This is a genomic window from Streptomyces bathyalis (assembly GCF_015910445.1).
GTDB lineage: Bacteria > Actinomycetota > Actinomycetes > Streptomycetales > Streptomycetaceae > Streptomyces > Streptomyces bathyalis.
In genome coordinates this window covers 4,462,140-4,577,482 of record NZ_CP048882.1, presented here as the reverse complement: position 1 = coordinate 4,577,482, position 115,343 = coordinate 4,462,140, and the positions used below count along the sequence as shown (strand labels likewise).

The following is a 115,343-nucleotide window of genomic DNA, read 5'->3' as shown; positions in this document are numbered from 1 at the left end:
GCACCTGGAGCACCATCTGGGAGGCGATCACTCCGGGATCGACCTTGTTGCTGGTGATCACCGCGAGGCGGGACCCGTCCCCTGCTCCGCGCAGGAAGAGGAAGCCGCCTTTCCACTCGACCATGTGCTGCTTCAGCCCGCCTTCGCCGAAGCGGCCCGCCAGGCTGACGCCCAGCGACTGCAGTCCGGCCGCCGCCGCGGCAAGCGTGTCGGCCTCGTCGATGCCCAGATCGTTCGTACGGGCGCGGACCAGCCCGTCGGCGCTGAGGACCACGGCGTGCTGCACACCGGGGACATCAGCTACGTCACTGAGCATCCAGGACTGGTCGTGAGCGGCTGCTTCGTGACTCATCGGTCGTCGTCCCCCTGGGGTGAATCGGTTTCATCATCGGTCGAGGCCCGGCCCCCCAGCACGAAGGAGCTCATGAAGGAAGCGGCGGCTTCCGGGTCCTCATCGCTGCCGACGCTGTGCTGTTCTGCTTCGACGGGACCGGCCGTCTGTGTGTGACGGGGCGAGCGTCGCCGCGGCAGCCCCACGGCAGGGGGTTCCGAACCGGACGAGGGTTCGGTGCTCTCCGACCGTCCCCTGGCGAACGCGGAAGCGGTCCGCTGCGGGTCGAACGTGGAAGTGGACCGCTCCGTGGCGAACGCGGAAGTGGACCGCTCCGGGTCGAACGCGGAAGCAGGCTCGGGAGCCGGGGCCGGCGTGCTAGCCGGGGCGGTCTCCTGCGGACGGGTGCGCACCGGGAGGGGGTTCTCCCGCCGCTCAGCACGTTCGGCGGGCTCTGCCTTGTGTTCTTCGGCCTCGGGGCCGGCGGCACCTTCGGGGACGGGCATCGTGTACACCGGGTCGATTGCTTCGAGGAGGTCCATGGGCACGAGTACGACGGCGCGGATGCCTCCGTACGGCGAACGTCCCAGGCTCACCCTGAGCTTCAGCCGGCGTGCGATGTTGCCGACCACGGCCAGGCCGACCTGCGGGGTCTGCAGGTCGCGGATGCTGACGTCGCGCGGGCCGGCGACGAGTTCGAGGGCCTTCTGGAGCCGGGCCTCCGTCATACCCGTACCGCGGTCGTCGATCTGGATGACCGCTCCCGAGGGAACTGCCTCCAGCTGTGCGGTGACCTCCTTGCTGCTGGGGCTGTAGGTCGTCGCGTTCCCGAGGATCTCCGCGACGAGGTGGATGAGCCATTCGGCCGCGAAGTCCTTGACGCCCAGGTCGGGTTCGCCGCCGATCACCACGCGCTGGTAGTCGGTGATCTGACCGCCGGCGGCGCGGACGATGTCCGTGAGGGGAACCGTCTCCTGCCACTGCTGGCCCGTCCACGAACCGCCGAGGATGCGCAGGCTCTGCGCGTGGTGGGCGAACGTCGTCGCCAAGTGGTCGATCTCGATGCCGAGTTCGGGCAGTCCGGGCTCGGGCCGGTCGATGAGGGCGCCGGCCTTCTCCTGGATCTGCAGACCGCCCGTCTGGAGCCGCTGGGCGAGGAAGACGATCGCGTGCTCACAGGCGTCCTGGACGTCGATGAGCTCCTCGTCCACCTCTTCGAGCGCGCCGTTGAGCAGCTTCGCCGTCTGGGGGCTCAGGTTGGGGAGGGGGGAGTCGGGCTTGCGCCGCTCCGTGAGCACGATGTGCAGGTCGCGGCACCACTGCTCAAGGGACTCGTGGAAGGCCTCGAACTGCGACTGCGACCAGGTCTGCCACTGTTCCGTCAGGCGCGCCCTCTCCGAGCTGACCTGGCGGTCGGCGGCGCGCTGTGCCTGCTCGGCCTGCTCCGCGCAGCGATCGGCATGGCGTATGTCCTCGCGGTGCATCCGCCACAGGTGCGGCAGGCACGCCAGCAGTCCGACGACCGCGACCGAACCGCTCGCCATTACCGCGGGGGACCGCGTCCACCAGCTGACCATCTGCGCGATGACCGCGACAGCCGCAAGTAAAAGCGCGGCGGGCCACACCGTCTGGCGTCTGAACCCTGTCCGGTCTGTTAAAGATTCGGTACTCAATAGGTTGACCGCAACTTTCACATATCGAGGAGAAGTGGAGCCGGTTGACGCGGCGTCAGTGTAGATGCCGTCACCCTGAGTGGGAAGCTCAGGCAGAAGGAAGTTGAGAGCCCGCCCCGAGTGATACGGCAACACTCGGCGGCGCCCATTCCTCGCGCCTGCGACCTGGGGATTCCCTGCTCACGGGCAGCGCCCGATTCCGTTGATCAATCAAACAGCGGTGTGGTCACGGCAGTCGGCACGGCACATGTTCCGGACCCGTACTTCTGCCTCCGCATTCCGCTCGCCGCTGGTGAGCGGAACACACGGGTGACTCCGGGCAAAGGCTGGGCGACGCCCGTCGTCGGAGAATCCGTTCCGCAATGCCCACCTGAATCGCCGAGCAAAAGCGAACAATGCTCGCCAGCGAAGACATGCGAGTGCATCAGCAAGAAAACAAGAAAAACAAGAGGAAGGAGAGAAACAACGGAAAAACGACGGGAACGGCATCTACTCGGGTCGGATCGGTGCAACAGGCGTGCATCGCCCCTACGAGACGCGGAGGCCGTCCCGGACCGTCCACCGGAAGAGTCGTCGAACGGTCAGACCCAGTCGCGGACTTGAACCCACTGGTGCGGCGGGCCCGTCACCGCGGCAGCGTCCCGAGGCCTCACACCCGTCATGGCGCACGCGTACCCGAGTTCGCCCGCTGAATCCGGCAGACCGTGGAGAAATCTGAGCAGCAGCCGCTCCGGGGCGTCCCCGGGGCTCGGGGGCAGACCGACCAGCGAGTCGTCCTCGTACTGCCCGTCCCGCGAGAAACCGCCCTGCGAACCGCTCTTGGCGTTGAAGTGGACCCCGTACGCGACGGCTCCGCCGGCAGACAGGCGCCGCAGGGTGTGCGGGTCCGTGACCTCGAAGCCGAGGGGCTGAGCCAGGGCGCATCCCCCGTCAACGGGTGTGACGCCGACGTACGAGGGGCCCGGGTCGTACTCGTCGTCCGGGGCGTCACATGGCTCCGCCCCGAGCCGGCGGACGGCCTCCCCTGCGTCACGGCCTCCGACGAACGTCACCCCCGCCCCCTCCTCGATCGCACCCTCGAACACCGCGGCGAGCCGCGCGGCCTCGGCGGCCGTGGCCAGCTCCTCAGCGGTCAACAGGGCGTCGCCCGGCGGTGGTTGCACGAGGGAGGACAGCAGCGGTGTCGCAAGGGCGAGCCGCCCCGGCGACCAGCCGTGCAGCACCTCGCGCCACGGGTCGGCGCCCGCGGCGAGCAGCACTTCCACGACGTCGGCACGGCCCCAGCACACCGCGGCCCACAGGGCGGTGCGGCCCTCGGCGTCCAGGGCGTCGACGTCGTCCGCGCGAGCGGCCAGCTCGGCGACGGCCTCCGCCGACCCCGTCTCGGCCGCCTCGTGCAGCGGGCGCCCACGCGCTTCACCCATCCCGGCGGCCTCCCGAACGACAGCGTCCCTACTCGGCATGACCGTAGGCGCGGCCACTGACAGCGGGCGTCAGCGCCTGCCGACGATGCGCTTCTTCCGCCGGCCGTGCGCCTCCGGCTCATGGCGCCGCTGGTCGGCCCCTGGCCGGGTCTTGGCCGCTTCGGGCGGAGTCAGTTCGTCCAGGAACGACCTGCCCGTCCTGTCGACGGCGCGAGTGACGGGCTCCTGCAGGATCCCGAAGGCCGCAGCCCAAGCGATGATCTGCGCGCTCGCGTCGAGGCTGGTGAGGCCCGGGAAGAAGGCGCCGCTCACGAGAAGGATTCCCAGCACCGCGGTCATGGCTCCGACGGGGAGACGCAACAGGAGCAAGAGGATGGATACGTGGTACGGCGAGGAGTTCCCGCGCATTGTCTTCAGTGAGGCGGCACCCGCGAGGGCAGCCGCGAACATTCCCATGAATTCGATCAGGAACACGTCGCTGCCGGCGGCCCGGTGCCGGCCGATGGGACAGATGCGGGGCACGATTCTGCGCTGGTCCGGAAAGCAGAAAAGATTTGCCACATTGGGGTCGACCACCGCCCAGATGCCGAAGCCGACGGCAATCAAGGACATGACCGTGATGGAGCAGATCAGGATGTGCGTGAAGCTTCTGAGCCGTATCCGCTCCCTCTCCTCGACCTTGTTCGCCGCGTGCAGCGTCTCGGCCGCTATCCCCTCCGTTCCTGCAGGAAGCCGGCGCCGCCCCTCTTCCGTCGTACCCCACTCCTTCTCGAGGAGTCGTCGCTGGGGATCGTCAGGAGACAGGTGCTCACGGGCATGCGTGAGAATCCGCGGAACCCGGCTTCTCAGGTCCTCACCCTGGAGCAACCTGGTCAGCTCCACCTCGGCTTCGCGGATATTGGTCATGGCCGCGATGACATCGGTGCTGGTATGCCTGTGCAGCAGCTTGTTGAGATATCCCTTGTGCTCGACCTGCTCGCGAGCCGCTTCGAGATGCAGATTCGCCTTGCCCTCGACCTTCTGGTCTGTCTCCGACAATTCGCCGAGAGCATCGATCTGCGATTGCACGTAGGCAATGTGCGCCCCGATCGTTGCGCAGAGCGCGGACCCCGTGCATCCGGCGACATCCTTGTCCGGCTTCCGGCCCTCCCCCTTTCCCGGATTCTCCTGAGCCATAAGGAATCCTCCACGGTGGTGGCCGAGGCTGGATCCAGTAGAACCCCGCTGTTCGGGGCCCGCAAACGGGCCCCTCAGTGTGCCTTCCCGCCGTCCCGTTCCGGCCGGTGCCAGAAGGCGGCGAGGAGGCGGTCGCGGTCCTGGGCGACGAGGAAGAGGCACAGCAGCGTGTACGCGAGGGAGAAGTACTTGACCATTGGGTAGCCGTACGCGAAGTCCATCACCGTGATGTTCAGCGAGACCGCGAAGAGCGCCAGCGCGCCGAGAGTGGCGGTGCGGCGTGAGAGCAGCAGCAGCGCGGGGACGAGTTCGTACAGGCCGGTGAAGCGCCCGTAGACCGGGGAGTAGCCGTAGAAGGCCCACACGACGCTGGTGCCGTCCTGGGTCCGGTTGGAGATCACCCAGTCCCCGTAGTCGTACTGGCCGCCGAGCAGCTTGATCGTCCCGTACCCGGCGAAGACGGCGAACAGCAGCAGTCTGACGGCGGTGATCAGGCGGGGTGGCACGCTTCGGGTTCGCAAGTTCACGGCGTCCTTCCGGGTTTCGCGCGGTCCGCTGTCGCCGCGGACCGCGCCGGTCCGTCCGTTGTCGCCGTCAGTCTCGGCGGGGGCCGCACCGCCCGCTTCGTGCTCCCGGCCCCTGCCCGCGGCCTGAAGTAGGAGGCGGGACCCCTCCTCCGGGAGGACGCCGCCCGCACCGGGTCAGGACTACCTTCGCGGCGTGCGGCCGATCGGAGAGTCCATGCGCTCCTTGCGTACCTACGTCTCGGGTTACGGGTGGGTGCGTCTGCTGCCCATGGCCGGAGCCGTCGGCTTCGTCGGGCTGCTGCATGTGCCGCAGGTCGAGCCGTCGCTCTCGGACTGGCTGATCGCCGTGGCCTCCGCCGCCGCGGTGCCGGCCGGGGGCCGCCGTCCGGTGCCGGTGGTGCTGGCCCAGTGCGCGCTGCTCGTCGCCTCCGTGGCGGCGTCCGCGAAGATCGGGGGCGGGGTCGCCCAGATCCTCGCGTGCGTGGCACTCGGCGAGGTCGCGCTGCGGTGCCCCGGCCCGAGAATGTGGTGGAGTGCCCTGGCGCTCGGCGCCGCGGGCGCGGTGAGCTTCTTCCCCGCGTACCCGCTGGCCGCCAACGCCCTCATCGTGCTGCTGGATACGGGACTGCCGCTGCTGCTGGGCTCGTTCCTGCGTTCCCAGCGCGAACTCGCCTCGCAGGCCGAGCGTCGCGCGGAGGAGGCCGAGCAGCGCAGGGCGTGGGAGACGAAGGTGGCCCGGGCGGACGAACGTGCCGCCGTGGCAGGGGAGTTGCACGACGTGGTCGCGCACCACGTGGCATCCGTCGTGCTGCGGGTGGGTGTTGTCCGCCATGTGGTGCCGTCCGTCGACCCACGGCTCGACGAGGCACTCGAGGACGTGCACACCATCGGTGGCCAGGCCCTGACCGATCTGCGGCGGCTCGTGGCGGTGCTGCGCGATCCCGCGACCGCCGGCGAGCCCGTGCTGCTCAGCTCCGACGGGCTGTCGGCCGAGCTCGACAGGGTCGTGGAACGCACACGGCAGGCCGGGGCGAGCGTCGAGACCGCCGTCGACCCGGAGACGCTGGGCCGGCTGGACACCGCCCACCGGCACGCCGTGCTGCGCCTGGTTCAGGAGGGCCTCACGAACGCGCTCAGACACGCCCGTCCGGGTGCGCACGTGAGGCTGGTGCTACGGAGCGACGGCGGTGGAGGTGTGCGGGTCGAGGTGAACGACGACGGCGGGAAGGACGCCGGCACCGGACCTCCGGCACGCCTCAAGGAACACCCCGGTCACCCCGGGCACGGCCTGCTGGTGATGCGCGAGCGCCTCGAACTGCTGGGCGGGCAGCTGGACGTCGGCCCGGAGGACGGCGGCTGGGCGCTGCGCGCGGTGCTTCCGGACGCCTCCGCGCCCCGCGGCGTCGAGGAGGTCTCGTGATCCGCACGCTCATCGTCGACGACCAGCGGTTGGTGCGCGCCGGGCTGCGCATGCTCTGCACGGCAGCCGACGGCATCAAGGTGGTGGGTGAGGCGGAGGACGGACGCCAAGCGGTCTCGCTCACCGATCGGCTGGCGCCGCACGTCGTGCTGATGGACCTGCGGATGCCCGGCGTCGACGGGATCACCGCCACGCGCCGGATCCTGGCGGCACACCCCGCCGTCCGCGTCCTCGTGCTGACGACCTTCGACGACGACGAGCATCTCTACCCCGCGCTGGAGGCGGGAGCCTGCGGGTTCCTCGCCAAGGACACGGCACCCGAGGATCTGCTGGACGGTATCCGCCGGGCGGCCGACGGCCGAAGCCCCTTCAGCCCGGACGTCCTGCGCCGCCTCGTGCGGCGGGCAGTCGAGGTCGAACGGGCGCCGGCTGAGCAGGCGGAGGAGGTCGCTCTGACCGGGCGCGAGCGCGAAGTCCTCGCATCGGTCGTCGAGGGCCGCTCCAACGCGGAGATCGCCGAGAGACTCTTCATCGGCGTCACCACCGTGAAGACCCACGTCGCCAGCCTCATGACGAAGACGGGCAGCCGCAACCGCGTCCAACTCGCGGTCGCCGCCTGCCGTTTCGGCGTGGACGCCGAACCGGACGCACCGTCCGGCGGCACCGGTCAGGCGTGAGGGCCCCGACGGGTCGTGCCGGGGCCCTCAGCCGCAGGGTCAGTGGCCCATGCGCAGGCCCTGCTTGTCGGCGCCCCTGCTGAGCACCGCCTCACGTATCGAGCGGAACGCCTCGGCCCGGCCCTCGCCCGCGTCGCGGGCGTTCTCCTGGCTCAGGTCGACGACGCTGATGCGGGGCGAGGTCTGGACGAAGAAGGGGATGTACTCGGCCTTCTTCACACGCCATTCGCCCGCACGTCCCTGACTCGCCGCGTTCTTCCCGGACTTGGGGCCCTTCCGGCCCTTGTGGTCCTTGTCGGCCTTCGCGTCCCGGACCGGGTCCGTACCCGCGTGGGACGACGCCTTGCCCGACGACTTGGCCGCCTTGGGAGGCACGAACGTGAAGCGCGCGGCCGAACTCATCGCCCCGCGCGGGTCGTTCATCTTGCCCGCGAGCTGGTCGCCCATCCCGTAGACGACCCAGGTGCCGTTGACCTTCTCGTACGGCTGCGGGACGTGGGCGTGGGTGCCGATGATGAGGTCGATGTCCTTGCGGCCGCTGGCGTCGCGGGATGCCGTGAGCTGCTTGGCCAGCTTCTTCTGCCGGCTGTCGGGGGCCTGCTGCCACTCGGTGCCCCAGTGCATGCTCGTCACGACGATGTCGGCCCCGGCCCGCCGGGCGGCCCGGGCGTCGGCGATGATCCGCTTCCGCTCCATGAGGTTCACGGCCCACGGCTTGTTCTTCGGTACGGGCAGGCCGTTGGTTCCGTAGGTGTATGCCAGCTGGGCGACCTTCGCGCCGCCCGCATTCATCATCGTGATGCGGCTTCGTCCGCGGGCCGAGGCCGCCGAACCGGCGTGCTTCAGGCCCGCCCTGTCCATGGCGGTGATGGTGCGGCGGACTCCGTCCATGCCGTCGTCCATGGTGTGGTTCGAGGCGGACGAGCAGCTCTCGTAGCCGGTTTCCTTGATCGCCCCCGCCACGTCGGGGGGCGTCTTGAATGCCGGGTATCCGGTGAAGGGGCCGTTCGGGCGGCCATAGACGGTTTCCATGTGGCATATCGCCAAGTCGGCCTTCGACGCCAGGGACTTGGCGCCGGCGAGCATCGTGCGGAAGTCGTAGCCGGAGTCGGCGGCGTCCGTGCGGGCCTGACGTATGACGGAGTCGTGGGAAAGGATGTCGCCGGTGGCGACCAGCGTGAACGGCCGCTGTGAGGCGTCCCCGGACGCCTCACTCTTCGCAACGGCATCGTCTTTGCGGCTGTCCCCCTGCCGGTGGCTCTGCGGACTGCCGCACCCGGCGACGATCCCCAGCAGCACGGTCGTGGCGGTGACCAGGGCGGCCTGACGTATGTACGTGCTCATGGCGGGCTCTCGCTTTCTCGGAGAAAGTCGACAAACCCAGATATATGGGGGCAGAGCGGTGCCCGCGCGGTCTCGCCGCCATCCGGCGCAACGCGGGCGCCCGCCCGTGTGCGGACCCCGGCCCCGCTCCGCCGGATGAGCGGTCCGCGAGGCGGGCACGCACGCCGGCACGCACAGCTCGCCCGCACGGCACGTGCAACGGCCCCGCAGCCGCAGGGCTGCGGGGCCGTTCGGTGGGCTCGTTCAGTCCGGCCACTGATCGGGGGGCTGCTGTGACCGAACACTTCGGTCGTCGGCCACTCCGGGTGTCACAGTGGCCAGGTCCTGTGCGTCAGCAAGAAGGAGTGTGTCTGGTGAGCTCGATGGTGCAACCGGACGGAACCGCAGGCGAAGGGCCGGAGCGAGTTGCTGCCGTACGCCGCGAGCTCGCCGAGCACGGACCACCGCGGAGGCCCGACGGCGCTCCGGACTTCGCCACCGTCACGCTGCCGCAGCGCGACTGCGATCAGGTGCGTGACCTCCTCGTGGACGAGCGAGCCGGCACGGTCGTCGAAATCGGACTCGCCTATGCCGGCTCGGCGCTGGCGATCGGCGAGGCGTTGCTGCGCGCCGGTTCACGGACCCCACGGCACGTGGTGATCGACCCGTTCCAGTACACGGCGTACGACGGTGTGGGGTGGGAGCTGCTGCGCGGCGCCGGCCTGGACGACGTCGCCGAGCTGGTGACCGATCCGTCGCAGCGGTTCCTCGCCAGGTTGGCCGATGTGGGCTTCGCCGCGGACGCGGCGTTCGTCGACGGCAGCCACCACTTCCACAACGTATTCGTCGACCTCCACTTCCTGGGCGAGATCGTCCGGCCCGGTGGCCTCGTGCTGCTCGACGATGTCTGGTGGCCCTCGGTCGGCGCTGCCGCGGCGTACTTCGAGACCAATCTGGGGTGGCATCCGTTGCCGGCCGCCTTGGCCGACGGCACGACCGACCCGGCCAGTGGCCGGGCCCGGACCCGGGCTTACCGGCTGCCCGCTCCGCGCCCGACGCCGGACTTCAAGGAGTTCCGGCCGTTCTGCTGAGCCGGACAGCGGGTCCGGCTCACTTGCCGGCTCGAGCGCTCGGCCACAACTGCGTCGGCGTCCGCAACGCACGAGGCTCCGGTGCCTTCGAGGGACGTGTTCGACGTCTCGACTCACCGGCACGGGAGCCTCGTTGGTCACCGCTCCTGCCGAACTCGGCCTGCCTCACACACTCGTCGAGCGGGGTCACCATGCTCATCGTGACCCGCGAGGGCGGCCGGCACCGCTGAAGAGGCCCGGCGCGGCAGGCCCGTGAGGGCGCCGGCCGCGTCGGGGCGCGCCTACGGTTTCCGGCCTACGCCCCCGTACATCGCCACGTCCTCCGCGTCGAGCCTGGACCTCGGAAGCCAGCGGGAACAGGCGACGACGCCGGGCTCCAGCAGCTCCAGCCCGTCGAAGTAGCGCTCCACCTGGGAGGGTGTGCGCTGCGTGAGCTTCGGAGTCCCGTTGGCGTTCCAGAACGCGACCGCCGAGTCCACGTCCGGCATCGTCGGTGAGGTGATGGTGTGCGACAGGACGAGATGGCTGCCCGCCGGCAACGCGTCCAGCAGCCGTCGCACGATCCCGTACGACTCCTCGTCGTCCTCGATGAAGATGACCACGCCGAGCAGGATCAGTGCCACGGGACGGCTGAAGTCCAGTGTCTTCGCGGCCTGTTCGAGGATGGTGTCGACGTCCCGCAGATCGCAGTCGAGGTAGTCCGTCCTCCCGTCAGGGGTGCTGGTGAGCAGCGCCTGTGCGTGCACGAGCACGATCGGGTCGTTGTCCACGTAGACGACGCGGCTCTCGGGCGCGATGCGCTGAGCCACCTCGTGGGTGTTGTCGGCGGTCGGCAGGCCCGTGCCGATGTCCAGGAACTGCCTGATGCCCAGCTCCCCCGCCAGATACGACACGGCGTGTCCGAGGAAGCGCCGGTCGGCCCGGGCGTATTCGCCGATTCCCGGGTGGAGCTTGCGAATCTGGTCGCCGGTCGCCCGGTCGACCTCGTAGTGGTCCTTGCCGCCCAGCCAGTAGTTCCACACCCGGGCGGTGTGCGTGATGCTCGTGTCGATCCTGTCCCGCACGTCCTCGGACGTGCGGTGCCCCGGCCCCTCGCTGCTCAACTGTGCCCCCTCTTGGAAGGACGCCACGACTCCCGCCCCGCTGGGGGCAGTTGCTCGTACCATCCGCGCGGATGGTGCCGAGATTAACGCCTGAAACGGACACTGGCGCCCTGTCGGCCGACATCGCCCGGCGGTCCGTCCGCAGGGTGGGACGAGGGAGCGACATGGGCCGCTCCACTGCCCGCAACCCTGTCGTTACCGCAACACTCCTGACGGACTACGCGCGTTGACCGTAGGCTGCCAGCGCTCGCGCACACCAGAGAAGGGGAACCTCGATGACCGTGAAACCTGAACGGCGCAGACGCCTGAGCCGGCTGACCGCCTGCGCCGCGGCACTCGCAGCAGCCGTCGGCGTGCTCTCGGCGATGCCGGCCGGCGCGGAGAGCGGCGGCCACGCCCAAGGACGCACGGTCGACGTGCAGTTGCTCTCGTTCAACGACTTCCACGGCAACATCGAGCCGCCTCCCGGCTCCTCAGGTGAGGTCTCCCGCCAGAAGCCCGACGGCACCACCGAGAAGGTGGCCGCGGGCGGCGCCGAGTATCTGGCGACGTCCCTGCGCAAGGCCCGCAAGGGCAACCCCTACAGCGTCACCGCCGCGGCGGGCGACCTGGTGGGAGCGAGCCCGCTGATCTCCGGACTCTTCCACGACGAGCCCAGCATCGAGGCCTTCAACAAGATGGACCTGGATGTCGCCGGCGTCGGCAACCACGAGTTCGACGAAGGCCGCGCGGAGCTCAAGCGCCTCCAGGACGGCGGCTGCCACCCCAAGGACGGCTGCTCCGAGGAGGGCAAGGTCTTCAAGGGATCCGACTTCCCCTACCTCGCCGCGAACGTGACGGACGAGAAGACCGAGCGCCCGATCCTCAAGCCGTACACCGTGTGGAAGAAGAAGGGCGTGAAGGTCGGCTTCATCGGCGTCACACTCGAAGGCACGCCGGACATCGTCAGCGCCGACGGCGTCAAGGGCCTGAAGTTCCACGACGAGATCGAGACCGTCAACAAGTACGCCAAGAAGCTCAACAAGATGGGCGTGAAGTCCATCGTCGCGCTCATCCACGAGGGCGGATCGCCGGCGAAGCCGGAGTACAACTACGACTGCGACAGCCCCGGCCCGGGCGACGGCATCTCCGGCCCGATCACGAACATCGCCAAGGGCATCAGCCCGAAGGTCGACGCGCTGGTCACCGGTCACACCCACCAGGCGTACGCGTGCACCATCCCGGACCCCTCCGGCGAGCCGCGCATGGTCACCTCCGCGTCGTCCTTCGGCAAGCTCTACACCGACACCACCCTCACGTACGACCGCAAGACCAAGGACATCGTGCGTACGAGCGTGAAGAGCGCCAACCACGTGGTGAGCCGCAAGCAGGCCAAGGCCAAGGACATGACCTCGCTCATCAAGCGCTGGGGCAAGATCGCCGACCCCATCGCGGACAAGCCCATCGGCTACATCTCCGCCGACATCAACGGCCGCGGCGCCGAGGCGCCCGAGTCCCCGCTGGGTGACGTCATCGGCGACGCGCAGCTGGAGTTCATGAAGCCTGAGGACAAGGGCGGCGCGCAGCTCGCGCTGATGAACCCCGGCGGCATCCGCTCCGACCTCGTGTACAAGGCGTCGGAGGACGAGGGCGACGGCGTCGTGACGTACGGCGAAGGCTTCACCGTGCAGCCCTTCACCAACATGATGACGGCGATCGACCTCACCGGTGAGCAGCTGATCACCGCGCTGCAGCAGCAGGTCAGCGGGGCCAACGAGGAGTCGCCGAAGATCCTTCAGGTCTCCGAGGGCTTCAGCTACACGCTGGACATGACGAAGTCCGGCAAGGACCGCATCATCACGGACTCGGTGAAGCTGGACGGCAAGGCTCTCGACCCGGCCAAGACCTACCGCGTCGCGATGAACGAGTTCCTCTCGGGCGGCAACGACGGCTTCCCCGTCTTCAAGGAAGGCAAGGACAAGCTCGTCGGCAAGGCGGACCTGGACGCGCTGGAGGCGTACTTCGGTGCGCACTCCTCCAAGTCCGACCCGCTGGACCCGCCGAAGGCGGACCGCATCAAGGTCGTCAAGTAGCGGAACCGAGCAGGACACAGCAGGACGCTCGACAGCAGCAAGCACGCGCCCTGCCCGGCGGATCGATCCGCCGGGCAGGGCGTCCTTGCTTCCCGCGTCCTGCCTCATGCCGTGACGCCGTGACGCCGATCGGGCGCTCTACCAAGGCAGTTCATCCGTGCGCAGGGGCCGTCCGGACCGGAGTACGTCGTTCAGCCGCTGCACTGCCCGAGCGTCCTCCCCGCTCAGCAGCGCAAGGGCACGGGAGAAGTTCTCCCGCGCCGCCCCTGCGTCGCCGGACAGCGCGAGCGCCGCGCCCGCACCCGCGAGGGCGCGTCCCTCACCCTGCGCGTCGCCCATCGCCTGGAAGACGTCCGCGGCCCGGCCGTACGCGTTCCCGCTCGCGCCGTATCGCGGCCGGCCCTCGCGCAGGACACGCCCCAGATACATCTGCGTGGCCGCCTCCAGCTCCCGGTCCCCGCTCAGTCGGTACTCCTCGCACGCCTGACGGAAGTGCGTCACGGCCTCCCCGATGCGCCCGGCACGTGCCTCGGCGCCGCCCAGGTGCATCAACGCACGCCCCGCCAGGGCGGGTTCGGGGATCATGAGCGAGGTGGCGGTGCGTGCGGCCTCCTCGAGGTGCTTCCTGCCGGCCGAGCCGCCGCTGCCACTGTCCCGGTGCGTCAGCCCCATCTCCATCAGGACGCTCGCCTTCGTGCGGTCGTCGTGCGCCCTTTCCGCCTCCGTGCGTGCGGACTTGAGGGCGCCGAGGGCACCGGAGAAGTCACCCTGGCGGCCGCGGGCCCGTGCCAGCGACGTCAACGCCCGTGCCCTGCCCGCCGGATCGTCGAGCTCCGCGTACCGGTCGTGCGCCGCCTGCGCGGACCTGGCCGCGCGCTGTGCGTCGCCCTGGCCGAGCAGGATCTCGCTCAGATTCAGCCGCGCGTCCGCCTCGACGTCGGCGGCGCCGAGCCTGCGAGCGGTGCGGATGCCGGCCCTGAGGGCTTCGACGGCCCGCTCCCTGCGGCCGAGATGCCACAGGCTCAGCGCCTCGTTGCAACTCAGCCTGCACTCCTGGGAGTGCCGTCCGAGGGAGCGGTGGATGTCACGGCTGCTGGTGTAGGCGGCGACCGCGTCGCTGTGACGTCCGGCGGCGTCGTGGGTGATCCCGGCTTGCTCCAGCATGTCCGCGCGGGCCGCCTCGTCGCCGCGGTCCCGGTGGAGCGCGGCTGCCTCATCGAAGGCGGCGCCGGCCGCGTCGTACCGGCCGCGGCTGCGGTGCGCCTCTCCCAGGCGCGCGAGCACGGCTGCTCTGTCCGCCGCATCCGGGGCCTCGCGCTGCTTGCGCAGCGCCTCGTCGTAGTACTCCTCGGCCTGCGCGAACCGCCCGCTCGCGGCGGCGATGTCGCCGAGCGTGGCGGCGCACGCGATCTCGTGCGGGCCGATGCCGGTGGACGAGGGGAGGCGCTGGTAGATCACATGGGCCTGCTCGGCGGCGGACCGGGCAGCCTGGTGCTCGCCCCGCCGCAACCGCGCGGCGGCCTGGCCGTGCAGCACCTGCGCCAGCGGCCGCTGCCGTTCGTCCGGCAACTCCCCCTCCCCCATGGCGCTTCCCTCACCGCGCAGCAGCCGTACAGCGCCCTCGAACCGCTCCTCCGCGCCCTCCGCGTCCCCCAGCGCGGCGTCCAGACGGCCGAGCCCCGCCAGCGCGAGCGCCCGTGGGACGACCTCGCCCGACTCGTCGGCGGCCACCGCGGCGGTGCGGGCGGTGGCGCTCCATGCGGCCAGGTCGCCGCGGAGTTCGAGGTACGGCACGAGCGCGAACGCCAGCCGCCAGCAGTACGGCCTGAGCGGATCCGGCAGTCCGGCGGCCTGGTCGATCAGCGCGGCGACGTTCTCCTGCTCGCGCTCCAGCCACGACGAGGCACCGGAGGGGCCCCGATCCGCGGACCTGGAGGCAGTCGTGGAGGGGGAGGTCGCCGGAGATGCCGGCTCGTCCCGGGAGATGGACGACCCGCCGACGCGATCGGCCACGGCCACCCGGCTCAGATACCACTCCATGACGCGCCCGAGCGCGCCCTCCCGGACGTCCGCCGTGTCCTCGTCCTCCGACCTCTCGCGCGCGAACAACCGCAGCAGATCGTGGAATTGGAGCCCCTCGCTCGAAGCGGCCGGTTCGAGCAGATGCAGCTCGACGAGCCGGTCGAGCGGCGCCTTCACCTCCTCCTCGGACAGGTCCGCGGCACGAGCTGCGGCGCCGACGGGCAGGTCGGCGGTCCGGGCGAGCGCCGCCAGCCGGAACAACCTCCGCTCCTCGTCGCTGAGTTCGCGGTAGCTGATCATGAAGCTGGCGCGTACGTCGAGGTTCCCTGCGGTCAGCTCCTCCAGCCGCCGGCGCTCGTCGGCCAGGCGGCCGGCCAGCGTCGCCATCGTCCAGTCGGGACGGCTGGCCAGGCGAGCGCCCGCGATCCGCAGCGCGAGCGGCAGCCGGCCGCAGGCCGCCACCACGGCAGCCGTGCTCGCCTCGTCCTCGTCCGCGCGTTCGGGGCCGACGATCCGCCGCAGCAGCTCCGTCGCCTCCGCCTCGCTGAACACCTTCAGCGTCAGCTGCCTGGCACCCTCCAGGCCCGTGAGCCGCGCCCTGCTCGTGACCACGACCGTGCAGGTCGGGCTCCCCGGCAGCAGGGGCCTGACCTGCGCGTCGTCGGACGCGTTGTCGAGGAGCACGAGCGCCCGCTTGCCGGCGAGCAGGCTCCTGTACCGGGCGGCGGCGGCATCGGGATGCTGCGGGATCCGGTGCTCACCGAGGCTGTGCAGGAACTGCTCCAGCACGGCGTGCGGCTCGGCGGGACCCTGGTCGTCGGCGCCGCGCAGGTTCGCGTACAGGCGGGCATCCGGGTACCGGCCGACGATCTGGTGGGCCAGATGGACGAGCAGCGTGGACTTGCCGACGCCCGGCGTGCCGTCGATGGCCGAGATGAGCAGCGTGTCCGCACCCTGCCTGATGAGGTTCCTCAGCTTCAGGAGCTCCTGCTCGCGGCCCGTGAAGTCGCCGACGTCACGCGGCAGTTCGTCGGGTACGGCGATCGCGTCCGGTGCGCCCCGAGAGCTGCGCAGCTCGATGACGAAGGCCGCCGCCAGCAGTACCGCCACGGCCGGCCAGGCGACCCACGCGCTGTCGCCCAGCCACGCGAGGGTGTTCGTCGCCAGCCCTTCCAGGATCCCGAGCAGGCTCGCCACGACGAACGACGCCCCGGCGAGGAGGTGCCGGGAGACGGCGCGGCGGCCCGTGGTGGTCACGGCGGATCGTCCTCCACGAGGGACCTGCGGAAGCAAATGTGGATGGGAATCGGAATGTGAATGGGGATGGGGGTGGGGATGCCGGCGCTGCGCCGGGGCCCGCCTAGGGGATGAACGCGGGCACACGCGGCGCGGGCGCCCGCGGCACGGTGGGGGCGAAGTCGGGCATCCCTCCGCGGTCCGTCGTGATGGGGACCCGCCTGTCCTTCTCCGTGCCGGTTGCGGAACCGGACCCCGCGCCGCCGAACCCAGGGGCGTAGCCGGGTGCGTTCGTCGGCAGGACCTGCGAGGAGTAGGGGGGCGTGTACGAGTACGGATAGCCGCTGTACGAGGGCTGATGGACGGGGATGCAGACGGGCTCGGGCGGCTCCGTCTCCTCGTACGTCTTCTTGAAGGTCTTCAGCCCTGTCCGCGGGTCCACCACGGCGGTGAGCCTGGGCAGGGGCTTGAGGGTCGCGAGCGGGTAGCAGATCTCGTCCGGCCCGTCGTCAGCGGCGGCCGAGGTCTGCGTGGGCGTGGGGGACGGAGTGGCGGTCGGCTCCGAACTGGGCGTGGGTGACGGCTCCGCGGAGGCTCGTGCCGTGGAACCGGCCTTCGCCGCCGTGTCTGACGCCCCGTCGTCCTGCATCGCCGCGTCGATGGCCCCACTGGCCGCGATCGCGGCCGCCAGCCCGAGCCCGAAGGCCCACTTCATCTCCTCGCGCATTCGCGCTCACCCCCGTATGCCTGAACCACGGTATGGGACGCGACGCACCGGCAACACGCGTTTCCGTCCCGTTCCGGCCACCTTCCGCGGGGCGACGGGCGGCTCCCGGCTGCCACGCGCCCCCCGTACGCCGGGGTTTGAGTCCGCGGGGACGTGCTACCCGATCGGCGACGGCGCGGTTCCTCCGGCCATTGACGGCCGGACTCGAGGGACCCGCGCCGCCGCACGAATTCAGTCGTCCAGGAGTTTCACATGACTACGGCACGAGAACTGATGAGCCCCGGCGCCGACTGCGTCCAGACGGATCAGACGGCCGCCGACGCCGCGCGAATAATGACCGAGGCCGGTGTCGGTTCCCTGCCCATCTGCGGCCAGGACGACAAGATCAAGGGTGTTGTCACGGACCGGGACATCGTCGTGAAGGTGATCGGCAAGGGCCGCGACCCGCAGGCGTTCCCGGCGGGCAGCCTCAACCAGGAAGAGGCGGTCACGATCGGCGCGGACGACGACACCGAGGACATCCTGGCCACGATGACGCGCCACAGGGTGCGCCGACTTCCGGTGATCGACGGGACCCGTCTCGTCGGCACGGTGGCCGTCGCCGACGTGGCCCGGTCGCTGCCGAACGCCACGACCGGTGAACTGGTGGAGGCGCTCAGCGCCGACCACTGACGACACCGGCACCACCGACCACTGCTCACAGGACCCGCACAGGCGCGGAGGCCGCACGGCCGCACACCGGCCGACGGCCTCCGCTTCGAAGCGGTCCGTCCGCTTCTCCACACCGTCAAGCCATCCACATCACCCGAGGAGCCATGCCATGGCCGTATGCGAGGTCTGCGGGAACGACTACGAGTACACCTTCGAAGTCCGGGCGGCAGGCGCGGTGCACACCTTCGACAGCTTCGAGTGTGCCGCGCAGAAGATGGCCCCCATCTGCGAGAACTGCGGGTGCCGCATTCTCGGGCACGGCCTGCAGGCCGAGGGGCGCTTCTTCTGCTGCGCCAGCTGCGCCCGCATGCAGGGGCGCATGGAACTGGCGGACAGCGTCTGATCCGCCCGGCACAGGGATGCTCACGGTCGCCGCGCGGGACGTGCGGGCAGTGACCGGATGACGAGAGTGCGCGGGACGCCGCAGCCACCGAGCGGCGTCCCGCGCACTGTTGCGCCGTGCCTCATCGAGGTACCTCTTCGCGGTACTTCGTCACTGTGCCCCGTCCGGCGGTGCGTCAGCCGACCGGGCTGCCCTTCTTGACGCCGAGGATCACGACGGCCTGGTAGTAGGTCCATGCGAGAGCGTTGCAGGACTCCTTCGTCGCGCCGCTGTATCCGGCGCAGACGCGCTTGAGATCTTCGTAGAAGGCGCTGTCGACGCGGGACTTGTTGGCCTCGAAGGTGCCCTGAGCCTTGTAGTTGCGGTAGCCGAAGTCGTGCCGGATGCAGCCGTTCTCGAAGGGGAAGCCGAACGGGTTGTCAGGGGACGAGGAGCAGACGTCCGTCGACCAGTCGAAGTTGTAGGCGGCCCATGAGCCCTGGTCGGCCCTGGCGGCCAGGAAGGCGTTCTGGCTCCCGGCGTCGGTCTGGGTCCAGCTCGCGAGGACCTGGGGTTTGTCGGCCGGGTCCGCGACAGCGGTTGTGGCGGTGCCGATGACGGCGAGGAGACTTGCGGACGAAACAACGACGCCCGCAGCGAGTCTTCGACGCATTTCTTACCTCCGTGGGGGAGAGGTGCAGCAACATCGGAACTGTTGAAGCATGAGCATGACAGAACAAGCGCTTGCCAAATAGGCGCGTGCGCAGAAGTTTTGCGTTCAACGCAACTCGCCGGTAACGCCGTTGAGGGCTGTGGTACGGACGGTGTCAGCACGTACCACCGGTGCGAGCGCGGCGATGGCGAGGGACGCGAGCACCAGCACTCCGAGAGCGGCCGGAAGCCCGACGAGCGTCGCCAGCCCGCCTATCAGAGGCGGGACGAGCAGCCAGCCGAGATTGCCGGCGAACCCGATCTGACCCATCGCCGGCGCAGGATCGCGAAGCGCACCCGCGGCGGTGAACGCACCGGGGAAGACCGCGCTGATCCCGGCGCCCGCGACCACGAACGCGGCGAGCGCCACCGCGGGAGTCCCGAGGAGCAGGGCCGCGGCCAGTACGGCGGCGCAGCACAGCGTGCCGGTCCGGATCAGCCGCACCCACCCGAGGCGGTTCACGAGCCGGTCGTTGAGGAGCCGCGTCACGACGCTGCCCGCGCTGAAGGCGGCGTACCCGGCGGCGGCCGTGGCCGCGTCGGCACCGATGTGACGCAGATACACACCGCTCCAGGACGCGGGGGCGTCCTCCACGAGTGCGGCGAGGAAGGTCGTCACGGCGAGCAGCAGCACGGTGGCCGACCTGCGCCGCGCGCCCGAGGACTTCACCGGCCTCCCCTGCCGTTCCTCGGCGGCCGGAGCCGGGGCCAGGTGCGTGCGGCCCTCTTCGGCGCCGCCCTCGCGGCGTTCGCCGGCCCCTTCACCCGCAGGCTCGACCGGTCCCCCGTCCGGCAGCAGCCCGCACGCCGCCACCGCCGAGAGCACGGCGAGAACGGCGGCCATGACGGCGAACTGCGCGGCGAGCGACAGGCCGAGGGAGACGGTGGCGACTCCGGCCAGCCCTCCCGCGACGGCTCCGATGCTGCGGATGGCATGCATGGAGTTGAGCACCGTGCGCCCGTACCGGCCCTGCACGACGACCGCTTGGGCGTTCATCGCCACTGATGTGCACCCGTCGGCGGCACCCAGCAGCACCAGCACCGCCATCAGGGTCCACTCCGAGGGCGCGGCCGGGACCAGGGCCAGGGGCACGCACAGCGACACCGGTGCCGAGGCGCTGACCGCGCGGCTGCCCAGCCGGTGCACCAGCAGCCCGCCCGCCTGACTGCCGGCCAGGGCACCCAGGCCGGGACCGGCCATCACGAGACCCAACATGCCTGCCGACAGCTGGAGTTGGTCCTGGACGGCGGGCACGCGGGCGGCCCACGACGCGAACACCGCGCCGTGCACGAAGAAGACGGCCGAGACGGCGGCACGTGCCCGGCGCACGGACGGGGGCGGCGCCGGAGGACTGGTCGCTCGCACCGGGCGGCTCCGCTTCCATGACGGCACTGGCTGACCCTCCCCAGTACACACGGGGCCATTCTCCGGACGACCCTTGGCGGGCGGATCCGTTCAGGAAAGACCGAGGCCCCGGGGGAGGAGCCCGGGGCCTCGATCGCCAACGTGGGGAAGGCCCACGACCAGCCTGCACACATTCAACGAGGGCGGCCTGGATTCGTCACGGTTCTGCACGGCTCTCCGATTTCCTGGATTTTGTCCCACTCGCGGGATATAGGACCGGTCACCTTCACCCCGGGGCGATCGCGGGCCAGGACCGCACAGCCCGTCACCGGCCGGGCCAGGACCGCACAGCCCGTCACCGGCCGGGCCAGGTCCGGCAGATGCCGGTGCCGTCACCCGCCCACTCCTCTCGGCCGCGGCCGTCCACCCGCCCGCCCCGGGACTTCCATGAGGGCGCGTGCCGGGCATTCACCCACCGGACGCGACCACCTCTTCCCAGGCGTCGAAAAGCCCCATTTCCGTACGGACCGGAGCAGTTGGCTGACTTGCCGTCATGTTGCGGCGATCGCAGGACACTTATGGATTCCACGGCAGGAACGGCTTCCGAGGTCGGGCCATGATTCGGATGTGCACGCCGCGTGCATGTCTCAGCATTTGAACGAGTCATTTCGCCCTTACCACTCCTTAGGCGCTCGTATTACGGGAGGACTCCGGTGCGGATTTCTTCCATTACCACGAGTCACCTCTTCCGTGGATCGCCTCGACAGAGGCCCCATTCCCAGGTCAGACCTGCGCAGGCCGGAGCAAGTGCTGCCCACCGAAACTGAATTCAGCGAACCTGCACAACTGGTCCTTAGGGACGGCACATGCCTCCTGGGATGTGCACCCGGCCACACCGGGGCCGGTGAGGTTGATGAGGGAATGTCCATTTGAGGTCGCGTCAGACACCGCCCCGTGCGGACACGCCAGGAGTGACAAGTGAAGAGATCGCCACGAATTCGTGGACGCGACTACACCGCAACGAAGTTGAGTGGCCGTATCGGCGCCGGGCGAGCACACGGTTGAGTGGCCGGGCGGCATGTACGCATGCTTTGATCGGGCCCTGACGCGGAAGTTGAACGAATGGTTCCCGACGTCGGGCATCAGACGACCGCTCGTACGGCCGGACGGCTTTCCCCGAGCCGGCCGTTGCTATTGAGAACACCAAAGCAAGCGAAGGGAAGCTCAACTCATGGACTTCATTGAGACCCGCGAGATTTCCGACAACGACCTCGACAACGTTTCGGGTGGCGTCCTGGGCTCGGTCGTCGGCACCGCTGTGAGCACCGCCGACTCCGTCGCCCCGGTTTCCGAGACCACCGACGCCGTGAACGGCGTTGCCTCCGGCCTGACCGGTGTCGACACCTCCCAGGTCACGGGCCTCGCCGGTCTCTGAGGCGATGGTCGCGACCGAGCGGCCGGGCCAGCAGTGCACAGCCCGTCCCGCTCGGAGCATCCGAATCCCAGTGGGGTGAACGTGAGCCCCGGAACCCCCTTGTTCCGGGGCTTACGGATGCGTCCGGGGACAGTTGTGGAACACTCGTGGCCCTTGTCCCCGAATTGGCGTCGGCGGCCGAGCGCCGGACCGCTCGACCGACGAACCCGGTGTACCGCCCGCCGCCCCGAAGGAAGCGTCATGCCTGAAAGCGACGAACGCAGTTGAGGGAATAGCCCCGTGCAGTTCCGCCAGAAGGCGTTTTCCAAGCTGCAGTCCCCCGAGGAACTCGACCTGCCTGTGCGCTACGCGCGCCCGCAGGGCTGGCTCGTGCTGCTCGTGACCGTTCTCGTCATGGCGGGAGCGGGCTATTGGGCTGTCACCGGCAAGGTCTCCGGAAAGCTGGACGCGCCCGGTGTCCTCACCCACGCCAAGGGCAGCTACGTGCTGCAGAGCCCCGTCGCGGGCCAGGTCGTGCAGGTGCTGGCCGAGGAGGGCCGCATGCTGCCGGCCAACACTCCGGTGCTGAAGGTGCAGACGGACCGCGGGTACAGGGCAGTTCGTACCGTGTCCGCAGGCCGCATGACATCGCTGACCGCGAAGATCGGCTCCGTGATCGCCCCCGGCAAGGACGTGGCAACCGTCGAGCGTGTGGAGCGGGCGGACGAGCCGCTCGTGGCCATGCTGTACGTACCGGGCAGCAGCGGTTCCACGGTCTCCCCCGGAGCCGCGGTCGACCTGACCGTCCAGTCGGCGCCGACCGACGAGTACGGCGTCCTGCGGGGCCGCGTCAAGGCCGTCGGCAGGGCCGCCCAGACCCGCCAGCAGGTCACCAGCTTCCTCGGTAACCCCCAGCTCGGCGCGCAGTTCACCAAGGACGGCCAGCCCATCGCGATCATGGTGACGCTGGACAAGTCGGCGACGACGAAGTCCGGTTACAGATGGTCCTCGGAGAAGGGCCCGCCCTACAAGATCGACTCCATGACGATCGCCGAAGGCGCGATACATCAGCCCTCGGAGCGCCCCATCGATTGGCTGCTCCCGTGAGCCGGCGGCAGAAGGCCGCCAAGGAGCCGCGCACGAGCGCCGCGCGCCTGAAAGCGGCGCGTTCGGAGGCCGCGCGTCCCCAGAAGGCACGTACCGAACCACCGCGTTCGGAACCACCGCGTTCGGAACCGCCGCGTTCCGAACCACCGCGTTCCGAACCACCGCGCTTCCCGAAGTCACGCACCGAGGCGCCGCGTTCCCAGAAGGCACGCACCAAGGACGCACCTCCAAGGAAGGCACGCACCAAGAAGGACGCGCGTCCCAAGAAGGCACGCACCGAGGAGGCACGCGCCCCCGAGCCGGACGACACCGGCGAGAACCGGCTGCCGCCCCCCGGCCGCAGGAAACACCGCCCCGAGACCGGCAAGAGCGGCAAGTCCGGCGCGAAGAGCAGCGGCAAGCACCGTACGGGCGCCGCCCGGCGTACGTCGCCGCAGCAGATACCGAAGCCCCGGTACAAGTCGGTACGCACACCGACCGTGCTGCAGATGGAGGCCGTGGAGTGCGGCGCCGCCGCCCTGTCCATGGTCCTCGGCTACTTCGGCCGGCACGTCCCCCTCGAACAGCTGCGCATCGCCTGCGGCGTCTCCCGCGACGGCTCGCGCGCCAGCAACCTCCTGAAGGCGGCCCGCAGTTACGGCCTGACCGCCAAGGGCATGCAGATGGAGCCCGCGGCGCTCGCGGAGGTGCCCGGACCCGCCGTCCTGTTCTGGGAGTTCAACCACTACGTCGTCTACGAGGGGATGGGACGCCGCTTCGGCAAGCGCGGCGTGCACATCAACGACCCCGACAAGGGCCGGCGTTTCGTCCCGCTGGACGAGTTCGACACCAGCTTCACCGGCGTCGTCCTCACCTTCGAACCCGGTGAGGACTTCCGCCGCGGCGGCAAGCGTCCCAGTGCCATGAGCGCCATGCCGGCGAGGCTTCGCCGCACCACCGGCACGATGCTGGCCGCGCTGCTGGCCAGCCTCCTGCTCGTCGGGGTGGGCGCCGCGGTGCCGGCGCTGAGCCGCACGTACATCGACATGTTCCTCATCGGGGACCAGACGTCGCTGCTGGGCGTGCTGTTCGCCTCGATGGGCGCCATGGTCGTGCTGACCGCCGCGCTGACCGCGCTCCAGCAGGCGAATCTGCTGCGCGGCCGCATCATCTCCTCGACGCTCAGCAGCGCACGCTTCTTCCGGCATCTGCTCCGGCTGCCGGTCACGTTCTTCGCGCAGCGCAGCCCCGCCGACCTCGTGCAGCGACTGCAGTCCAACGACACCGTCGCCGAGACGCTCTCCCGCGACCTCGCCGCCGCGGGCGTGGACGCGATCGTCGTCATCCTCTACGCGGTGCTGCTGTGGACGTACGACCCCCAGCTGACCGTCATCGGTGTGCTCATCGCGCTGTTGAACCTCGTCGCGATGCGCGTGGTGATCCGGCTGCGCGCCACCGGCACGCAGAAGCTCCGCGCGGACACCGCGCGCCTCACCAACACCTCTTACACCGGCCTGCAGTTGATCGAGACGATGAAGGCCACCGGCGGCGAGAACGGGTACTTCCGCCGCTGGTCCGGGCAGCACGCCACGACCCTGGAGGAGCAGCAGAAGCTCGGCGTGCCCACGGCCTGGCTCGCCGTCGTCGCGCCCACGCTCGCGACGCTCAACAGCGCGATGATCCTCTGGATCGGCGGCATGCGCGCGGTCGAGGGGCACATCTCCATCGGTCTGCTGGTCGCCTTCCAGGCGCTCGTGACGCGCTTCACCGCTCCCATCACGCGGCTCAACGGCGTCGCGGGACGCATCCAGGACTTCGCCGCCGACGTGGCCAGGCTGAAGGACGTGGAGAACTTCCCCGTCGACTCGCTCTATTCGCGGCGCGAGCCCATCGCCGACACCCGCCGCCTCAAGGGCCATGTGTCGCTGGAGAGCATCACCTTCGGCTACAGCCCGCTCGACAAGCCGCTGCTCACGGACTTCTCCCTGTCGGTCGGACCGGGCCGGCAGGTCGCGCTCGTCGGCGGCTCCGGCAGCGGCAAGTCCACCGTCTCCAGGCTGATTTCGGGTCTCTACAGCCCGTGGGAGGGAGTGATCCGCATCGACGGGCAGCGGCTGGAGGACATCTCCCGCAGCGCGCTGGCCGCCTCCGTCTCCTTCGTGGACCAGGACGTCTTCCTCTTCGAGGGAACGGTGCGGGACAACGTGGCGCTGTGGGACCCGTCCATTTCCGACGAGGCCGTCACGGCCGCCTTGCGGGACGCCGCCGTGCTCGACGACTTCACGCGCCGTCCCGGCGGCATCCACAGCCGCGTCGAGCAGGACGGCCGCAACCTCTCCGGCGGGCAGAGGCAGCGCCTCGAGATCGCCCGCGCGCTGGTGCGCCGGCCGAGCATCCTCGTGCTGGACGAGGTGACGAGCGCGCTGGACGCCCAGACCGAGCAGGTCATCATCGACAACCTGCGGCGGCGCGGCTGCGCGTGCGTCGTCATCGCTCACAGGCTGAGCACGGTCCGCGACAGCGACGAGATCGTCATGCTGGACCACGGCAGTATCGTCGAACGCGGGCGCCACGAGGAACTGGTCGCCCGCGGCGGCCCGTACGCCGAACTGGTCAAGGAGCACTGACGTGGCATCCGGCGACGGCTCCGCACGGGACCCGCGCACGACCGGGCAGGACACCGGCTCGTGGCAGGCGGGCCAGTGGCACCCGGGCTCCTTCGGCACGGCCGAGGAGAGCGAGCACACACCGCCGTACGGCACCCCGAGTCCGCAGAACGGCACGCACGACACCGGTACGCAACAGGCCGTGGGCCAGGGCGGCGGCTCGTACGGCACTCCGTACGACACGGGCACGTACGACACGGGCACGTACGACACAGGCGCGTACGCCACAGGCGCGCACGGCACTCCCCCGTACGGCACGAACTCGTACGACACCGCCGAACACCCGGCTCCCGCCTACGACACCGGCGAGCACCGGGTCCCGATGCAGGACACGGGAGAGCACCGCTCCCCCGCCCACGACACCGGCGGGCACAGCACCGTCGCGACGCACCCCCAGGACCCGGTGACCGCCGCCTTCGGCATGCTCGGCGACGGAGTCGACTGCGTCGGCATGCGAAGCCTCCCCCTCGAAGGCCCCCATGTGCTGTGGCTGGTGACCGCCGGAGCCATGGACCTGTTCGCGGTCGACGTGGTTCAGCAGGGCCACTGGCACTTCCTCGGCAGGCTGGAGCCCGGAACCCTGCTCCTCGGCCCGATCGAGGGCACTCAGCACACGCTGGTCGGAAGGCCGCTGCGGGAGTGCGGGCTGCGCCGCATCGAACTCCGCGAACTGCACAGGCCCGAGTACAGCAGTGTCTCCGCCCACTTCCAGGGCCACGCTGCCTGGGACCAGACCCAGACCCCGGCCGACGGCATCGCGGCACTGCCCCACACCCCGCTCGACAATGCCTTCGCCACGGGCATCGGACGCAGCCTCCGGGTGCTCTTCGAGGCGCCGCTCGACGGCGAGGTCACCCCGGACGCCGTCCACCCGGGCGCCGGTTACGGCCAGGACGACGACGAGATCCTCTGGATGCACGTGGATCCCCGCAGCGTCCAGTACGGGGCCGAGTTCAGCCAGGAGGCGGCGTCCCAACTGCTCGTCGACGGCGCAGTGTGGCAGCGCATGGTCGACCAGCAGTTCCGGCTGCTCTCCGCCCTCGACCGGTGGATCGAACGGCTCGAGCGTGCGCACGAGGACCGTACGGCCGCGGGCATCGAGGCCGGCGAGACCGTGCGCGCCCAGGCCGACCAGGCGCTGCTGGCCTCCATCAACACCACCGGCAAGGGCTCCTCAGGCTCCTCGTCCGCGAACGACGACGCGACACTCGTCGTCGCCCGCAAGGCCGCCGGCGCGGCAGGCATCGAGCTGTCCGCTCCCGCGCAGGGCCGCGCCGTCAACGACCGTACGAATCCCGTAGAGCGCATCGCCCTCAGCTCACGCGTCCGCACCCGGGTGGTGAAGCTCCAGGGCCGCTGGTGGCGGGAGAACACCGGACCGCTCGTGGGCCACAAGGCAGGCTCCGGTGACCCGGTGGCGCTGCTGTGGCGGCGCGGACGGTACGAGGCGGTGGACGCGGACGGCGGGCGCATCAGGATCCGCAAGTCACGCGCCGAGGAGTTCGAGCCGCGTGCCGTGATGTTCTACCGGCCGCTGCCCGAAGAGCCCATGAACGCCTGGCAGTTGCTGCGCTTCTGTCTGGGCGGGACCCGCATGGACCTGCGGAACCTGCTCCTCGGCGGGCTCGTCGCGGTCGGCCTGGGAGCGCTGGTGCCGATCGCGACGGGGAAGGTGCTCGGTGAGTTCGTGCCGAACGCCGAGACCAGTCTCATCAAGCAGGTCTCCCTGGCGATCGTGCTGAGCAGCATCGTCTCCGCCGCCTTCATGCTGCTGCAGAACAACTCCATCCTGCGCATGGAGGGACGCGTCGAGGCGGCGCTGCAACCCGCCGTCTGGGACCGGCTGTTGCGGCTGCCGACGAAGTTCTTCGCGGAGCGCTCCACGGGTGAACTGGCCAGCGCGGCCATGGGGATCAGCACCATGCGGCGGGTGCTGTCCGGTGTCGGGCCGGTGGCCGTGCAGGCGTGCACGATCGGCTCGATGAACCTGGTGCTGCTCCTCTTCTACAGCGTCCCGCTGGCTCTGATGGCGGTCGGCCTTCTCGTCGTCATCGCTGGGGCGTTCGTCGCGATGGGGATCTGGCAACTGCGCTGGCAGAGCAAACTGGTCGACCTCAACAACAAGCTCAACAACATGTCGTTCCAGACGCTGCGCGGGCTGCCGAAGCTCCGCGTGGCCGCAGCCGAGAGCTTCGCCTACGCGGCGTGGGCACGGGAGTTCGCGCGCAGCCGTGAGCTCCAGCAGCGCGTCGGCCGGATCAAGAACCTCACCACGGTCCTCAACTCGGTCTATCTGCCGCTCACTTCTCTCATCCTGTTCATGCTGCTGGCGGGCCCGGCCCGGGGCAGCCTGTCCTCCAGCGGCTTCCTCACCTTCAACACCGCCGTCACGATGATGCTGACGTCGGTGACCCAGCTGACCAACTCGCTGATCTCCGCCGCCGCGGCGCTGCCGATGTTCGAGAAGGTCAAGCCCGTGCTGCACGAGCCCACCGAGGTGCGCGGCGGCAGCTCGCAGCCCGGCGAACTCACCGGCGAGATCGAGGCGCGGCAGCTGTCCTTCCGGTACAGCGATGACGGCCCGCTGACGCTCGACGACGTCACGCTGCGCGTCGAGCCCGGCGAGTTCGTGGCCGTCGTCGGGCCGAGCGGCTGCGGCAAGTCGACGCTGCTGAGGCTTCTCATCGGCTTCGAGAAGCCGGGCTCCGGCAGCGTGCTCTACGACGGGCAGGACCTGGCCGCCCTCGACCAGGCGGCGGTGCGCCGGCAGTGCGGCGTCGTGCTCCAGAACGCGCAGCCGTTCGTCGGCTCGATCCTCGACTCCATATGCGGGGCGGAGATCTACTCGCACGACGAGGCGTGGGAAGCCGCGGAGATGGCGGGCCTCGCCGAGGACATCAAGCGCATGCCCATGGGGATGCACACGATCCTCTCGGACGGCGGCGCCGCCGTCTCCGGCGGACAGCGGCAGCGCCTGATGATCGCCCAGGCGCTCATCCGGCGGCCGCGCATCCTCTACTTCGACGAGGCGACGAGCGCCCTCGACAACGAGACCCAGCGCATCGTCACCGAGAGCACCCGCAAGCTGCAGGCAACGCGCGTCGTGATCGCACACCGGCTCTCCACCGTCATGGACGCCGACCGTGTGCTCGTGATGTCGCGAGGCCGGATCGTCCAGCAGGGGACGCCCGCGGAGCTCCTCGCCGACACCTCCGGCGAGTTCCACCAGCTGGTCCGCCGCCAGATCAGCTGACCCTCCCCCCGCCGGGCCCCGGCGAGGGCCAGATGCCGGGTCAGCGCTTCCGGCTGTACCGCCTGACGAGGATGCCGTTGCCGAACGTACGGACCGAGTCGAGCTCGAACTCCGTGAGGGCGAACCCCGATGCGAACATCGGCATGCCGGAGCCGAGAACCACCGGATAGGTCTTGAGCACCAACTCGTCGACCTCGTCCACAAGTTCACCGGCAAGCCCGGAACCGCCGCACAGATAGATCCCGAGCGGCCCCTCTTCCTCCTTCAGAGCACGGACCCGCCCCACCAGGTCATCCGAGACGATCTCCACCGCCGGGTCCGGCGACTTCTCGATGCTGCGTGAGGCGACGAACTGGCGCATGTGCGCGTACGGGCTGGTGACATCGAGATCCAGCGCGATGTCGTAGCTGGCCCTGCCCTGGATGACCGTGTCGAACTGCTGGTTCTCCAGGTCGTCAAGGCCCAGCATTCGGCGCCCGTTGGTCGGCAGGGTCTCGGGGAACTCCGCCTTGAGGAACTCGAGGAACTCCTCGTCCACGTACTCGGTGAAGAACTGGGCCTCACCGTCGGGCCCACCGATGAAGCCGTCGATCGAGACGGCGATGAAGTAGGTCAGCTTTCGCACGAAGATCCCCCTGTCATGGACGGTGACGCCGGCCGCAACGCCCACGCTCCCGTCCGCTCCTGGCCCAGGCGTTCCCGGCCCCGCATCCGTACAGACTCGGGCATTGACACCGGTTCTTGACGTTCCGTGACCAACGTGTGATCGAACGAGGGCCCTCGTGGCAGTGAAGCGACCGAGCGGACGGTGTCCCCGCACGGCCATCGGGGGTTGCTCCGGCATGGGAAACACGTCATTCATCGTTCTGAGGACCGCACGAGGCGACGTACTCGGGCTCGGCGAACCCCGCACGCAGTTCGCGGAGCTGACCGGCGCCTACTGGCTGGAGCCGATCTACGCCGGGCTCGCGAACGAATGGAACCGCCAGGGCAGGACCGTTCCAGGAGCACCGCGGGAACACCGGCGGGTCCTGCCGGACGGTTCCTTCGGGCCGGACGGGCCCGGCGCCCGCGACGAACCGCACACACCCGAGAGCCCTGAGGCACGGCAGGTCCCCGGCCCGCCGCACGACGCCCTCCTCCCGAGGGGTCCGCTAACCGGCGCCCTCGGCGACAGCCGTCCGGCACCCCCCGGCAGCGACGCCCACGAGTGAGGGGACGGCTGCCGCACGGGTTCCGGAGCGGCCGGGGACCGAACGGCGGCACGGGAGCCGTCTCCCTCCCCGCCTTACTTCCCGCTGCCGTCGGTCCGTCCGTATGCGGCTCGGGTGTAACTCGTTCCGGTCAACGTGCCGCCCCGAGCGCGACGGGCGCACCGTCCGGCGCGTTGGCGGACCAAGGGGCCCACCGGACCGGCAGTCCGCACGCCGCCCCCTGCCCGCCACCGCGTCGCTCGTACCGACCCGCTCGCGTTCCCCTCGTCCCTCCCCTACCGGTGCCCAGGAGTCCACGATGCTGATCCGCCGCCTCGCCCTCACCGCCACCGCACTGACGTCAGCCCTGACCGTCACCCCCGACGCTCTCGCCGACGTACGCCACGGACAGGTCGACCACCTCACGGTCACCATCGCCGAATCCGGCAGTGCCACCACCGACGGCACCTCCGAGCTGTACTGCCACCCCACCGCGGGCGACCACCGCGACGCCGAGGAAGCCTGCGACGGGCTCGACGAACTGACCGTCTGGGGCAAGGACCCCTTCGCCCCCGTGGCCCCCGGCACGCGCTGCACCATGCAGTACGGCGGCCCGGCGAGCGCACATGTGCGCGGTGTCTGGGCCGGGCGGCGCGTCGACGCGCACTTCAACCGCGAGAACGGCTGCGAGATGAAGCGCTGGGACGCCCTCGTGCCGCTGCTGCCACGCACCGGCATGCACGTACCTTCTTGACCGGGCTCCCGCGGCGTCGCCCGCGGGAGCCCGCGTCCGGCCGCGGGACTACGACGAAAGACCGAAGCCGATCCCGAAATCAACCGCGCCGGGTCTCCGTTGGAACCGAGAGCAAGGCAGGACAGGCGCGCCCGTGGCCGGCACCCGTGGCACCCGGCGCGCTGCCCGTACCGAGCGAATGGGGAGACACACATGGCCGTCCAGCTCAACCACACCATCGTCCACGCCACCGACAAGAAGGCGTCGGCCGACTTCCTCGCCGGCCTGCTGGGGCTCGAAGTGCAGCCGCAGTTCGGCCCGTTCCTTCCCGTCGTCGCCGCCAACGACGTGACGCTCGACTTCGCGGACGCGGGCGAAGGCGGCGTCACGCCGCAGCACTACGCGTTCCTCGTCTCCGAGGACGAGTTCGACGCCATCTTCGGCCGCATCCAGGACGCCGGACTGACCTACTGGGCGGACCCGTTCCGTCAGCACGCCGGCGAGATCAACCACAACGACGGTGGCCGCGGCGTCTACTGGGCCGACCCGGACGGGCACTCCATGGAGATCCTCACCCGCCCCTACGGCAGCGGCAGCTGACACCGGCCGCCCCGGCGCCGGCACCCCGTGGGCCCGTCCCCTCGTCAGCCTGAACACTGCCACCGACGTGTCACTGCCGCATTCAGCGCTCGGCCGCGCTGCCAAAGGGTGCCGCCCCGCTGCCGTCGCCCGTCCCGGCCATCGCACCGAGGCCGCCCGCACCGCTCGGACAGGTCGTACCGCGGGGCAGCTTGTAGGGCGCCGCCAGCCGGTACGTGCCGGGGCGCGGCGCCTCCAGCAGCGTCCAGGTGTCCGTCACCGGCTCCTCCTGGCCGGGCGGCGGCGGACCGCCCACCTGCGGCCTGGCCTTGCGCACACAGCCCTGACGGTTCGGCTCCCCCGGCTTCGGAGCCTCGATGCGGCGGCCTTGCGAGTCGACCAGGCCCAGCCAGGGCGACCAGGGGATCCGCACGAGCACCGCTCCGCGCTGCCGCACCTTCACGCGCACCTCGCCCGCTCCCGCGTGCGTCACGCTCGCCGGAGGTTCCGCCATCGGCTGCGGATCGGCGACGCGGAAGAGCCGCCAGTGCACGCCGCTCCAGATCTCCTTCAGATAGGGCTGCCCCCTGCGGACGATCTCGGCCTCCTCCTTGCCCGCCCCGTCCGGCGGCGAGGACGGCAGCACCACGTAGTGCACCGCCCAGCGCCGCAGCCACTTGTGGTAACTCTCCGGCGTCAGATTGCCGTTCTCGTAGAAGACCGGGTTGCGGTCGGTGTCGGCCTGCCTGTTCCAGCCGCGGGCGAGATTCACATACGGAGCGAGAGCCGACGCCTCGCGGTGACTTCGTACGGGCACCACCTCGACCCGCCCGCGTGACGCGTCGACCCGCTTCAACTGCTGGACGAGGGGCCGGAGTTCACCCGTCCACGCGTCGTCCGGAGTCGTGGCGAAGACGTCGTAGGAGGGCTTGCCGATCTGCCAGCCGGCCGCGACGACCAGCGCGACGATCATCGCCACGCCGCGCCGCGACCGCCAGTCGCGGACGATCAGCGGAGCGGCCGCGAGCAGGATCACCACGCCGAAGAGCAGGCTCAGACGCTCCACGTTCGACCCGACCTGCGAGGGGATCATCCACGTGAGCACGGCGCCGGCCGCGTACACGAGCGCGCCGAGCCGCACGGTGCGCCACGAACGCGGCACGAGCAGATAGGCGGACACGGCTCCGGCGAGCGGGAAGAGCACCGACCACCACGGGATCGGCTGGAGCCCCTGGAAGGGGAAGAGGACCGACGAGAGCAGCACCACGACGGGCGGTGTGACCGCGAGCGAGTAGGCGGCCTGACGGCGCCGGTCGAGGAAGAGGGCGGCGGCCACGACTTCGAGGAAGAGCCCGGCGACGGGGCTGCCCGTCGTAGCGAGCGCCGCCAGCAGCGCGGCGGCGGCCCCCCGGGCGACCCGCCCCTTGCCGGCGCTGCGCCACCAGCGCCGCGGCCAGGCCCACACCATGGCGACCGCCCCGAGGGCGAAGAGCACGCCGAGCGCGAAGGTCACACGGCCCGAGGCCGCGTTGCACGTGAAGGAGAAGGCACCCCACAGGGCGGGCGCGAGCGGCTTGCGCAGAACCCGCTGCAGAATGAGCGCCAGCAGACCGGAAGAGAGAATCCCGGCCAGTATCAGAGTGCTTCGCACCCCCAGCCACGCCATGAGATAGGGCGAGATCACGCTGTACGAGAAGGGGTGAAGCCCGCCGTACCAGGCGAGGTTGTAGGCCGAGTCCGGGTGCTCCCCGACGAACTTCGCCCACGCGTCCTGCGCCGCCAGATCGCCTCCGCCGCTGGCGAGCAGCCACAGCCACAGCAGATGCAGGACGGTCGCGAGCAGCACCGACGAAGCGACGGGATGACGCAGCATCTCCGCCGCCTGCCGCCGTAGGGACCGACGTGGGCGCTCCGGAGCGGGGCTGCCGGCGCGGTGAGCGCCGGAGTCCGGGTCGGGATGGCCAGGGCTCGGCGCCTCGTGCCCGGGGGCGAGGGCGCCCGCGCTGGCGCCTGCGCCGACCTCGGCGTCGGCGCGTGTGTGCTGGTCGGCGGCGGTGTCGATCTCGGCGGCGGAGCGCGCGGCGCCGTCGTGCCCTTCCGGGGCCGGATGCGGGTCCGAGGCCGGATGTCCGTCCGAAGCCGGACGGCGGGGCCGTGACGGCGCACGGCTGCGGGTGCGGGTGGCTGTGCCGTCGCTGGCGACGGCTTCCGCCTCCCGCCTGGGTGCGGGCACGGTGCCGGTGTCCGTCCCGGTACCGGGGACGGCCTTGTCCCCGGGACTTATACCGGCGTCGTCACCCTCCGGCGTCTGCGGCTCCTGCACAGTCGGCACTGCGCTCTCTCCCCCGTACGGCTCGGCCCGCCCCACTCCTTTGTGAGCCGGGCCCTTCTCACCGGTCATGGCACCCGGATCACAGGATCCTGGTCAACTTCGCTCCGAAGCCCGGCTCCGTCATGTCGTCCTTCAGCGTCACGGGCACCCTCACCTGGCCCGGCCCGTCGCCGATGGTCAGCGTGCCGGCCCTGTCGCCCGCCTTCCCTTCGTGCGGCAGTGCCTTGCCGCCGTCCGTGAGCCCGAGCCTCACCTTCAGACCGGACCAGCCGACGGCCGAGACGTCACGGGACGCGACCACGGGTGTCTTGCCGCCGAGTTGGTCGTCCACGTACCCGACGACCTCTCCCTTCTGCACCACCTTCTGCGCCCGCAGCGAGTCCTGGGCGGTGTCGATGAGCTTCTTGCTCTCCCTGAGCACCGTGTCGAGTATCGACGGCTGGTACTGACCGAGTACCGCGCCGACGATCAGCTGTTCCGTACCGCCGACCTTCTTCTCCGCGGCGAAGAGCAGGTTGCCGCCCGCCTTCGTCGTCGTACCGGTCTTGATGCCAACGACCCCGTCGAGGGGGACGAGCTTGTTCCAGTTGCCGTGCTGGTCGCCCTTGGTGTCGGTGTAGCCGGGCATCCGGACCGTCTCGCGGAACAGGTCGATCGCCATCGCCTTCTTGGCGAGCTTCACCTGGTCACTGGCGGTGCTCACCGTGGAGGCCGTCAGACCGCTGGGGTCGGTGTACTTGGTGTTCTTCATCCCCAGGTCCTTGGCGGCCGCGTTCATCTTCTTCGCGAACGCCTTCTCCGAACCAGCGTCCCAACGGGCCAGCAGACGTGCCACGTTGTTGGCGGACGCGATCATCACCGCCTGCACGGCCTCCTGTTCGGAGAGCGTGTCGCCCTTCTTCACCTCGACGGTCGACTCGTTCTGGGCGCTCAGGCCTGCCTCTTTCTCCGCCTTCTTGTCGACGGGGATCTTCGCGCCCTTCGAGCCCTTCTTCACGGGGTGGTCCCGGAGGATGACGTACGCGGTCATCACCTTCGCCACGCTCGCGATGGGCACCGGCTTCTGCTTCCCGGACGTGCCGAACGACCCGAGACCCTGCACGTCGAGCGCGGCCTGCCCCTCGGACGGCCACGGCACGGACGGCTTGGGCCCCTGGAAGTTGTAGGTCGGCGAGGCCGACAGCGACAACTCCGGTTCGGGCAGCGGCCGTACGGCCTGTGCGATGGCGAACAGGATCACCAGCAGCACCGCCAGCGGCGTCCAGATCTTGACCCGGCGCACGGCGGTGCGCAGCGGAGTCTCCGGCTTCGGAGGGGTGTTGGTCAGCTGGGCGAGCAGATCGATCGGTGCCTGGTCGGGCCGCACCTGCTGCCTGGTCAGCTCGGCCTCGCTGAGCTTGGGCGCCTCGACCTCCGGAGGCAGCGCACCCGCCGTGGGACTGCCCTCGGGCTTCGGCGGCACGACGACGTCGGGCTCACGCGTCGGGCGCGGGGGCGCGTCGGCCGAGCGCAGGGGCACGAACTGGCTCGTGCGCTCCGAGTCCGACTCGGCGGGCTCAGGCTTGGCGGGCCCCGGCTTCGCAGGCTCGGTCTTCGAGGGGGAAGTCTTCCCGGACGGGGAGGCGGACTCCGGCTTCGCCGTGCCGGACCCGGACTCGGTCCCGGTGTCGGCGTCGCCCTCGGTCTCGGTTTCGGTTTTCTTGCCGGCACCCTCTGCCTTCGGGAGAGGGGCGATGCGCGGATCCACGGGCTTGGCAGGCTTTGCGGGCTTTGCGTCCGCATCCTTCTTGTCGTCCGCCGATTCGTCGTCCGCCGACCTGTCGTCCGCCGATGCCTCGGACCCGGCAGATGCCTCCGCGCCGCCGGCCTCGGCGCGCTCGGGAGGCTCGACGGTACGGAATGCGGTCGTCGGCTGGTCCACACGGCCGCCGGCGCTCCCGCTCTCCTCGCCCGAGCCCTTCGGGCCGTCGCCCGCGGCGTCCGGCTGCACCCGGAAGGCCGTCGTGGGCTGGTCCACGGAGCCCGCTGCCTTGCTCGCGGCCTTGCCGGCTGGTTCCCCGGCCTTGTCCGCCTTGTCGGATGGCTTACCGGCTTTGTCCGCCTCGTCGGCAGGCTTACCGGCCTTCGCGGCCTTCCCGGACCGCTGGCCTTCTCCGGCCGGCTCCTCGCGCTTGCCGGACCCGTCGCCGCTCTCCTCCGGCTCCGGCTTCCCGGCATCGGCCTCAGACTTCTCAGCATCGGCCTCAGACTTCGCAGCGTCCGCCTTCGGCTTCTCAGCGTCCGGCTCCGGTTCCCCCGCGTCCGGCTCCGGTTCGGCCTTGCCGGTGCTGCGCTCGTCGCCGCCGGCGCTCCGACTCCGCTCCGGCTCCCCGGGGGAGTCCGCAGCGGCGTCCGCCCCCTGAGCTTCTGCCGTTGCGTCTGCCGTTGCCTCTGCCGTTGCTTCTGCCTTCTCTACTTCGCTCTCTTCTGCTTCCTCTGCTTTTCCGCCCGCTTCTTCGGTTTCCGACGGTTTACCCGAACCGAAGAAGGCCGCCGTCATGCGCTCGGCCCGCCTCGCCGCCTCCTCGCTGTCCGTCGCGGACGCGGAGTCGTCAGAGCCGGGTCGTACGGTCCTGAACATCGCCGTGGGGTGGTCGACCTCGCCGGCCTGCCCCGCGGAGCTCTCAGCGCCGTCTGAGCCCTCTGAGGCCGCCGATGCGGCAGACGCCTCCGAGTCGTCGTCGGACTTCGGGCGTCCGGGCACCTCGTCCGTCGGGATTTGGCTTGAATTCTTCTGCCCTGCGCCGGACTTCCCCGCTCCGGTCCCGGCGCTCTCGCCGTCCCGGCCCGCCTCGTCCGTCTCGGCCGTCCCGTCTCCGGGCTCCTCGTCCGCACCGGCGACCCACGCCGCCACCGCGGCCTTCAACCGTGCGTCGCTGCGCCCGGCGCCACCGGACCCGCTTTCCGCTTCCGCGGTCCCTTCGGTGCCGGAGTTCTCGGCGGCGTCGCCTTCACCGGCGGTGCCGGCGGCTTCCGCTTCCGCGTCGGCCGCGTCGCTCCCGGCGTCCTCGGAGGGCGTGTCCGGAGCCTCTCCCGTGGCCTCGTCGCGGGCCTCGCCCGGGGCCTCGACGGAGTCGGTGCCGGCGGCGTCCGGCCGTTCCTCCGCCTTCCGTTCGCGCTTCTTCCGGGACTTCTTACCGCCCCTGGGCGCAACCACCCCGCCGTTCGCCGTCGTCTCCCCCGACGACTCCTCGCGCTCCACCTTGTCGGGGGACTCGCCCGCCACCGATGCCTCCTGCTGATGAATGCTCGCCGCTCGCCGTAACAGTTAACAGTGTCCTGGCCGCCGCGCCCCCTATATCGCGCGGGGGCTCCGACAAGGTCACGGACAGGTCTCTCCGACCGTGCAGACGAGAACGACATACCTACTGGTTCCCGTCCATAACGCCCAGGCACCCTCGACAGACCATTGTGAGAGGGGTCACCCTGTCAGACATCCACGCGGGGAGGCATGGATGGGCAGGAGCCGCAGAACTATTCCGGAGGAGCTTCTGCTGCTGGCCTTGGACCCGGCCACGGGCACCACGGCACAGCCGCAGTCGCTTGACCTCGGCCTGGCCGGGGCCCAGCTCGTCGAGCTGGCTCTCGCAGGACGTATAGCCCCTGATGGGGACCGTATCGCCGTGGTGTTGCCACGGCCGACCGGAGATCCAACTCTGGACTCCGCACTGGAGTTGCTGCGAAGGCGTGGCAGCCCGGTGCGCGCCGTCCACTGGATCGGCGGGCCCCGATTGGGGCTTCGCCAAACCTATCTCACACACCTGGAGCGGTGCGGCATGGTGCATGCCGTATCAAGCCAGATGTGCGGGGTGTTGCCGACGACGCGCTACCAGGCGACGGAGACGACGATCAGCCGGGAGATCCGAACCCGGCTGGATGCCGCGATCCGTACCGGCGTGCCACCGGACCCGCGGACGGCGGCGCTCGCTGCGCTGGCCCACGCGGTCGGCCTCGGCAAGCACCTCTATCCCGGTAACGAGGGGCGCTCGTGCCGCTCCCGGCTCCGGGACCTGATAAGGCACGACCCGATGGGCGGTCTCGTCGCACACGCCGTCATGGATGTGCAGAACGGCGCAGGGGCACAGCCCCGGCGTGCGGCGGGCAACGGCGCGGCCGGACCTCCGGCGACGCCCACCGCTCAGAACGGCCGTCCCCAGGCAGCGCGCGCGGGCGTACCCTCCGGGCACGTCCAGTCCAGGCAGGTGCCCGAGAAGGCACGGCCGAGTGTGGGCGGGATGGTCCGCGCCGGCGCACGCTGATCACGGGGTGCGCGTGAGCGCACCCGCGCAACCGGCACCGCTGCAACGCGCGTGCCGGGACCGTGATGACGCGCGGGGTGGTGGTCAGGCTGTCGAAGGGGACAGCCGGACCACCACCCCGCGCGCATGCGTACGGGATGGACGAGGCGTGCGGGAGGCAGGCGGGCAACCGCTCCCCACGTCCCCGAGCGGCGCCACAACTACCCTGATCTGCAAGGCCCTTGGCGGGCAAGAGGCGTGCACGGGGGTATGCGGACCGTGCCCGTGTGCGCCCGGAGCGCGACGTCCCGCCCTGCGCGCCGCCCTGTCCTGTGTGCCGGAACTCGCGCCTGGAATCCGCATCATGGCCGTAACCCGACCCGTCTGCGTGCCCGGCTCCGCACCCTCTGTTGCCATTCGCCAGCGAGATCGCTCACGGTGGTGGCAATCTACTTGAAAGTAGTCGTACTTACGCGGAGGTGCAGCCCCTGTGGCGTCAAACGTCAATCCCACCGTCCGACGCCGCCGTCTGGGCCAGGAACTGCGTCGCCTCCGCGAGTTGAAGAACATGACGGCCGAAGAGGTCGCGGACCGCCTGCTCGTCTCGCAGTCGAAGATCAGCCGTCTGGAGAACGGGCGCCGCAGCATCAGCCAGCGCGACGTGCGGGACCTGTGCGGTGTCTACGAGGTCGACGACAAGCGCATAGTCGAGTCGCTGATGCAGATGGCCAAGGAGTCCCGTCAGCAGGGCTGGTGGCACGCGTTCGGGGACATCCCCTACAGCGTCTACATCGGCCTGGAGACGGACGCGGCCTCCCTGCGGGTCTACGAACCCCAGGTCGTGCCGGGCCTGTTGCAGACGCGGGCGTACGCGGAGGCCGTCTGCGAGGGCGCTCAGCCCGAGGCGTCCGCCGCGGACATCGAGAAGCGCGTCCAGGTGCGCATGCGCCGCCAGGAGCGGATCAGCGAATCGCGTCATCCGCTGCGGCTGTGGGCGGTTCTCGACGAGTCGGCACTGCGCCGCCAGGTGGGCGGGCGGCAGACCATGGTCGAGCAGCTGGAACGGCTCAACGAGGTCTCGCAGATGCCTCATGTGACGGTCCAGGTGATGCCGTTCTCGATGGGCGCGCACCCCGGCGTCAACGGGCAGTACGCGATCCTGGAATTCCCGGACGCCTCCGACTCCTCCGTCGTCTATCTGGAGGGCGTGACGAGCGACCTCTACCTGGAGAAGTCGCACGATGTGCAGAGCTACAGCGTCATGTACGAGCATTTGCGCGCCGAAGCTCTCAACCCGGACCAGACACGTGAGTTCATCGAGAATGTGGCAAAGGACTATGCCCGTGGCTGAGGGCGGGGAGCGTACACCCTGCCCAGGAGCGGCGTGAAGGGACCGTCTGAATATGCCATCCGGTCGAGTGAACGGCCTCTTCGCTTCGGGAAATCGAGGCGTACGGTCGCTCACCGGAGTCGAACAACCGGAGCAGACATGGCAATTCAGCAGGGAAACACAAGCGAATGGATCAAATCGAGCTACTCGGCGAACGGAGCGTGCGTCGAAGTGAAGTCCCCGACCCGGAGCGCGGTGGCCGTGCGTGACTCGAAGGTGCCGGGCGGGCCGTCGCTGAACTTCCCGCCGCGGGCCTGGACGGGCTTCGTGGCCGGTGTGTGCGACGGAGACCCCGTCCGTACCGGCTGAATCACATCGATCTGGAGCCAAGAGCCCTCTCGACCGGCCCGCCGTCCCTGCCGAGGGGGCTCCCTCCACGCTCTTCCTTCCACGCCCGGGAGCCAAGTGCCGTCCTCAGGGGCGACGTCCGGTCCCGCGGGAACCCAAGTCACCTCTTGGCAACGTCAGTTCCCGCGCACGTTCGGCGTCGGTCGACGTCAGGCCCTCGGGTAGCGGTTGAGCCACGCCTGGGACGCCGCGCCGGGGGCGTGCAGCGCGGGCCCCTGGGTCATCTCCATCGCGAAGTCGTCGGCCAGTTCGAGCACCGTCGAGCGCCCCTCCAGCTCCGCGACCCACGCGGGCGGAAGCGCCGTCTCCCCGTGGATGGTGCCCAGAAGGTTGCCGCAGACCGAGCCGGTGGAATCGCTGTCGCCGCTGTGGTTCACGGCCAGCAGCAGCCCGTGCCGTACGTCCTCGGCGACGAGCGCGCAGTAGACGCCGATGGAGAGCGCCTCGTCCGCGGTCCAGCCCTGGCCGAGCGACTCCACGCGCTCCGCGGAGGGCATCCCCTGCCGCACCGCGCCCAGCGCCCTCTTCAGTGCGTTCGTCGTCTCCTCGTGGCCCGGCCGTGTGGCTAGCTGGGCCAGGGTCTTCTGCACGGCGTGGTCGAGGGAGTCCTTGCGCGCCAGGGCGTGAATGATCGCGGAGAACGCGCCCGCCGCGAGATAGCCGGTGGGATGCCCGTGCGTCTGGGCGGCGCACTCCACGGAGAGCTGGAAGACCAACTGCGGCTCCCAGCCCACCAGGAGCCCGAAGGGAGCGGAGCGCATGACGGTGCCGCAGCCCTTCGACTCCGGGTTCTTGGGCATCTCGAGAGTGCCCATGCGCTCGTCCGCGAGTCCGCTGAGGCAGGCCTTGCCCGGGGAGCGCTGCGCGTACAGCCACTCCTCGCGCGCGAGCCAGCCGTCCTCCGTCTTGCGCTCGTCAGGACCCCAGTCCCGCTGCGTGGCGGCCCACCTGAGATAGGCGGCGTGCACGTCGGTGGGCGGGTGCCAGGCGCCCGTGTCCCGCCGTACGTGCGCGCGGATGAGGCCGTCCGTGGTGAAGAGCGTCATCTGCGTGTCGTCCGTGATGGCTCCGCGCCGGCCGTAGGCAGGAACGTAGTCCGTCACCCCGGCGTCCCCGTGGGCCTGCCGGATCGCGCTCAGCGAATCGAACTCGACACCCGCCCCGAGCGCGTCGCCGATCGCGCCGCCCAGTAGGCAGCCCCGCACCCTGCTGCGGAAATCCTGCTGCTCGGTGCGGCCCCACATGGCATCACCGCCGGAAGCGGCCACGTCTCACTCCAACTGGTACGGCTGACGGGCAAGAGCTACAAGGGGAGGTCGGCCCCTCGGCAGGTCAGCACTCTAGAACGCCGGTTCACTTTTCCAACACCGGGAGGAGCTCCGGAAGGTGCCCGTCGGAACGCCGGGCGGCCTCCAGTCGCTCCGCCGGCACCCGACCGTACAGCGTCGTACGGGCGCGGGCGGGGCGGCCCGCGGCCTCGGCGATCGCGACGAGGTCCTTGATGGAGCGGTACGAGCCGTAGGAGGAGCCGGCCATGCGGGAGATCGTCTCCTCCATCAGCGTGCCGCCGAGATCGTTGGCGCCCGAGCGGAGCATCTCCGCCGCGCCCTCGGTGCCGAGCTTGACCCAGCTCGTCTGGATGTTGGGGATGTACGGGTGCAGCAGCAGCCTCGCCATCGCCGTCACGGCACGGTTGTCACGGGTCGTGGGGCCGGGCCGGGCGATGCCCGCCAGATAGACCGGCGCGTTGGTGTGGATGAAGGGCAGCGTGACGAACTCGGTGAAGCCCTCGGCGCCCTTCGCGAGCGCGGACCGCTGGATCCCGGCGAGCCTGCGCAGATGGGCGACCCAGTGGCGGGGCTGGTCGACGTGCCCGTACATCATCGTCGAGGACGAGCGGATGCCCAACTCGTGTGCCGTCTCGATGACTTCGGCCCATGTGTCGGCGGGCAGCTTGCCCTTGGTGAGGATCCAGCGGACCTCGTCGTCGAGGATCTCCGCGGCGGTGCCGGGCACGGACCCGAGGCCGGCCTCCCGCGCCTGCAGCAGCCACTCGCGGATCGAAAGGCCCGTGCGGCTGGCGCCGTTGACGACCTCCATCGGTGAGAAGGCGTGCACGTGCATCCCGGGCACGCGCTCCCTCACGGCGCGGGCGATGTCGAAGTACGCCGTGCCGGGCAGGTCCGGGTGGATGCCGCCCTGCATGCAGACCTCCACCGCGCCCACGTCCCACGCCTGCTGGGCGCGGTCGGCGACCTGGTCGAGGGAGAGCGTGTAGGCGTCGGCGTCGGTGCGGCGCTGGGCGAACGCGCAGAAACGGCAGCCCGTGTAGCAGACGTTGGTGAAGTTGATGTTGCGCGTGACGATGTACGTCACGTCGTCGCCGACGACGTCGCGGCGCAGCTCGTCGGCGATGCCGCACAGGGTGTCCAGGGCCGGTCCGTCGGCGTGCATCAGCGCGAGCGCCTCGTCGTCGGTGAGGCGGGTCGGGTCGGCGGCGGCCGTGGACAGGGCCGCGCGCACGTCCGTGTCGATGCGCTCGGGTGCCATTCCCGGGCGTGCGGCCTCGCGCAGGGAGTCCCAGTCGCCGTAGACCTCGTCGAAGTCGTCGCGCCTGTCGGTGGTGCGCCCGTCGGTGTCGATGGTGCGGTGCAGGTCGGTGCGCCCGGAGGGGGCGAGGTATCCCTCGTCGGGTTCCTGCCAGGGGCGGCCCTCGACGGGGGCGTCCTCGCGTGCCAGGCCCGTCTCCGGCTCGGCGAGCGCGTCGACGTGCGGCAGCAGCCGCGGGTCGAGCCAGGGTTCGCCGCGCTTGATGAACTCCGGGTAGATCGGGAGCCGTTCACGCAGCACGAAGCCGGAGGCCGCGGTGCGCTCCGCCAGGTCGTCGATCTGCGGCCAGGGGCGCTCGGGGTTGACGTGGTCCCGGGTGAGGGGAGAGACGCCTCCCCAGTCGTCGATGCCCGCGTCGATGAGCATCGCGTACTCGCCGTCGACGAGGTTCGGCGGCGCCTGGATCCGCGCCGAGGGACCCATGATGTGGCGTGCGACGGCGATCGTCGCGGCCAGTTCCTCGAGTTCGGCGTCGGGCATTCCGCGCATCGCCGTGTCCGGCTTCGCGCGGAAGTTCTGCATGATGAGTTCCTGGATTCCGTGGTACGCCCGCTGGATGCGGCGCAGCGAGAACAGTGACTCGGCCCGCTCCTCGTACGTCTCGCCGATCCCGATCAACAGCCCTGTGGTGAAAGGGACGTTGGAGCGCCCTGCGTCCTCCAGGACGCGCAGCCGCACAGCCGGCTCCTTGTCCGGGGAACCGTGGTGGGGACCGCCGGGCTCGCTCCACAGCCGCTCGGCGGTGGTCTCCAGCATCATGCCCATGGACGGCGAGACGGGCTTGAGGCGCTGGAAGTCGGACCAGGAGAGCACCCCGGGGTTGAGGTGCGGCAGCAGGCCGGTCTCCTCCAGGACGCGGATCGCCATGGCCCGTACGTACGAGAGCGTGTCGTCGTAACCGTGCGACTCCAGCCACTCGCGGGCTTCCGGCCAGCGGTCCTCCGGCTTGTCGCCGAGCGTGAAGAGGGCTTCCTTGCAGCCCGTTTCGGCACCTCGGCGTGCGATGTCGAGCACCTCGTCCGGCGAGAGGAACATCCCGTGGCCGTCGCGGCGCAGCTTGCCGGGGACGGTGACGAACGTGCAGTAGTGGCACTTGTCCCGGCACAGCCGGGTGAGCGGGATGAAGACCCCGCGGGAGTACGTGATCACTCCGGGACGGCCCGCCGCTTCCAGCCCGGCGTCCCGGACGCGGGCCGCGGAGCGTGCGAGTTCGGTGAGGTCGTCACCGCGGGCCTGGAGCAGGACAGCGGCTTCGGCGGCGTCGAGCGTCACGCCGTCGCGGGCGCGCCGGAGAGCGCGCCGCATTGCGTTGGCGGTGGGAGCTGCCTGCGCGTTCGAAGTCATGAACCGAGCATACGAGCGGTATCGGCGGCTCTCCGGAAGTGGCCGCTGCGGGCAATATCACATCGTCTACGGTGCTGCGTGACACACGGCCGCACACCGGGGCGGCCTTTTTCCACAACTACGGGGGAATTCATGCGAGTTCGCTTTGCCACGACCACCGCCGCGCTGGTCCTCGCCGTGCTGGGCGGGGGCGCCGTCACGGCGCACGCCGCGCAGAGCGGGCCCGCCGGCGGAGTCCCGGGCGGGATATCGGCGGGCGCATCCGGCGGGACGTCCGCGGGGGCCGCCGACCGGGCACGGGGCGGCGACCAGGTCGATACGCAGGCGGCGCCGGGCCGAATATCCGGCGGAGGGAGCCGGGGCGGCACGACCAGCGGCTCCTCCAGTTCGAGCAGCAGCACCACGACCAGCGGCAGTACGAGCAGCACGGGTGGCAGCGTCAGCAGCAGCGGTGGTGGCAGCAAGACGAGCAGTTCCGGCAGCACGGGCGGTTCCGTCAGCACCAGCGGGGGCGTCAGCAAGACCACCTCGGGCAGCAGCTCGAAGGGCGGCTCGAGCGTCGGCAGCACGACCACGACGACCACCGTCGGCAGTCACAGCAGCCCCGGACCGGAGCGCAAGAAGAAGAGCAGCAGCCGCTGGTGGCTGTGGCTGGTGATCCCGCTGGTCCTCATCGTGATCGCGGTCGTGGCCGTCGCCTTCTTCGTCGCCTCCCGGCGCCGCTCCTGACGGTCGCGAACCGGGCCGTACCCGCGCCTCGCACGGGTACGGCCGGAGTTTTCCACAGGGGTTTCCCCGCACGTCTCCCGCGCGTACAAAAGTGACTCGTGGCGTCACGCAGGCGCCGTGGGACTACGGGTGCGGGGCGTGCGGCACGGGCCGCGCGCAGGGGGAGGCACATATGTCAGGCGTGGAAAGACGTGACGTGCTGCGGCTGTCGGCGGTGGCGGGCGCCACGGGCGTGCTCACTCTCGGCGGGGTGAGCTTCGCGCGCGCCGCCGATGGCACCGAGAAGTCCAGGACGATGAAGGGCCACCTGCCCACGGGCGCGCCGGACTACGTGTATCTGCCGGTCGAGGTCCCCTCCGGCGTCCGCGAGATCGAGGTGGCGTACACCTACGACAAGCCGTCCGTCCCCGAGGGCACCAAGGGCAACGCCCTGGACATCGGCGTCTTCGACGAGCGGGGCACGGGGCTCGGCGGCCGGGGCTTCCGCGGCTGGTCGGGCGGCGCGCGGGACCGGTTCACGATCAGCGCCGAGGAAGCGACACCCGGCTATCTGGCGGGCCCGGTGCGCGAAGGCACGTGGCATGTCGTCCTCGGCCCCTACACCGTGGCCCCGCAGGGGCTGAACTACAAGGTGACCGTCACCCTCCGGTACGGGAGTCCGGGCACCACGCCCCGTCCCGTCCACCCCCCGGAGCGGGCGCGGGGCCGCGGCCGCGCCTGGTACCGGGGCGACTGCCACCTCCACACGGTGCACTCGGACGGCAAGCGCACCCCGGCGGAGACCGCCGCGGCCGCGCGCGAGGCGGGGCTCGACTTCATCACCACGACCGAGCACAACACCACCTCGGGGCACGGTGCTTGGGGAGGGCTGTGGGACGAGGACTTCCTGATTCTTTGCGGCGAGGAGATCACCACCCGCAACGGACACGTTCTGGCACTCGGCACGGATCCCGGCACGTTCGTCGACTGGCGGTACCGGGCGAGGGACGGTCACTTCTCCCGCTTCGCGCGCCGCATCCGCAAGGCGGGCGGTCTGGTCGTCCCGGCCCATCCCGACTGCCCCTTCGTGGGCTGCCAGTGGAAGTTCGGCTACGAGGAAGCGGACGCCGTGGAGGTGTGGAACGGGCCGTGGACCGTGGACGACGAAGTCGCGGTCGCCGCCTGGGACAACATGCTGGTGGCTCCGCCGTCCGGCCGCGGCCCGCTCCCCGCGATGGGCAACAGTGACGCGCACGCCGAGCCGCAGAAGGTGGGCCTGCCGCAGACGGTCGTCCTCGCGGACGATCTCTCCCGCCGGTCCCTGCTGGAGGGCATACGCGCGGGCCGCAGCTACATCGCGGAGTCCTCGGCCATCTCCCTGGGGTTCACCGCAACCGGCCCGCACGGCGAACACGCGGGTATCGGCGAGCGGTTGGCGGTGAAGCGCGACGCGGAGGTGACCGTCCGCCTGGAGGTCTCGGGTGCGCCCGCGGGCGCCACGGCCAGGTTCCTCAACGACCAGGGCGAGATGTTCACCGGAGCGGTCGGCGCCGAACCTCTGAAGTGGCGCACGACTGCCTCCCTGGCGGCGTATGTGCGCGCGGAGATACGCCACCGTCCGCCCATCGGCTCGCCCGCCGGCCTGCCGGGCGCCATGGCCGCGATGACCAACCCGATCCGGCTGGGCCGCGACGACGGCTGAGGCAACGGGCCGCCGCCCGACGGCTGTAGCAACTCAGGGGCCCTCTCCGGCCGCTGACGCGTCGCCACAGGGGGAACTCATCACGCCCGAATCGGGGTTACGGCGGGCTGCGCCCGAACTCTCCCCGCCTGCAGGCGGAATGCGATCAGCCGATGTGTACAGATGTTCCCGTTACGGGTGTGCACGCGATTGGTCTGCGGCAGCATGTGGGGACCGCCGGGCGATGAGTGCCGATGGGCCGGTGCTCCTGGGCGCAGTTCGCTCCCCCGGGCTCGTCCTCAACATCGATCACAGCAATCCAGTCGACCAAGGACGCCGATGACCGACACGCCGGTGGTGCTGATCGTGTTCCTCGCCCTGGGCACGGTCGCCGTCGTTCTGGCGCTGCTTCTCGTCCGCTCGCGACAGGAGCTGAGCAGATCGCAACTGCACGCAGAAGCGACCGCGACGGAACTCGAGGGCGCGTCACGGTACGCCGCCGACCTCGGGGCGAGACTCAGGGCCGTCGAGGCCGAACTCAGACATCTCGTCGAAGCCCGCATCCCCGGCCTGGCCACCTCACTCGCCCACTCCCACGTCCCCGTCCCCGGCCCCCTCGGGACCGCGACGCTCAGCCCCGAGCTGGACCGGTCCATCGACGCCGTCCTCGCCCAGGTGCGCGAGGAGGTCACGAAGGAACGCAACCGTGTCGACGCCGCCGCCCAGGCAGCCATGCGCGGCTCCACCACAAGCATCCAGGCGCTCCTCTACCAGCTCCAGACCCTCCTCCGGCGGATGCAGGAGAAGTACGACGACCCGCTCGTCGCCGAGGACCTGCTCGCTGCCGACTTCCTCAACGAACAGGCGCTGCGCCGCATCCAGTCGACCGCCGTGGTGTGCGGGGCGTGGCCGGGCCTGACGCGGGAGGACTCACACCTCGCGGACATCGTCGTCGGTGCCTCGTCCAGGCTCAGCGGGTACGAGCGCGTCCAGATCAGCAACCTGCTGCGCGACCCGGTCGGCGTCATCGCGCGCGCGGTCGAACCGGTCGCCGTGACGCTCACCGAGCTCATGGCCAACGCCCTCCACCACTCCCACCCGGAACTGCCCGTCGTCGTCACGCTCCAGCAGGGCGACCGCGGAGTGTCCGTGATCATCGACGACTCGGGCGTCGGCATGAACGCCGAGGAATTCGCCCGCGCCAAGCGGCTGATCTCGGGCGACGAGGCGATCCTCGTCACGGAGCTCGGCGACCCTCCGCGCAACGGCTTCGCCGCGATCGGGCAGCTCGTCCGCCAGTACGGGTTCAGCGCGCACGTGGAGGCGTCGCCGTACGGGGGCGTACGTGCCGTCGTGCACCTCCCCGGCGAGCCCCTGCTCACGCTGCTCGACGAGGCGGAACATCCGATGTCGGTGATGGCTCCCTCACCCCCGCACAGGGCGCCCGCAGTTGCTGAGCGTGCGGCCACGGATGACCGCTCCCCCGCATCGACGGGGACACCGACGGCGGGCCCGACGACGGCGGGTTCACCGGCGGCGGCAGACGCGAGTGCGGGTGCGAGTGCGGGTGCCGGCACGGACGGTCCCGGGGCTCCGCGCCGGGCAGGGGCGCAGGAACTGCCGCGCCGTCGCAGGCGGCACCGTCCGGATGCGCAGGAGAAGGCGAACGCCGCGGGTGCCGGCGGCAGCGGAGGCGGTGAGCCCGCCGTGGGCAATCTGTTCCTCGGCTCGCAGACCGGCGGGGCACTCGCACCGCCTTCTCCCGAGGAGAGCGCCGAGCGCTGGTCCGCGTTCCAGAAGGGCACAGCCTCCGGACGTGCAGCCGCAGGAACGGTTCCGCCGGGCGCACCGGGTGGCCCGGGTGCGGACAGCTCTCCCGAGGAGAGGCCCGGGAGCGGGTCCGCGCGGGCGGTGCGGCCGGCCCGAACGGATGACCCTGGGGAGCCCGAACGACCGCCCGCCGCAGACAAGTTGGGCACTACGGACGAGGCAGGCGCTTCAGGAAGGGCGAGCACCACGGGCGAGGCCAGTGGCGCGAGCAACGCCGAGAAGACGAGCACCGGGACCGGCGGCACCGCCGACAAGCCCGACACCGCCGACGCGACCGGCACGGACGACGCGACCGGCACGATCGGTGCGGACGACACGAGCACCAGGACCGGCACGATCGGTGCGGACGAGACGAGCACCGGGAACGGTACGGGCGACACGAGCTCCACGACCAGCGCGCGCCGCACACGCAGCGCGACCGCTCCGGCCACCACGGCCACCACAGCCACCACAGCCACCACAGCCACCACGAACGACGCACCCGGCACAGGCAGTTCAGCCAGCACGGACCGCATGGGCAACCCGAGCGAGACCGGCGGCGCCGGGGGCTCCGGTGACCCAGACTCCGGTGACCCAGGCTCCGGTGACCCAGGCGCCGGTGCATCCGAAGGGAACGAGCCGACATGACCACTCCCTCGCACCGTTCCGTCCGCGAGGACACGTCCCGGGTGCTCGCTCCGCTCCTCGAACTGCCGCACGTGATCCACGCGGCGGTGATCTCGGGCGACGGCCTCATCGAGGGCCGCTCGCCCGACCTGGCGCGGGATTCCGCCGAGGGCGTCGCCGCGATGCTGTCCGCGCTGCAGGGCGCCGCCCGCACCACGACCGCCGCTTTCGCCGGCCAATTCGACGTCACGTTGCGGCAGACCGTGATCGAGTCCGATCTCGGCTGGGTCTTCGCGATACCCGCGGGTGACAACACATCCCTGGCCGTCTTCGCCGGGCCGGAGGTCGACATGGGTGTCGTCACGCACCAGATGCAGGTCCAGGTGGCCGCCCTCGGCTCCAAGGCCATGAGCCGTCCGGCACGGAGCGACAGTCCGGAATGAATCCGCCGTCGCGTGACCACCGGCGTCTCGTGCCCGCGTATGTGGCCACCACCGGACGCGCGCGGCCCAGCCGCAACACGCTCGACCGGCTCACGGTGCTGCATGCCCCCGCCGACCCGAGGGCCAGTGGCCTGCGCCCCGAGCAGCGACGCCTGCTGGAGCTGCTTCAGCCGGGACCGCTGTCCCTGGCCGAAACGGCGGCGCATCTGCGGCTGCCGGTCAGCGTCGTGAAGGTCATGGTGGCCGACCTCGCCGACGCCGGCAGGCTGGCGGTCCGGGCCCCCGTACCCGAAGCCGAACTGCCCGAGCGGCAGATTCTGGAGAAGGTGCTCGATGGACTCCGCACTCTCAAGTCCTCGCGAAGACGACCCCGATGACGACTCCGGCGCACGGACGAGGTGGCGCACATCCGACAGCCATCGGCACCGGCCCCGCTCCCATGCCAGGAACCCGGATGTACCTCGACGCCGAACGGCCCAGCCCTGGTGAAGCTCTGGTGGCCGGTCCGTTCCGGGTCCGCAGGACCACGTTCACAGCACGGCGTGCACCTCTGTCTGGGCGCCGCCCTCACGCGCATGGAAGCCCGTCCTGCGCTTCCCGCGCTCCTCGACCGCCTCCCGGGACTGCGCCTGGCGGTACCGCCGCAGGATCTTGACCAGGTGGAATCCTTCATCGCGCACGGCTACCGGACGCTGCCGGTCCTGCTCGACGGGCGGAGCTGACACTGTCGCGATGGCACCACGGGAACGCGGCCGGCCCTCTGCCGGTACCACACCAATCGCCCCGGTTCCGTGAGAAGTTCGAAGGACTCGTAGAGGACCTGGGGCCCTGATGACGTATAGCTGACAAGCAAGGCAGACTGACCTCTGCGGGAGTGGGATAAGGAGCGCGGGGGGCCAAGTCATGGGCGCCGAGGGGAACATCGGTCGCGGGACCGAGCGGCAGGAGCACCAGCTGTGCTTCACCGTGCTCGGACCGGTCCGTGCCCGCCGCGGCGGCCAGGAGCTGCCCATGGGCTCTCCGCAGCAGCGCGCCCTGCTCGCCGCACTGTTGCTGCGCGGCGGTCACACCGCGACGGCCGAGGAGCTGATCGACGCCATCTGGGGCGAGGAGCCCCCGGACCAGGCGAAGGCCGCGCTGCGCACGTACGCGTCCCGCATCCGCAAGGCTCTGGGCGACGACGCGGAGCTGATGGTCAGCGAGTCCGGCGGATACGCGATCCGGCCGGGTCGTGCGTACTCCGAGGTCGTCCTGGACCTCGACGTGGCCACCGCACATGTCTCGGATGCGGAGAAGTCCGCGGCGAGCGGCGACCGGCCGGGCGCGCACGAGAGCTACACCGCGGCGCTCACCCAGTGGAGCGGTGAGGCCCTGGCCCATGTGCCGGGCCCCTTCGCGGAGCGGCACCGCAGCCGCCTGACCGAGTGGCAGCTCTCCCTCCAGGAACACAGCCTTGACCTGGGACTCCAACTGGGCTGTCACACCGAGGCAGTCATTGAACTGACAGCTCTGACAGCCGCGCACCCGTTGCGGGAGCGGCTGCGGGAGCTGCTGATGCTGGCGCTCTACCGCAGCGGCAGGCAGGCCGAGGCACTCGCTGTCTTCGCCGACACGCGGCGGATGCTCGCGGACGAACTCGGCGTCGATCCCTGCGCCGAGCTCATCGCGCTCCACCAGCGCATCCTGGAGGCCGACGACAGTCTCGCCCTCGCTCCCGACGAACCGGCGGGCCCTGCCACGGCCCAGCCCGCACAGCCCGCTCAACTTCCCGCCACCGTCGCGGACTTCACGGGCCGCGAAGCGTTCGTCGCCGAGCTGAAGGACCAACTCGCCCAGGCGGAGGGCACGGTGATGGCGGTCTCCGCCGTGGCGGGCATCGGCGGGGTCGGCAAGACGACGCTCGCAGTGCACGTCGCCCACGCCGCGGCCGAGTACTTCCCGGACGGCCAGCTCTACGTGGACCTCCAGGGTGCGGGCCCTTCGGCGTCCGAACCGCAGGCGGTGCTGGGGGCGTTCCTGCGCTCACTCGGTGTGGACGACACCGGCATCCCGGAAGGGGTCGAGGAGAGGTCCGCGCTCTTCCGGTCACTTCTCTCGGGCCGCCGTGTGCTGACCTTCTTGGACAACGCGCGGGACGCGGCGCAGGTCCGGCCTCTGCTCGCAGGGGCGGCCGGCTGCGCGGCACTGGTCACGAGCCGCTTCCGCATGGTCGATCTGGCCGGAGCACAGCTCATCGACCTCGATGTGATGAGCCCCGAGGAGGCGATGACGCTCTTCACGCGCATCGTCGGCGAGGAGCGTGTCACCGCGGAGCGGCAGGCGGCCATGGCCGTGGTCGGTGCCTGCGGATTCCTCCCGCTGGCCATCCGTATCGCTGCGGCGCGGCTTGCCTCCCGCCGTACCTGGACGGTCGGCATCCTCGCCGAGAAGCTCGCCGACGAACACCGGCGCCTTGATGAACTCCAGGTCGGCGACCAGGCGGTGAAGGCCACCTTCGAACTCGGCTACGGACAGCTCGACGCCGAACAGGCCCGCAGCTTCCGCCTGTTGGGCCTTGCCGACGGCCCCGACATCTCCCTCCAGGCCGCGGCGGCGCTCCTCGACCGTCCGGCCGGGACGACCGAGTCCCTGCTGGAGTCGCTCGTCGACGCGTCCCTGCTGGAGTCGGCCGCGCCCGGCCGCTACCGCTTCCACGACCTGGTACGGCTCTTCGCCCGCGCTTGCGCCGAGCGCGACGAACAGCCCCCGTCGGAACGGGAAGCGGCCTTCTCCAGGCTGCTGGACTTCTACCTCGCCACTGCCTCGAAGGTCTTCGCCCTCGAACGGCCGGGTGAGCGGGCTCTGGACCACCTCATGCAACCGCTCGCCGACGGCATGGTCTTCGAGAGCAGAGACGAGGCACTCGGCTGGCTCTTCTCCGAGGCCGACTGCGTGCTCTCCTGCGTGCATCAGGCGGCGGAACGAGGCATGCTGCGCCATGCCGCCGATCTGCTGATCGCCGTGAAGGACTGCGCCGACTCCGGTGTCCACTCCCTGCGTTACGAACGTGCCGCCGCCGTCGTACGTGACGCGGCCCATAGCGCCGACGACGCCCTGGCCGAGGCCAGGGTCCAGTCCATGCTGACGCACACGCACATCGTCTCGGGCCGCTTCGATCAGGCGGACAAGACAGCCCAGCAGGCCGCCCGTCTCGCCGAGATCGCGGAGGACACGCTGACGACCTGCTGGTCCTTGAACCAGCGCGGAATCATCGCCAATTGCCAGGGTCGCTACACCGACGGAGAGGCGTATCTGCTGCGCGCGATCGACGCCTTCCGCGCGGACGGCAACCGACCCAGCGAAGCAAGCGCCTTGAGCAACCTCTCGCACATCAACCTGGCGCTGCGGCGTACGGACCGCGCGGTCGAGCTGGCGTGGCAGGGACTGGAGATCTACGAGAGCCTCGACCACAGGATGCGAATGGCCAACGGGAGGTACGCCCTCGGGCGGGCTCTCACACGGGCCAACCGCATTCCGGAAGGACTCGAGCAGCTGACCAAGGCCGTCGCACTCTTTCGTGAGACCAGGCAGCCACTTTGGGAAGGCGTCTCCCACTTCCGCATGGCAGAGGCCCACTTGGCGGCCGGCCGCCCGGGGCAGGCAGCGGCACACGCGGAGCAGGCGCTTGCGCTGCGGGGTATCGGCGGTGAGTGGATGCGCGGCAGGATGCTCACGGTGCTGGGCCGGGCGCTGGTGGCGCTGGGTCAGCACGACCGGGGACGCGTGTGCTGGAAGGACGCGCTTGCCGTCTTCGACGACATGGGAGCGTCGGACGCCGAAGAGGTACGCGGTCTGCTGACGCCGGCCCCAGCTGCGTAAACCTCCTGCACGGGCTCACTTATCGGACGTTCATCGATCGTTTATCGCGGCTCGGCATGGTTACTGCATCGATCCGTCGCGTCGGGGGGCAGGCGGATCTGGGGGGAGGCCGCAATCCGGCTATGGTGAGCGGCCCAAAGCCCGCCCGGCGACCCACGGGGGAGTCGCTGGGCGGGCGCGTCAGCACAATCGGCCACCAAAGCACAGGAGTTCGGCCATGAGCGAGACAACGCAGTCCACCGTTGAGGACTTCGAGAAGGAATTCCGGACCGCCCGTACCGACGACGAGAAGGACGACCGCAGCGGCGTCGAGGTGATGGACGAGCACACGCCCATCCTCCCCGAGGCCGACGACGACGGCGCCTTGGTCCCGATGGACGAGCACACGCCCATCGGCCCTGAGGCGGCACAGTCGAAGGAAGCCGCGGACGACGGCAAGTAGGCCATTTTCACGGGGGATACGGCGGGCTTGGCGTCAGCGGCGCGGAGGGGGCGCCGCTGCCGCCGGGCCCGCTGCTTGAGCGTCGGCCCAGGGGGAATCCTGAAGTTGCCGGCAGTTCGCGACTACACCGACCACTCATCTACCAGGGAGAGAAATGCCCAAAGTTCTGAGAACGCTCATCATTTGCTCGTTACTCGTAGCAGGAGCAGTCTCTCCAGCGGTGGCCGCCGGAACTTCGCCGTCCGACGTGACGAGCGCACACAGCGTCCAGATCAATGACAACAGGGACGAGCACATACCCTGATCTCCAGTAAGCCGGGTAACGGCGGAAGGGGCGGGCCGCAACGGCGGCCCGCCCCTTCGGCGTCCTAGGTGTATTGATCACGAGCGTTGTTGACGTTCGTGGGTCTTGATCATGGCGAAGACCTCCGGTGTGGTGGAGGTGTCTAGGCTTCACCGCACAACGGAGGTCTTCGTGTCCCACCGTAATGCCCGGCTGACCGTGCACGGCAGGCGGTTGCTGGTCGAACGTGTCCGCTCGGGGTTTCCGGTAGCGCATGTGGCTGCCCAGATGGGCGTTTCTCGCACCACCGCACACAAGTGGATGCGGCGATTCGCTGCAGAAGGCGATACCGGTCTGGCCGATCGTTCCAGCCGCCCGCACCGGCTGCCGAACCGCACTCCGCCGGACGTGGAGATGCGCGTTTGCGTTCTTCGCACCGAACACAAACTCGGGCCGGCCCGGATCGGACCGATCCTGGGCCTGCCGCCCTCCACGGTCCACCGTGTCCTGACCCGCAACCGGCTGAACCGTCTGTGCTTCCTTGACCGGCCCACCGGCCAAGTCATCCGCCGCTACGAACGTGACCGACCCGGCGAACTCCTCCACGTCGATGTGAAGAAACTCGGCCGTATCCCCGACGGGGGAGGCCACAAAGTCCTCGGTCGCCAAGCTTCCCGTGCGACCAAGACCGGAGTCGGCTACGACTACATCCACTCCGCCGTCGATGATCACACTCGCCTCGCCTACAGCGAGATCCACCCCGATGAGAAGGCCACCACCTGCGCCGACTTCCTCCGCCGAGCAGCAGTCCACTTCGCCCGCCTGGGCATCGACCGCATCGAACGCGTCATCACCGACAACGCCTTCGCCTACCGCCACAGCACCGCCTGGAAGCAAGCCCTCAGCCATCTGGGCGCCACCGGCAAACGCACCCGCCCCTACCGGCCGCAGACCAACGGGAAAGTAGAGCGCTTCAACCGCACCCTGCTCGACGAATGGGCCTACCTGCGGCCCTACACCAGCAACGCCCAACGCACCGCAGCCCTGACAGACTTCCTCCATAGCTACAACTACCACCGCTGCCACACCGCTCTCGGAGGCAAGCCACCCATCAGCCGCGTGAACAACGCATCAGGTCAATACACCTAGGCGCCGTCAGCCCGTCAACGGACCGATTCGACAAGGCACTCGGAGACGTCGCCGATGCGCTTCGGATTGGCCATCCGTACGTCCACGGGCTCGGTGTCCCGGCTGCCGACCTCCACCTTCGCCTCGCCGGAGTCGACGTAACTCCCGGCGGCGTCAAGGAACTTGACCTTCACCTGATAGGTCGTGGTGTAGCTCTTCGGGTTCCGGACCTCGACCACGGCCTTCGCCTCGCTGCCGGTCTGCGCCGCGCACTGCGTCACGGTGCCGGTCGCCGTCCTGTTGCTGGCGCTTCCGTTCCTCGAACCCGTCGTCCCCGTGGTGCTGTTGTAGCGGCGCGACCCGCTGTAGGAACCGCTGTCGGAGTCGTGCCGGTCCTTGCCCACGCTGTCGTAGCTGCTTCCGCTCTTGCTGTGGCTGCTGGAACTCGAGCTGCTGCACCCGCCCGACTTGCCGCTGCTGCGGCTGCCGCCCTTACGTGCGGTGCTGAAACCGCTGAGCGCGACGAGTACGACCGCCACGGCCGCGATGAGCTTGAGATGGCGCGACATGGTTGAGACCCCCGATTCTTGACATGGCCACTGAGGGCTCATGCCCCCGTGAGGGGACGCCGCGAGGTGGCCGAGGGGTTCCACCAGGCGTACCGTTTTCTGCGGGACGGCGCACGCCTGCGTCGTCCGCCTGCTTCCCGACGGGAGAAGCCCCCGCGGGGAGGAGCGACCCGGCGCCCGGAAGCGAGGCGTAGCAGATGGTCCGCAATCTGCTCGGCATCCTGTTCGCGCTAGTCGGAGCGGCCGCGGCCGCGTGGAGCCCCTTCCTCACCTGGTACGGCGGCCGCCTCGGCCGCGACTACCGGGTCAGCGAGCTGTTCACGTCCGCCGGCATCACCGGCACCCAGGCGGGCGTGTGGACGGGCCTCTTTCTTCCCATGGTGGGGGCCGCCGCGATCACCCTGCTGGCGGCGCTGCTGCGCTCCCGTCTGCTCGTGGCGCTGGCCGGACTCATCGTGCTCGGCTTCACCGTCCTGTGGATGGTCCGCCAGGGGCAGGAGGCGGGCACCCTCACGGCCGGCGCCGGCGGACTGGGCGAGGGCGTGGGCTACGCGGTCGGCGGCGGAGCGCTGCTGCTGATCGGCGCGCTCGTGATGCGGGGGCGCCGCGCCAAGGGTCGCCGCCGCAAGGGCCAGGGACGCCGCGGCCGCGTGGACGACAGCGCCGCCGCCCGCGCGGTCCCGCACGAGAATCACGAGTACTCCGAACTGCCGCAGCCCTACGGCTCGTTCGACACGATGCCCGGCCCGCACGGCGCGTACCAGGCGGACGACTGGCAGGTCTACGGCCGGCGCCACGATCCGTACTTCGACGACGACTCCACGCCCGCCGAGGAGTGGGACCCGTGGGCCGCCGGACATCCCGAACGTCCGCCCACGGTCCGGCCCCCCTTCATCCGTCCGGCCGAGGACGGGGAGGACAAGGGCAAGGAGGCGGAGGAGACCCCGGCCGAGCGGCCCGGGCAGGCGTCGGACGAGACGGCCGACCAGGCGCCGCAGGGACCGCAGCAGCAGCCTCCGGCCGCCGAGCCTCCCGAGGAGGAGGACGGCCGCGGCCAGGAGGGCACTCGGCGGTTGCCGCGAAGACCCGACCACCGCCGCAGCGGTCCGTACGACTGACGCGGACCCGGCCGCGCTCCCCGACCTGTGCGCCCCCGGCCTCCGGAAACCCGCCGGGCTCAACGGCCCGTCAGCGAGCACCTCCGTGCCGAAGAGCGCGCTTCAGTGCCCCGCGCTTCAGAGCTCCGCGCTTCAGTGCCCCGCGCTTTCAGTGCCCCGGCAGGAACAGGCAGAACGGATGCCCCACCGGATCGAACAGGACGCGGACACCTTTCTGCGGCTGGAATTCCGCGACGACCGCTCCCCCGGCGACGGCATGGGCCGAGGCGATGCCGAGATCGTCGACCTCGATGTCCAGGTGGATCATCATCTGCTGGTCGCCCCGCCCGGCCGGCCACACCGGCCTGACGTGCTCCGGCTCCGTCTGGAACGAGAGTCCGGGCCCGCCGTCCGGCGCTTCGAGCATCACCCAGTCCGGCTCGTCCGACTTCACCCGCCAGCCCAGCAGGTGGTGGTAGAAGTCCGCCAGCGCACGCGGATCGGGTGCGCCGAGCACGATGCCGGCAAGTCTCGTCCGCGGTCCGCCGCTCACAGCGCCTCCTCGTCCCGAGCCTCCTCGTCCCGAAGGCCGTGACCGATGTGCTCAGGTCTGACGGGCCTGCCCGGTGCCCTTCTCGGCGTCCAGCGCGTAGACGCAGCGGTCCTTGCTGCAGGCGTAGACGACACCGCGGTCGGCCACCGGCGACCCGGTGATCTCGCCGCCCGTGGCGAGCTTCCAGCGGAGTTGGCCGCCAACCGCGTCGACCGTGTAGAGGCAGTGGTCCGCCGAGCCGAAGTGCACACGTCCGTCCGCGACGACGGGCGCGCCCACCAGGTCGCCGGCGGCGGCGAACCGCCACCGCGGCGTACCGCTGACAGCGTCCAGCGTGTACAGCGCGCCGCCGCTGCCCAGGTGCACGAGCCCGTCCGAGACGACGACCGGCTCCGTCGAGTGCCGGGCCTCCGTCGCGATCCGCCACCGGTCCTGACCGGTGACGGCGTCGAGGGCGTAGACGGTGCCGAGGTAGTCGGCGAGGTACACGCCGCCACCCGCGACCGCCGGGCCGTGCACGAACGCCGGTGGGCTGAGGAAGGCCGCCGGGGCCTCGAAGCGCCACCGCTCCGCGCCGCTGACGCCGTCCAGCGCGTGGACGCGGGCACCCGCGCACACGTACACCACGCCGTCCTCGGCAGGGGTCAGCCGCAGCGGGACCCCTCCGGTGGCCGCGGCGTCGCCGACCGGGTACGACCAGCGCTCGGCGCCCGTACGGGCCTCCAGCGCGAACAGACGGCCCTCGCCCCACGTGTAGACCGTGCCCTCGTGCACCGAGGGGCCGGCCTCGCGGGTCTCGAACTCGGTCTGTGCGCCGCCGAGTTCCCACAGCTTCTCGCCGTTGGCCGCCTCCCACACCTGCACGCCGCCGCCACGCGTACCCGTGACGACGGTGCCGCGGTCGACCTGGAGGGAGAACACCCAGCCGTCGGTCGCCAGCCGCCACAGCTCGGAGCCGTCGCGTGCGTCCAGCGCGTAGAGGCTGGGCCCGTCGGAGGCGTGCACACGTCCGCCGGAGACCTCCATGGACCAGGCAACCTCGCGCGTCCTGAACTGCCGGCGTCCGCTGGTGACGTCGAGCGCGTGAACCTCGAAGGAGGTGACGTAGAGCAGATCGTCGGCGACGGCAGGCGTGCCCCACACGTCGTTCGACATGCGGAAGCGCCACGGACGCCAGCGCTGCGGCTGCGACTGGCCGGCAGGCGCCTCACCGACGGCGCCGGGCGGCGGAACCGCTCCGGTCGGCCCCGCGAGAGGAGGCGGAGACGCCTCACCACCCGCGCCGGGGGCGGGCGCCACAGCTCCGGCTCCGGTGACCGGCGCACCGTTCGGCGGCCGGACCCAGCCGGTCGCGGGACCGGCGGCCTCGGCGCGTGCGTCCTCGGAGCGGCGCGGCCCGGGTCCGATGGGCACGTGCGAGCCGGGCAGCCGTACGGGAGCACCGTCCGCAACGTCCGGCGGCGCCGGCGCCTCGGCGGGCTGGACGGGCGCCGCGGCATGAGCGGAGCGGTCCGCCCGGCCGCCCTGTGCCGAGTGAGCGGGGTGCGACGCGATCGAACCGACGGCCGAGGGGCCTCCCGGACCGGCCGGGATGGCGTGCCGGGGCCCGCCACGGTGCCCTCCTCCGCCTGCGGCGTGCGCCGGCGGTGCCTGTGTCACGGCGGGAGGAGCGGCGGCGGACGGTGCCGGCTGTGCGGCACCGCCGTCGGGCCCACCGTCCGGCGGACCGTCCTGGCGGTGGGCGGGCCGCCTCGGCGTGGGGCGTGCCCCGCGCTTGCGCTCGATGAGGGCCACCGCGCCCGCCGGCAGCCAGGCCGAGGCCGTGCCGCTGTCGTCGCCTCCCGAGGAGAACAGGTGCGGGGCGAGCTGGGACTGGATGTCCGCCGGGGTGGGACGCTCCTCCGCCGCCATGCGCATGCACGGGTCGATGAGCGGCCGCAGCTCCTCGTTCATCCCCTCCAGGTCCGGGCCGTCGCGCAGCAGCATGAAGACCGTCTCCACCGGGTTCGCGCCGTGAAAAGGCGCGTGCCCGGTGGCTGCGAAGACCAGCGTGGAGGCGAGGGAGAAGATGTCGCTCGCGCCCGTGACGCTGCGGGAGTCCCGTGCCTGCTCGGGAGACATGTACGCGGGCGTGCCGACGGCCACGTTCGTCATGGTCAGGCGGGTGTTCGAGACACCGGAGGCGATGCCGAAGTCGATGACGCGGGGCCCGTCCTCGACCACGAGGACGTTGGAGGGCTTCAGGTCGCGGTGGACGAGCCCGGCACCGTGAATGGACTGGAGCGCCTCGGCGACTCCGGCCGCGAGCCAGCGGACGGCCTGCACCGGCAGTGGTCCGCACTCGTTGACTATCTCCTCGAGGGAGGGCGCCGGTACGAACGCCGTCGCGAGCCACGGCACGGCAGCCCTGGGGTCGGCGTCAACGACGGCCGCGGTGTAGAAGCCGCTGACGGCGCGGGCGGCCTCGACCTCACGCGTGAAGCGCACACGGAACAGCTGATCCTCGGCGAGCTCGGTGCGTACGGTCTTGATCGCCACACGCCGGCCGGACGCCGAACGCGCGAGGTAGACCAGCCCCATGCCCCCGGCGCCGAGCCGGCCGAGCACCTCGAACTGGCCGATCCGTCGCGGATCGTGCTGCGTCAGCTGCTCCACCACTTACCTGCCACCTCCCCGTCGGGGCCACTCGACTCCCCGCCCCGTGCAGCTTCTCACTGCCGTACCGGACACGCGGTCCACAGGCTGATTCTTCCTGCCCAAGGCGGTGGTTGCGAACCCGGGGGCCGCCCCTGCGGGTCTGCGCAGGCCAAACAACGAAGCGCGAGGCTTCATTCCAGTCCTCGCGCAGGTCCGTACGGGGCGGACCCGGTGTTCACCGCGCGGCTGCCGGCCCCTCACGCCGTACCCGCCGAAGCGGGCCCGCAGGTCACCGGCGCGGCCCGGCGAGGACGCCGTCCGCCCGCGGCGGATGTCTGTGCCCGTACGGCCATGGCCCGTCTGCCTCCCCTGCTCCGCCCTGCCTCTGCTTCTGCTCCGCCCCCCGGCGTGTGCGGACGATTCCACTCGTACGGCACGCTAGCCGCGTTCTGGAATCCGCGCAGGCCGATGATTCGAACGCACAGTGTTCTGCCCTCCGGTCCGCCCGCCTGTGCAACCTTCCGCCCCCGCTCCCGTCCCGCTTCCCGCCCCGTCTCCCGTCATGTACGTCTGCCCGCTCGGACGGCCGGGACCCACCCCGTATCACGGCGGGTGCCATCCCATTGGATGCGGCCGAATCGCGCGCCCGTTCCCCGTCGATAAGCTGACGGCATGACAGGACAAGTTCGAACCGTCGACGGGCGAGTGGCGGGTCGCCGCGGACAGGCGACGCGGCAGAAGCTGCTCGACTGCCTCGGCGAGATGCTCAGCTCGTCGCCGTATCGCGATGTCAAGGTCATTGATGTCGCACGGCGGGCGGGCACGTCCCCGGCGACCTTCTACCAGTACTTCCCGGACGTCGAGGGCGCCGTCCTCGAACTGGCCGAGTCCATGGCGAAGGACGCCGCCGCGCTCAGCGAGCTGGTGGCGGACCGTTCCTGGGCCGGCAAGTCCGGCTGGCGCACCGCGGAGGAGTTCGTCGACGGATTCCTCGCGTTCTGGCGCAAGAACGATGCGATCCTGCGGGTGATCGACCTTGGTGCGGCCGAAGGCGACAAGCGCTTCTACAAGATCCGCATGAAGGTCCTGAACTCCGTCAACCAGCCGCTGACCGACTCCATCAAGGACCTGCAGGCCAGGGGCAGGGTCGACAAGGATGTCAACCCTGCGGCCACGGCCGGAGCCCTCGTGATGATGCTGGCCTCCGTGGCGGGCCATCAGAAGGGCTTCCAGACGTGGGGCGTGAAGCAGGCGGACCTGAAGCCGAATCTGGCGGTGCTCGTCCACCTCGGCGTGACGGGCCGCAAGCCCACCAGATGAACCGTTTCCCCTGAGCACCCCGAAAAACGTTTCTCCCTCTCCTCCCGGAGACGGCGATCGCCCTCCGTCTCCGCGCTTTCTCCGCGATCTCCCGCAATCGCCCCGCACCCCGCCGACAGCGGCCTCCACGTACTCTTCCCGTGACGCTTCCGTGACGGGAACACCGCGCCACCAGCACTAAGCTCTCCGTCATGCCCATGACCGACGACGGGGTTCCCGTTCACATCATCGGCGCCGGTCCTGGTGGGCTGGCCACCGCCGCAGCACTCCACGAACTCGGCATCAGCACCGTCGTGCTCGAGAAGTCCCCGTCGGTCGCCGCGTCCTGGCGCGCCCACTACGACCGGCTGCGGCTGCACACCACGCGGGGCTGGTCGGCGCTGCCCGGACTGGAGATACCCCGCTCGTACGGGCGCTGGGTCGCCCGCGACGACTTCGTCCGCTACCTGGAGAGCTACGCCGAGCACTTCGGCATCGAAGTGGCCACCGGCGTCGAGGTCGACACGATCGAGCGAAGCGGCGCGGACTGGGTGCTGCACGCGAACGGCGGACGGAGGCTGACCACGCCCGTCGTCGTCGTGGCCACCGGCTACAACCACACCGCGCGCATCCCGGCCTGGCCCGGACGCGAGAGCTTCCAGGGCGAACTGCTGCACGCCTCCCGCTACCGCAACGCGAAGCCGTACGAGGGCAAGGACGTGCTCGTCGTCGGCGCCGGGAACACGGGGGCCGAGATAGCCGCGGACCTCGCCGACGGCGGGGCCGCGCACGTGCGGCTCGCGATACGCACCGTCCCGCACATCGTGCGGCGCTCCACCCTGGGCTGGCCCGCTCAGGCCAACGGGATCCTGTGCCGCCGGCTGCCCACGCGGCTGGTGGACCGTCTCGCGGCGCGCATGGCAAAGATCGCCATCCCCGACCTGTCCTCACGCGGCCTGCCGCGGCCGGACACCGGGCTCTACACCCGGGCCCGGCAGGGGGCGATCCCCGTGCAGGACGTGGGGCTGATCGCCGCCGTACGGAAGGGCAAGGTCGAGCCCGTCGCCGCGGTGGAGTCCTTCGACGGGGAGAAGGTGCGGCTCGCCGACGGGGCGGCGCTCGCCCCCGACGTCGTCATAGCGGCGACCGGCTACCAGCGCGGACTCGAGGACCTCGTCGGGCACCTCGGCGTGCTCGACGAGACCGGCCGCCCGCTGGCGCACGGCCGCCGCACCCACCCGGAGGCCCCCGGGCTCTACTTCATCGGCTACACGAACCCGCTCAGCGGAATGCTCCGGGAGCTGTCGCTGGACGCGCGCAGGATCGCGAAGGCGGTCACGCGGGCGGCGGCCTGACGCGCACCGGCCGCGGCGCCGGGGCGGCAGCGGCTCACGCGCAGACCTCGTGGACGGCTGGACCGGTGGCACCGGGCTCGATCCAGGGCTGGAGCGTCAGGGTCTCGTCGTAGTCGCCGCCGTTCTCGCTGCGGAAGGCCAGCGGCTCCGCCTCGGGCAGGGCGCGCAGCCGCTCGCGCAGGGCATCGGCGTACTCCCGGTGGCCCTCGTCCGTGAGCCGGTCCGCTCCGTACACCACGAAGGGCCGGTGAGGGGCCATGCCCGTGTACCAGAAGGTGCCGTGCAGCAGCGGCCACAGCACGTCGTTGACGTATCCGTGGATGCCGCGCGGAGCGAAGCCCGGCTCGCGGGAGCCGACCGAGGTGATGACCAGCGCGCGCTTGCCCGCCAGGCCGCCCTCGCCGTAGCGCAGGATGCGCCCGTCAGGGCCACGCAGCCCGAACGCGAATCCCTGGACGAGTACGCGGTCGAACCAGCCCTTCATGATGGCGGGCGGCCCGAACCACCACATCGGGAAGTGGAAGACCAGGGTGTCGGCCCAGGCGATCTTGCGCTGCTCGGCGCGGATGTCCTCGCTCTGCTCGTCCGCCGTGTACGCGCGCTCCTGCTCGGCGCCGACACTCAGCCGGGCCGCGTCGCTCGTGCCGGGCCCTGCCGGGCGTACGTCGGCGGCGTCCAGGACCGCCTTCCAGCGCATGGCGTACAGGTCGGAGACCTGGGTCTCGTGCCCGTACGCGGTCAACTCCCGCAGCCCTTCCCGCATGAGGGACGCGTTGAGGGAGCGCTGCTCGGGGTGGGCGAAAATCCAGAGAACCTTCATGGCTCGATGCTCCGACGTCCGCAGTCGCCGAACGAGTGGCCAGATGGCCAGCATGTGGAAGAATCTGGCCATGACCGTTGTGTCCTCCTCGTCCGCCTCGCCCTCCCCCACGCCGCGCACCGGCGCCCCGTTCCACGACGACGGGCGGCACCGCGTCGCCGTGCTGGTGCGTCCCGGCGTGATGCCGCTCGAACTGGGGCTTGTGCACCAGATGTTCGGCGCCGCGAGGAGCCCGGAAGGCGGCGCGGAGGGCGGCGCCGCGCTGTACGAGACCGTCACCTGCGCGGTCACGCCCGGCCCGCTCCGTACGAACGCGGACTTCACCGTCCACGTCGCGCACGGGCCTGAAGCCCTGGGCGATGCGGACACCGTGATCGTCCCGGCCACCCACGAGGACGACGACCCGGAGACGACGGGACGCCTCGGCGCCCCGCTCGCCCAGGCCCTCAGCCACATCCGCCGCCCGGGCACGCGCATCGCCTCGATCTGCACGGGCGCGTTCGTGCTGGCGGCCGCCGGATGGCTGGACGGCATGCGGGCCACGACGCACTGGAAGTCGGCCGAGGACTTCCGCCGCCTCTTCCCGCACGTCGACCTCGACCCGGACGTCCTCTACACCCACGAGGGCGAGGTCCTCACCGCGGCCGGCGAGGCAGCGGGCATCGACCTGTGCCTGCACATGATCCGCGGGGACCACGGCGCGGCTGTCGCCAACGACGTCGCCCGGGCGACCGTCGTACCTCCCCACCGGGAGGGCGGCCAGGCCCAGTTCGTGCCGCGTCCGGTCGCGGAGCCCTCGGTGCGCTCCTCGACGGGCGCCGCGCGCGCCTGGGCGCTCCGCCACCTCCACCGCCCCCTGTCGCTGCGCGAGCTGGCCGAGCAGGAGGCCATGAGCGTACGGACGTTCACGCGCCGCTTCCGCGAGGAGACCGGGCTCACCCCCGTGCAGTGGCTGACGCGGCAACGCATCGAGCGGGCACGGCAGTTGCTGGAGGAGACGGACATGCCGGTGGACGCCGTCGCGGCACGGTCGGGCTTCGGTACGGGGGCATCGCTGCGGCAGCACATGCACACGGCGCTGGGTGTCTCCCCGCGCGCCTACCGGGTCACGTTCCGGGGCGGGGCCCTCTAGGCGGTGTCTCTTCGATCACGTGAGATCCATTGGGCGGCTGACGGCAGCGGCCCATCACGGGAGTCGGCAGCCAGAAAATGTGTCGAACGCTGAGTCGACCTTTGAGAAGGTCCTGAGTGGCCCGGAACCAACCCACCTACAACGTAAGGAAGCCCGTGCCGCGTGCCGTCACGTTGATCCGCTCTGCCTCCCTGTCCGATGTTGCGGAGTACGCCTACGCGGCCACGGCCCCGGCCGAGTCGCGGCTGATCTTCCTGGCCGGAGCATGTCCTCTGAATGAGGATGGCTCCACTGCGGCGATCGGGGACTTCGCGGGGCAGGCGGCCAGGGCTGTGGAGAACATGCGGACCGCTCTGACGGACTCCGGCGCGTCACTGCACGATGTCATCAGCACCCGCGTTCTCGTTGCCTCCCACCGGCAGGAGGACCTTGTGACGGCGTGGGAGGTCGTCCGGGACGCGTTCGGCGACCACGACGTGCCCAGCACATTGATGGGTGTCACCGTGCTCGGCTATGACGGACAGCTCGTAGAGATCGAAGCCATTGCCGCCGTGCTTGATTCCTGAGCCGATGGGCTGTCCCTGCCGGGGGACCCAACTGCCCCGCCTGGGTTCTGGCTCCGGTCTCGATCGGAGCCGAACGAGGAGGGCGGCAGCGGTGAAGGTGCCGAGACAGACGTACCCGCGATCGTCGTAGCGGGTGGCGACGGCCCGGTCAGATCCCCCTGCTGAGCAGGCCAAGACTACGAACCACCTGTTCGAAGAGACGGGGCCTAGGTGCTCCCGGCGCGCGCCGCTTCCGCTTCCGCCTCCGGCCTGCCCCGTCCACGTATCACCAGTGCCATCAGCGCCGCGGTGCCGCACAGGGCTCCCGAGGCGATCCAGGCCACGTCGTAGCTGCCGAACGTGTCGCGCACCAGGCCCGTCAGGAACGCGACGATCGATGCGCCGACCTGGTGCGAGGCGAGGACCCAGCCGAAGACGATCGCCCCGTTGTCGCCGAAGTACCGGTGGCACAGGGCGATGGTGGGCGGCACGGTGGCGACCCAGTCGAGGCCGTAGAAGACGATGAAGAACAGCATCGACGGACGCACGTTCTGCGCGAACAGCATCGGGAGGAAGAGCAGCGAGACACCGCGCAGCGCGTAGTAGACGGCGAGCAGCCTGCGCGCGTCGAAGCGGTCGGTGAACCACCCGGAGGCGACCGTGCCCACCAGGTCGAAGACGCCGATCACGGCGAGCAGCGAGGCGGCGGCGGGCACGGGCATGCCGTGGTCGTGCGCGGCGGGTACGAAGTGCACGCCGACCAGCCCGTTCGTGGAGGCACCGCACACCGCGAAGGTGCCGGCCAGCAGCCAGAAGACCTTGGTGTGCGCCGCGTCGTACAGGGCCCGGAGCGCCCGCTTCGCGGCTCCGGGGGGCGGGGTCGGCGGCGTGACGTAGCCGGCGCCCGCCCCGTACGGAAGCAGCCCCACGTCCTCGGGGCGGTCGCGCAGCACGAGCAGTACGAGCGGCACCACGGCCAGCGCGGCGAAGGCGACGGTCAGCGAGGCCACCCGCCACCCGGGGCCCTCGACCAGCAGCGCCACGAGCGGCAGGAACACCAGCTGCCCGGCGGCTCCGCCGGCGGTGAGGATGCCGCTGACCAGGCCGCGGCGCTCGATGAACCACCTTCCGGAGACCGTCGCGGCGAAGGCCAGAGCCATCGAGCCGGTGCCGAGCCCGACGAGGAAACCCCAGCACAGGATGAGCTGCCAGGTGGCATCCATGAAGACGGTCAGCCCGCTGCCCGCGGCGATCAGCAGCAGCGCCCCCGAGACGATGCGGCGGATGCCGTAGCGCTCCATGAGGGCGGCGGAGAAGGGCGAAGTGAGGCCGTAGAGCAGGACGTTGACGGATACGGCGGCGGAGATGGTGCTGTGCGACCAGCCGAACTCCGAATGCAGCGGATCGATGAACACGCTCGGCGTGGCCCGGAACCCGGCGGCGCCGACGAGCGCGACGAACGACACGGCCGCCACCCACCAGGCGCGGTGCACGCGCGGGGCGCGTCGCCGCAGGGCTGGCGTGCGGCCCTTGCCCCCGGCGCCGGGTCCCTTGGCAAGGGACGTGGGTCCGGTGTCCGGTCCGACGGCAGGCTCGATGGACGGCTCGATGGCCGGCTCGATGGTTGGTTCCGTCTCCGGCTGCGTCGCCGGCTCGCTCGCCGGTCCCGTCGCTCGTTCGGTCGCTCGCTCGGTCACGGATTCAGCCTCCGCCGGCGGTCACCGTCGCACGAGTGGCCCGGAGGCCACGTTGTGCGAGGATCGGGCCATGACTTCGAGCGCCTTCCGCCACCCAGGGCTCCACCGTGTTGCCGTGCTCGTGCGGCACGGCCTGCTGCCGATGGAACTCGGCATTGCGCACCGGATGTTCGGCCGCTCCTGGGACGAGCACGGCAAGCCGCTGTACGAGGTCGTCACCTGCGCGGTGACGCCGGGTCCCGTCCGCACGGACGCCGACTTCACCGTCCACGTCGCACACGGCCCGGAGGCCCTGGCCGAGGCGGACACCGTGATCGTGCCCGCCTCGCACGAGCTGGACGAGCCCTACGCCAGCGGCCGCCTGGAACCCGCGCTGGCCGACGCCCTGGGCTCGATCCGGCCCGGCACCCGCATCGCGTCGATCTGCACGGGTGCGTTCGTGCTGGCCGCGGCCGGGATGCTGGACGGCAGGCGCGCGACGACGCACTGGGCCTCCTGCGAGCGCCTCCAGCGGCTGCACCCCGGCGTCGAGGTCGACCCGGACGTCCTCTACGTGGCGGACGGCAACGTGCTGACCTCGGCGGGCGTCGCGTCCGGCATCGACCTGTGCCTGCACATGGTGCGCGAGGACTTCGGCGCCGCCGTCGCCAACTCCGTCGCACGCCGCACCGTCGTGCCGCCACACCGGGACGGCGGCCAGGCACAGTTCATAGAGCGTCCGGTGCCGCAGCCAGGCGTCCACACCACGGGCACGGCCCGCGCGTGGGCTCTGCGGCACCTCGACAGGCCCGTTGACCTGCGCGAGCTGGCGGAGCAGGAGGCCATGAGCGTACGGACGTTCACGCGGCGCTTCCGCGAGGAGACCGGGATGAGCCCGCAGGTGTGGCTCACGCGGCAGCGCGTCGAGCGTGCTCGGCATCTGCTGGAGAGCAGCCCGCTGTCCGTCGAGAACGTCGCGCGGGACGCGGGCTTCGGTTCACCGTCCTCGCTGCGGCTGCACTTCCAGGCGGCGCTCGGCGTCTCACCCAGCGCCTACAGGCGTACCTTCAGGGTCCGGGGTGCCGGTTCGGACCCGGCCGTCGGTGCGGACGCGGGCGCGGACGGGACCGCGGCTTGAGGGCCCGGCCCGGATCTCCTGACGCCTGCGTGATCCGGTCGCTCAGCCAGGAGTTGACGCCATCGAGCGCCGTCCTGGCGATCGCCGTCGGGTGGCCCGTGAAGCCGTGGGGTGACTCGGGGTAGACCCGGATCTCGACGTCGTTGCCGGCCGCCGACAACCGGCCTGCCAGGGCCAGGTTGTCCTCCAGCAGCACGTCCTCGCTTCCGACGATCAGCAGCGTCGCGGGAAGCCCGCGAAGGACGCCGTGGACGGGAGAGACGTCGGGATGGGTGCGGTCCTCCACATGGCCGGCGTAGGCCTGGATGAAGTACTCGTCCGCGATGCGGCGACCGGCCGGGGTCCGTGCGCTCAAGTCGTAGGTGCCGAATTGAAGTGCGGCGCCGGTGAACCGGCCGGCGGCGCCCCGGTCTCGCAACCGGAGCAGGGTCGCCAGGGCGAGTGTGGCCCCGGCGGAGCTCCCGCCGATCGCGAGCCGCGGCGTTCCGAAGCGGGCACCGGCTTCTTCGACGAGCCAGAGAGCCACCGCTTCGCAGTCGTCCGGCGCCGCCGGCCAGGGGTGCTCGGGCGCCAGCCGGTAGTCCACGCTGACAACGGCGACTTGCAGGGCATCGGCGAGCTCGCGGTTGCGTTCGTCCCCTCGCGCCGCGGAGTCCATGTAGAAGCCGCCGCCGTGTATGTCCAGGTAGACGCCCCTCGGCGGACCGCCGACAGGCGTGAAGATCCTTACGGGGACGCGCACTTCCGCCGCTTCGACCGTCACCTCGACGGCAGGCGGATCGGCGGCACGAGGAGCGGACCTCCTCGCTCGTGCCTCCTTCAACTCCTCCAGCGTGCCGGGACCCCTGCCTGCCGTCCTCGACCGGTAGAAGTCACGAGCCTCGTCGACCTGCTCCACGGGCACATCGGCGAGCAGTGCGTCCAGCGCGAATCGCACGCACCCCTCCTCATCGAGCCCTTCTCAGAAGGACACTGTCGCACCCACGGCTGCGGTGCTACGCGGATAAGCCCCCGTCCGCGCTGCTCACCGCGCCCACCGCCAACTGCTCGGCGGGCACGCCGGAAAGGGCGGCGACGGGGCCCTGGCCACCGCCGGAACGGTCCAGTTCGCACCAGATGCGCTTGCCGAAGTCCTCGCGCTGCCAGCCCCAGCGGTCGGCGAGGCCCGAAACCAGCTCCAGACCGCGGCCGTTGGTGTCCTCGCCGTCGGCGTGACGCTGCCGGGGCGGGCATGTGCTCAGGTCCGCCACCTCGACGCGGACGGATCCCTGCGTGTGGCGTCCGGGCAGCAGCATGCGCAGCACCGACGGAGTGCCCGCGTGCACAACGGCGTTGGTCACCAGCTCCGAGACCAGCAGCAGCAGCGTCTCCGCGAGGGCCTCGTCGCTGCCGATACCGCAGCAGGCCAGCCTCGACCTGGCCCACCTTCGCGCGCGCCCCACCTCCGCCGGGTCCGCCCCGATCTCCAACTGCACCTGAAGCACCCGCACTGCTGACTCCGTCCGAAACTGCCGAGCACATCGCCACGCGCTGTCGCGGGATCACGGACCGTGACCCTGGGAACAGCATGATTGACGCATAGTTGGGGCAACAAGCGCTTCAGGCATATTCCGGCGCAAAGGAGTAGTGGTACTTCATACTGTGCGGCACCACTCGGAGGGGAGTTTCACGGACGTACGTGACGTAAGGCGTCCGTCAGCGGGCAGCCGGGAGCGGGCGCGATGCGCTGAGGGGCGTACGGAGAGGGGGGCGGGGCGGCGCGAGCAGCCGGGAGTTCGCCCGTAAGGCGGTTCGGCTCGGGCTGGTGCGCAGGCGCGAGAAGGGCACGAACGCTGGCCTGGCGGAGGGATGCTCAGGCGGAGAGCGGACCGGCAGCCGTCTCCTGCGTGGCGGTCGAGAGGTCGGGATAGCAGTCGAAGAGACGGCGCACTCCGAGCGCGGCCAGCACGCGGTTCACATGCGATCCGTCCTCGGCACCCTTTGCGGGCAGAATCAGCCGCAACTGCCCGGCGCAGGACCGCATCAGCCGGCGTGAGGCGATAAGGACGCCCACACCGCTGGAATCGCAGAAAAGCACTTCCGAGAGATCGAGGACGAGGCTCCGCCGGCCTTCGGCAACGGCGTCGTGCACGTGCTGCCGCACGGCGGGTGAGGTGACCAGATCCATCTCTCCGGAGACCCGGAGAACGGCCCACTCCCCCCGTTCCTCCTCCGACACCTTCAACGACACGTTCTCGTATCCCCTTCGCTCGACTACACCTGCCCGGGCCCTGCGCACGTTCCGGAACGCTCCCTTCCTTGTGCGGCTGCCCGGCCCCCCACGGTCAAAACGAGCCAGTAACCAGAGCCTATGCGCTCGATGGCCGTTCTCCCCCGCAATGGTCGCAGTCATACCCGCATAACTCCCTGGCATTTTCGGGTGTGATCGCGCATCGATACGTCCTGAGCAATATCGCAACGTGACGGGATCGACACCATCAGCGATCAGCACTGGCAGCACATTGCCGCAAAGGGCCGTGCGTTGTCAGCCCCTCGCACTACATTCGAGGTGCCGGCTTGCGACAGGATCGCGACGGGCACGGCAATGGGGGCACTCCCCCTCGCTCCGCTGGGGGCCCCCACCCAGGCCGAAGGCTCTGGGGGAGGCACGGAATTCGGCTGGGAGTCACGATGGCGAACGAGACACCACCGCGCTGGGACCGGAAGATGCAGCAGCGTCTCGCGCGAGGTGAAGCCGCGGCGCTGGGCGAGTTGTACGACCGTTTCGCTTCGCTCGTGCACAGCCTGTCCCACCGGGTGCTCGAGGACGAGGCGGCCGCCGACCGCACCACGCGCGACGTGTTCGGCTACATCTGGGAGAACCCGCACGCCTACGACCCGAAGAAGGGCCCGATGCGCTCCTGGATAGCGGGAGTCACGCAGGAGATCGCGGCCGGGAGGCTGCGCAGACAGCACCGCGAGGAAGGGCCGCAGTCCCCCGATTCGCCTGAGCGGCGGGAGCAGATCGAGGAGAAGGTGCGCGCCGCGTCGACGGCCGCCCGCGCGGACTACATCGTCACGTCGATGCCCTCCTCGCTGCGCGCGGCGCTCGAGCTGACGTACTTCCAGCGCCGCGACTACCGCCAGACGGCACGGCAGTTGGGCGTGACGGAGGACGAGGCACGGCGGCGGCTGCGGCTGGGCCTCCAGCTGCTGTCGTCGGCCACGAGCCACCCGATGCCGGCGCACTCGAACGGCCCCGGGCGTTCCCGGTGAACGGGCCGTATGGACAGTTCCCCGGCGGCCAGGAGGAGCCGGACGACAACGGCGGCCCCAGAGAAGGCGATCCGGGATCCGGCGGTACGGGCGCCACCGGCAACGGCAGCGGCGCCACCGGCAGCGAGTGCCCGGGCGGAGGTGCGCACCGCATACCGCCTCCCCGCAGCCCGGCGGAGGACTCGCCGTTCCGCACGGACCCGCCCGAGGCACCACTGCCCGGTGCGCCGCCCGAACTCCCGGACGTTCCCCGGCAGTACGAGCCGCACGAGCCGTCCGGCGCGTGGCCGGAGCGGTCATCGGAGCCGCCCCACGAGCCGGCAGGACAGGCCGTGCCCGCCGGACAGCCCGAGCCGGCCGGGCAGTTGCCCGCGCAGTTCGACCACCGGGTGCTGAAGTCGCTGCTCGGCGCCTGGGCCCTCTCCGCGTGTTCCATCGAGGAGACAGCCGCCGTCGAAGGACATCTGAGCGACTGCGGGACGTGCGCGGACGAGGCACTGCGGCTGCGCGACGCCGTCGGTCTGCTGCACCCCGAGGACAGCCTGGATCTCGACCCGACGCTGCGTTCGCAAGTGCTGGAGGGCTGCATGGGGCGGCGCCCGCCGCGGGTGCCCGTGCCCGATTGGGCGGCTCCGTACGACGCGGAGACCTCCCGGCTCGACGCCCTGCTGCGGGACATGGCGGACGCCGAATGGCTCGCGCCCGTCCTGCTGCGCTGGTTCGACGGACGGGAGCACGCGGAGCGGGAGACGACGGTCGGCGGCGTCATCGCCCATCTGTACGCCGTCGACGGCCTGGTGGCCACCGCGCTGGGCCTGCCCGACCCGCTGGACAGCGGCACCGGGAGCGCCGCGTCCGAGGAGGCCGCGCCGCTCCTCCCGTCCTGCCCGGCCTCCCGCACGGAGGAGTTCTGGCGGGCGGACACGGACGTGCTGCGCACGCCGAGCGCTCGCGAACCCTGGCGGGAGCAGGGCCACGCCATGGTCCGTTCGGCGTCGTTCGCGGGCGGCGGCGTCGCCGAACTCGACGTCGTCTACGGCGACTTCACCCTCCCGGTCCGTGACGCCCTGCTCGACCGGGCCTTCGAGTGCTGGATGCATGCCGAGGACATCGCCGACGCGATCGACTACCCGTACGCACCGCCGCAGGGCAGACACATGCACCACATGGTGGACCTGGCCGCCCGGCTGCTGCCCGGGACGGTCGCCTGGCGCCGCCGTGCCGGCCTGTCCACCGCATCGAGACGGCTGACCACCGCGGGCGCGCCGGGCCGCGCCCTGCATCTGGAGGTCGAGGGCGACGGCGGAGGCGACTGGTACATCCCGCTGGACTCGCCCGCGGCCTCGGTCGGCCCGGGCGACGCGGTGGCCCATGTGGCCCTGGACCGCTACGAGTTCTGCCAGCTCGTGGCCGGTCACGTACCGCCGCTGGAGACGGCCGCGGGCCAGGACGGCGACCGGGAGGCGGTTCGCGACGTCCTGTTCGCGGCGGCCTCGCTCTCCCGCATGTAGGCCCGTATGTAAGTCCGCGCCGCCGCAGGGCCCTCAGCCGCTCGGCGGGATCCGGTGCCGCGCGTCAGGCGAAGACGACGGTGCGGTGCCCGTTCAGCAGCACGCGGTGCTCGCTGTGCCACTTGACCGCCCGCGCGAGCGCCTGGCATTCGACGTCACGTCCCACCGCCACCAATTGCTGCGGTGAGGCCTCGTGGCCGACCCTTTCCACTTCCTGCTCGATGATCGGGCCCTCGTCCAGCTCGGCCGTCACATAGTGCGCGGTGGCACCGATCAGCTTGACGCCACGGGCGTGCGCCTGGTGGTAGGGCCGTGCGCCCTTGAAGCTCGGCAGGAACGAGTGGTGGATGTTGATGATCCGGCCGGGCAACTGCTTGCACAGGTTGTCGGACAGGACCTGCATGTAGCGAGCCAGCACGACCAGTTCGACGTTCTCCTCCTCGATGAGACGCAGCAGCGCGGCCTCGCTCTCCTGCTTGCTCTCCTCGCTCCCCTTCGTGACGGGGATGTGGTGGAACGGGACGTCGTAGGAGCCCGCGAGCCCTTCGAAGTCCGTGTGGTTGGAGACGACGGCCGCGATGTCCACCGGCAGGGCTTTGCTGCGGGAGCGGAAGAGCAGGTCGTTGAGGCAGTGGCCGAAGCGGCTGACCATCAGCACGACACGCATGCGCTCGGCCGCGGGATGCACCTGCCAGTCCATATGGAAGGAGTCGCCGACCGCGGAGAAGCTCGCGCGCAGCTTCTCCACCGTCACGCCCGGGTCCGCGGAGAAGTGGACGCGCATGAAGAACAGGCCCGTGTCGTGGTCGCCGAACTGCTGGCTGTCCTCGATGTTGCAGCCGGTCATGAAGAGATAGCTCGACACGGCGTGCACGATGCCCTTCTTGTCCGGGCAGGACAGCGTGAGGATGTACTCATCCCGCACCCCGTCGCCTCCGCCCTCCCGTGCGGCGGCGGCGAGGCCTCCGGTGAGGGAGGCGGGGTCGTGCTGCGTGCTGTCGGCATCGGCGTGCGGCTCGCTCATGAGGTCAAGCCTTGCACAGCTCGGCGTGCCCTCCCGACCGCCGGCGGCGTTCCTCAGACCGAGTGCTGCATGATCGCCAGCACGTCCAGCGAGCGGGGCGGCTCGTCCGGGTCCTCGGCGTCGTTCGTCGCCAGCCGTACGTGTGCGTCGCGCGCCGCGCGTACCGCTTCGGGCCAGCCGTGGTGCTCCATGTAGGAGACGACAGGGGCATCCGCCCCGACCTGGTGCATTATGCGAAGCACCCGGAGCACGGCGGTGTCGACGAGCGCGGCTTCCTGCGAGTCGCGGAAGATCGTGCCGACGTACTTCTCGGCGGACCAGTTGTCCAGCCAGGTGTCCTCGACCAGGCGGTACACGGCGTCGGTGACGTCGCCGAAGCCGGGCCTGCCCGTCGCCCAGCAGTCCTGCTGGAAGGCGGGGTCGGAGAGCATGTGCAGCGCCGAACGCACGTTGCTGCGCCAGCGCCACCAGGGCAAGTCATGGACGGGCATGATGCCCATGGTGGTGGACCGAGGGCCGCCTCGGGAAGCCCTCACGGAATCTTGCGGCAGAGAACACTTTCGGACACAGTTGCGCACTCCGCGCCCACTTCGGGGCGCCCCGCGATACCTTTCGCTCGCCTGAGCCATACGTGGACGCGGTATTCACGCTTGCGTCACCTGCAGTTGAGGTGCCGGGGCCCAGGCGTTAGGCAGCGGACGGCAGCGTGCGCCACATGACTGCACGGCGTCGTCGCCCCGCCCTGTTCGCCACCGTCGCTTCCGCCGGCGCCTGCGTGATGCTGCTGGGCGGCTGCGGGGTGGTACCCGGCACCGGCGGCGACGAGACGGTCACCGTCATGACGTGGGCGCCGCAGGGCACCAAGGCGACGAACATGCCGGGCATGCCCGCGATGGCTCAGGCGTACGCGCGCTGGGTCAACTCCCGAGGCGGCATCAACGGCCACCGGCTGAGGGTGCTGACCTGCAACGACCACAACGACACCGTGCGTGCCGCACGCTGCGCGTCGCGAGCCCTCAAGGAACGCGTGGTCGCGGTCGTGGGCTCCTACAGCCAGTACGGCCGCGCGTACATGTCCGCGCTCGAACGTGCCGGAATCCCATACATCGGGGGCTACGGAGTCGCGGATCAGGAGTTCAGCAGCCCGCTGTCCTACCCCGTCAACGGCGGTCTTCCCGCGCTCGTCGCGGGGAACGGCCGCCAGCTCGCCGCCGGTGGCTGTTCGCACGTCTCGCTGGTGCGGCCCGACACCAGCGTGGGCGACCAACTGCCCAGGCTCATCAACGCGGGCCTGGCGCACAGCGGCGCGGGGCCGGTGACGGACGTACGGGCGCCCGAGGACGCCTTCGCGTATGCCCGTCATGCACGCAGGGCCCTGAACAGCGCCAACGCCCAGGGCACCGCGGCATTCGGCACGTCGGTTGAGGGGCGCCGGACGAACGGGCCGTGCGTCACCGCGGTGCTGGGCGGACGCACGGACACCTTCTTCGACTCCTTCAGGCGGGTGCAGAAGGACAGTCCACCCGTGCGCACGGCGTCGGTGCTCGGGAGCCTCCAGCAGTCCCTGGTCGACCGGTCGGGCGGGCAGGCGAGCCCGCTCGAGGGCGCGTACGCCACAGGCTGGTACCCGGCCGCGGACGACAAGCGCTGGAAGCCGATGAAGAAGGTCATCGGGGAGCACGCGTTCGGCGACAACCGCGTGGACGCCACGGACCCCGGCGTGCAGACCACTTGGATCGCCTACACCGTGCTGCGGCGATTGATCGAGTCCCTCGGCGACGAAGAGATCACGGCCAAGTCCGTGCGGCACACGCTGGACACGCGCGGCTCCGTCGACACCGGCGGGCTGACGCCGAAGCTGAACTGGACCTACGGCAACATGCTCGCCGCACGCGACTTCCCGCGCATCGTCAACACGAAGGTGACCTACCAGCGCGTGCGCGAGGGGCGGCTGACGACGGTGCACGACGGGTTCGTCGACGTACAGAAGACGCTGGAGAACGGGCCGTCGTCCTGACCTGATGGCTCAGCCGGCTCACCGCGGCGCACGCCGGACCCGTGCCGGGCCCGGCGTGCACGACTCGCCGGCGTCCGCTCAGAGCTGGACGACCTGGCGCTCCTTCAAGCCGTACTTCTTGGCCGTCGGGTTCCACAGTCCGGCCGCCTTCTTCTTGGCGGCGGTCGCCTGGCCGCTGGAGCGGGCGCCGAGACCGGTGTGTGCGGTGGTCCGCGCCTTGCCCTTGCGGCAGCCCTTCTTGCCGGAGGTCTGGTCGGCCCACGCCGCGTAGTGGCTGTCGGCGGAGGCGGAGGCCTTCCATGCCTCCGTCAGCGCGGACTTGAGCTGCGCGTTGGCGGGGATCTTGTCCGTCTCGATCTTGCCGAGGCGGGTGACGAGGCTGTTGCGCTGGTCGGCGGCGGCACGCAGATCGCTGGCCGACTGGCCCAGCTTCTTGCAGGACTTGATGTTCTCCACCGAACGGATCACCGTCGCGCGGCTGTTGTTGCTGTCGGCGAGGAGCCTGTCGAGTTCCTTGGCCTGTGCCTCGGCGGGGTCGGGGCCGTCGGACTTCTGACTGGCGGGTGCGGTGGAGGACTTGCCTCCCGACTTGTTGTCCTCGTCGCCCCCACTGCTCAGTGCGGCGCCCGCGACCATGCCGACACCCGCGACGACCGCGACACCGACCCCGATCAGGATGCCGGGAGACATGCGGGAGAGCGCGCTCCGCTCCGCGTTGCGGCGGGCGGCGCGCCCCTGCGGTTCCCACTGGCCGCCCTGCGGGCCCTGACCGTACGGCCCGGCCGGACCGCCGGGAGCACCCGGAGCGCCGGGGCCGGCAGGGCCTCCGGCCTTGCCCAGTCCGCCCACTCCGCTGTTGCGCTGGCGGGCGGCCGCGTGGTCGAAGAGGGGCAGGCTCTGCGTGGCTCCCTGCCCGCCGGAGTCGCCGCGCCCGCCGCCCGATCCGGGCTCCGACCGGAAGAGGCTCTCGAACCCGGCCGGCGGCTGCTGCCTGTCGCCGGGACCGCCCTGACCGCCGGCAGGCGCCTCCGGCGGCAGCGGCGTGCGCAGCTGCGCCGTCGACTCCGGATCCCGGACGGGTGCCTGGCCGGTCTGCGGGGGGAGCATCTGCGTGGCATCGGCGTCCATCGCGGGAGGCGCCTGCACGCCCCGGTACTGACCGGGCTGGGGCTGACCGGGCTGGGGCTGAGCACCGGTGACCGGCGGGATGAACTGCGTGGCGTCCGACTCGGCAGCGGGAGGCGCCGCGGGTGCCGAGGGTGCCGGCATGGCCTGGGAGACGCCCTGCTGGGAGGGGAAGGTCTGCATCGGGCCGGGGCCCTGGGCGAACTGCTCGCCGGCGAGCGGCTGTTGCTGTTGCTGCGACTGTTGTGGTTGCTGCGGCTGTTGTGGTTGCTGCGGCGGCAACTGCGCGTTCCCGTCGAACGCCTGGCCGTTGTGCGGTGCGGGCGTGTGTGGTGCCTGTGGTGCCTGCGGCCCCTGCACGGGGGGCAGGTCGTTACCCACCTGCGGCGGCTGCGCCGGAGGCAGATCAGCTGACGGGACACCGTGCGGCGACGGCTGTTCGCCGCCGCCATGTCTTCCGCCCGCCCCGGGGCCCGCCTCCTCCACGTAGGCCGCAGCCGACTGCTGCTGCGGCGGTATGTACGGCGGCTGCGCGGGCGGCGGAGGCGGTGGTGACTGCGGCGGCGGAGGCAGGGACGGCCCGTACGGGTCTCCCGACGCCACGGCGGCCCGCGACTCCGGGCCCCAGGGTTCGGCCTGCGACTCGGGGCCCCAGGGCTCGCCCCACGGCTGCCCCGCGGACGGCTGACTGTGCGAACGGTCGACCTGGCGCTGCTGTTCAGGGGTCCACGGGTCGCCGTTCGCCGGCAGCACGACACCCTCGTAGAGGGGCGGGTCGCCCTGTCCACGTCCGCTGTGCGCTGTCACCGGGGCTCCTAGATCGATCAACTGCCTACCTGAACCGACGGGTCACGCTACCGGGTGCCCAGGAGGTGCGACCACGCCCCTGATGGGGCGACACCAACCCTTCACCTCGGATATGGAACAAACCGCCGGATAGGCGGACTTAGCCGACCGGCGCGCCCTCCAGCCGTGCGGTGAAATCTCGCACGACCGGCTCCTTCACAAACGGCGCAAGTCGGCGCCGGAAGTCGTCCAGGTACTCGACACCGCGCCCCGAGCGGAGAGTTGAGAGGATTTCCAGCGCTTTTGTACCGGTATGGCATGCGTGTTCAAGCTCACGTTTCTGCAGCTTCGCCGATGCCAGAAGGAAGGTGCCGATCGCCCGTCGCCGCACGCGGGTCTCGGGGTGGCCCTCGAGCGACTCGCGGGCCTTCTCGGCCGCGTCGCCCGGCCGCTGGAGATCACGGTGGCAGTGGGCCAACTCGTCGGCGAGGTAGGCGCGGTCGAAGTGGGAGATCCACACCGGCTCGCCCTCGGGATCGCCGGAGTCCGCACGCTCCATCGCCGACTGCGCCCTGCCGAGCGCCTCCTGGCAGGCCCGTACGTCCCCCAGCTGCGCGTGCGCGCGCGCTTCGGCCGCGCAGAACATCGACTCGGTGCGCGGCGTCGCGTGCCCGCGGGCCCCCTCCCGTGCCGCGCGCGCCAACTGGGCGGCCTCGCGCGGATCTCCGAGGAAGGCCGTCAGATGGCTCATGCTCGCAGCCAGGACGTATCCGCCGTACGCACGGTCTCCGGCGGCCTGCGCCAGCCGCAGTGCCTGGATGAAGTGCCGCTGGGCCACGCCCGTCCGGCCCGTGTCGACGGCCATGTAGCCGGCGAGTTCGGTGAGCCGCGCGGCGGCGGCGAACAGCGCACGGCCCACCGCCTCCTTGTACGAGCCCGCGAGCAGCCCGGAGACGACGCTGTTGAGGTAGTGCACGACGACGGGACGCACATGGCCGCCGCCGAAGCGGTGGTCCAGCTGGGAGAGCGAGTTCGTGGTCGCGTGCACGGCGGCCACGTCCGAGTCCCCCACGCGAGCGCCCGCGCTGCGCGCGACCTGCTCGTCAGGAGGGGTGATCAGCCAGTCCCGGCTGGGCTCGACGAGCGCCGACGAGGTGACGGTCGCGCCGCCGAGGAGACCGCGCCCGCCGACGTCGCTGCGCCACAACTCACATGCCTCCTCGACGGCTCCCGCAACGGTCGGCGCGAAGTGCAGGCCCACGGCGGAGGCCTGGTTCCGGCCGTCGGACATCCCGATCTCTTCGAGGGTGACCGTGCGCCCCAGCTTGCGGCCCAGAGCCTCCGAGATCACGGCCGGAGTGCGCCCGCGTGGCCGCTGACCGCGCAGCCAGCGCGCCACCGAGGTCTTGTCGTAGCGCAGATCCAGTCCGTGCTCCATCCCGCACAGGTTGACCCGCCGTGCGAGCCCCGCGTTGGAACAGTTGGCTTCCTGGATGAGTGCCTGCAGCTTCTCGTTGGGCTGCCGAGCGACCAGAGGCCGGGCGGTCATGTATCCCCCTCAGGACGACATTGGATGACCACTGCCCAGGACATATGCCCGTGTCTCAGGCGATGCACCACCGACCGGACACCACAGCGCAGTGTGCAATTACCCGTCACGCCCGGATGATTGCGCGTGCGCCCCCCGCAGTGCCCCCATGCGCCCTGGTGCTGAGGATCCGGCCGGTCGCGGCGGCAGAATCCCTGCCGGCGGCACGACCGAGGACATCCCGCTCAGCCGTCGGCGGGGAGCACCGCCTGAAGAAACGGTTCCACGACGCGGCGCCAGTCGGCGGGCTGGTCGAGATGCATGAGGTGACCCGCGTCCGGCACCTCCGCGTAGATGCCGCGGGGCAGCACGCGGACCATCTCCTGTGCCTCGGCGCGGCCGAGTTCACCGTCGATGCCCCGGACGACGAGAGTCGGGCAGACCACGCGCGCCAGTTCGTCCCAGTGCGCGTCGTGCACCCACGCCTCCCGCACCTCGAGCATCTGCCGCCGGGAGAAGACGGGCCACCAGCCGTCGTCCTTCTCCGTCATCACCTCGGCGAAGAAGTCGCCCCTGGACGGCTGCGGACGCTCCAGCTTGGGGTCCTCCTCGCCGAACCATCTGCGGACATCGGCGAGCGTCGCGAACGGCACGGGCCAGGACTTGAACCATTCCTCCCACTCGCGCTGCGAGTGCTCCCCCAGCGCCGACGCCTTCATGTCACAGATGATCAGCGCGTGTACGAGGTCGGGCCGCTTCGCGGCGAGCTGCCAGGCGGTCAGGGCGCCCATGGAGTGGCCGATGACCGCGACGGGGCCCATGTCGAGCTGTTCGATCGCGGCCTCGGCGTCTGCGACGAACTCCTCGCGGCCGTAAGGGAATTGGCCCTCACCGCGGACGGGCTTGTCGCTGCGGCCGTGGCCGCGCTGGTCCAGGCCCACGGCGCGGTACCGGCCGGACAGCCACCGGCCGGTGTCGGCCCAGTGCACCGCCCGGCCCATCAGGCCGTGCAGCAGCAGCACGCCCTTCGAACGGTCTAACGGTTTGTCTCCCGGGGCGCCGGCGCCGGGTTCCGCTTCCGGACCGCACTTGGGCATGTCGGAGAACTCCCAGGCTGCGAGCCGGATTCCCTTCGAACCAGTCACGTCGAGCCGTCGCACCATCCGCTCCGGCACCCCCATTCCTTCTGACCGCTCCCCCACGCTATCGAACTTCTATTCGAACGCGCCGCAGTCCGGTGGAAACCCCTACTTTCGAGTGACTGTGCGCAAGGGTTGATCGCCTGGGGCGTGGAAAGACAGCTAGCGGGAGGAGGGTCGACCCTGGGAGCTCGGGGCTCTGGGTCGTCTCTGGGGAACAAGGGGAGGCGGGGCCCCGGCCGCGGAAAGCGCCGGGGCCCTTGTCATGACGTGAGAGTGGTCGGGGATCTCCGGCCCGGGTACGGAACGGGGGCCTGAAGGACGGGACGCCGTACGGCACTTCGGGACCGGATGCGTCGCACGGGGTTCCGGCTGTGCAGGACCGCTCCGGTCTGCGCCGTCTCGCGCTTGCCGTTCCGCCGGCCCGCTCGGCGCGATCCATCGACGCCTCCCTCCGCCCGTACATACGTAGCCACAGCGTCGCACGCCGCATGGCCGGGCACTCGGTTTACCGTAACTTTCGTACCGGCAGGGCTCTTTGGGAAGATGTTCCGCTTTGGGTCCGGGCGCACTTGCCGGGCGCAGATGCGATGACCTGCTGACTGAGCGTCAGAAAATCAGGAAATGCCGAGCACCACAACACCGCCTCGGTGAGGCCTGCGCCCCATGAGGCGGTGGTGGTCCGCCCGGAGGTCAGCGCCGCGCGACGAACACGTGTGCCGCGATGTCCGAGTCCAGCTCGGCCGCCTCGCCGCTGCTGCCGATCTGCACGCCGCCCGTCGCACCGGCGTTCACGCTCACTACCGCGCCGGGTTGGACGCCCGCGCGCCGCAGCGTGTACATCAGCTGCGAGTCCATCTGGATCGGCTCGCCGATGCGGCGCACGACGACGGTCTTCGCGTCGACGCCCGCGTCCAGGTCCGTGAGGCTGACCATCCCCTCGTCGAGGAAGGATTCGGCCTCCGCCTCCTCGCCCAGCTCCTCGAGGCCCGGGATGGGATTCCCGTACGGCGACTCCGTGGGGTGGCGCAGCAGTTCGAGGACGCGGCGCTCGACCGCCTCGCTCATCACGTGCTCCCAGCGGCACGCCTCCGCGTGCACCTGCTCCCACTCGAGACCGATCACGTCGACCAGCAGGCACTCGGCCAGCCTGTGCTTGCGCATCACGCGCGTGGCGAGGCGGCGGCCCTCGCTGGTCAGCTCCAGATGCCGGTCCCCCGCGACCTTCACCAGCCCGTCCCGCTCCATGCGCGCCACGGTCTGGCTCACCGTCGGCCCGCTCTGATCGAGGCGCTCGGCGATGCGGGCACGCATGGGGACGACGCCTTCCTCCTCCAGCTCCAGAATGGTGCGGAGATACATCTCCGTGGTGTCGATCAGTCCGGACATGCGTGCCCCTCGGTCAGTCGTGCATCCGTGGCCCTGAACCTGCATCCCTGGCCCTGCCTCCAATTCTGACGCATCGCACGGACAACCGTCCCTCCCAGGACGGGCTGCTCTCTTGACAGAGCACTGGTCCAGACCTCTACCGTGATCGCGGCCAGGTCCGAGGGCACGTACGAGGAGCCCGGTGACCCGGCGGCCGGAGCTGCGAGGACGGGCACGACGAGACCCTGGGGGACCTGCGGGATGAGCGACCACACGCTGGCGAACGGCTTCTTCGACGCCGCGATATCACTGCTCCAGCAGGTCAGGGACGCCGCCGGGGAGGACATCGCCGCCGCCGGGACGCTGGTGGCCCGCACCGTCGAGGAAGGCGGCCGCGTCTTCGCTTTCGGCGCCGGCCACTCCTCGCTCCCGGCCCAGGACGTCGTCTACCGCGCAGGCGGCCTCGCCGTGATGAATCTCCTCCCGGTACCGGGCGCAGTCGGTGTCGATGTGCGCCCTGCCACGCTCGGCAGCGCCCTGGAGCGCGTGGAGGGGCTCGCGTCCGCCGTTCTCGACACCGGCCCGGCACGCGCCGGCGACCTGTTGTTCGTGATCTCCCTCTCGGGCCGCAACACACTGCCGGTGGAGATGGCGTCGCACGCACGCAGCCTCGGCATCAAGGTCGTCGGCGTGACATCCGTCGCCTACGCGCACGGGACGACCTCGCGGCACTCGAGCGGGACCTTCCTCAAGGACCACTGCGACATCGTCCTCGACAGCCGGATCGCCGTCGGCGACGCCGAGTTGACGACCGACGGGGTCCCCGCGCCCTTCGCCCCGGCCTCCACCGTCGTCACCAGCGCGCTGATGCAGGCCGTGGTCGCCACCGCCGCGGGCGAACTCGTCTCCCGCGGCATCGAACCGCCGCTGCTGCGCTCCGGAAACGTCGACGGCGGGCTCGCGTGGAACGACACCGTCATGGAGCGCTACGCGGACCGCATCTTCTACAGCTGACGCCGCCTCCGTGACCTCCGGCCCACGAGCCGGCCCGGAGGCAAGGGGCCCGGAACGCCTACGTCTGTGAGCCGGCGACCGGACGCGTCAGCTGCGCCATGTCGACCGCCGCCGCGATGCGAACGGCGATGTCCTCCGCGTACGCGGCGTCCGAGCGGTCGAAGGAACGGCGGCTCGCGCCGCGCAGGAATGTGACCACACCGAGCGTCCGGCCCCGGCTGCGCAGCACCGTGCACAGCCCGTGGACCGTGCCCTCCGGCCACTTGCGGGCCGCCGCCCAGCCCTCGATGACGCTGCTGCCGGCCGCTCCCGTGGCCGCGACCCCGCCGACGCTCGCCCGCACCGAACCGCAGCGGGCGTAGGCCTGGTGCGCGGGATGTCCCTCCGCGTAGCTGACGGGGATGGCGCCGGGCATGCCCGGGCCGCCCGGCCCGCTCACGAACGCCTGCTGGAGCGACGGCCCCGGTCCCGGGCCGGCGGCGGGAGTGGCCGCGACACGCACCAGGTGCGGGGTGCCGCCCTGACCGTCGGCGTCGAGGCCGTGGCCCTCGCCGCCGTCGGCGTCCTCGCCCGAAAGGACAAGGTCGAGCAGGGCGTGGTCGGCGAAGCCGGCGAGCGCGAAGTCCAGGTGGACGCCGGCCGCTTCCATCGGCTTCTCGCACTCGGAGGCCGCACGGGCCGCACGGTGCAGCTGGCTGTCGCGGAAACGCAGCCGGTCCGCCTCCTGCTCCAGGCGCTTGGACTCCGTCACGTCCTGGAAGAGCCAGGCCACACCCAGCGGCACCGGCGCCTCCGCCAGGGGAGAGGACAGCCGGAGGAATCCGCTGCGCCAGCACCTGCGCGTCCCGCTCCCCTCTCCGACGGCCGCGCCCTGGGACTCCTCCGTGCGCCGCGCGGAGCGCAGCGTCACCCAGATCTCCGCGGGGGCGACGGGCGGCCCGTCGGCAAGCACGTGCTGGAGAGCGCCCTCCAGCTCCTCGACGCCCTGGTCGATGAGTTCACCCAGGGGACGTCCGAGCATCGTCGCCCGGGAGACACGGAAGGCGCTCGCCGCGGAGACGTTCACCACGGCGGGGCGAAGATCGGCGTCGACGAGGACCACGCCCCATGTCGCGTCCTCGAAGAGGCATTCGCTCAGCGCGATGGAGCGCTCCAGGTCGATCTGCGCGTGCACCTCGCTGAAGGCGCAGTAGACGCCCATGGGGCTGCCGTCGGCCGCGGCGACGCCTGACGCCTGCGTACGCACGAGAAGCCGCCGGCCGTCCTTCGTCAGCAGCGCGAACTCGTGCACCTGACGTCCAGGAGTGTGCATCGCGGCGAAAAGGCGCGCCTGGACCTGGTCCGCGTCGGCCTCGCGCAGCGCCCAGCCCGCCAGGCCCTGCCGTCCGACGGCCTCCTCCGGGGTCCAGCCCAGGAGGCGTTCGGCTTCGCGGTTCCAGTGGGTGACCACACCGTCGGCGTCGAAGGCGCACAGCGCCGCGTCCATGCCGTCGAGCAGCGCGGCGAGCAGCAATTCGTCGTCGGGCCCCTGCCTGTCGTCACCGTCGGACGACGAGGCAGCGTGGGTCCTGGATCGAGCGGACACCTAAGCACCCCCAGCTGAACGCGCCGATTGACTTCCGCTTGCCGCTGCGCGCACGGATCATTCAACTCGAACGTGACGCAGCGCACACGATGTTCGGCGAAATCGTTGCCGCCCCGAAATCGCTTGCGGGTGCCCGCTCGCGCTGCCTAGCGTGCTGGGTACACGAGAAAGGAGGTGATCCGGTAAATGATGCTTACCCGGACGCGTGAGGTGGCTGCGGCCTAGAGCCGACGCCACAGTGTGACGCCGGTATCGCCGGCCAATCTCAATGCAGTCACCCGGCCCGTGGGCTCGTCGGACTCGTCCGACCGGCGCCGTTCGCCTCCGGCGAGCGGAGCAGCCCACGGGTCGTCTGCGTTCCCGGGCCTTCGCCCGCCGTGCGCTCCAGGCGTCTCAGGGGCAGAGCCGCTCGATCCTCCAGCCCGCCGCGGCGGACGCGCCGCCCTCGGTACGGACGTAGCGGAGCCGGTCGTGGAGCCGGTTCTCCCGGCCCTGCCAGAACTCGACGGATTCCGCGCTCACCCGGAAGCCGCCCCAGCCGGGCGGCGCCGGCACGTCCTCGCCCTCCGGATAGCGCTCGGCGAGCTCCGCGTACATGCGGTCGAGTTCCGCCCTGGACGCCACCGTGGAGGACTGTTCGCTCGCCCACGCGCCCAACTGCGATCCGTGCGGGCGGGTACGGAAGTAGGCGGCGGTCTCGTCCCGTCCGATGCGCTCGGCGGTGCCGGAGACGATGACCTGCCGGGCGATGGAGTGCCAGGGGAAGAGGAGCGAGGCGTGAGGGTTCGCCTCGAGCTCGCGGCCCTTGCGGGAGCCGTAGTTGGTGAAGAAGACGAAGCCTCGCTCGTCGTACTGCTTCATCAGGACGGTGCGGGAGCTGGGCCGTCCGTCCGCGTCGGCGGTCGAGACGATCATCGCGTTCGGCTCGTGCAGCCCGCTCGCCGCGGCGTCGCCGAACCAGCGGGCGAACTGACCGTACGGATCGGGCTCGAGGTCCGTCTCCGCGAGTCCCTGAGCGCGGTACCGGGCGCGCATCGCGGCGGGATCGAGGACGGTCAAGGGCATCTTGCGGGCGGCGTCTTCGTCAGCGTCGGGCACGCGTTCATCTTGCAACATGATCGGCAGCCGCGGGCGTGTGCCTGATCTCACCCGCTCCCCGGATGTCCGCCGACGCCGGGCAGGCCCCAGAATCGTCTGCCGGGTCACCGCGGCCTGCGTCCCAGGGGGAGCCCGCGCACCGTCACGACCGTCCCGGCAGGCGGGTGAGCACCCTCCGCACGGGGCAGGTCCTGGAGTGACGACGTCGTGGTCCGCCAGCCGTTCACCGGCGGTGGAACCGTCGCTCCCCCTCGGCCTACGGCCTGGGGGACCCCCAACCCGTCCGAACACCGGCCGGCCCGGTCGCCTCCTTGGCGGTCTCGCGCCGGCAACTCATGAGGAGCCGCCTGATGTCCGAGTTCGTACCCGGGCTCGAAGGAGTCGTCGCGTTCGAGACGGAGATCGCCGAACCCGACAAGGAGGGCGGCGCTCTGCGCTACCGCGGCGTGGACATCGAAGACCTGGTGGGACACGTCTCGTTCGGGAACGTGTGGGGGCTCCTGGTCGACGGAAGCTTCAACCCCGGGCTGCCGCCGGCCGAGCCGTTCCCCATCCCCGTGCACTCCGGCGACATCCGCGTCGACGTCCAGTCGGCGCTGGCGATGCTCGCCCCGGTCTGGGGCCTCAAGCCGCTGCTCGACATAGACGAGCGGCAGGCACGTGAGGACCTGGCGCGCGCAGCGGTGATGGCGCTGTCGTACGTGGCGCAGTCGGCGCGCGGGCCCGGCGTGCCGATGGTGCCGCAGCAGGAGATCGACAAGGCGGAGACGGTCGTGGAGCGCTTCATGCGGCGCTGGCGCGGCGAGCCCGACCCGAAGCACGTCCAGGCCGTCGACGCCTACTGGACCTCGGCCGCCGAACACGGCATGAACGCCTCCACGTTCACCGCGCGAGTCATCGCCTCGACCGGCGCCGACGTCTCGGCGGCGCTCTCCGGCGCGGTGGGCGCGATGTCGGGACCGCTGCACGGCGGTGCGCCCTCGCGTGTGCTCGGCATGATCGAGGAGATCGAGCGTACGGGCGACGCGGACGCGTACGTGAAGCGTCAACTCGACCGCGGCGAGCGGCTGATGGGCTTCGGGCACCGCGTCTACCGGGCGGAGGACCCCCGTGCGCGTGTGCTGCGGCGCACCGCCAAGGAACTGGGCGCGCCGCGCTTCGAGGTGGCGGAGGCGCTCGAGCGTGCGGCGCTGACGGAACTGCACAACCGCCGTCCCGACCGGGTGCTGGCCACGAACGTCGAGTTCTGGGCCGCGATCGTCCTGGACTTCGCCGAGGTGCCCGCCAGCATGTTCACGTCGATGTTCACCTGTGCGCGCACGGGCGGCTGGGCGGCCCACATCCTCGAGCAGAAGCGCACGGGGCGGCTGGTGCGGCCCTCGGCCCGGTACGTGGGGCCGGGTTCGCGCGATCCGCGGGAGATCGACGGGTACGGCGACGTGCGGCACTAGGCGGTCCCGACCGCGCATCATCGGTCCCGACCGGAACAGCGGTCCCGACCGGAACAGCGGTCCCGACCGGAACAGCGGCTCGTCGATACGGGCGTACCGCCCGGATCGCCTTGCGCCCGCCGACGAGGCGACGCCGAAGTTCGGTGGTCATGGTCGCTTTCCTGACAGAATGCTCGGGCCGATCTGCTTTCGGAGCCGATCTGCCTTCGGAGAGGAGGACCGGGTGCGTGTCACAGGCGTGATCGCCGACCTTCGCGTGGCCGACATCGCTTCGGCCAAGAGCTTCTACACGGACTACCTCGGGCTGAGCGTCGAGGAGTTCGACATGGGATGGGTGGCCCGCTACACCTCCCCGGACACGGGCGCCCACGTGCAAGTCCTCACCCGCGACGCGACCGCCCCGGAGGACCCGGTGGTCTCGGTCAAGGTGGACGACGTCGAGGCCGCGCTGGATGAGGCCCGGCAGCTCGGATACGAGATCGTGCACCCGCTGACCACCGAACCCTGGGGCGTACGCCGGTTCTTCGTCCGGGCTCCCGACGGCAACGTCTTCAACATCGTTCAGCACAGGGACTGAGCCGGCGCCTCCGTCGCCTGCGGCGCTGTCCCACCTGGCCCGGAGACACCCGGCCGGAACCGCAGCCGGGCCGCTCGGCGGCCTCAGTCCATCTCGCTGAGGTAGCCGTGCAGCAGGCTCGACCCTTCGAGCATGGCGCGCGCCAGCCGGTCCAGTTCCTCTTTGCGTTGCGCCACCGCCGCGCGCAGCGCGTCCGTACTGCCGGTGCGGCGCAGCTCCCCGAGCACGGAGACGATGCGCGGCAGCGGGTAGCGGCTCCGCCGCAAGGTGTCGACGAGCCGTGCGTCCCTGATCTCCGGTGCGCCGTAGCGGCGGTAGCCGGTCGCGGGGTCACGCCGCGGAGTCAGCAGTCCGGCGTCCTCCCACACCCGCAGGGCCGAGGGCCGTACGCCGATATGGGCTGCCGCCTCCCCGATCCGCATGTCCGGGCTCGGCGCCCCGTGGGTCTCCGAGTCCCCAGCGGCGATGGCCTCGAGCGCACGGGCGGTGTCGCGCAGCGAGCGGCGCTGCTCGTGCAGCAGGGCGTGGCTTTCGTCGACGAGGGAGAGAGCGAGGGAGAGGTCGCCGTCGTGCACGGCCAGCATCACGGCCTGGGCGGTGTGAGGACCGTGACCGCGCGCCAGCGCACGGTAGGTGAGCAGCGCCTGACGGTGCCGCGGTGTGAACTCGCGATACCCCGAGTCCGTCCGCGACGCGGGCGGAAGGATGCCGGCCGCCTCGTAGTTGCGGATCTGCTGCGCCGAGACGCCCACGGCCCGCGCGAGATCGACGGGCCGGAGCCTTCGCTCGACACCGCTCATCGCCCCGCCATCCCGCCTTCCGCTCGACCCGCACCTTCGACAGGAACTTGAAGCTTACGCTCCCATCTCCCGTCGTTGACATGGCAGTTCCGTACGACCCTCCGTAAAAAGCCTCCACACAGCACTTCAATGGAAGACTTGAAGGTATGGATGTCGCGGAAGAAGCCACGGAGAAACGGCCGCCGACCCGTGCCGTACCGCCCTCCCCCGGCAACCCGCATCGTCGCCCGGACGATGCGATCCGCATCAGCGGTGCGCGACTGCACAACCTCAAGAACGCCTCGCCGGAAGTCCCCAAGAACTCGCTCGTCGTCCTGACCGGCCTCTCAGGTTCGGGCAAGTCGACGCTCGCCTTCGACACCCTGCACAGGGAGGGCGGCATCGTGCCCCGGGGGCGGCGGCTGACGAGTGCTTCAAGTGGCTGACGGCGGCGCCGGCCCCGAGGCTCCCGGCACCCGTTGCGTCCCCGGGTGCCGGGACCCTCTTCGGCCGCGCGCCCGAACTCCGGGCGCACGCGGCGTGGTTGGCCCTACCGCGACGCCGTTGTCGTCTCCGGCTCACCGCCCTTGTCGGGGTCGGCGAGGAACTCGCGCTCCAGCGCGAGCCGTTCCTCGTCCGTCGGGTCGCTGCCGAGCGAGTCGACGAGGGCGTCACGCCCTTCGTCCGCCTCAGGCCGCAGCAGGCCGATGCCTACGTACAGCACCAGCGAGGTGAGCACGGGGAAGCCGACCGTCGCGGCCTCCGAGGCGTCGCCGACGCCCCAGTAGAGGTACGACCACACCGCGAGCCCGCCCGCCCACGAGACGATCGCGGCCAGCGGTCCCGTCCGCTTGAACCAGGGCAGCAGCCCCAGCATCAGGGGGATGGAGATCGGTCCCATGGTCGCCGCCACGATGCTCACGACGACGGTCATGATGAAGCCGTCCGGGTCGCTGAAGAGCGCCAGCGTCATGCTCGCCGTCACGAAGGCGACGGTCGTGACCCGGGCGAAGAGCAGCTGTGCGCGCTGCGTCATGCGCCTCACCCGCGGTACGAGCACGGGCGCGAGGTCACGGGTGATGACGGCCGTGATGACGTTCGAGTCGGAGGCGACCATGGCCATGGTGTGCGAGAAGAAGCCGGCCAGCAGCAGCCCGATGAAGCCCGAGGGCAGCAGTTCCTGTGCGAGGCGGATGTAGGAGTCCTCGGCGTTGTCCAGGCCGGGCACGATGAGCGGCGCGGCGATCATCGGCACGAAGAGGATGAACGGCCAGACCAGCCACAGCGCGCTGGAGAGCAGTGCCGACTTGCGGGCGCGGGAGCCGCTGGGCGCGGACATGTACCGCTGCGCCAGGTTCCACATGCCGCCGTTGTACTCGAAGGTCTTCACCAGCAGGAACGCGAGCAGCAGGCCCGTGGTGACGTCGCCCGCGACGGGGTCGCCGTGGCCCTCCGGAAGGTCGCCCCACATCGTCCACAGCGACGAGACACCGCCGAGGTGCGCCAGCACGGCGAAGAGCATCGCGAATCCCGCCACGGCCTGGATGACGAACTGCCCGAAGTCGGTGAGGACATCGGCCCACAGGCCGCCGAAGGTCACGTAGAACATGGTGCAGATGCCGGTCAGGCCGATGCCCCAGACCAGCGGGATGTCGGCGAAGCCCTGCAACAGCACCGCGATGGCGACCCACTTGGCAGCGATGTCGACGACTTTCAGCGCAGCGCCGCTGTAGGCGAGCACCTGCTGCGTGGGCAGGTTGTAGCGGACGGCGAGATACGCCAGCGGCGAGTTGACGCCGTGCTTGGCCCGCAGCCGGTTCCAGCGGGGCGCGAAGAGGAACGCGCCGATGCCGATGCCGAGCCCGATGGTCAGCGCCCACCAGAAGTAGACCGTGACGCCGTAGTCGTACGCGACGGCGGCGAAGGTGACGAACATGATCGCGCTGTAGCCCGACATGTGGTGGGAGATGCCGGAGAGCCACCAGGGGACGCGGCCTCGGGCGGTGAAGAAGTCCGCGACGTTCTCGACACGGGTCTTGGACCACACACCGATGGCCAGCATGACGAAGAAGTAGCCGCCGACCACGATCCAGTCCAGTGCGGACATCACGACTCCTCGGTATTCAGAAGACGGCGACCCGTCGGGCTCCGGTGAACCTCTAGGTGCGTTCATGGTCCTGAACGCATGCCAGATCCATGAATCGTGCGTCACCATAGAAGTGGCCTCGTAGGCCGTCAATACCGCGCACAGGCGCATATCAGCGACGACGCCAAGTGCCGTGAACGCAAAGCACCCTTGCGGTCCCCATCCACATCGGTGAATGCGAACCGCAAGGGCGCGAAGGAGGGCCGGTGGGCCGCGGGGCCCCTGCGGGCGCTACCGCGCCAGCGCGTCCCTGACGATCAACTCCCACTGCGCGACGACTCGTTCACGGCGCGCGCTGTCGTCCGTCAGCAGATTGGCGAGCCCCAGGCCACGCGCCATGTCGAGCAGGCCCTGCACGGTCTCGCGCACGCCGGGCACGGACTCGTCGGCACCGAGTACCTCGACCGCCATGCGGTGCGTCTCCCGGCCGATCCGCGCTTCCAACGCGGTGACGCGGGGCTCGAGTTGGGGTTCGTTCGACGCCGCCACCCACAGCTGCAGCGCGGCCCGGAAGAGCGGGCCGGTGTAGAGGGCGACGAGCATCTCCACGGCCGACCGCGTACCGGCGGGCTCACCGTCACCGCCCACCGGCGACCGCAGCGCCTTGGAACGCTCCTCGGCGACATACTCGACGGCCGCGGTGAACAGGTCCTCGCGGGTGGGGAAGTGGTGCTGGGCCGCTCCCCTCGATACGCCGGCGTGCTCGGCGACGACCGTGACGGTGCTGCCCGTCCAGCCGTGCTCCGCGAGGCAGGTGACGGCCGACTCCAGCAGCCGCTGCCGCGTCGCGCGGCTGCGGTCCTGCTTCGGTGCGGCACCGCGGGTGTTCAATCCACCCATGCGGGCTCCCGTCGTTCGAGGAAGGCGGTCATGCCCTCGCGGGCCTCGTCGGAGGCGAACAGCCGCGCGGACAGCTCCGCGAGGCTATCGGTGTCCCGGTCGAAGGCGCGCAGCACCTCCGCCGTGACCAGCCGCTTCGACTCCGCGAGGCCCTGCGGCGAGCCCTTCCGCAGGCCGTCGAGCAGTGGTTCCAGCGCGGCATCCACGCCGCCGGCGCCGTCCGCGCCGCCCTCGCCGTCGTCCCCGGCCTCGGCACTCCCTTCGGCAGCCGCCAGCGTCACCAGCCCGATGCGGGCCGCCTCCGCAGCGCCGAAACGCTCGCCGGTCAGGTAGTAGCGGGCGGCGGCACGGGCGTCGAGGCGCGGCAGCAGCGGCATCGAGATCACCGCCGGGGCCACCCCGATGCGCGCCTCCGTGAAGGCGAAGGTCGAAGCGGGCCCGGCCACCGAGATGTCGCACGCGCCCAGCAGCCCCGTACCGCCGGCCCGCACATGCCCGTCGACACGGGCGACGACGGGCTTGGGCAGCTCCACGATCGTGCGCAGCAGCGCCGCGAGATCACCCGGACTGCCGCTGCCCTCCCGCAGGTCGGCACCCGCACAGAAGGTGCCGCCTGTGTGGGTCAGCAGCACCGCGCGCACCCGCGGATCGTCCGCGGCCCGCTCCAGACCCCCGTAGAGCTCGGAGACGAGGCCCTTGGAGAGAGCGTTGCGGTTGTGCGGCGAGTCGAGAGTGAGGGTCGTGATGCCGCGCTCGTGTGCGCTGCGCACCAACTGCCCTTCGGGCTTTGCCTCTTCGGCGCTTCCGGTCACTTCTGGCTCGTCCTTCCGCTCTCGTCCGCTCGTTCCTCGCCGCCGGTGGTTCCGGCGGGGTGTCCTGCCTACGCCTTCCCGGCCTCCGCCGCGCGCAGTTCGCGCCGGAGGATCTTGCCGCTGACCGCGCGCGGCACGCCCGGTGTGAACTCCAGCCGCCGCACCTTCTTGTACGGGGAGACGCGCTCGGCCACGTACGCCAGCACGTCCTCCTCGGTCAGCCGCGCACCCGACTCGTCCGGCTGCCGGACGACGTAGGCCTTCGGCACCTCGTTGCCGTCCTCGTCGTTCACGCCGATGACCGCGGCGTCCGCGATCGCGGGATGGGTGAGGAGCACGGCCTCCAGCTCGGCCGGGGCCACCTGGTAGCCCTTGTACTTGATGAGCTCCTTGACGCGGTCGACGATGTACAGCCAGCCGTCGTCGTCGACGCGTCCGATGTCCCCGGTGCGCAGCCAACCGTCCGCGTCGATCATCGCGTCGGTCTCGCCCGTCCGGCCCAGGTAGCCCTTCATCACCTGCGGCCCCCGGAAGAGGAGTTCGCCCTCCTCGCCGGGGCCGGCGTCCCGGTCGGGGTCGTCCAGGGAGACCACGCGCATCTCGGTGGACGGCAGCAGCTTGCCGACCGCTCCGGGCGGCGCGGAGACGTTCCGCGGCACGACGTGCGTCCCCGGCGACAGCTCGGTCATCCCGTACGCCTGCTTGACCGCGGGGACGTTCAGGCGCTTCCCGCAGGCGCCGGCGAGCCCGGCGTCCAGCGGTGCGGCCGCGCTGAGGACGAACTCCAGCGAGGACAGGTCGTACTTGTCCACGTCGGGATGCTTGGCAAGGGCGAGCACTATCGGCGGGGCGACGTAGAGGACGTTCACCCGGTGCGTCTCGATCGCCGCGAGGAACTGGCCGAGCTCGAAGCGCGGCAGCACGACGACGGTTGCGCCCTGCCGCAACGGTGCGTTGAGCAGCGCGGTGAGTCCGTAGATGTGGAAGAAGGGCAGCACCGCCAGCAGCCTGTCCTCGGGACCCGCCGGCATCAGCGGATTGAGCTGGGCCAGGTTGGTGGCGATGTTGCGATGGGTGAGCATCACGCCCTTCGGCATGGACGTGGTGCCCGAGGAGTACGGCAGCGCGGCCAGGTCCTGCCCCGGGTCGATGGCCGGCTGCGGCTCCGGCGCGGTGCACTCGAGCATGTCGAGCACGCTGCGGTGCCCCTCCGCGCGGTCGCAGACGAAGATCTCCTCCACGCCGCCGGCCCACTCCGCGGCCTGCCGTGCCGTCTCCAGCAGCGGCGAGACGGTCACGATCCAGCGCGCGACCGAGTCCCGCAACTGCCGGGCCAGCTCCTTCGCGGTCGCCAGCGGATGGACGGTGCTCACCGCGGCGCCCGCACGGGTCGCGCCGTAGAAGACGGCGGGGAAGGCGAGCGTGTTGGGAGAGTGCAGGGCGAGCACATCTCCCTTGCGCAGCCCGGCCTCGGCCAGCGCCGCGGCGATGCGGCGGGTGAAGGTGTCGAGCTGCGCGTAGGTCAGCGTGGAGCCGTCGACGCCGTCGATCAGCGCGACATGGCCGGCGTGTTCGCCGGCGGAGCGGCCCAGCACGGCGTCGTGGATGGGCTCGTCGGCGACGGGGATGTCGGCGTACTCGCTGCGGAAAATCATGCGGTCCTCCCGGGCGGCGTGGTCTCGAGCGGTGCGGCGCGGTCCGTGCCGTACGGTGCGGCGCCCGCGAAATGACCGGAGTGCCCCACAGTCTCCTGCCTTCCGTCCCTCCTCAGAAGACCCCGGGACACTCCCCCGCGCCCGCTCAGTACGACTTGGGCAGGCCGAGCGTCTGGTGGGAGACGAAGTTGAGCACCATCTCCCGGCTGACCGGCGCGATACGTCCGACCCGCGCCGCCGTGATCAAGGAGGCGATGCCGTACTCGCGGGTGAGCCCGTTGCCGCCCAGGGTGTGCACGGCCTGGTCGACGGCCTTCACGCACGCCTCACCGGCCGCGTACTTGGCCATGTTGGCCGCTTCGCCCGCGCCCATGTCGTCACCGGCGTCGTAGAGCGCGGCCGCCTTGGTCATCATCAGCCGGGCGAGTTCCAGCTCGATGTGGGCCTGTGCGAGCGGGTGGGCGATGGCCTGGTGGCTGCCGATGGGCTCCTTCCACACCTGACGCGTACGGGCGTAGTCCAGCGCGCGGTCGATGGCGTGGCGGCCCATGCCGATGCCGAAGGCGGCGGTCATGATGCGCTCGGGGTTGAGACCGGCGAAGAGCTGGAGGAGTCCGGCGTCCTCGTCTCCGACCAGCGCGTCCGCAGGCAGGCGCACGTCGTCCAGCACGAGCTCGAACTGCTTCTCCGGCGCGGCCAGTTCCATCTCGATGGGGCTCCGCGTGAAGCCGGGCGCGTCGCGCGGGACGATGAACAGGCAGGGCTTGAGCTTGCCGGTGCGGGCGTCCTCGGTGCGGCCGACGATGAGCGTGGCGTCGGCGATGTCGACGCCGGAGATGAAGACCTTGCGGCCGCTGAGCAGCCAGTCGTCACCGTCCCGGCGTGCGGTCGTGGTGATGCGGTGGGAGTTGGAACCCGCGTCGGGTTCGGTGATGCCGAAGGCCATCTTGCGGCTGCCGTCGGCCAGTCCGGGCAGCCACTCGCGCTTCTGCTCCTCGGTGCCGAAGCGTGCGATGACCGTGCCGCAGATCGCGGGCGAGACCACCAGCATCAGCAGCGGGCAGCCTGCCGCACCCAACTCCTCCAGGACGATGGCCAGTTCGGTGATGCCGCAGCCTCCGCCGCCGTACTCCTCGGGGAGGTTGACGCCGAGGTAGCCGAGCGAGGCCGCCTCGGCCCACAGCTCGTCCGTGTGCTTGCCGTCGGCCACGACGCCCGTGAAGTACTCGCGTCCGAATCGCTTGCCGAGGGCCGCTACGGCCGCTCGCAGGTCACGCTGTTCCTCGGTCTCCAGCAGCGCATTGGTCATGACGGCTCCTTCGTGGCGGGCGGGACGGATGCGGAAGCGGGCTGTGCGGACTGTGCGGGCTCCGGCGGTGCGGGCTGTGCACGTTCCGGGGAGGACGGCCGCGCGGACCCGGCGCCCGTGGGCTCCGCGGCCTGCGGCTGCGTCCCGTCCGCGTCCTCGGCGACGACGGCGAGCAGTTCGCCGACCTCCACCTGGCGGCCGGGTTCGGCGTGCAGCGCGGTGAGGATTCCGGAGGCTGGGGCGACGACCTTGTGCTCCATCTTCATCGCCTCCAGCCACAGCAGCGGCTCACCCGCCTTGACGGTGGCTCCGACGGCCAGCCCGGGCACGACGCGTGCGACGGCGCCCGGCATGGGCGCCAGCAGCGAACCGGGCTCGTTCGCCGTGCCGGGCTCGCGCAGCCGGGGCAGGGCCGTGAAGGCGTGGGAACCCTGGGGGTACCACCCGGGCCGCACGGCCCCGGGGGAGGACGGCGGTGCGTCGACGTACACGTGCGAGCCGTCGTCCCCGTAGCGGGCCACCTCGAAGTCCCGGCGCACGCCGTCCACTTCGAGACGGACGCGGTCCGGGGCCGACTCCAGCAGGCGTACCTCCGCGCCGAGGAACTCGTCGTCCTCCAGCCTCAGTCCGTCCCGTGTGATGCGGTAGCGGACCTCGGTCTCCTCCTGGGAGGGCTCCGCACGGAACGTCTTCGACTGGGGGTGTGCGGGCACGTTGCGCCAGCCGCCGAGCCGCGCCGACACGGTGTCGCCGGCCGCTCTCACGCGTTCGGCGTCGGCCAGCGCGGCGGCGAGAGCGGCCAGCCGGCGGTGCGACTCCGTCTCGCCGGGCTCCTGGGGCGAGTTGAGGCCCTCCAGGTTCCGGTCGTAGAAGCCGGTGTCCAAGCGTGGCCGGTTGGGGGTACCTCCCACGACGGAGTCCGTGGGGGAGAAGTCGGGGTGGCGCAGGGACCGTACGAGCAGGTCGCGGTTCGTCACCGGTCCGTGCACGCGCGCGCGTTCCAGCGCGGAGGCCAGCTTGCGTACGGCCTCGCGGCGCGTCGGTGCCCAGGCGATGACCTTGGCCAGCATGGGGTCGTAGTGCACGCCGATGACGTCGCCGTCCGCGATCCCGCTGTCCAGACGCACGCCGTTGCCCTCGTGCGCGGCAGGTACGTCCAGGCGGTGCAGCGTGCCCGTCTGCGGCTGCCAGTCGCGTGCCGGGTCCTCCGCGTAGAGGCGGGCCTCGACGGCATGTCCGCGGGCGGCAGGCGGACCCTGCGGGTCCAGCGGCTCGCCCTCGGCAACGCGGATCTGCAGCGCGACGAGGTCCACACCGTGCACGCACTCGGTGACGGGGTGCTCGACCTGGAGCCTGGTGTTCATCTCCAGGAAGCAGGCGCGGGCGCCCGCCCCGTCGCCGTCGCCCGGGACCAGGAACTCCACGGTGCCGGCGCCGCGGTAGTCCACCGCACGTGCCGCGTCCGCGGCCGACTCGTGCAGCACGTCGCGCAGTTCGTCGCTCAGTCCCGGGGCGGGCGCCTCCTCGATGACCTTCTGGTACCGGCGCTGCAGCGAGCAGTCCCGGGTGCCCAGCACCCACACCGTCCCGTGCCCGTCGGCGAGGATCTGCACCTCCACGTGGCGTCCGCGCTCGACGTACGGCTCGACGAAGACCTCGCCGTCCCCGAACGCGGCGGCGGCCTCCGCCCCGGCGGCGGCGATCTCCCCTTGCAGCGCGGCGAGTTCACGCACGATGCGCATGCCCCGGCCGCCGCCGCCCGCCGCGGCCTTCACCAGCAGCGGCAGGTCGCGTTCGGTGGCCTCGCCGGGCGCCACGGGTTCCAGCAGAGGAACACCCGCCTCGCCCATCAGCTTCTTCGCGCGGGTCTTGGACGCCATCGCCTCGATCGCCTCCGGCGGCGGCCCGATCCACACCAGGCCCGCGTCGAGCACCGCTCGGGCGAAGCCGGCGTTCTCGGAGAGGAAGCCGTAGCCGGGGTGCACCGCGTCGGCCCCGGCCGCCAGGGCAGCCTCGACGATCAGGTCACCGCGCAGATACGTCTCCGCCGGAGCGTTGCCCGGGAGCCGCACCGCGGCGTCGGCCTCCCGTACGTGCGGCGCGCGTGCGTCGGCGTCCGAGTGGACGGCGACCGTGGCGATGCCGAGCTCCGCGCATGTGCGGAAGACGCGCCTGGCGATCTCGCCGCGGTTCGCGACCAGCACCGATGTGATCATTTTCCGCTCCACTCCGCCCATCGCAGCCTCGCCGTTTGGAGTACCAGTCGCAGTCGCGGTTGCACTTGCCGTCGCAGTCGTCACAGCGTCACATCCGGAAGACGCCGAAGCCGCCACGCGCGCCCTCCACGGGCGCGGTGTGGATGGCTGACAGACACAGGCCAAGGATCGTGCGGGTGTCGCGCGGATCGATCACGCCGTCGTCGTAGAGCCGTCCGGAGAGGAACATCGGCAGCGACTCCGCCTCGATCTGCTGCTCGACCATCGCCCGCAGCCCGGCGTCGGCCTCCTCGTCGAACGGCTTGCCCTTCGCCGCGGCCGACTCCCGCATGACGATCGACATCACGCCCGCGAGCTGCTGCGGACCCATGACCGCGGACTTGGCGCTCGGCCAGGCGAACAGGAACCGCGGGTCGTAGGCCCGTCCGCACATGCCGTAGTGGCCCGCGCCGTAGCTGGCGCCCATCAGCACCGACAGGTGCGGCACCTTGGAGTTGGAGACGGCGTTGATCATCATCGCGCCGTGCTTGATGATGCCGCCCTGCTCGTACTCCTTGCCGACCATGTAGCCGGTCGTGTTGTGCAGGAACAGCAGGGGGATGTCGCGCTGGTTGGCGAGCTGGATGAACTGCGTGGCCTTCTGCGACTCCTCGCTGAAGAGCACGCCGCGCGCGTTGGCGAGGATGCCGATCGGATAGCCGTGCAGCCGCGCCCAGCCTGTCACGAGGCTCGTGCCGTAGCGGGGCTTGAACTCGTCGAAGTCCGAGCCGTCCACGATCCGCGCGACCACCTCGCGCGGGTCGAAGGGCGTCTTCAGATCGCCCGGGACGACGCCGAGCAGTTCGTCCTCGTCGTACTTCGGAGGCACCGGGAGGGACGCCGGAGTGCCGTGCGCCTTGCGCCAGTTGAGGCGGGCGACGACGCGGCGGGCCTGCCGCAGTGCGTCCGGCTCGTCCAGCGCGAAGTAGTCACCGAGGCCGGAGACGCGGGTGTGCATGTCCGCGCCGCCCAGCTCCTCGTCGCCGGCCTCCTCGCCCGTCGCCATCTTCACCAGCGGAGGCCCGCCGAGGAACACCTTCGACTGCTCCTTGACCATGATCACGTGGTCGGACATGCCGGGGACGTACGCGCCTCCGGCGGTCGAGTTGCCGAAGACGACGGCCAGGGTGGGGATTCCGGCCTCGGAGAGCCGCGTGATGTCGCGGAAGAGCGCCCCGCCGGGGATGAAGATCTCCTTCTGGCTGGGCAGATCCGCACCGCCGGACTCGACGAGGCTGATGCAGGGAAGCCGGTTGGCGTAGGCGATCTCGTTCGCGCGCAGGGCCTTCTTCAGCGTCCACGGATTGCTGGCGCCGCCGCGTACGGTCGGATCGTTCGCCGTGATCAGGCACTCCACGCCCTCGACGACGCCGATGCCCGTCACCAGCGAGGCGCCGACCGCGTAGTCGCTGCCCCAGCCCGCGAGCGGCGACAGCTCCAGGAACGGCGTGTCCGGGTCGAGCAGCAGCTCGATGCGTTCACGGGCGAGCAACTTGCCGCGCTTGCGGTGGCGTTCGGTGTACTTCTCACCGCCTCCGGCGACCGACTTGGCCAGCTCCGCGTCGAGTTCGGCGATCCGCTCCAGCATCTGCCGCCGGTGTCCGGCGTATTCGGCGCCCGATACATCCAGCGCCGAGTTCAGCACACTCACGGGACCAGTCCTTCCGGGATGTCCGTCTGCCGCGAACGCAGCCACTCGCCAAGGGCCTTGGCCTGGGGGTCGAAGCGCGCCTGCGAGGCGACACCCTCGCCGAGCAGCCCCTCGACGACGAAGTTGAGGGCACGCAGGTTCGGCAGGACGTGCCGGGTGACCGGCAGACCCCGCACCTCGGGCAGCAGCCGGCGCAGTTCGTCCACGGTCAGCGCGTGCGCCAGCCACCGCCACGCGTCCTCCCCGAGGTCCCCGCGCACCCACACGCCCACGTTCGCGCTGCCGCCCTTGTCGCCGCTGCGGGCTCCCGCGACCACGCCCAGCGGCGCCCTGCGCAAGGGCCTTCCGCTTGCGGGCAGCGGCTCGGGCAGTGCGGGCTCCGGGACGGGGGCGAGCTGCTGCGTCTTCTGCGGGGGCGGGATCTCCACGCGGGACGCGTCGGGCAGCACGGCGACGTGCGGCACCTGCCCCGCGTCCTCCCAGGCGACCTCGAACACGCCGTACGGGGAGGCCTTTCCGGGCGGCGCCGTCACGTGGAAGCCGGGGAAGCTGGCCAGCGCCAGTTCGATGGCGGCGCCGCTCACCACGCGGCCCACGGTCTCCTCCGAAGGGTCGCGGACGGCCAGCCGCAGCATGGCGCTGGCCTCTTCCTGCACTGGCGCGTCCGGGGTGTCGGTTCGGGCGAGACTCCAGGTCACCTCGGCGGGACGCTGTCCGGCGTCCAGCTCCGCCTCCATCTGCCGCCGCACCAGCGCGGCCTTGGCCTCGATGTCGAGGCCGGTCAGTACGAACGTCACCTCGTTGCGCCAGCCGCCGACCCTGGTCAGGCCGACCTTGAGCTGCTGCGGGGGCGCCTCGCCACGCACGCCGTCGATCCGTACGCGGTCCGGGCCCTCCTGCGCCAGCCGCACCGAGTCCAGCCGCGCGGTCACGTCCGGTCCGGCGTAGCGTGCGCCCGCCGTCTCGTACAGGAGCTGCGCCGTGACGGTGCCGGGTGTGACCGCGCCGCCGGTGCCGGGGTGCTTGGTGATGACGGCGCTTCCGTCCCGCGCGACCTCGGCGACGGGGAAGCCGGGCCGGGTCACGTCGATGTTCTCCTGCGCGAAGAACGCGTAGTTGCCGCCGGTGGCCTGCGCGCCGCACTCCAGTACGTGGCCCGCGATCACGGCTCCGGCGAGCGCGTCCCAGTCGTCGGCCGCCCAGCCGAAGTGTGCGGCCGACGCTCCGCTGACGAGCGCGGCGTCCGTCACCCGGCCGGTCACGACGACGTCGGCGCCACGGCGCAGACACTCGGCGATGCCGCCTCCGCCCAGATAGGCGTTGGCCGTCAGAACGCCCTCGCCCCAGCCGGCCTTGCCCTGACTCCGGCCCCCGGAAGGACCCCGTGCCAGTACGTCGTCGCCCTCGACGTGCGCGACGGCTGCCGGCACGCCGACCCGCTCGCTCAACTCCCGTACGGCGTCGGCCAGTCCGGCGGGGTTGAGTCCGCCGGCGTTGACGACGATCCGCACGCCGCGGTCCTTCGCGAGCCCGAGCCCCGTCTCCAGCTGCCGCAGGAACGTCTTCGCGTACCCCCGCGAGGGGTCCTTCAGCCGGTCGCGGCCGAGGATCAGCATCGTCAGCTCGGCGAGGTAGTCCCCCGTCAGCACGTCGAGTTCGCCGCCGGTGAGCATCTCCTCCATGGCGCGGAAACGGTCGCCGTAGAAGCCGGAGCAGTTGCCGACGCGCAGCACGTCCGCCGCCCCGCTCACCGCCGCTCCCCCTGCCGTGCGCGGCCCTCTCCGGGCGGGCCCGCGAAGGCCTGCGCGATCTCCAGCCACCGCTGCGCGTCGGCTCCTTCGGCCCGTACGCGGGCGTCGTCACGGTGGATCCGCTGCGTCACCAGCCGGCAGAAGTCCACGGCGTCGCCGGTCACGCGCTGCGCCGCGTCCTCGGGGCCGTGCGCCCACAACTCGCCGCCGGGACCCTCCAGTTCGACGCGGAAGGGTTCGGACGGCGGCTCGAGTCCACGCACCGCGTGGGCGAAGTCCCGTGCGCGCACGCCGATCCGGACGACGTGACGCAGCCGCGCGGTCGGTTCGCGGGGCACCCCGAGCGCCTCGGCGACGTCCTCGCCGTGAGCCCACGTCTCCATGATCCGTGCGGTCGCCATGCTCGCGACGCTCATCGGCGGCCCGTACCAGGCGATGCGGCGGCCCTGGGGCATCTCGCCCAGGACACGCAGCAGTTCGTCACGCCCGGCACGCCATCGCTTCAGCAGCTCCTCCGGCGGCTGTGCGGCGCCGGCCTCCGCGCCCTCGTCGACGAAGGTTTCCGGCGAGGCGATCGCGGCCTGCTGGGCGTCGCGGAAGGCCGGTTCGTCGGTGGCGGCCAGCAGCGACTGCTCGTCGGTCCAGGCAAGGTGGGCGATCTGGTGCGCGACCGTCCAGCGGGGCGCGGGCGTCGGCAGGGCCCACGCCTTCGCCCCGAGCCCCGCAACCAGCCCTTCCAGCGCCTGACCTTCGTCCCGCAGGTCCGCGAGGACGGCCCCCGTCACGTTCCCGGCGTCGTCCATCGCGCGCCCCGCCCCTTTCCGCCGGCCGTGCCGTCACACCTCGTGCGGCACCCCTTGAGCGTGACAGCGCGGCGAAAAACAAGCAAGCATGCTTGCATTACTTCTTGGGCGGTTCGCCCTCCCGCCTCCGGGCCTCGTCCAGCCCTTCGGCGAGCACCTCGGCCAGATGCCGGCTGCTGTGCCCGCCCAGCTGCTCGAGCTGCGTACGGCACGAGTAGCCGTCGGCCAGCAGCTCGGCCCCGGGCCCGGCCTTGCGTACGGCGGGCAGCAGCTGGTCCTCGGCGCACGCGGCCGACACCTCGTAGTGCCCCTTCTCGAAGCCGAAGTTGCCCGCGAGACCGCAGCAGCCCTTGCTCAACTCGCCCGTCAGCCCGGCACGTTCACGCAACCGCCGGTCCTCGGCGTCGCCGATGACGGCGTGCTGGTGGCAGTGGGTCTGGCCGGCGACGGGGCGGTCGATGCGCGGCGGCTCCCAGTCCGGCGCGTACTCCTCCAGGGTCTGCGCGAAGGTGCGTACGGAGCGGGCCAGCCGGTGCGCACGCGGGTCGTCGCCCAGCAGTTCGGGCACGTCGGTGCGCAGCGCGGCTGCGCACGGCGGCTCCAGGACGGTGACCGGCATCCCGGCGTCCAGGACGGGTTCGATGCGGTCCAGGGTGCGGCGCATGACGGCGCGGGCCTGGCCGAGCTGGCCCGTCGAGACGTAGGTGAGCCCGCAGCAGACCTGCTTGTCCGGCACGCTCACCCGCAGCCCGGCGTCCTCCAGCACCCGCACGGCGGCCGAACCGGCTTCCGGGGAGAGGTAGTTGGTGAAGGTGTCGGGCCACAGCACTGTCTGCGTACCGGTCCCGCCGCGCGCACCGGCTCCCTCCGGGGCGCCGCTCGCGCCGCCGCGTCCGCGCCTGCGCCACCACCGCGTGAAGGGCTCGCGGGGCAGCGCCGGGATGTCGCGTTCCGGTGCGATGCCGCCGAGCCGCTTCGCCAGGGCCGCCAACGGCCTCACGCGCGCAGCCGCGTTGAGCAGCGGCACCGTTCGGCTCGCCGCGGCGAGCCGCAGCCACTGCGGCAGCCGGCCCATCGAGTAGTGCGCCATCGGGCGGCGCCTGCCCTCGTAGTGGTGGTGCATGAACTCGGCCTTGTACGTGGCCATGTCGACGCCCACGGGGCAGTCGCTGCGGCAGCCCTTGCACGACAGGCACAGGTCGAGAGCCTCGCGCACCTCCTCCGACTGCCACCCGTCCGTGACGACTTCGCCCGCCAGCATCTCGTGCAGGAGCCTGGCGCGTCCGCGCGTGGAGTGCTGCTCCTCGCCGGTCGCGCGGAACGACGGGCACATCACGCCCGAACCGGCGTCCGTGTTGCGGCACTTCGCGACGCCGACGCACCGGCGTACGGCCGCCGAGAAGTCGCCCGCGTCGTGCGGGTAGCCGAACTCCACCGGCACCGGATCGCGCGGCAGCGGCTCGAACCGCAGGTTCTCGTCGATGCGCGCGGGCCGCACCAGCATGCCCGGGTTGAGCCCGCCCGCCGGGTCCCACAGGTCCTTGAAGCGCCCGAAGAGGCCGACCATCTCCTCCCCGTACATCCTCGGCAGCAGCTCGGCGCGCGCCTGCCCGTCGCCGTGCTCGCCGGAGAGGGAGCCTCCGTGCGCGACGACGGTGTCCGCCAGGTCCGCCGAGAAGTCGCGGAAGCGCCGGATGCCCGCGTCGCTCATCAGGTCGAAGTCGATGCGGACGTGGATGCAGCCGTCGCCGAAGTGCCCGTACGGCAGCCCGTGCAGGCCGTGCTGGCGCAGCAGCGCCCTGAAGTCCCGCAGATACGCGCCGAGTCGGGCCGGCGGTACCGCGCAGTCCTCCCAGCCGGGCCACGCCTCCCTGCTCACCTCGGGCCCGGATCCGCCGGACGAACTGCCGGGCAGGCGCGTCGCGGTGCCCGAGGCGTCCTCGCGGATGCGCCACAGCGCACGCTGCTCCGCCGCGGGCACGACGAGCCGGTGGTCGGTCGTTCCGTCCGCGGCGGCGGCGCGGCACAGCTCAGCGGCCCTGGCCCGCGCATGCGCCTCGTCGTCGCCGCCGACCTCGACGAACAACCACGCGCCGCCGCGCGGGAGTCCGGCCCTTGCCGCTTCCGAGACCAGGTCGTTGGCCATGCCCTCGACGGTGAGGGGGCCGTGCGGGAGCAGCCCGGCGGCCGCTTCCGCCGCCGCGCTCTCGTCCGCGTAGCCGAGCACGGCCAGCACACGCGCCCCCGGCGTCGGCACGAGGGCCACCGTCGCCCTGGTCAGCACTCCGAGCGTGCCCTCGCTGCCGGTGAAGACCCGCGCCCAGTCCTCGCCCTTCTCGGGCAGCAGCTCGTCCAGGGCGTAGCCCGAGATACGGCGCGGCAGTTCGGGGAAGCCGGTGCGCAGCAGCGACAACTCCCCGCCGATCAGGGCCCGTACGTCCTCGCGCAGCCGTTCCGGGACGCCGTCGCCGCCACGGGCGAGCCGCATCCGCTGCCCGCCGTATCCGGTGACCTCCAACTCCCGCACGTTGTCGGCGGTCGTGCCCCAGGCGACCGAGTGCGAGCCGCACGAGTTGTTGCCGATCATCCCGCCGAGGGTGCACCGGCTGTGCGTGGACGGGTCGGGGCCGAAGGTCAGGCCGTGCGGTGCCGCCGCGTCGCGCAGCCGGTCCAGGATCACTCCGGGCTGTACGAGCGCTGTGCGTGCCTCTGGGTCGATGGACTCGATGCGGTCCATGTGCCGCGTGAAGTCGAGCACCACTCCGGTTCCGGTCGCCTGCCCCGCGATGGACGTGCCGGCGCCCCGCGCCAGCACGGGCACGCCGCGCTCGCGGCAGACGGCGAGCACCGCCTCCACGTCGTCGCTGTCCCGGGGCGCGACCACGCCCAGCGGCACGCGCCTGTAGTTCGAGGCGTCCATGGTGAACAGCGAGCGTGTGCCCGTGTCGAACTCGACCTCGCCGCCCCGTACCGCTCCGCGCAGCGCCGCCTCGACGTCGCGCATCCGCTGCGCCTCCCGTGCCCGTCCGTCTGCCGCGGCCCGCGTCTGTGCATGTGCCTGTGCCTGTGCCATGGCTCAAGCGTGCACGGTGATCGTGCCCGAACGGCACCCTCCCCACGGACCGTCCCGGAGCGCGCCGCCCGCGACCCGCGCTCAGCCCCTGTCCGGCTCAGTCAGCGGCCGCCCGCGTCCCGGCACAGCTCGCCGGGGACGCCGCGGGTTTCGATGACGACGCCGCCCGAGGGGCGCCCGCCGGAGAAGGCCGCGGCGTTGAGGCAGAAGTGGACCCACATGTTGAACTGGATCTCCTTGGCGACCCGCAGCCGGCTGTAGAGCAGGTCCGCCAGCCGGTCCCCCGCACGCGACCACGCCTCGGTCTCGAATTCGAGCGCGCCGTCGACGGCCCGGACGCCGAACCGGATCTGACCCGCCTCCAGATGGCCCTGGAGCGTGCCCAGCGTGAAGGAGGTCGCGTCCCGGCCGATCACGCGTACCGGTCCGTCCCAGGGGCCGGGCATCTGAACGCGGTACTCGTCGCCGACGCGCAGCTCCCCTTCCCGGCCGCGGGTCTTGACGAAGACCGCGACCGTCCACGGGGCGGCCCTGTTCAGGTTCGCGGCAACGGTGGCGGCCAGCTCGCTCGCACTGGTGCGCGCGTCCACGATGCGCACCCGGAAGCGGCGGTGGAACATCGGGCCGACACCGTCGGACAGCGGCTTGGTCTGCTCGTCCACGGCCTCCTGCGGCAGCGGCGGCGGCAGATCACCGGCGTCGCCCCTGGTCTCGGTGCGGTGAAGCGCGGTGATGCGCCAGAAGTACTGCCAGGAGACGAGCAGGATCCCGACGGGGAGCCGCAGCAGGACTCCCGCCCGGCGCCCGGGAGTCACGCGTCGCGGAGAGGCCCGATCCGGTGCGGTCATGTCCTTCATGACAGCATATGAGTGGTTCGCCCACATCCGAGGTTCGTCTGCCGGCAGGCAGGACGGGAGGTCGTGATGGAGACCGGACGGTTGCTGCGGAAGGTCGGTCTGCGCAGCTGGCACCTGGAAGCAGCGGCCTGGGGCTCGATCGGCCTCTGCGTCGCACTGTGGTCGCGCGCCGCGAGTGTCGATCAGGACGAGCGGGGGAACGCGGAGCGCCGAGCGCTGTTCGTTTCCATGTGGGCTCCGACGCTGTGGCTGATGAGTCAGTCCCTGAGGGAGTTCGACTGACCTCGAAGGCCGGTCCCGAATGATCCGTGAGCGACGCCTTCGCGGCGACCGTGCCCTCGCAGCACTCCGGGCCCTCGGCGGACTGGACGTCAACTATCGCCGCCCGCGAACCGTCGGCCCGGGTCCCGCTCCGGGCACGGGCTGGTTCGTCGACTCGCTCGTGCGCTCGCTCCCCGCCGAGGCCCCCGGCGCTCCGGCCCCCGGCGGTACGTGGGAGACCGCGTGCCGCCTGGTGCGTGACTACCGCTTCGCCGAGCCCCGCATCCTGCGTGCCCTCTTCCGCGCCGACGACCCGCTGCCGGGCCGCGACATGCTGCTGGAGGGACGCTTCTGCGGGCTGCGCTTCGACATGGGCGTGCGCGTCACCTCCGTCACCGACGAGACGCTGGGCGCGGGCAGGACGGCCCGCCGGGTGTGGGGGTGGGGCTACCAGACGCTCCAGGGACACCTCGAACAGGGCGAGCTGCGCTACGAGGTCGTCAAGTACCTGCACACGGGCGAGGTTTCCTTCGTCATCGCCGGATACTCGCGGCGGGCACCCATCCGCAATCCGGTCGTCCGTCTCGGCTTCGCCCTGTTCGGCCGCCGCACCCAGCGCCGCTTCTACCGCCTGAGCGCGGGACGGCTGCACCGGCTGGTCCGGGAGGAGCTGAGCGGCGCCCCCTCCCCGGCCGTCGAGCACCACCCCTCCGACGACCGCGTCGTGATCGCTCCCGGCCCGCCGTGAGCGAGGCGCGGGCCGCGCGGCCGAACGGTGCGCAACATCTCGCGCAGACGTTGCCCTGTACCACGATTGAACGCGGCGTGAACGGAGACTCGTACCGCACATCCCGCAGCGCTGCGTGATGAAGGTGGCGACGGTTGAGACCCACAGCTCCGTCACCGGCCCCCTCCACGGGGGTACATGCCCTCCGTGGAGGGGGCTTCCGCACAATTCCCGGCCCCGTGCGTCTCACCCGGTGGACCTCCTGCCGTTCCGTGTGGAGGGACGCACTACCCTTCACGTGTGGCTGATCTCCAGATTCCCGCAGACATCAAGCCCGCCGACGGTCGATTCGGCTCGGGCCCGTCCAAGGTGCGTACGGAGGCGCTGAGCGCGCTCGCTGCCACCGGCACGTCGCTTCTCGGAACCTCACACCGCCAGGCGCCGGTCAAGAACCTGGTCGGCAGGGTGCGTGAGGGCGTCAAGGAGCTGTTCCAGCTGCCGGAGGACTACGAGGTGGTCCTCGGCAACGGCGGTACGACCGCCTTCTGGGACATCGCGACGCACGGCCTGATCGACTCCAGGTCGCAGCACCTCTCCTTCGGTGAGTTCTCCAGCAAGTTCGCCAAGGCCTCCAAGCAGGCGCCGTGGCTGGGTGAGCCCACGGTGATCGAGTCGGAGCCCGGCACCCACCCCGCCGCCCGGGCCGAGGCCGGCACCGACGTCTACGCCTTCACCCACAACGAGACCTCGACGGGCGTGGCGATGCCGATCGCCCGCGTGGCCGGTGCCGACGAGGGCTCGCTGGTGCTCGTCGACGCGACCTCCGGCGCGGGCGGGCTCCCGGTCGACGTGCGCGAGAGCGACGTCTACTACTTCGCCCCGCAGAAGTCCTTCGCCTCCGACGGCGGCCTGTGGATCGGTGTCTTCTCGCCGGCGGCCATCGAGCGCGCCGAGCGCATCGCCGCGTCCGACCGGCACATCCCCGCGTTCCTCGACCTGAAGACCGCGATCGACAACTCGCGCAAGAACCAGACGTACAACACCCCCGGCGTCACCACGCTCTTCCTGCTGAACGACCAGCTGGAGTGGATCAACGGCCAGGGCGGTCTGGACTGGGCGGTGCGCCGCACGGCCACGTCCTCGCGGACGCTCTACGGGTGGGCCGAGGACGCCAAGTTCGCCTCGCCCTTCGTCTCGGACCCGGCGCAGCGTTCGCAGGTCGTCGGCACGATCGACTTCAACGAGGACGTCGATGCCGCCGCGGTGGCGAAGGTGCTGCGCGCCAACGGTGTGGTCGACACCGAGCCCTACCGGAAGCTGGGGCGCAACCAGCTGCGCGTCGCGATGTTCCCCGCGGTCGAGCCCTCGGACGTCGAGGCGCTCACGCGCTGCGTGGACTACGTGATCGAGAACCTCTAGCGGGCAGGCCGCTGGCTGGCTCTGACGCGGGACGGGCCCGGATGCCGTACGAACGGCGTCCGGGCCCGCCTCATGCGCGCATGCGGTCTGCCTCAGCGCGGTGCGGTCTCAGCCGCGCCGCCGGAACAGCCGCCGCAGCATCGTCCACAGCACGACGACCACCGCCACCGCCGTCCCGCCGATGACGACCTTCTTCTCGCTGAGCTCGCCCTCGTCACCGCCGCTCGCGGCGCCGCCGCCCTTCGCTCCGCCGTCCGCCTCGCGCTCACCGGCCGGGACGCTGTCGGGCAGCAACTCCCCGTCCAGTTCCAGCGGGTCGACGGTGCTGCCCTTGCCCTCCGAACCGCACATCAGCGTGCGCCCGTCGCCGGTGAAGGTGACCGACTCGCCCTGCCCGGCCACGGGCACGCTGACGGGGGTGTCGAGCGCCTCCGGCTTCCCGTTGCGCCAGCGGAACATCTCGCCGCCGAAGTAGCCGCGCAGCACCAGCCGCGTCCCGTCCGGCGAGAAGGCGCCGTCCGTCGCCCAGACCTCCGTACGGGCGACGCGGCTGAAGGTGTTCACGCCGGACGGTGACAGCTGTTCGGGCCCGGCGTAGATCGCGCCCTTCTTGTTCTGGCTCTTGCTGGCGATGTAGACGCGGCCCGTCTTCGGATGGACCATCAGCGACTCGGCGTCGCGGGGCCCGTCGGCGTAGCGCACCGTGTAGCGGGTGGGGGTCACCGTCACGTCGCCGAGTTTCTCCGGCTCGTGGAAGCGGTAGATCCACACCTCGCTCCAGCCGCCGTTCAGGTTGTCGCCGATGTCGCCGACATACACGTCGCCACCGGGGCCCGTGGAGATCGCCTCCAGATCACGCGGGTCGATGCCCTTGAGGGTGACGGTGGCGACGGTCCTGCCGGTGGAGGAGTCGACGGCGTAGATGTACGGGCCGTCGTCGGAGTCGTTGTGCGTCCAGTAGACGCCCTTGTGCGTACGGCTGGCCGCCAGCCCGCTCGACTCGGTGATGCGGGGATCCTTGATGCGGAAGGATCCCTGGCCCTCCTCGCCCCCCGCCCTCGCTCCGGGCGGACCGGCCGCCGCCGCTGCGGCCCCCGTCGCCGACGCCAATGCGAGCAGCCCCGCCGCTCCCCCGACCCCCACTGCCGCTACGGCGCGGCGCCAAAGCACAGACATGGTCACAGTCTCCCGTACCGCTGGGGGTACTCCCAGGCCGCCGGCTCCGGCGGAGGCCCTTGCTTCGAGCCCGCTCCAACGGCTTGGCTCTACAGCCATGGAGTACACGCAGCTTGGCCGCACCGGCCTCAGGGTCAGCCGGATCGTCCTGGGGACGATGAACTTCGGACCGCAGACGGACGAGGCCGGCAGTCACGCCATCATGGACGCGGCGCAGAGCGCGGGCGTCAACTTCTTCGACACCGCCAACGTGTACGGCTGGGGCCCCGACAAGGGCCGCACCGAGGAGATCATCGGCACCTATTTCGCCAAGGGCGGGGGCCGCCGCGAGCGGACCGTACTGGCCACCAAGGTGTTCGGGAGCATGGCCGCGGAGGGCGACAGCACGCCCAACCAGGACCGGCTCTCCGCGCTCAACATCCGGCGGGCCGTCGACGCGAGCCTCAAGCGGCTGCAGACCGACCACATCGACCTCTACCAGTTCCACCACGTGGACCGCAGGACGCCCTGGGAGGAGATCTGGCAGGCCGTCGACGTCCTGATCCAGCAGGGCAAGATCATCTACGCGGGCTCCTCCAACCACGCGGGCTGGCACATCGCGCAGGCCAACGAGACGGCGGCACGGCGCGGCACGTACGGGCTCGTCAGCGAGCAGTGCCTGTACAACCTCGCCGAACGCCGCGCCGAGATGGAGGTGATCCCGGCGGCGCAGAGCTACGGCCTGGGCGTGATCCCGTGGTCGCCGCTGCACGGCGGCCTGCTCGGCGGCGCGATCCGCAAGGCGGCGGACGGGTCCGGCGGCACGGGACGCACCGGGAAGGGGCGCTCGGCGGACGCGCTGGGGAGGCCCGAGGTCCGCGAACAGATCCAGCGGTACGAGGACCTGCTCTCCGAGCACGGCCTCGACCCGGGCGAGACCGCACTGGCCTGGCTGCTGACACGGCCGGGCGTGACCGGACCGATCGTCGGCCCGCGCACACCGGAGCAGCTGGACTCGGCGCTGCGCGCGGTGGAGTTGCAGCTCGACGACGGGCTGCTCGCCTCGCTCGACGAGATCTTCCCCGGCCCGGGCCCGTCACCGGAGGCGTTCGCCTGGTAGGCGGCACGACAGCAGTCGTCCCGTGCCCGCCGAGCGCGGGCACGGGGCTGATCCCGGGCGTCCGGGCTCCACGGCCTCTCGGCAGACGCTAGGCGCCGACCGCTGCTGCGACGGCCACCACGATGAGCATCAGCACGAGCACACCGCTCACGATGCGCGTCCTCGTCTTGGTATTCACGCCCCCAACGGTAACCAAGGCCGTCACCCGCCCAGCGGCCAGGCCGCGATCTGCTCGTAACGGGGCTGGTCCCCCGGCTCACCGCTGTCCGGCAGATTGCTGCGCACGAGCGCCAGTTCACCCGCTGTCCAGGGCTCACCCGCGAACTCGTCGAGCGCCGCGGTGTACGGACGCAGATCGAACGGCTGCGACCTGGAGCGGGCCAGCGTCAGATGTGCGCGGAACCTGTGGGGCTCGTCCGTGCCCAGGCCGATGCGGCGTCCGGCGGCGGCGGTGGTCGCGGCGAGCCGCCGTACGCCCTCGCCGTCGGGGCGGTGGCCCGCGTTCTCGGCCGCCCCGGGGTGCGCGCCGTCGGCGTCGGAGGGGGCGCCGGTGACCGCGGCCCACAGCGAACGGTGGCCGAAGTGCCCGCCGCCCGCGATCCGCAGCCGCAGCGGCCGGCCGCGACGGGCCGCCCGCGAGAGCCGTTCGCGCAGCCCGTCCAGCTGCCCTTCGCCGACCTCGCCGTAGAAGGCGAGCGTGATGTGCCAGTTGGCGCGGTGGGTCCAGCGCAGTTGCCCGGCGCGGTCCATGGCACGCAACTCCGCGACCTTGTCGGCGAGTTGACCGGATGCGTCGAGCACGTGGTCCGGGGGCAGCAGGGCCGTGAAGAGTCTCATGTCCCCAGCATGCCGCCGCCGGGAGCGCCACCGTCGGGCTCCCCGGCCCGCGACGGCGGCGCTACGACGGCACTACGGCAACAGGGCCGCGCTCGCCCGTCGCCTACGCGGCGGAGGTCACCCTCTCCCGCTCGGCGCCGGCGGCCTCCCGCTCCACGAACCTGACGTGCCGGTGACCGCGCCGCAGGTCCACGCGGAGCCGCAACCCCGCGCCACGTGCCAGCGCCAGACCCACGCCGACGGCGACCACGGCGGAGATCACGCCGCCGGAGAGGAAGCCGATCCGGGGACCGAAGGTGTCGGTGACCCAGCCCATGAGCGGCCCGCCGATGGGCGTACCTCCCATGAAGACCATCATGTAGAGGCTCATCACACGGCCCCTCATCGCCGGGTCGGAGGCCAGTTGCACGCTGGAGTTGGCGGTGACGTTGAAGGTCAGGCTCATGATCCCGATCGGCGCCATCAGGGCGGCGAAGAGCCAGAAGGACGGGGAGAGCGCCGCGGCGGTCTCCAGGAGACCGAAGACCAGCGCCGCCCCTGCCATCAGCCGCATGCGGGTCGCCCGCCGCCGGGCGGACAGCAGCGCCCCGGCCACCGAGCCGACGGCCATGAGGGTGTTGAGCAGCCCGTACGTCCCGGCGCCCTCCTGGAAGACCCGGTCGGTGAACGCGGTCAGCCAGATCGGGAAGTTGAAGCCGAAGGTGCCGACGAAGCCGACGAGGACGATCGGCCAGATCAGCTCGGGATGGCTGCGGACATAGGTCAGCCCTTCCCGCAGCTGGCCCTTGCTGCGCGGCACGCGCTCGATGCTGTGCAGCTCGCTGGTACGCATCAGCAGCAGACCGGTGAGCGGCGCGATGAAGGACAGGCCGTTGAAGAGGAACGCCCAGCCGCTGCCGACGGCGGAGATCATCACGCCCGCGATGGCCGGCCCGACGAGGCGGGCGCTCTGGAAGTTCGCGGAGTTGAGCGAGACCGCGTTGCCTATCTGCTCGGGGCCGACCATCTCCGAGACGAACGTCTGCCGTGTCGGGTTGTCGAGCACCGTCGCGAGGCCGAGCACGAAAGCGAGTGCGTAGACGTGCCAGACGTGCACCTGGCCGCTGAGCGTCAGGGCCGCCAGCACCAGTCCCGTCAGCCCCATGACGGACTGCGTGATCAGGAGGAGCCGGCGCTTGTCGCACCTGTCGGCGATGACCCCGCCGTAGAGGCCGAAGAGCAGCATGGGCAGGAACTGCAGGGCCGTGGTGATGCCCACGGCGGTGGCTGATCCGGTGAGGCTGAGCACCAGCCAGTCCTGGGCGATGCGCTGCATCCAGGTGCCGGTGTTCGAGACGGCCTGGCCGGCGGCGAAGAGCCGGTAGTTGCGGATGCGCAGCGACGAGAACATCGAGGGCCTGGAGGCGGGCTTGTTCTGTGCGTCCGGGGTGTTCCGGTGCGGCTGCCCCTCCGGGCCGTTCTGGCCGTTCGCCGCCGCGTCCGGCCGGTGGCCGGGTGGTTCGTTCCGTGGCTTGTCATCTGGTGCGGGTGCGGAATCTGTTCCGTGGCCCGTACTCAAATCGCCTTCGCCTCCTCGTTCGTCGCGTCCGTTCGTCTCCGTCTTGCCGTACTGCTCCTCACGGGTGTGCCGCAGGCCCGGACAGGGCTCCCCCGGCTACGAGTGCGCCAGCTTCTCCAGCACCGGTGCCGCGGCGCGCAGCCGCTCCCATTCGTCATCGTCGAGGCGACCCGCCAGTTCGGCCAGCCAGGCATTCCGCTTCTCGCGGCTGGCGGCGAGCATCGACTCGGCCCGCTCCGTCTGCGTGACCGTCTTCTGGCGGCGGTCGTCGGGGTGCGGCTCCAGCCGGACCAGCCCCTTCGCCTCCAGCATGGCGACGATGCGGGTCATCGACGGCGGCTGGACGTGCTCCTTGCGGGCCAGTTCGCTGGGCGTCGCGGAGCCGCAGCGGGCGAGCGTGCCCAGTACGGACATCTCCGTCGGGCTCAGCGACTCGTCGACCCGCTGGTGCTTCAGGCGCCGCGAGAGGCGCATGACGGCGGTGCGCAGTGAGTTCACCGCTGCCATGTCGAGGTCGCTCGCAGCGCCCGCGCCGACCGTGCGGCGCTCGGAGGGTTCCGGCATGTTGTTAGCGTAACTCATTACCTCCTCTAAAGAATAGGAGGGGAGCCAGTCACGCCCTGTCTACCTGCTCACACATACGAGTGACATCGCACGGAAATCTGACACATCACCCCCGGCCCGCCCGGGACCGTTGACTCATGACTTCGACGACCTCGAAGGTGCTCAGCCTGCGGATGGACGGCGAACTGTTCGACCGGCTGCACACCCACGCCGCCAAGCGCGGCATGAGCGTTCAGGACTACGTGGTCCGTGCGCTCGTGCGCGACGACTTCGACGAACGGCTCCAGACATCCGTGGAGGAGGCGGATCGCTTCTTCTCCTCGGCGGGCAGGAGAGGCCGGCTCGCCACACGCCCGGAGCATGCTCGATCGGGTCGAGCATGAAGTGGACGAGGAAGCAGCCGCCGACGTTCAGCAGCCACGCCCCTCGATAGGCTGTGCCCTGCCGGCGGCGCACGATCGGGCGCCGGTCCTGCGAGCGCGAGAGGAAGCTGCGGCAATGGGCCTCATGAACCGGTGGACCGACGGCCAGCGCGAGGCCCCCGAGCCGCTCGAGGGCCCGGTCAGGGGCACGGTCCTGGTCGGCACCGGCCTCTGGTTCGTCCTCTTCCTCGCCCAGCTCCCCTTCTACGGCTGGTACGAGGACCACGGGCACACCTGGTTCATCTGGACCTGCGGCGCGGGCGGCGGACTCGGCCTGATCGGTCTCTGGTACGTGCTGGCCCGCGAGCGGGCCATGAAGCGGGACGCAAGCGACTCCGCCTGACGGCACCCTCCCCCGGCACCCGGCTCCGGCCACCCCGAGCCGCCGCTCACAGGGCACGCGGTACGGGCGAGCCCGCCCGGCTCCGGCCGGCTTCCTTGACTTCAACGAGGGTTGAAGTACGAGCGTGGAGCGCGATCGCACCGTCCACGACCGCACGACCGGAGGCAACCGGCCATGACCGTACGCACCACGGAGCGCCCCGACCCCGAACGGGAGGACTCCCGCTTCGCCTTCTTCAGCAAGTGGCGGCTGTCCGCGCCCCGCGGCCCCGAAGACCCGCCAGGCAGCGGCGGGATCCAGGCGGCCCTCGACGCGATCGCCGCCGTCTGGGAGCGCGAGCCCTGGCCGTCGCCGGGTCTCCTCGGCTACCACCTCTGCACGGGTGAGGACGGCGAGACCCTGCTGCACTACTCGCAGTGGGCCGACGAGGACGCCTACGAGACCTACGTCCGCGACCACCGCCAGACCCGCGTGGACGAGATCGACGCCGCCGTCCCGGGCATCGAGCGCCTCGGCATCGGCCGCTTCCAGCTCTACCGCAGCGGCACGCTGGACAGCGACGTGCGGACGCCGGGCTGCATCGTCATCGTCGACATCGAATTCGAGGGCCCGGACCCGGATCGTCAACGTGCCTGGGTGGACACGGTGTTCGCGGCGCTGCAGGACGACCCGCAGCTGCCGCGCGGCGGCATCTCGTCCCACTTCCACCTCGGGACGGACGGCACACGGGTGCTGAACTACGCCGAGTGGGAGAGCGCACAGGCGCACATCGCGGCGCTGGAGGCGCCGGGCCGGGGAATCGGCAGTCCGACCGAGCTGTGGAAGCGGGTGCAGGAGTACCCGGGGCTGAAGGGGAGCACCGTCCAGCGCTTCCGGCCGGCCTTCTCGCTCGTGCCCGGCTGACTCACCCGTGCCGGGCCGGCTGGCGGCATCCCTGTCGGGCTGACGGCATCCGGGCCGCTCCGGCCCTCGTCACGCGCCTTTGCCGGACGCGGCCCGCCGCCGTGCGCCGCCCATGCCAACTCCCTTCCACAGCACAGTCATGCGTATGATCACGCGGTAGGGCATATGCCCCTCAGCCCGCTGTGTCAGCGGCGCGCCACGGGTCACCCTGAGCTGAAGGGGCAGGAATGGGCGACGCGGAGAATCCGCATGCCGAGCTGGAGCAGCTTCGACGGGCCATGGCAACACGCCCGGTCATCGACCAGGCTCACGGTGTACTGATGGCGGCCTACCGCTGCACGCCCGACTCCGCGTGGCACGTCCTCGTCGCCGTCTCGCAGCACACCAACACCAAGCTGCACCACGTGGCCGCGGCCCTGGTGGAGACGACGCAGGGCAAGGACCTTCCCGATCACCTGAGCACCGCGCTGCGTGCCGCACTGAAGGCCGCGCCCGAGGATCAAGCAGGGCAAGGCGCGTGAAACGCCCGTAACGTCGGATACATGACGGAGCGGACGGGCACCGCCGCCGGCACGACCCCCGGAGACGACCCGCAGCGCGGTCTCAGCGCCGCGGAAGTGGAGGCGAGGACCGCGCGCGGCGAGATCAACGACGTGCCCGTGCGCAGCAGCCGCTCCCTCACGGACATCGTGCGCGCCAACGTCTTCACGCGCTTCAACGCGATCATCGGCGTCCTCTTCGTGATCATCCTCTTCGTCGGCCCCGTGCAGGACAGCCTCTTCGGGTTCGTGATCATCGCGAACACCCTCATCGGCATCGTGCAGGAGCTGCGCGCGAAGAGGACCCTCGACAACCTGGCCGTCATCGGCGAGGTGAAGCCGGTCGTCAGGCGGGACGGCGCCTCCGTGCGTCTGAGCACCTCGCAGATCGTGCTGGGCGACCTCGTGGAGATCCGGCCGGGCGACAAGTGCGTCGTGGACGGCGAGGTGACCGAGTCCGACAGCCTCGAGATCGACGAGTCGCTGCTGACCGGTGAGGCCGACCCCGTCACCAAGCAGCCCGGCGACCCGGTCATGTCCGGCAGCTTCGTGGTCGCGGGCAGCGGCGCCTTCACCGCCACGCGGGTGGGGCGTGCCGCGTATGCCGCACAGCTGGCCGAGGAGGCCTCCCGCTTCACCCTCGTGCACTCCGAGCTGCGCAGCGGCATCAACGACCTGCTCAAGTACGTCACCTGGGTGATCGTCCCGACCGGGCTGGGGCTCGTCGTCAGCCAGCTCGTCGTCGAGCGGAACGACATCGACAGCGCCGTCCGCCGCATGGTCGGCGGCATCGCACCGATGGTGCCGGAGGGCCTGGTGCTGCTGACGTCGATCGCCTTCGCCATCGGCGTCGTCCGGCTGGGGCGCAGCAAGTGCCTCGTGCAGGAGCTGCCGGCGATCGAGGGGCTCGCGCGCGTGGACATCGTCTGCCTCGACAAGACGGGCACCCTCACCGAGGGAGGCATGGACGTCGCCGAGTTGCGCATCCTCCAGAACGGCAGGGGCAGTACGGACGGCAAGGGCGGCCGTGACGACACCGGCAGTCAGGCTCGCAGGAACGGGCCGGAGGACAGGGACGGCCAGGGGGGCGGAAACCGTGGCGGGGCCGCCGACGCCGCCTATGTGGAGCGGGTGCTCGCGGCCCTCGGCTCGGCCGATCCTCGTCCGAAC

The 115,343-nt window shown here is 71.0% G+C and carries 95 protein-coding genes (2 of these 95 cut by a window edge); 46 read left to right on the top strand and 49 right to left on the bottom strand.

Annotation, left to right across the window (positions count from 1 at the left end; translation table 11 throughout):
• From G4Z16_RS19930 to G4Z16_RS19910, 5 genes are all read right to left on the bottom strand, one after another.
• Positions 1-352, bottom strand: the 5' portion of a protein-coding gene (locus tag G4Z16_RS19930) for a roadblock/LC7 domain-containing protein (RefSeq protein ID WP_037976732.1). The gene continues 53 nt to the left of window position 1, outside the view; 352 of the gene's 405 nt are visible here — the first part of the coding sequence; the start codon lies at positions 350-352; the stop codon falls past the left edge of the window.
• A complete protein-coding gene (locus G4Z16_RS19925) occupies positions 349-1,875 on the bottom strand; it encodes an ATP-binding protein (RefSeq protein ID WP_197352078.1) in 1,527 nt (508 codons plus the stop codon). The genes G4Z16_RS19930 and G4Z16_RS19925 overlap by 4 nt, the downstream gene beginning before the upstream one ends.
• A 710-nt stretch (positions 1,876-2,585) precedes the next feature.
• Complete coding sequence (locus tag G4Z16_RS19920) at positions 2,586-3,428, bottom strand: ankyrin repeat domain-containing protein (protein WP_197352077.1); 843 nt, start codon at positions 3,426-3,428, stop codon at positions 2,586-2,588.
• A gap of 69 nt (positions 3,429-3,497) precedes the next feature.
• Complete coding sequence (locus G4Z16_RS19915; protein WP_197352076.1) at positions 3,498-4,496, bottom strand: hypothetical protein; 999 nt, start codon at positions 4,494-4,496, stop codon at positions 3,498-3,500.
• Between the two features lie 182 nt (positions 4,497-4,678).
• Positions 4,679-5,125 (bottom strand): hypothetical protein, encoded by a 447-nt coding sequence (locus tag G4Z16_RS19910; protein ID WP_197352075.1) that lies wholly within the window; start codon positions 5,123-5,125, stop codon positions 4,679-4,681.
• A gap of 199 nt (positions 5,126-5,324) precedes the next feature.
• Here G4Z16_RS19910 and G4Z16_RS19905 point away from each other — a divergent pair, with 199 nt between their 5' ends.
• Both G4Z16_RS19905 and G4Z16_RS19900 read left to right on the top strand, forming a co-directional pair.
• Positions 5,325-6,551 (top strand): sensor histidine kinase, encoded by a 1,227-nt coding sequence (locus G4Z16_RS19905; protein WP_197352074.1) that lies wholly within the window; start codon positions 5,325-5,327, stop codon positions 6,549-6,551.
• A complete protein-coding gene (locus tag G4Z16_RS19900; RefSeq protein ID WP_197352073.1) occupies positions 6,548-7,228 on the top strand; it encodes a response regulator transcription factor in 681 nt (226 codons plus the stop codon). Before G4Z16_RS19905 ends, G4Z16_RS19900 begins: the two co-directional genes overlap by 4 nt.
• A gap of 39 nt (positions 7,229-7,267) precedes the next feature.
• On the opposite strand, the gene G4Z16_RS19895 is transcribed toward G4Z16_RS19900, so the two are convergent.
• Positions 7,268-8,572 carry a CapA family protein gene (locus G4Z16_RS19895; protein ID WP_197352072.1) on the bottom strand — a complete coding sequence of 435 codons (1,305 nt, stop codon included), beginning with the start codon at positions 8,570-8,572 and terminating at the stop codon, positions 7,268-7,270.
• Between the two features lie 362 nt (positions 8,573-8,934).
• Here G4Z16_RS19895 and G4Z16_RS19890 point away from each other — a divergent pair, with 362 nt between their 5' ends.
• Positions 8,935-9,642 carry a class I SAM-dependent methyltransferase gene (locus tag G4Z16_RS19890; RefSeq protein ID WP_197354774.1) on the top strand — a complete coding sequence of 236 codons (708 nt, stop codon included), beginning with the start codon at positions 8,935-8,937 and terminating at the stop codon, positions 9,640-9,642.
• A 281-nt stretch (positions 9,643-9,923) separates the two neighbouring features.
• Here G4Z16_RS19890 and G4Z16_RS19885 read toward each other — a convergent pair whose 3' ends face one another.
• The gene (locus tag G4Z16_RS19885) at positions 9,924-10,808 is read right to left on the bottom strand and encodes an SAM-dependent methyltransferase (RefSeq protein ID WP_197352071.1); all 885 of its coding nucleotides are present in this window, start codon (positions 10,806-10,808) and stop codon (positions 9,924-9,926) included.
• Positions 10,809-11,020: 212 nt separating this feature from the next.
• Between G4Z16_RS19885 and G4Z16_RS19880 the strand changes: the two genes are divergently transcribed.
• Positions 11,021-12,817, top strand: a complete 1,797-nt coding sequence (locus G4Z16_RS19880) for a bifunctional metallophosphatase/5'-nucleotidase (protein WP_197352070.1) — start codon at positions 11,021-11,023, stop codon at positions 12,815-12,817.
• Positions 12,818-12,955: 138 nt separating this feature from the next.
• Here G4Z16_RS19880 and G4Z16_RS19875 read toward each other — a convergent pair whose 3' ends face one another.
• Both G4Z16_RS19875 and G4Z16_RS19870 read right to left on the bottom strand, forming a co-directional pair.
• Positions 12,956-16,096, bottom strand: coding sequence for an ATP-binding protein (locus tag G4Z16_RS19875; protein WP_197352069.1), 3,141 nt, complete (start codon positions 16,094-16,096; stop codon positions 12,956-12,958).
• Positions 16,097-16,199: 103 nt separating this feature from the next.
• On the bottom strand, positions 16,200-16,802 hold the full coding sequence (locus G4Z16_RS19870) for a hypothetical protein (protein WP_197352068.1): 603 nt from the start codon (positions 16,800-16,802) through the stop codon (positions 16,200-16,202).
• 252 nt (positions 16,803-17,054) lie between these two features.
• Here G4Z16_RS19870 and G4Z16_RS19865 point away from each other — a divergent pair, with 252 nt between their 5' ends.
• Complete coding sequence (locus G4Z16_RS19865; RefSeq protein ID WP_197352067.1) at positions 17,055-17,474, top strand: CBS domain-containing protein; 420 nt, start codon at positions 17,055-17,057, stop codon at positions 17,472-17,474.
• Positions 17,475-17,622: 148 nt separating this feature from the next.
• Complete coding sequence (locus tag G4Z16_RS19860) at positions 17,623-17,856, top strand: hypothetical protein (protein ID WP_197352066.1); 234 nt, start codon at positions 17,623-17,625, stop codon at positions 17,854-17,856.
• Between the two features lie 175 nt (positions 17,857-18,031).
• Here the strand turns inward: G4Z16_RS19860 and G4Z16_RS19855 are convergent, their stop codons facing one another.
• Together G4Z16_RS19855 and G4Z16_RS19850 are read right to left on the bottom strand one after the other, a co-directional pair.
• Complete coding sequence (locus G4Z16_RS19855; protein ID WP_197352065.1) at positions 18,032-18,508, bottom strand: phospholipase; 477 nt, start codon at positions 18,506-18,508, stop codon at positions 18,032-18,034.
• Positions 18,509-18,613: 105 nt separating this feature from the next.
• Entirely contained in the window at positions 18,614-19,912 is a 1,299-nt protein-coding gene (locus G4Z16_RS19850; RefSeq protein ID WP_197352064.1) for an MFS transporter, read from the bottom strand.
• A 1,210-nt stretch (positions 19,913-21,122) separates the two neighbouring features.
• On the opposite strand from G4Z16_RS19850, the gene G4Z16_RS19845 reads away from it, so the two are divergent.
• The 4 genes from G4Z16_RS19845 (at position 21,123) to G4Z16_RS19830 (ending at position 28,310) form a co-directional block, all read left to right on the top strand.
• On the top strand, positions 21,123-21,326 hold the full coding sequence (locus tag G4Z16_RS19845; protein WP_028436646.1) for a hypothetical protein: 204 nt from the start codon (positions 21,123-21,125) through the stop codon (positions 21,324-21,326).
• 279 nt (positions 21,327-21,605) lie between these two features.
• On the top strand, positions 21,606-22,412 hold the full coding sequence (locus G4Z16_RS19840; protein ID WP_197352063.1) for an HlyD family efflux transporter periplasmic adaptor subunit: 807 nt from the start codon (positions 21,606-21,608) through the stop codon (positions 22,410-22,412).
• A 488-nt stretch (positions 22,413-22,900) separates the two neighbouring features.
• Entirely contained in the window at positions 22,901-25,018 is a 2,118-nt protein-coding gene (locus tag G4Z16_RS19835; RefSeq protein WP_246531333.1) for an NHLP family bacteriocin export ABC transporter peptidase/permease/ATPase subunit, read from the top strand.
• Positions 25,019-25,478: 460 nt separating this feature from the next.
• Positions 25,479-28,310: an NHLP bacteriocin export ABC transporter permease/ATPase subunit gene (locus G4Z16_RS19830; RefSeq protein ID WP_246531332.1), complete on the top strand. Its 2,832-nt coding sequence runs from the start codon at positions 25,479-25,481 to the stop codon at positions 28,308-28,310.
• Positions 28,311-28,350: 40 nt separating this feature from the next.
• On the opposite strand, the gene G4Z16_RS19825 is transcribed toward G4Z16_RS19830, so the two are convergent.
• A complete protein-coding gene (locus G4Z16_RS19825; RefSeq protein ID WP_197354771.1) occupies positions 28,351-28,935 on the bottom strand; it encodes a dihydrofolate reductase family protein in 585 nt (194 codons plus the stop codon).
• Positions 28,936-29,152: 217 nt separating this feature from the next.
• On the opposite strand from G4Z16_RS19825, the gene G4Z16_RS19820 reads away from it, so the two are divergent.
• The 3 genes from G4Z16_RS19820 to G4Z16_RS19810 all read left to right on the top strand — a co-directional run bounded on the left by G4Z16_RS19820 (position 29,153) and on the right by G4Z16_RS19810 (position 30,836).
• On the top strand, positions 29,153-29,524 hold the full coding sequence (locus G4Z16_RS19820) for a hypothetical protein (RefSeq protein WP_197352062.1): 372 nt from the start codon (positions 29,153-29,155) through the stop codon (positions 29,522-29,524).
• A 298-nt stretch (positions 29,525-29,822) separates the two neighbouring features.
• A complete protein-coding gene (locus G4Z16_RS19815) occupies positions 29,823-30,257 on the top strand; it encodes an SSI family serine proteinase inhibitor (RefSeq protein WP_197352061.1) in 435 nt (144 codons plus the stop codon).
• Between the two features lie 192 nt (positions 30,258-30,449).
• Entirely contained in the window at positions 30,450-30,836 is a 387-nt protein-coding gene (locus G4Z16_RS19810; protein WP_197352060.1) for a VOC family protein, read from the top strand.
• Between the two features lie 82 nt (positions 30,837-30,918).
• On the opposite strand, the gene G4Z16_RS19805 is transcribed toward G4Z16_RS19810, so the two are convergent.
• Both G4Z16_RS19805 and G4Z16_RS19800 read right to left on the bottom strand, forming a co-directional pair.
• Positions 30,919-32,688 (bottom strand): DUF2339 domain-containing protein, encoded by a 1,770-nt coding sequence (locus G4Z16_RS19805; protein WP_246531331.1) that lies wholly within the window; start codon positions 32,686-32,688, stop codon positions 30,919-30,921.
• 538 nt (positions 32,689-33,226) lie between these two features.
• Complete coding sequence (locus G4Z16_RS19800; protein ID WP_246530957.1) at positions 33,227-36,412, bottom strand: D-alanyl-D-alanine carboxypeptidase; 3,186 nt, start codon at positions 36,410-36,412, stop codon at positions 33,227-33,229.
• A gap of 229 nt (positions 36,413-36,641) precedes the next feature.
• Between G4Z16_RS19800 and G4Z16_RS19795 the strand changes: the two genes are divergently transcribed.
• The 3 genes from G4Z16_RS19795 to G4Z16_RS19785 all read left to right on the top strand — a co-directional run bounded on the left by G4Z16_RS19795 (position 36,642) and on the right by G4Z16_RS19785 (position 39,123).
• Positions 36,642-37,445 (top strand): GOLPH3/VPS74 family protein, encoded by an 804-nt coding sequence (locus G4Z16_RS19795; protein ID WP_197352058.1) that lies wholly within the window; start codon positions 36,642-36,644, stop codon positions 37,443-37,445.
• Positions 37,446-37,914: 469 nt separating this feature from the next.
• Complete coding sequence (locus G4Z16_RS19790) at positions 37,915-38,775, top strand: helix-turn-helix domain-containing protein (RefSeq protein WP_197352057.1); 861 nt, start codon at positions 37,915-37,917, stop codon at positions 38,773-38,775.
• Between the two features lie 138 nt (positions 38,776-38,913).
• On the top strand, positions 38,914-39,123 hold the full coding sequence (locus tag G4Z16_RS19785; protein WP_197352056.1) for a DUF397 domain-containing protein: 210 nt from the start codon (positions 38,914-38,916) through the stop codon (positions 39,121-39,123).
• Positions 39,124-39,311: 188 nt separating this feature from the next.
• Here G4Z16_RS19785 and G4Z16_RS19780 read toward each other — a convergent pair whose 3' ends face one another.
• Positions 39,312-40,406, bottom strand: coding sequence for an ADP-ribosylglycohydrolase family protein (locus G4Z16_RS19780; RefSeq protein WP_051345174.1), 1,095 nt, complete (start codon positions 40,404-40,406; stop codon positions 39,312-39,314).
• A gap of 109 nt (positions 40,407-40,515) precedes the next feature.
• Positions 40,516-43,116 (bottom strand): bifunctional FO biosynthesis protein CofGH, encoded by a 2,601-nt coding sequence (locus G4Z16_RS19775; RefSeq protein ID WP_197352055.1) that lies wholly within the window; start codon positions 43,114-43,116, stop codon positions 40,516-40,518.
• A 132-nt stretch (positions 43,117-43,248) separates the two neighbouring features.
• On the opposite strand from G4Z16_RS19775, the gene G4Z16_RS19770 reads away from it, so the two are divergent.
• The 5 genes from G4Z16_RS19770 to G4Z16_RS19750 all read left to right on the top strand — a co-directional run bounded on the left by G4Z16_RS19770 (position 43,249) and on the right by G4Z16_RS19750 (position 48,761).
• The gene (locus tag G4Z16_RS19770; RefSeq protein WP_197352054.1) at positions 43,249-43,845 is read left to right on the top strand and encodes a hypothetical protein; all 597 of its coding nucleotides are present in this window, start codon (positions 43,249-43,251) and stop codon (positions 43,843-43,845) included.
• A 181-nt stretch (positions 43,846-44,026) separates the two neighbouring features.
• Positions 44,027-45,526 (top strand): CehA/McbA family metallohydrolase, encoded by a 1,500-nt coding sequence (locus G4Z16_RS19765; protein ID WP_246531330.1) that lies wholly within the window; start codon positions 44,027-44,029, stop codon positions 45,524-45,526.
• A 318-nt stretch (positions 45,527-45,844) separates the two neighbouring features.
• Positions 45,845-47,962: an ATP-binding protein gene (locus G4Z16_RS19760; RefSeq protein WP_197352052.1), complete on the top strand. Its 2,118-nt coding sequence runs from the start codon at positions 45,845-45,847 to the stop codon at positions 47,960-47,962.
• Positions 47,959-48,384, top strand: a complete 426-nt coding sequence (locus G4Z16_RS19755) for a roadblock/LC7 domain-containing protein (RefSeq protein ID WP_197352051.1) — start codon at positions 47,959-47,961, stop codon at positions 48,382-48,384. Before G4Z16_RS19760 ends, G4Z16_RS19755 begins: the two co-directional genes overlap by 4 nt.
• Positions 48,381-48,761 (top strand): DUF742 domain-containing protein, encoded by a 381-nt coding sequence (locus tag G4Z16_RS19750; protein ID WP_197352050.1) that lies wholly within the window; start codon positions 48,381-48,383, stop codon positions 48,759-48,761. The genes G4Z16_RS19755 and G4Z16_RS19750 overlap by 4 nt, the downstream gene beginning before the upstream one ends.
• Before the next feature lie 153 nt (positions 48,762-48,914).
• On the opposite strand, the gene G4Z16_RS33095 is transcribed toward G4Z16_RS19750, so the two are convergent.
• Positions 48,915-49,109, bottom strand: coding sequence for a hypothetical protein (locus G4Z16_RS33095; protein WP_197352049.1), 195 nt, complete (start codon positions 49,107-49,109; stop codon positions 48,915-48,917).
• Between the two features lie 178 nt (positions 49,110-49,287).
• Here G4Z16_RS33095 and afsR point away from each other — a divergent pair, with 178 nt between their 5' ends.
• The 3 genes from afsR (at position 49,288) to G4Z16_RS19730 (ending at position 54,116) form a co-directional block, all read left to right on the top strand.
• Complete coding sequence (afsR, locus tag G4Z16_RS19740) at positions 49,288-52,242, top strand: SARP-family global regulator AfsR (protein WP_197352048.1); 2,955 nt, start codon at positions 49,288-49,290, stop codon at positions 52,240-52,242.
• 217 nt (positions 52,243-52,459) lie between these two features.
• The gene (locus G4Z16_RS19735) at positions 52,460-52,684 is read left to right on the top strand and encodes a hypothetical protein (RefSeq protein ID WP_197352047.1); all 225 of its coding nucleotides are present in this window, start codon (positions 52,460-52,462) and stop codon (positions 52,682-52,684) included.
• A gap of 475 nt (positions 52,685-53,159) precedes the next feature.
• Positions 53,160-54,116: an IS481 family transposase gene (locus G4Z16_RS19730; RefSeq protein ID WP_197354637.1), complete on the top strand. Its 957-nt coding sequence runs from the start codon at positions 53,160-53,162 to the stop codon at positions 54,114-54,116.
• 14 nt (positions 54,117-54,130) lie between these two features.
• On the opposite strand, the gene G4Z16_RS19725 is transcribed toward G4Z16_RS19730, so the two are convergent.
• Positions 54,131-54,664 carry a hypothetical protein gene (locus G4Z16_RS19725; RefSeq protein WP_197352046.1) on the bottom strand — a complete coding sequence of 178 codons (534 nt, stop codon included), beginning with the start codon at positions 54,662-54,664 and terminating at the stop codon, positions 54,131-54,133.
• A 197-nt stretch (positions 54,665-54,861) separates the two neighbouring features.
• On the opposite strand from G4Z16_RS19725, the gene G4Z16_RS19720 reads away from it, so the two are divergent.
• Positions 54,862-55,782, top strand: coding sequence for a hypothetical protein (locus G4Z16_RS19720; RefSeq protein WP_197352045.1), 921 nt, complete (start codon positions 54,862-54,864; stop codon positions 55,780-55,782).
• A 148-nt stretch (positions 55,783-55,930) separates the two neighbouring features.
• On the opposite strand, the gene G4Z16_RS19715 is transcribed toward G4Z16_RS19720, so the two are convergent.
• Together G4Z16_RS19715 and afsK are read right to left on the bottom strand one after the other, a co-directional pair.
• On the bottom strand, positions 55,931-56,314 hold the full coding sequence (locus tag G4Z16_RS19715; RefSeq protein ID WP_246530956.1) for a VOC family protein: 384 nt from the start codon (positions 56,312-56,314) through the stop codon (positions 55,931-55,933).
• Positions 56,315-56,365: 51 nt separating this feature from the next.
• On the bottom strand, positions 56,366-58,972 hold the full coding sequence (afsK, locus tag G4Z16_RS19710; RefSeq protein ID WP_197352044.1) for a protein serine/threonine kinase AfsK: 2,607 nt from the start codon (positions 58,970-58,972) through the stop codon (positions 56,366-56,368).
• Between the two features lie 651 nt (positions 58,973-59,623).
• Between afsK and G4Z16_RS19705 the strand changes: the two genes are divergently transcribed.
• Positions 59,624-60,271 carry a TetR family transcriptional regulator gene (locus G4Z16_RS19705; protein ID WP_197352043.1) on the top strand — a complete coding sequence of 216 codons (648 nt, stop codon included), beginning with the start codon at positions 59,624-59,626 and terminating at the stop codon, positions 60,269-60,271.
• Positions 60,272-60,462: 191 nt separating this feature from the next.
• Positions 60,463-61,605, top strand: coding sequence for a flavin-containing monooxygenase (locus tag G4Z16_RS19700; RefSeq protein WP_425508094.1), 1,143 nt, complete (start codon positions 60,463-60,465; stop codon positions 61,603-61,605).
• 34 nt (positions 61,606-61,639) lie between these two features.
• Here G4Z16_RS19700 and G4Z16_RS19695 read toward each other — a convergent pair whose 3' ends face one another.
• Positions 61,640-62,425, bottom strand: coding sequence for an NAD(P)H-dependent oxidoreductase (locus tag G4Z16_RS19695; RefSeq protein ID WP_197352042.1), 786 nt, complete (start codon positions 62,423-62,425; stop codon positions 61,640-61,642).
• A gap of 70 nt (positions 62,426-62,495) precedes the next feature.
• On the opposite strand from G4Z16_RS19695, the gene G4Z16_RS19690 reads away from it, so the two are divergent.
• Together G4Z16_RS19690 and G4Z16_RS19685 are read left to right on the top strand one after the other, a co-directional pair.
• On the top strand, positions 62,496-63,557 hold the full coding sequence (locus G4Z16_RS19690) for a GlxA family transcriptional regulator (RefSeq protein ID WP_281393702.1): 1,062 nt from the start codon (positions 62,496-62,498) through the stop codon (positions 63,555-63,557).
• 155 nt (positions 63,558-63,712) lie between these two features.
• Positions 63,713-64,123, top strand: coding sequence for a RidA family protein (locus G4Z16_RS19685; RefSeq protein ID WP_130298979.1), 411 nt, complete (start codon positions 63,713-63,715; stop codon positions 64,121-64,123).
• Positions 64,124-64,329: 206 nt separating this feature from the next.
• Here G4Z16_RS19685 and G4Z16_RS19680 read toward each other — a convergent pair whose 3' ends face one another.
• Positions 64,330-65,712, bottom strand: coding sequence for an MFS transporter (locus G4Z16_RS19680; RefSeq protein ID WP_425508173.1), 1,383 nt, complete (start codon positions 65,710-65,712; stop codon positions 64,330-64,332).
• 157 nt (positions 65,713-65,869) lie between these two features.
• On the opposite strand from G4Z16_RS19680, the gene G4Z16_RS19675 reads away from it, so the two are divergent.
• Positions 65,870-66,916: a GlxA family transcriptional regulator gene (locus tag G4Z16_RS19675; protein ID WP_197352040.1), complete on the top strand. Its 1,047-nt coding sequence runs from the start codon at positions 65,870-65,872 to the stop codon at positions 66,914-66,916.
• On the opposite strand, the gene G4Z16_RS19670 is transcribed toward G4Z16_RS19675, so the two are convergent.
• The 3 genes from G4Z16_RS19670 to G4Z16_RS19660 all read right to left on the bottom strand — a co-directional run bounded on the left by G4Z16_RS19670 (position 66,846) and on the right by G4Z16_RS19660 (position 69,146).
• Positions 66,846-67,853, bottom strand: a complete 1,008-nt coding sequence (locus tag G4Z16_RS19670) for an alpha/beta hydrolase (RefSeq protein ID WP_197352039.1) — start codon at positions 67,851-67,853, stop codon at positions 66,846-66,848. The two genes, G4Z16_RS19675 and G4Z16_RS19670, sit on opposite strands and share 71 nt — an antisense overlap.
• 58 nt (positions 67,854-67,911) lie before the next feature.
• Complete coding sequence (locus G4Z16_RS19665; protein WP_197352038.1) at positions 67,912-68,406, bottom strand: ATP-binding protein; 495 nt, start codon at positions 68,404-68,406, stop codon at positions 67,912-67,914.
• A 362-nt stretch (positions 68,407-68,768) separates the two neighbouring features.
• Entirely contained in the window at positions 68,769-69,146 is a 378-nt protein-coding gene (locus G4Z16_RS19660) for an STAS domain-containing protein (RefSeq protein WP_028436674.1), read from the bottom strand.
• Between the two features lie 440 nt (positions 69,147-69,586).
• Here G4Z16_RS19660 and G4Z16_RS19655 point away from each other — a divergent pair, with 440 nt between their 5' ends.
• Both G4Z16_RS19655 and G4Z16_RS19650 read left to right on the top strand, forming a co-directional pair.
• Positions 69,587-70,171, top strand: a complete 585-nt coding sequence (locus G4Z16_RS19655; protein ID WP_197352037.1) for a sigma-70 family RNA polymerase sigma factor — start codon at positions 69,587-69,589, stop codon at positions 70,169-70,171.
• Complete coding sequence (locus G4Z16_RS19650; protein ID WP_246530955.1) at positions 70,168-71,682, top strand: MDMPI N domain containing protein; 1,515 nt, start codon at positions 70,168-70,170, stop codon at positions 71,680-71,682. Before G4Z16_RS19655 ends, G4Z16_RS19650 begins: the two co-directional genes overlap by 4 nt.
• Before the next feature lie 64 nt (positions 71,683-71,746).
• Here the strand turns inward: G4Z16_RS19650 and purU are convergent, their stop codons facing one another.
• Entirely contained in the window at positions 71,747-72,706 is a 960-nt protein-coding gene (gene purU, locus G4Z16_RS19645) for a formyltetrahydrofolate deformylase (RefSeq protein ID WP_197352036.1), read from the bottom strand.
• 53 nt (positions 72,707-72,759) lie between these two features.
• A complete protein-coding gene (locus G4Z16_RS19640; RefSeq protein WP_197352035.1) occupies positions 72,760-73,206 on the bottom strand; it encodes an SCO4402 family protein in 447 nt (148 codons plus the stop codon).
• A 215-nt stretch (positions 73,207-73,421) separates the two neighbouring features.
• Here G4Z16_RS19640 and G4Z16_RS19635 point away from each other — a divergent pair, with 215 nt between their 5' ends.
• A complete protein-coding gene (locus G4Z16_RS19635; RefSeq protein ID WP_246530954.1) occupies positions 73,422-74,723 on the top strand; it encodes an ABC transporter substrate-binding protein in 1,302 nt (433 codons plus the stop codon).
• 78 nt (positions 74,724-74,801) lie between these two features.
• On the opposite strand, the gene G4Z16_RS19630 is transcribed toward G4Z16_RS19635, so the two are convergent.
• The 4 genes from G4Z16_RS19630 to G4Z16_RS19615 all read right to left on the bottom strand — a co-directional run bounded on the left by G4Z16_RS19630 (position 74,802) and on the right by G4Z16_RS19615 (position 80,690).
• The gene (locus G4Z16_RS19630; RefSeq protein ID WP_246530953.1) at positions 74,802-76,655 is read right to left on the bottom strand and encodes a hypothetical protein; all 1,854 of its coding nucleotides are present in this window, start codon (positions 76,653-76,655) and stop codon (positions 74,802-74,804) included.
• A gap of 139 nt (positions 76,656-76,794) precedes the next feature.
• A complete protein-coding gene (locus G4Z16_RS19625; RefSeq protein ID WP_197352034.1) occupies positions 76,795-78,183 on the bottom strand; it encodes an NsdA family TPR-like regulatory protein in 1,389 nt (462 codons plus the stop codon).
• Positions 78,184-78,407: 224 nt separating this feature from the next.
• Entirely contained in the window at positions 78,408-79,325 is a 918-nt protein-coding gene (locus tag G4Z16_RS19620; protein WP_197354763.1) for an alpha/beta fold hydrolase, read from the bottom strand.
• 669 nt (positions 79,326-79,994) lie between these two features.
• Positions 79,995-80,690, bottom strand: a complete 696-nt coding sequence (locus G4Z16_RS19615; protein ID WP_197352033.1) for an iron-dependent transcriptional repressor DtxR — start codon at positions 80,688-80,690, stop codon at positions 79,995-79,997.
• A 240-nt stretch (positions 80,691-80,930) separates the two neighbouring features.
• Between G4Z16_RS19615 and G4Z16_RS19610 the strand changes: the two genes are divergently transcribed.
• Positions 80,931-81,683, top strand: a complete 753-nt coding sequence (locus G4Z16_RS19610; RefSeq protein WP_197352032.1) for an SIS domain-containing protein — start codon at positions 80,931-80,933, stop codon at positions 81,681-81,683.
• Positions 81,684-81,741: 58 nt separating this feature from the next.
• Here G4Z16_RS19610 and G4Z16_RS19605 read toward each other — a convergent pair whose 3' ends face one another.
• Positions 81,742-83,268 (bottom strand): PAS domain-containing protein, encoded by a 1,527-nt coding sequence (locus tag G4Z16_RS19605; protein ID WP_197352031.1) that lies wholly within the window; start codon positions 83,266-83,268, stop codon positions 81,742-81,744.
• Positions 83,269-83,661: 393 nt separating this feature from the next.
• Positions 83,662-84,333, bottom strand: a complete 672-nt coding sequence (gene pdxH / locus G4Z16_RS19600) for a pyridoxamine 5'-phosphate oxidase (protein ID WP_246531327.1) — start codon at positions 84,331-84,333, stop codon at positions 83,662-83,664.
• Between the two features lie 383 nt (positions 84,334-84,716).
• Here pdxH and G4Z16_RS19595 point away from each other — a divergent pair, with 383 nt between their 5' ends.
• Positions 84,717-85,817, top strand: a complete 1,101-nt coding sequence (locus G4Z16_RS19595) for a citrate synthase 2 (protein WP_197352029.1) — start codon at positions 84,717-84,719, stop codon at positions 85,815-85,817.
• A gap of 223 nt (positions 85,818-86,040) precedes the next feature.
• Positions 86,041-86,394, top strand: a complete 354-nt coding sequence (locus G4Z16_RS19590; protein WP_246530952.1) for a VOC family protein — start codon at positions 86,041-86,043, stop codon at positions 86,392-86,394.
• Positions 86,395-86,477: 83 nt separating this feature from the next.
• On the opposite strand, the gene G4Z16_RS19585 is transcribed toward G4Z16_RS19590, so the two are convergent.
• Positions 86,478-87,194, bottom strand: a complete 717-nt coding sequence (locus tag G4Z16_RS19585) for a MerR family DNA-binding transcriptional regulator (RefSeq protein ID WP_197352027.1) — start codon at positions 87,192-87,194, stop codon at positions 86,478-86,480.
• A 146-nt stretch (positions 87,195-87,340) separates the two neighbouring features.
• On the opposite strand from G4Z16_RS19585, the gene G4Z16_RS19580 reads away from it, so the two are divergent.
• A complete protein-coding gene (locus G4Z16_RS19580; protein WP_197355073.1) occupies positions 87,341-87,619 on the top strand; it encodes a hypothetical protein in 279 nt (92 codons plus the stop codon).
• A 104-nt stretch (positions 87,620-87,723) separates the two neighbouring features.
• Here the strand turns inward: G4Z16_RS19580 and G4Z16_RS19575 are convergent, their stop codons facing one another.
• From G4Z16_RS19575 to G4Z16_RS19525, 11 genes are all read right to left on the bottom strand, one after another.
• Entirely contained in the window at positions 87,724-89,280 is a 1,557-nt protein-coding gene (locus tag G4Z16_RS19575; RefSeq protein WP_197352026.1) for a sodium:solute symporter family protein, read from the bottom strand.
• A 270-nt stretch (positions 89,281-89,550) separates the two neighbouring features.
• Entirely contained in the window at positions 89,551-90,159 is a 609-nt protein-coding gene (locus tag G4Z16_RS19570; protein WP_197352025.1) for a TetR/AcrR family transcriptional regulator, read from the bottom strand.
• Positions 90,147-90,971, bottom strand: a complete 825-nt coding sequence (locus tag G4Z16_RS19565; RefSeq protein WP_197352024.1) for an enoyl-CoA hydratase family protein — start codon at positions 90,969-90,971, stop codon at positions 90,147-90,149. Before G4Z16_RS19565 ends, G4Z16_RS19570 begins: the two co-directional genes overlap by 13 nt.
• A 68-nt stretch (positions 90,972-91,039) precedes the next feature.
• A complete protein-coding gene (locus G4Z16_RS19560; protein ID WP_197352023.1) occupies positions 91,040-92,626 on the bottom strand; it encodes a 4-coumarate--CoA ligase family protein in 1,587 nt (528 codons plus the stop codon).
• 145 nt (positions 92,627-92,771) lie between these two features.
• Entirely contained in the window at positions 92,772-93,935 is a 1,164-nt protein-coding gene (locus G4Z16_RS19555) for an acyl-CoA dehydrogenase family protein (protein ID WP_197352022.1), read from the bottom strand.
• Positions 93,932-96,151 carry an ATP-binding protein gene (locus tag G4Z16_RS19550; RefSeq protein WP_197352021.1) on the bottom strand — a complete coding sequence of 740 codons (2,220 nt, stop codon included), beginning with the start codon at positions 96,149-96,151 and terminating at the stop codon, positions 93,932-93,934. The genes G4Z16_RS19555 and G4Z16_RS19550 overlap by 4 nt, the downstream gene beginning before the upstream one ends.
• Positions 96,152-96,239: 88 nt before the next feature.
• Entirely contained in the window at positions 96,240-97,841 is a 1,602-nt protein-coding gene (locus G4Z16_RS19545) for an acyl-CoA carboxylase subunit beta (protein WP_197352020.1), read from the bottom strand.
• Positions 97,838-99,523 carry an acyclic terpene utilization AtuA family protein gene (locus tag G4Z16_RS19540; RefSeq protein ID WP_197354762.1) on the bottom strand — a complete coding sequence of 562 codons (1,686 nt, stop codon included), beginning with the start codon at positions 99,521-99,523 and terminating at the stop codon, positions 97,838-97,840. Before G4Z16_RS19540 ends, G4Z16_RS19545 begins: the two co-directional genes overlap by 4 nt.
• Positions 99,524-99,588: 65 nt before the next feature.
• Positions 99,589-100,395 carry a TIGR03084 family metal-binding protein gene (locus G4Z16_RS19535; protein ID WP_197352019.1) on the bottom strand — a complete coding sequence of 269 codons (807 nt, stop codon included), beginning with the start codon at positions 100,393-100,395 and terminating at the stop codon, positions 99,589-99,591.
• 97 nt (positions 100,396-100,492) lie between these two features.
• Positions 100,493-103,399 carry an FAD-binding and (Fe-S)-binding domain-containing protein gene (locus G4Z16_RS19530; RefSeq protein WP_246531326.1) on the bottom strand — a complete coding sequence of 969 codons (2,907 nt, stop codon included), beginning with the start codon at positions 103,397-103,399 and terminating at the stop codon, positions 100,493-100,495.
• 170 nt (positions 103,400-103,569) lie between these two features.
• Positions 103,570-104,316 carry a DUF1990 family protein gene (locus G4Z16_RS19525; protein ID WP_246530951.1) on the bottom strand — a complete coding sequence of 249 codons (747 nt, stop codon included), beginning with the start codon at positions 104,314-104,316 and terminating at the stop codon, positions 103,570-103,572.
• A 75-nt stretch (positions 104,317-104,391) separates the two neighbouring features.
• Here G4Z16_RS19525 and G4Z16_RS19520 point away from each other — a divergent pair, with 75 nt between their 5' ends.
• From G4Z16_RS19520 to serC, 3 genes are all read left to right on the top strand, one after another.
• Positions 104,392-104,607 (top strand): hypothetical protein, encoded by a 216-nt coding sequence (locus tag G4Z16_RS19520; RefSeq protein ID WP_197352016.1) that lies wholly within the window; start codon positions 104,392-104,394, stop codon positions 104,605-104,607.
• Between the two features lie 19 nt (positions 104,608-104,626).
• Positions 104,627-105,334 carry a DUF1990 family protein gene (locus tag G4Z16_RS19515; RefSeq protein ID WP_246530950.1) on the top strand — a complete coding sequence of 236 codons (708 nt, stop codon included), beginning with the start codon at positions 104,627-104,629 and terminating at the stop codon, positions 105,332-105,334.
• Between the two features lie 279 nt (positions 105,335-105,613).
• Positions 105,614-106,732 (top strand): phosphoserine transaminase, encoded by a 1,119-nt coding sequence (gene serC / locus G4Z16_RS19510; RefSeq protein WP_197352015.1) that lies wholly within the window; start codon positions 105,614-105,616, stop codon positions 106,730-106,732.
• A gap of 108 nt (positions 106,733-106,840) precedes the next feature.
• On the opposite strand, the gene G4Z16_RS19505 is transcribed toward serC, so the two are convergent.
• Positions 106,841-107,908, bottom strand: coding sequence for a hypothetical protein (locus G4Z16_RS19505; protein ID WP_197352014.1), 1,068 nt, complete (start codon positions 107,906-107,908; stop codon positions 106,841-106,843).
• Positions 107,909-108,005: 97 nt separating this feature from the next.
• On the opposite strand from G4Z16_RS19505, the gene G4Z16_RS19500 reads away from it, so the two are divergent.
• Positions 108,006-109,007: an aldo/keto reductase gene (locus G4Z16_RS19500; protein WP_197352013.1), complete on the top strand. Its 1,002-nt coding sequence runs from the start codon at positions 108,006-108,008 to the stop codon at positions 109,005-109,007.
• Between the two features lie 201 nt (positions 109,008-109,208).
• Here G4Z16_RS19500 and G4Z16_RS19495 read toward each other — a convergent pair whose 3' ends face one another.
• From G4Z16_RS19495 to G4Z16_RS19485, 3 genes are all read right to left on the bottom strand, one after another.
• Positions 109,209-109,844, bottom strand: coding sequence for a 2'-5' RNA ligase family protein (locus tag G4Z16_RS19495; protein WP_197352012.1), 636 nt, complete (start codon positions 109,842-109,844; stop codon positions 109,209-109,211).
• Between the two features lie 103 nt (positions 109,845-109,947).
• Positions 109,948-111,402, bottom strand: coding sequence for an MFS transporter (locus G4Z16_RS19490; protein WP_197352011.1), 1,455 nt, complete (start codon positions 111,400-111,402; stop codon positions 109,948-109,950).
• Positions 111,403-111,498: 96 nt separating this feature from the next.
• Entirely contained in the window at positions 111,499-111,966 is a 468-nt protein-coding gene (locus tag G4Z16_RS19485; protein WP_197352010.1) for a MarR family winged helix-turn-helix transcriptional regulator, read from the bottom strand.
• 137 nt (positions 111,967-112,103) lie between these two features.
• Here G4Z16_RS19485 and G4Z16_RS19480 point away from each other — a divergent pair, with 137 nt between their 5' ends.
• The 5 genes from G4Z16_RS19480 to G4Z16_RS19460 form a co-directional block, all read left to right on the top strand.
• Positions 112,104-112,349: a ribbon-helix-helix protein, CopG family gene (locus G4Z16_RS19480; protein WP_197352009.1), complete on the top strand. Its 246-nt coding sequence runs from the start codon at positions 112,104-112,106 to the stop codon at positions 112,347-112,349.
• Between the two features lie 124 nt (positions 112,350-112,473).
• Complete coding sequence (locus tag G4Z16_RS19475) at positions 112,474-112,731, top strand: DUF2530 domain-containing protein (protein ID WP_197352008.1); 258 nt, start codon at positions 112,474-112,476, stop codon at positions 112,729-112,731.
• Between the two features lie 174 nt (positions 112,732-112,905).
• The gene (locus tag G4Z16_RS19470) at positions 112,906-113,634 is read left to right on the top strand and encodes an antibiotic biosynthesis monooxygenase (protein WP_197352007.1); all 729 of its coding nucleotides are present in this window, start codon (positions 112,906-112,908) and stop codon (positions 113,632-113,634) included.
• Positions 113,635-113,861: 227 nt separating this feature from the next.
• Positions 113,862-114,155: an ANTAR domain-containing protein gene (locus G4Z16_RS19465; RefSeq protein ID WP_197352006.1), complete on the top strand. Its 294-nt coding sequence runs from the start codon at positions 113,862-113,864 to the stop codon at positions 114,153-114,155.
• Between the two features lie 21 nt (positions 114,156-114,176).
• Positions 114,177-115,343, top strand: the beginning of a protein-coding gene (locus G4Z16_RS19460) for an HAD-IC family P-type ATPase (protein WP_197352005.1). It continues 1,380 nt past the right edge of the window; 1,167 of the gene's 2,547 nt are visible here — the first part of the coding sequence; the start codon lies at positions 114,177-114,179; its stop codon lies off the right edge, out of view.

Excerpts from the sequence above, each read along its gene's own strand:
- G4Z16_RS19925 (WP_197352078.1), bottom strand. The coding sequence starts at position 1,875 with ATGGCGAGCGGTTCGGTCGCGGTCGTCGGACTGCTGGCGTGCCTGCCG.
- G4Z16_RS19920 (WP_197352077.1), bottom strand. The coding sequence starts at position 3,428 with ATGGGTGAAGCGCGTGGGCGCCCGCTGCACGAGGCGGCCGAGACGGGG.
- G4Z16_RS19895 (WP_197352072.1), bottom strand. The coding sequence starts at position 8,572 with ATGAGCACGTACATACGTCAGGCCGCCCTGGTCACCGCCACGACCGTG.
- G4Z16_RS19890 (WP_197354774.1), top strand. The coding sequence starts at position 8,935 with ATGGTGCAACCGGACGGAACCGCAGGCGAAGGGCCGGAGCGAGTTGCT.
- G4Z16_RS19885 (WP_197352071.1), bottom strand. The coding sequence starts at position 10,808 with ATGGTACGAGCAACTGCCCCCAGCGGGGCGGGAGTCGTGGCGTCCTTC.
- G4Z16_RS19880 (WP_197352070.1), top strand. The coding sequence starts at position 11,021 with ATGACCGTGAAACCTGAACGGCGCAGACGCCTGAGCCGGCTGACCGCC.
- G4Z16_RS19870 (WP_197352068.1), bottom strand. The coding sequence starts at position 16,802 with ATGCGCGAGGAGATGAAGTGGGCCTTCGGGCTCGGGCTGGCGGCCGCG.
- G4Z16_RS19865 (WP_197352067.1), top strand. The coding sequence starts at position 17,055 with ATGACTACGGCACGAGAACTGATGAGCCCCGGCGCCGACTGCGTCCAG.
- G4Z16_RS19860 (WP_197352066.1), top strand. The coding sequence starts at position 17,623 with ATGGCCGTATGCGAGGTCTGCGGGAACGACTACGAGTACACCTTCGAA.
- G4Z16_RS19855 (WP_197352065.1), bottom strand. The coding sequence starts at position 18,508 with ATGCGTCGAAGACTCGCTGCGGGCGTCGTTGTTTCGTCCGCAAGTCTC.
- G4Z16_RS19845 (WP_028436646.1), top strand. The coding sequence starts at position 21,123 with ATGGACTTCATTGAGACCCGCGAGATTTCCGACAACGACCTCGACAAC.
- G4Z16_RS19835 (WP_246531333.1), top strand. The coding sequence starts at position 22,901 with ATGGAGGCCGTGGAGTGCGGCGCCGCCGCCCTGTCCATGGTCCTCGGC.
- G4Z16_RS19830 (WP_246531332.1), top strand. The coding sequence starts at position 25,479 with ATGCTCGGCGACGGAGTCGACTGCGTCGGCATGCGAAGCCTCCCCCTC.
- G4Z16_RS19820 (WP_197352062.1), top strand. The coding sequence starts at position 29,153 with ATGGGAAACACGTCATTCATCGTTCTGAGGACCGCACGAGGCGACGTA.
- G4Z16_RS19815 (WP_197352061.1), top strand. The coding sequence starts at position 29,823 with ATGCTGATCCGCCGCCTCGCCCTCACCGCCACCGCACTGACGTCAGCC.
- G4Z16_RS19810 (WP_197352060.1), top strand. The coding sequence starts at position 30,450 with ATGGCCGTCCAGCTCAACCACACCATCGTCCACGCCACCGACAAGAAG.
- G4Z16_RS19805 (WP_246531331.1), bottom strand. The coding sequence starts at position 32,688 with ATGCTGCGTCATCCCGTCGCTTCGTCGGTGCTGCTCGCGACCGTCCTG.
- G4Z16_RS19795 (WP_197352058.1), top strand. The coding sequence starts at position 36,642 with ATGGGCAGGAGCCGCAGAACTATTCCGGAGGAGCTTCTGCTGCTGGCC.
- G4Z16_RS19785 (WP_197352056.1), top strand. The coding sequence starts at position 38,914 with ATGGCAATTCAGCAGGGAAACACAAGCGAATGGATCAAATCGAGCTAC.
- G4Z16_RS19780 (WP_051345174.1), bottom strand. The coding sequence starts at position 40,406 with ATGTGGGGCCGCACCGAGCAGCAGGATTTCCGCAGCAGGGTGCGGGGC.
- G4Z16_RS19775 (WP_197352055.1), bottom strand. The coding sequence starts at position 43,116 with ATGACTTCGAACGCGCAGGCAGCTCCCACCGCCAACGCAATGCGGCGC.
- G4Z16_RS19770 (WP_197352054.1), top strand. The coding sequence starts at position 43,249 with ATGCGAGTTCGCTTTGCCACGACCACCGCCGCGCTGGTCCTCGCCGTG.
- G4Z16_RS19760 (WP_197352052.1), top strand. The coding sequence starts at position 45,845 with ATGACCGACACGCCGGTGGTGCTGATCGTGTTCCTCGCCCTGGGCACG.
- G4Z16_RS19755 (WP_197352051.1), top strand. The coding sequence starts at position 47,959 with ATGACCACTCCCTCGCACCGTTCCGTCCGCGAGGACACGTCCCGGGTG.
- G4Z16_RS19750 (WP_197352050.1), top strand. The coding sequence starts at position 48,381 with ATGAATCCGCCGTCGCGTGACCACCGGCGTCTCGTGCCCGCGTATGTG.
- afsR (WP_197352048.1), top strand. The coding sequence starts at position 49,288 with ATGGGCGCCGAGGGGAACATCGGTCGCGGGACCGAGCGGCAGGAGCAC.
- G4Z16_RS19735 (WP_197352047.1), top strand. The coding sequence starts at position 52,460 with ATGAGCGAGACAACGCAGTCCACCGTTGAGGACTTCGAGAAGGAATTC.
- G4Z16_RS19725 (WP_197352046.1), bottom strand. The coding sequence starts at position 54,664 with ATGTCGCGCCATCTCAAGCTCATCGCGGCCGTGGCGGTCGTACTCGTC.
- G4Z16_RS19720 (WP_197352045.1), top strand. The coding sequence starts at position 54,862 with ATGGTCCGCAATCTGCTCGGCATCCTGTTCGCGCTAGTCGGAGCGGCC.
- G4Z16_RS19705 (WP_197352043.1), top strand. The coding sequence starts at position 59,624 with ATGACAGGACAAGTTCGAACCGTCGACGGGCGAGTGGCGGGTCGCCGC.
- G4Z16_RS19700 (WP_425508094.1), top strand. The coding sequence starts at position 60,463 with ATGCCCATGACCGACGACGGGGTTCCCGTTCACATCATCGGCGCCGGT.
- G4Z16_RS19695 (WP_197352042.1), bottom strand. The coding sequence starts at position 62,425 with ATGAAGGTTCTCTGGATTTTCGCCCACCCCGAGCAGCGCTCCCTCAAC.
- G4Z16_RS19690 (WP_281393702.1), top strand. The coding sequence starts at position 62,496 with ATGACCGTTGTGTCCTCCTCGTCCGCCTCGCCCTCCCCCACGCCGCGC.
- G4Z16_RS19675 (WP_197352040.1), top strand. The coding sequence starts at position 65,870 with ATGACTTCGAGCGCCTTCCGCCACCCAGGGCTCCACCGTGTTGCCGTG.
- G4Z16_RS19655 (WP_197352037.1), top strand. The coding sequence starts at position 69,587 with ATGGCGAACGAGACACCACCGCGCTGGGACCGGAAGATGCAGCAGCGT.
- purU (WP_197352036.1), bottom strand. The coding sequence starts at position 72,706 with ATGAGCGAGCCGCACGCCGATGCCGACAGCACGCAGCACGACCCCGCC.
- G4Z16_RS19640 (WP_197352035.1), bottom strand. The coding sequence starts at position 73,206 with ATGGGCATCATGCCCGTCCATGACTTGCCCTGGTGGCGCTGGCGCAGC.
- G4Z16_RS19635 (WP_246530954.1), top strand. The coding sequence starts at position 73,422 with ATGACTGCACGGCGTCGTCGCCCCGCCCTGTTCGCCACCGTCGCTTCC.
- G4Z16_RS19625 (WP_197352034.1), bottom strand. The coding sequence starts at position 78,183 with ATGACCGCCCGGCCTCTGGTCGCTCGGCAGCCCAACGAGAAGCTGCAG.
- G4Z16_RS19620 (WP_197354763.1), bottom strand. The coding sequence starts at position 79,325 with ATGGTGCGACGGCTCGACGTGACTGGTTCGAAGGGAATCCGGCTCGCA.
- G4Z16_RS19615 (WP_197352033.1), bottom strand. The coding sequence starts at position 80,690 with ATGTCCGGACTGATCGACACCACGGAGATGTATCTCCGCACCATTCTG.
- G4Z16_RS19610 (WP_197352032.1), top strand. The coding sequence starts at position 80,931 with ATGAGCGACCACACGCTGGCGAACGGCTTCTTCGACGCCGCGATATCA.
- pdxH (WP_246531327.1), bottom strand. The coding sequence starts at position 84,333 with ATGCCCTTGACCGTCCTCGATCCCGCCGCGATGCGCGCCCGGTACCGC.
- G4Z16_RS19595 (WP_197352029.1), top strand. The coding sequence starts at position 84,717 with ATGTCCGAGTTCGTACCCGGGCTCGAAGGAGTCGTCGCGTTCGAGACG.
- G4Z16_RS19585 (WP_197352027.1), bottom strand. The coding sequence starts at position 87,194 with ATGAGCGGTGTCGAGCGAAGGCTCCGGCCCGTCGATCTCGCGCGGGCC.
- G4Z16_RS19580 (WP_197355073.1), top strand. The coding sequence starts at position 87,341 with ATGGATGTCGCGGAAGAAGCCACGGAGAAACGGCCGCCGACCCGTGCC.
- G4Z16_RS19575 (WP_197352026.1), bottom strand. The coding sequence starts at position 89,280 with ATGTCCGCACTGGACTGGATCGTGGTCGGCGGCTACTTCTTCGTCATG.
- G4Z16_RS19570 (WP_197352025.1), bottom strand. The coding sequence starts at position 90,159 with ATGGGTGGATTGAACACCCGCGGTGCCGCACCGAAGCAGGACCGCAGC.
- G4Z16_RS19560 (WP_197352023.1), bottom strand. The coding sequence starts at position 92,626 with ATGATTTTCCGCAGCGAGTACGCCGACATCCCCGTCGCCGACGAGCCC.
- G4Z16_RS19555 (WP_197352022.1), bottom strand. The coding sequence starts at position 93,935 with ATGACCAATGCGCTGCTGGAGACCGAGGAACAGCGTGACCTGCGAGCG.
- G4Z16_RS19550 (WP_197352021.1), bottom strand. The coding sequence starts at position 96,151 with ATGATCACATCGGTGCTGGTCGCGAACCGCGGCGAGATCGCCAGGCGC.
- G4Z16_RS19540 (WP_197354762.1), bottom strand. The coding sequence starts at position 99,523 with ATGGAGGAGATGCTCACCGGCGGCGAACTCGACGTGCTGACGGGGGAC.
- G4Z16_RS19535 (WP_197352019.1), bottom strand. The coding sequence starts at position 100,395 with ATGGACGACGCCGGGAACGTGACGGGGGCCGTCCTCGCGGACCTGCGG.
- G4Z16_RS19530 (WP_246531326.1), bottom strand. The coding sequence starts at position 103,399 with ATGCGCGACGTCGAGGCGGCGCTGCGCGGAGCGGTACGGGGCGGCGAG.
- G4Z16_RS19525 (WP_246530951.1), bottom strand. The coding sequence starts at position 104,316 with ATGACCGCACCGGATCGGGCCTCTCCGCGACGCGTGACTCCCGGGCGC.
- G4Z16_RS19520 (WP_197352016.1), top strand. The coding sequence starts at position 104,392 with ATGGAGACCGGACGGTTGCTGCGGAAGGTCGGTCTGCGCAGCTGGCAC.
- G4Z16_RS19515 (WP_246530950.1), top strand. The coding sequence starts at position 104,627 with ATGATCCGTGAGCGACGCCTTCGCGGCGACCGTGCCCTCGCAGCACTC.
- G4Z16_RS19505 (WP_197352014.1), bottom strand. The coding sequence starts at position 107,908 with ATGTCTGTGCTTTGGCGCCGCGCCGTAGCGGCAGTGGGGGTCGGGGGA.
- G4Z16_RS19500 (WP_197352013.1), top strand. The coding sequence starts at position 108,006 with ATGGAGTACACGCAGCTTGGCCGCACCGGCCTCAGGGTCAGCCGGATC.
- G4Z16_RS19495 (WP_197352012.1), bottom strand. The coding sequence starts at position 109,844 with ATGAGACTCTTCACGGCCCTGCTGCCCCCGGACCACGTGCTCGACGCA.
- G4Z16_RS19485 (WP_197352010.1), bottom strand. The coding sequence starts at position 111,966 with ATGCCGGAACCCTCCGAGCGCCGCACGGTCGGCGCGGGCGCTGCGAGC.
- G4Z16_RS19480 (WP_197352009.1), top strand. The coding sequence starts at position 112,104 with ATGACTTCGACGACCTCGAAGGTGCTCAGCCTGCGGATGGACGGCGAA.
- G4Z16_RS19475 (WP_197352008.1), top strand. The coding sequence starts at position 112,474 with ATGAACCGGTGGACCGACGGCCAGCGCGAGGCCCCCGAGCCGCTCGAG.
- G4Z16_RS19470 (WP_197352007.1), top strand. The coding sequence starts at position 112,906 with ATGACCGTACGCACCACGGAGCGCCCCGACCCCGAACGGGAGGACTCC.
- G4Z16_RS19465 (WP_197352006.1), top strand. The coding sequence starts at position 113,862 with ATGGGCGACGCGGAGAATCCGCATGCCGAGCTGGAGCAGCTTCGACGG.